This window comes from Psychrobacter sp. PSi21 (assembly GCF_054960615.1).
Genome location: NZ_JBHNYR010000001.1, coordinates 346,029 through 461,371, shown reverse-complemented (window position 1 = coordinate 461,371; position 115,343 = coordinate 346,029). Strand labels below are relative to the sequence as shown.

Here is a 115,343-nt window from a genome sequence, read left to right as displayed (position 1 = left end):
GTATCACGGGTGAGACAGCGCCGCTACTGTTCACCGCGCTGAACAACCAATACTTTAGCTTAGACATGAGCAAGGCGATGGGTAACATGCCCAACACGATTTATCAGTTTGCCATGAGTCCCTACGAAAATTGGCACGCGCTGGCATGGGCGGCAGCGTTACTCATTACCTTTACTGTGCTTTCTTTGAATGTGACGGCACGTTATATCGGCTCAAAAGAGCACGGCTGATATTCAGCTTGGCGCATAAACATACCGCGCCGCCTTTTTTGCCCCTTCATTTATGCTCAATTAAATAATGGATACGATCATGACAGATATCGCGACACGACCAACAAAGAAAGCCTCATCAACTCAGGCCCTCAGAGAAAACACCAGCCAAACGCCAGTAGCCGTGCCCACGCCAGCTACTGCCACAGATAGCCATAACGCCAGCGCATCGGCAAACACAGAAGCGCTGCCTGCTGCAAAAATGCAAATCCGTGATCTTAACTTTTATTATGGTGATTTTCGTGCCTTAAAAGACGTGTCTATCGACATCCCAGACAAGCAAGTGACTGCTTTTATTGGTCCTTCTGGCTGCGGTAAGTCAACGCTACTGCGTACCTTTAATCGCATGTACGATCTGTACCCAAACATGCGTGCACAAGGACAAATCTTGTTGGACGGCCATGACATTTTGGCCAAATCTATGGATGTCAATTTGCTGCGTGCCCGCGTCGGCATGGTGTTTCAAAAACCAACGCCGTTCCCGATGTCAATCTTTGATAACGTGGCCTTTGGCGTGCGTCTGTACGAAAAAATGTCCAAAGCTGACTTGGCAGAGCGCGTAGAATGGGCACTAAAAAAAGCAGCGCTGTGGGATGAAGTCAAAGACAAGCTCAACGCCTCAGGCCTATCCCTCTCTGGTGGTCAGCAGCAGCGTTTGTGTATCGCGCGCGGCGTGGCGACCAAGCCTGAAGTCTTACTGCTTGATGAGCCGACCTCAGCACTTGATCCCATCTCAACAGGCGCGATTGAGGACTTGATCGAAGACTTAAAGCAAGATTATACCATCGCCATCGTGACCCATAACATGCAGCAAGCGGCGCGTATCTCTGACTATACCGCGTATATGTATTTGGGCGATATGGTTGAGATTGGCAAAACCGATCAGGTCTTTACCAATCCACTTCAAAAGGCCACCGAAGACTATATCACAGGTCGCTATGGCTAATTGGGTACGCTTTTTTATCCAATATCGGTTATCAACTGCTGATTCAATGAGCTTGTTTCTTACCCATCAGGTTACTTGAGTATTTCGTATGCCCAGTCAAATGTCACACACGTCAAAAAGTTTTGATCAGGATTTAAAAGAAACCACCAGCCTATTTTTAGAGATGGGCGCGTTGGCAGGCGACCAGGTGGCCCATGCCATGCGCGCTCTGATCGAAGGCGATATGCATATGGCGCAGCAAGTGGTGGAAAAAGACAGTACAGTCAATCAGTTGGAAGTTCAGATCGATGAGCGCATTTTATTGTTGATGGCTAAGCGCCAACCTGCAGCGCGTGATTTGCGCTATGTGATGGCAGTCAGTAAAGGCGTGGTCGATATCGAGCGTATTGGTGATGAAGCGGCAAAAATTGCCCATATGGCGCAGCAGTTTGTGGTTGATGGTAGCAGCTCTTATTGCTATCACGAAGTACAGCATTTGAGCAATCAGGTACGGCTGATGCTACATACTGCGCTGGCCGCTTTTGAGCACCTACAAGTGCAGCAAGCGTTTGATGTGATGCGTAGTGATGGTAGTGTGGACTTTGAATATCAGTCCGCCGTGCGCGCGCTGATGACTTATGTGATGGAGGATGCCCGTCAAGTCACGCAAGTGATGAATCTGATGTGGGTACTACGCGCGCTTGAGCGCATTGGCGATCATGCCCGTAATATTGCTGAGCTGGTGATCTATGTCAGTAGTGGCACAGATGTACGCCATAGTGATTTTGACACGGTGCAACAAGCGATTGATGCCAGCAACAACCCATAGCGTACAGCAGCACTTTTATCTTACCTATTTTTCTGGCGTCCAGCCCTGCGGACGCTCATAGTCTTCGTTATCCAAAAACTTATCACGCTGCTCGGTCAAAAATTTCTTGGCTTCAGGATCCATCATGCTCAGATGGTTTTCATTGATGAGCATGGTTTGATGCTCAAGCCATTCTTTCCATGCCTTATCAGATACCGTTTCTTGTAGCACTTGTCCATTTTTATTGGGAAAAGGGGGATAGGACATTTTTGGCAGCTGCTGTTTGTACTTGCGGCAAAATACCGTGTTCGCTTGCGGGTCAAAGGTCTCAGCCATGAGTATTCTCCTCATTAATTATTGATTTGTAGTTATGTGTATTATCAGAGTGATGCCAAAAGACAGTAGCAGACGTGCATTACCCATTATCGTTTACTTTACCTGATTATAGATATAAAAACACCCGCAATATGGCGGGTGTTTTTAGGTGATACGTTGCAGAATATGAATAGCGCTGGTGAGCGTGGTTTCGCATTAAGCAAAGGCAGTTAAGCGGCTACGACCACGGCTGACCGCTTGTAGTACTTGATTGGGTGCAGTGCCACCTAAGTGATCGCGTGCGGCCAGTGAGCCCTCTAGGGTTAGGTAGTCAAAGACATCCTCACCGATAGCGTCGCTAAATTGCTGCAACTGCGCCAATGACAAGTCACTGAGGTCAACGCCTTCGGCAATACCAAGCGCAACCGCATTGCCCACCACTTCGTGCGCGTCGCGGAATGCCACGCCTTGACGCACCAAATAATCTGCCAAATCAGTAGCCGTAGCGTAGCCTTTCATGGTCGCTTCGCGCATGCTGTCTTTGTTGGGGACAATATTCGGCAACATATCAGCAAAGGCGAGTAGCGAACCTGTGAGCGTATCAACACAGTCAAACAACGGCTCTTTGTCTTCTTGGTTGTCTTTGTTATAAGCCAAAGGCTGGCTTTTCATCAGGCTAAGTAAGGTCATCAGCTGGCCAAAGACGCGAGCCGCTTTACCACGTACCAATTCAGGCACATCTGGGTTTTTCTTTTGCGGCATGATCGATGAACCTGTGCAGAAGCGATCTGGTATCTGCACAAAGTTAAACTGCGCGGACATCCACAGAATAATCTCTTCGCTCATGCGTGATAGGTGCATCATTAAAATCGAGGCAGCTGAGGTGAATTCAATCGCAAAGTCGCGATCTGAGACTGCATCGAGCGAGTTTTGGCAGATGCCCTCAAAGCCAAGCAGGTCAGCAGTGATGGTGCGGTCGATAGGAAATGTGGTTCCGGCAAGGGCAGCGCTACCCAGTGGCATCTGATTGATACGGCGACGGGCATCGACCAAACGCTCAGTATCACGGTACAGCATCTCAAACCATGCCATCACATGATGACCAAAGCTGACGGGTTGCGCGGTTTGCAAATGGGTGAAGCCGGGCATAATGGTGTCGGTATGCTGCTCTGCTAGATCTAACAACCCACTTTGCAAGCGCACCAAAAGCGCGATGATATTGTCGGTTTCGCCGCGCAGCCATAAACGAATATCGGTTGCGACCTGATCGTTACGACTGCGACCTGTATGCAGCTTTTTGCCCACTGCACCGATCATATCAGTCAGACGTGATTCGACGTTCATATGGACGTCTTCTAGGGTAATCGACCAGTTAAATTCGCCAGCTTCAATCTCACGCAAGACATCTTCTAAGCCTTGAATAATGGTGGTCACTTCCTCTGCGTTTAGGATACCGCATTCTTTAAGCATCGTTGCGTGGGCGATTGAGCCTTGGATGTCATGGCGGGCAAAGCGCTGGTCAAAACCGACAGAAGCGGTGAATGCCGCCACAAAACTGTCTGTGGCTTCACTAAAACGTCCCCCCCACATTTGCTGTCCCTGACTGCTGGTAGCACTGTTTGGTGTACCACTATTGGTTGCTGAGACATTCATGCTAGAATCAGAACTTAGTGAAGTTTCATTTTGATTGGGATTACTCGAATTTGAAGAATTGGCGTTCATATTGGTCTAAGACAAGTCAAGAGAATAAGAGCTCAAGTATAGCAAATGATGAGGTTGCCTTACTAGCTGAGCGCTTAGAGTTTTTCATGCCAAGACTGCTGCAAATGATAGGTCTTGGTCAGTGGTTACTGTACTTGTTCTTTTGGTCACTATTTGTGACCGTTATTGACCGCCATGATTTGGTGTCGTGGTCGCATTTTTTGGTGCGGTTTGTTGCCCGTTTTGCGCAAAACATCATGACTGTGATTCCTGCACTGTATTTGGTTGACTATCTGCGTCCAACTTTCAAACACCTCAATCCCATTAATGCCGCTATCCGTGTGGTGCTTTTGCTTACCACCAGTGCCGCCATATCGGTTACTATTGTGATGCTGGTGATGATCAATTCTGGCTGGTTTGAATACGACCGCAAAGCCTTTATCATCAATCTATTATTAATGATGGTGATCACAGGCGGTTTTACCTTTGTGTTCTTACTCTATTTTATGCGTCGTCATCGGGAAATGATGGCACTCAAACGTTCTTTTGAACAAAAATTGGTGGCACAAAATGACATCATTAAAGCCCGTATGGCCCCGCACTTTTTCTTTAATACCATTAATAGCTTGAGCTCATTAATCGAATCAGATCCACCGCGCGCCGCGCAACTGCTTCAGCACGTCTCAGTATTATTTCGTGCCAGTTTTAGCGGCATTCATGAGATCAGCTTTGAAGAGGAAGTGGCGCTGTGTGAACACTATCTGGCGATTGAGTCCAGTCGTTTAGCGGATAAGCTGCATGTCACGTGGCAGTTGCCAGATGATGACATAATGTATGACATGGTCATCACCGCCCTGACCCTACAAGGGGTGCTCGAAAAAATGCTACTCAATGTGGTTGAGATGACCACAGAAACCATCAACATTGATATCAACACGGTATGGCACCATCACCGCGTCACCATTACGGTGACGGTATCGCTACCCAACAAAACGTTTTTAGTGCTGCACGACCTGCGCCAGCATATTGAGTTCCGTATTCAAGCGGAGCGTTTGAGGGCGTACTTTGGTGACAGCTCAGACATTCAAAGCACCGTGACTGACAAACAGGTAGTAACAGTGATTGAGTATCCACTACAGGATGTGGGATTGTAACAGACTCTATGATGCGTGCAGATACAGTCGTCAGAGAGTAGGTGGTTACCTAGGGCATGTCCCTAATTCAATCGTTTATCATCATTTTTAAAATAGGGACACGCCCTAGTAAGTAACGCTAAGAGGTCGTTTGAATAGAGGCAAACACTGGCAATATTTCCATAGTAGTTTATAACTTATGCTATGATTGCTAGCATATTTTCTCTTTTGTTTTCATTCTATTAAGTCTATTGTGCTTGACACTAGGTCAAGCATTGGCATGTTAATTGCATGGCTATTAATATTGACCCTCCTTTCTTTACATAGGTTACCTATGACTGTATTACGGATACAATGTAGAGACAGTAGTCCTTAAAAGCGCGTCTGAAAATCTTGTAAGATAAATGCTGCACTGTTAACAATTAAAGTATACAAACAGCAGTTATCATCGATAAGAGCCATTTAGGCTCATCAAAAGTCACCGAAGTCTATTCGGTAAGCTGTTATAAAGGAGTTTACATGCGGATTGTAGTTTGTGATGATGAGCCACTCGCACGTGAGCGCTTGGTTAGAATAGTACAAGAGTCAGGCCATGAAGTGGTGGCACAAGCAACCACAGGATCAGAAGCGGTGTCTGCGGTTAAAGCGCAACAACCTGATGTGATTTTGCTGGACATTCGTATGCCAGAGATGGATGGCGTGCGCTGTGCCCAAGCGTTAAATGAGCTTGATCATCCGCCAGCGATCATCTTTGTAACGGCCTATGATCACTACGCTATTGCTGCCTTTAAGTCTAATGCGATTGGCTATTTGCTTAAACCTGCCAATAAAGATGAGCTACTTGAAGCGCTTAAAAAGGCCAAAAACCTAAACGCAGCGCAGCTGAACGAAATTCGCAAGCTCGAAGATCCGACGTCGCGTCCTGTACGTGAGCATATCGCTGCTCGTACCCACCGCGGTGTTGAACTGATCAATTTAAAAGACATTTACTATTTCACCGCCGATCAAAAATACGTCAAAGTACGTCATAAAGACGGCGTGGTACTCATTGACGATACACTTAAAGAATTGGAGCATGAGTTTGGTGAGCGCTTATTTCGGGTGCATCGTAACGCCATTATCAATCTGAGCTATTTAGATTATCTGGAGACAATTGACTCTGGACAATACCAAGTGCGCTTTAAAGGCGTGGATGAAACGCTGGCGGTCAGTCGCCGCCACTTGCCTGCACTACGCGACAAAATCCAAAATATGTAACCGCTTGTTTCGTAGATGTGTTATGTCTTAGATGTGGTTATTTTCAGTCATTCGTAATGCCCCAAGATATTCTTAGAAACCACAAGCCACCATACCATCACACCCTTATTTATGCTTAAATAGGGGTGTTTTTTTGCGCCATTGTTTGCATTTATTTTACTGAGGTCACTTATGAGTACCACGTTGTCATCCACTGTTGATACGCTCACTATTGCCACGCGTCAAAGCCCGCTAGCATTATGGCAAGCTGAGCATATCCGTGATCGCCTACTGGCCTTGCATCCAGCACTTAACATTGAGTTACTAAAAATTGTCACTAAGGGTGACAAAATTTTGGATACGCCATTGGCAAAGATTGGCGGTAAAGGTTTGTTTGTCAAAGAGTTAGAGCAAGCGATGTACGAGGGACAAGCTGATATTGCGGTGCATTCATTAAAAGATGTGCCAATGCAATTGCCTGAAGGGTTGATGTTGGGGGCTTATTGTCAGCGCGCTGCTCCGACCGACGCTTTTGTCTCCAATACGTATCAGAGTTTGGATGAGCTGCCAGAAGGCGCGGTAGTGGGCACCTCAAGCTTGCGCCGTCAGTGCCAAATCAAGGCCCATCGCCCTGATTTACAAATCAAGACCCTACGCGGTAATGTCGGTACGCGTTTGGGCAAACTTGACGCAGGTGACTATGACGCGATCATCTTGGCTACTAGCGGGCTACAGCGTATCCATTTGGACGAGCGCATTCGCGGTGAGCTCGATATTGATGTGTGTTTGCCTGCCGTAGGCCAAGGCGCACTGGCAATCGAATGCCGTGCCGGTGACGATGATGTGTTGGCACTGCTCGCGCCGCTCAACGATGAACAGGCACGTATTCGCCTGATCGCTGAGCGCGCGCTCAACCGTCATCTAGAAGGCGGCTGCCAAGTACCGATTGCCGCGTATGCGGTGCTACAAGGCGCTGACATCACAGATGAGCACAATGATGATGCAGGCAATACGTTATGGCTACGCGGCCGCGTGGGTCAAGCCGATGGTAGCGTGCTGCTTAAAGCGCAAGCGCGCACCAAGCTGTCGGGCAGTCAAGCTGAGCGCGAAGCGCAGGCCAATGATTTGGGCATCGCTGTGGCAAAACAACTGCTCGATGATGGTGCAGGCGATATTTTAGCAGCCATTTATCAGCCTTAATGACCACTATTCAAGCAAGTAAAAAGCCGCTGGTCATCAATACGCGCCCCAGTGAACGTGCGGCACCACTGACTGAGCACTTGATGGCGTCAGGGTTTGCGGTGACTGAGATGCCCATGCTGGCGCTTGCGCCGTGCGCGGTATCTGCATCTGACCTACAGATCATGCGGCGCTGGCTTGAGGGCGATTATCAAGCGCTGGTCGTCATCAGTCCAACGGCAGCCGCCTCAGGGTTGTCGCTGGTGATGGCCGCTGACCGATTGGGTGTAGACGCTGCCACTGATGACCCAGCCTCATCTACACCAATGATCGCTGTGGGAACAGCGACTGCTGCCGCACTTGGCACCTATTGCAGTGATATCAAAGCACCGCAGATCAGTAATAATGAAGGGCTGCTGGCAATGCCTGAAATTGCCGCATTACAGGCAGGCGATCGAGTACTGATTTGGCGGGGTTCTGGCGGACGGCGCTTGTTGGTTGATGCGCTGATTGCACGCGGCGTACAGGTGGACAGTATTGCTTGGTATGAGCGCGTGTTGCCGCCACTGGCTCACGCATGTTATCAAAAATGGCAGCAGCAACGACTGGCAATACGTCAACCTGCTGATCCGTGCCAATCTATCGCCAATCCTCCAAAACCAGTTGTCATTATCAGCAGTGGCACCGCTTTTGAGCACTGGGTATCAGTGGTGAGGCACTCAGTAGCCATGCTCACTGATACGCTGAGCAGTCCATCGGGTATCATGATGCTTTCTGATTTTGACTATGTGGTGTTGGGCGCGCGGCTGGAAAAAATGGTCGCCGCGCAGCAATTGTCTTATTGGCGGGTTGAAGACTTGGCACCTGAAACGATTGTGAAAGCGGTGTGCGGCGGCTCTAAGATCACAATTGCCAGCTAGAGACACTACTGATCTTTTTTATCTGCGTATTCACTTACTTAAGCAGGGTACTGCCTTATGCCAACCGACTCAAATACGCCATCCCAAACCCCGTCTGCTGGTCAGCAGCGGCGGCAGGCGAGCAGACTGCTGCTGAATTTGCAGGGGCTGCTGACCTTAGTGTTGATCATCGCACTGGCTTGGCTGTATTTCAATCAGCAGCGCTTTGAGCAGCAGGTCAATGACCGCCTGCAAAGCAATGAACAGGTGATTACCCGCCTCAATGAAATGGATGATCGGCTGTTTGCTATCAGTCAACAAACGGCGCCGCCGCCTACTGCGGTGGTTGGTAGTCAAGCACAAAACCAGCTTGAGCTGCTACGGATTCAGATTCAAGCGGCTGACAGCTTACTCGCCGATGACGATGACCAAGCAGCCATTGATTTGCTGCGTGGTTTGCAGTGGCAGCTGTCGCAAAAAAGTAATGAGATCGCTCCTGCGCTGACCATCGTACTCAAACAGAGCCTGAGTAAAGACATTAAACGTTTGCAAGCGCAAAGCACGCAGCCCAGCCCATGGCAGTTACAAAATCTGGCCATTCAAAACATCCAAGCCTTTTTGCACAGCCATGAAAAAAACAGTAGCCACAACGTGCCAAGTAACGGCAACAATAAAGCGCTAGCGACTAAGATGCAGACCAACAACGCTGTGGCAATGACAAGGCAGCAGTTGATCATTCACGAAGCCATCATGACGCTCAATCTCGCCATGCAAGCGAGTAATATGCGTGAAAAAGACCAGCTGGTCAGCTATCTGGCACAGTCGCGCAATCAGTTGCAAACCCTAACGGCAACCACGACAAAAGCACCAACAGTGGATAACAGTCAGCAGCAGGGCAAAACTGCCATAATTGATCCTGATACAGATATGGAAGACAATGCTCCGAGCGATCAAACACCGGCCAATCTCGCTAATATGGACACGCCAAAGAGCCTATCAGAAATTCTCATATGGCTTGATCAATTGATCGACACCGTACCTACGCCGACACCTTTGCTCACCACTCAAATTTTGGATCAGCCTCAACCATAATGTTTGATGGGGTCATTGATGACCATGCCAACAGCCCGACAACGACCATAAAGGATATGTATGACTGACACGCCCAATAGCAGAGTCATTACCCCGACTTATAACGACACCGCCGCACCGCAAGCGCTGCAGCAGTATCCTGTTATCCATCCACAGCCGATCCATTGGGGAGAGATGGACGCCTTTAATCATTTCAATAACGTCGTTTATTATCGTTACGCCGAGTCGGCACGTATTGCTTATTTACAGGCGCTTGGCATGTTTGATGGCAACATGGTGACAGTACTGGCGCAGTCGAGCTGTCAGTATTTGCGCCCAGTGACCTATCCAGACACGTTGCTACTGGGTGTACGCTGTCAGCGTCTGGGTACGACCAGTATTGTCATGGAGTATACCTATTACAGCTGCGCACAGTCTGCGGTGGTGGCGACTGCTGAAGCGGTGGTGGTACGCTTGGACAGTCATGCGGCGCATAAGCTGGCATGGCGTGACGATGAGCGCACGCGCTTACTTGCTTTAGAGGCATCTGTGGGTCATACGCCTGAAGTTTAGCAATGAATATGAGGTACATGGTTTTGATAAACACAAGCATCACAGAACCACAATGAGCTGTGGCCGATCAGCTTGACGTTGATACCTTGTTGAATATATAAAAAAAGCACGCCAGTAGTCACTGACGTGCTTTTTTTAGGCTGTGTATTTAGCGGCTTAAATGATTAGTCTTGCTCAGGCGCAGGAACGAAGTCCACCACGTTCAGATCAAACCCTGATAATGAATAAAACTTCATTGGCGAAGACAGCAAGCGCATATCACGTACGCCAACATGACGCAAAATTTGCGCGCCAACCCCTACACTGCGATAAGGCTGCTGAGTGATGGTTGAGGTCGACTGGTTGTTGGCTGCTTGCTCAAGTGCTTGTCCCAGATCAACAGGTTGGTTGTCACCAATCCAAACCAACACACCACGCTCTGAGGCACTGATTTCTTTTAAGGCAGACTGTACATTCCAGCCACTGCGACCAGTGCTGTCGTTTTTGGCTGCAAACAAATCACGTAGGGGGTGGAAGCCATGTACGCGTACGGTACTGACGCCTGAGCTGACATCGCCTTTAACCAAAGCCAAATGCGTTTCATCAGCGCCAAACTCGCGGAAACGATGCAAGGTGAAGGTGCCAAAATCGGTTTCAAAAGGATGCGCATCGATCTCTTCTATCGTCTGCTCATTGGCAATACGGTAGTTGATCAAATCGGTAATGGTACCAATCTTGAGATCATGCTGCTTGGCAAAAATCTCTAAGTCATTGCGGCGGGCCATGGTGCCATCAGCGTTGATGATTTCAACCAGCACCGAAGCGGCCTCAAGGCCTGCCAGTCTGGCCAAATCACAGCCCGCTTCGGTGTGGCCTGCGCGGTGCAACACGCCGCCATTTTTGGCAACGATTGGGAAGATATGTCCAGGTTGTACCACATCTTGTGGTTTGGCTGCTGCCGCAACCGCCGCTTGAATGGTGCGTGCACGGTCTGCCGCCGAAATACCCGTGGTCACGCCTTCAGCCGCTTCGATAGAGACCGTAAAGTTGGTGCTGAATTTGGCTTCATTGCGATCTGACATCAGCGGCAAATCAAGCTGCTTGGCACGGGCTTCTGATAGGGTCAAACACACCAAACCACGAGCATGGGTGATCATAAAGTTAATATCATCAGGGCGCACGTGGGTGGCAGCCATGATCAGATCACCTTCGTTTTCGCGGTCTTCGTCATCCATTAAGATGACCATTTTACCTGCGCGAATGTCTTCGATAATCTCAGGAACCGTATTTAAACTCATAACACTCTCAGTAATTTATTATTTATCCATATATAGGGTACAGCGAATCATCGCTCTATTGTAGCAGCATTTCATCGTACAGATGAGACAAAGCGAGTATCCCATGAGCTGTATAATACAGCAGGGGATCGACTTATCTATGACTCATATTATTGTTACACTGCCATTTTAACGACTTTTTAGATCGTTTGCTGCGCCGTCGGTCAACCCCAGCGTCTAGTTGTGGTATTGAAAACGGCTTTGGCATCAGTGATTCTTCGGTAACTGCCGCTTAAGCCAATCCATAAATTGCTTGCTGTGCTGCTCGCGCTGATTGTCTGCAAAATGATAAAACTGAGTGTTGGTTAAATGCTCGGGCAAATAGTGCTGCGGGAAATAATGATTGCGGTAGCTGTGCGGATAGACATAGCCTTTGCCATATCCTTGATCGCGCATCGACTTGGTCACGCCATTACGTAGGTGCAGCGGTACAGGGGAATGGTCTTTTTCTGCTAATGCCATGGCCGCATTGATGGCTTGATAGGTGCTGTTACTCTTGGCACTGGTCGCCAGATAAACCACCACTTGTCCCAAAATAATGCGCGCCTCGGGCATACCAATGGCTTGTACGCTACGTAGTGCGGCATCCGCAAGCAAGAGCGCATTGGGATTGGCATTACCGATATCTTCGCTGGCCAATATCACCAGTCGCCGCGCAATAAAATCAGGTGGCTCACCGCCGACCAACATGCGAGCCATCCAATACAAAGCGGCATCAGGATCGGAGCCGCGCACTGATTTTATCAAGGCAGAGACGATATTATAATGCTGCTCCCCATCGCGATCATATTGGCTGAGTGCTGTTTGCGCCACGCTTGCAATCAGAGCATCATCAACAATAATGGTACCTTGCTTGGCCTCTGAGGTCTGTATGGCCAGCTCCAACAGATTCAGCGCTTTTCTGGCGTCACCATGAGCCAGCTCCGCAATCATCTTTTGCGCCCTCAAATCAATATCTAATGTTTTGAGTACCACGTCATGTAAAGTGGCGCGCTCAAGTAGGGTATAAACCTGCTGATTGCTCAGCGGTTCTAAGCGATAAGCCTGACAGCGAGAGAGCAGCGCATTATTGATGCTAAACGATGGGTTTTCTGTTGTCGCGCCGATCAGGGTGATATCACCAGCTTCGACCGCGCCCAGCAGGGCATCTTGCTGCGCTTTATTAAAGCGGTGAATTTCGTCAATGAAGACCACTGGGGCGGCGAGGCTGAGCATGTCTTTGCTCTCTAATACCTCGCGCAACTGCTTCACCCCCGTATTGATGGCCGAAAGGGAGTGAAATGGCCGATTGACTGCTTTTGCCAATAACATGGCAATGGTGGTTTTGCCAATACCAGCCTCGCCGTGCAATATGATTGATGGCAAATGGCCATGCTCCACCAGCCGCCGTAGCGGTGCGCCTTTGGCCAGCAAATGACGCTGACCAATAACTGCATCAAGCGTCGTTGGACGAATACGCTGCGCGAGTGGGGTGTCGTTATGAAAAGGGGCGGCCATAAAACGCTCAATACTACAGATAAAAGTGGTGTTAAGAAAAGTCGGCGAACTGTACAGGGTCTGTGTGATGGACTTTAATTCTATTCATTGCAACCTTATGTAGTCATCAATAACAATATAATCTTATCCCAGCCCAGCTTTTATAGTGGTGGCAGAAAATAGCAAACACAAGACAACTTTTATGAAAATATCCAAGCATACGCTGCGCACTATCGTAGCGCGCAGGTTAGGGCAGCTATCAATGTACCGTGCCAACCTGCACAAAAAGCTGCGTATGCCCATGCAGGCACGTTGTTTAACGCCTGCAGAAATACAGCTTGCTCGCTCAGTATTTGGTGACAGCATCATACTCAAAGAAGTGCGTCTCAAGACGGCAAGGTGGGTACTAAAAAATTATGCCGTCAGCCCTAATGGTAATATTTATTTTCACCCTGCCGATTGGATCACCGATTTTAGCAAGGCCTCATTGAACAAGCAAAGCTGGCTCATTCATGAGCTTACGCATGTCTGGCAGTTGCAACAGGGTCTTAAAGTTGTGCGCGGCGCCCTCATGAATCGTCGCTACGAGTATCAGTTGCAAGCTGGCAAGCCATTTTTCAGCTACGGTATCGAGCAGCAAGCTCGTATGGTACAAGATTATTTTGTACAAAGGCAGCGCGGTCAGGACTGTCAAGCGTTCGTTGCCTGTATTCCATTTTTATAGCCTTACACGTCGCCGCAAGGCCACCTTTACAGTTTGATATTCAACTGCTACCAAAGAGACGCGATGACGCAACAGCGCTTTTGTATAATAACGCGCTCTGTTCATCACCAAATAATCTACCAACCAGACAGTGAGATAACCAATGATCGCCATAGGCGCTATCAAGATGGGCCGTGTATATCTGTTATGACCGATACCGATATTCGCTTTGACACTTGCTTTAACCGACACTCGCTTTAATTATAGGAACTGTGCCGTGATGCTTTTTTCTTCAACGACTCAATCTGATCTCAATACCGCGCCTGCGGCGCATGTGATGCGATATAAACCGCGCCGTTCTGGTTTGAGGGCAGCGGCGTTATCTGGGGTATTGTCTGGGGCGCTGATACTGACAGGATGCGGGCCGCAGTCTGACTCAAATCCCAGCACCGACCAGACGCAAACCGACACTCAGCCAGCGCCCGATACCAGTAAGCCTATGGTACAAAGTGACTCGGCTGCAGCGCGTATTGAGCAATTTCAGCCGCGTTATGTGGCACAAATGCAGGCACTACAGCGCCGCCTGCAGGCAGAGTACGAATCACTACAAGCGGCAGACATGCCTGAAGCCGCCACGGCCTCGCTACTGACCAGTCCAGAGGCCGATAATGGCGCAAATACAAATCCAGACAGCAATGGCGTCGCCGTAGCGCCTACCATTCCAAGCTTGGCAGAAAATCAAGCCGCCAGCAATACAGAAGACAGCAACCCAGCAAGCGATAATCCAAGCAATAGCGAAGACGCAAGCAACATCAATACCAGCACCGCTATTGGTGAGCGCGACTTAGAAGTGCTGAAACGTATCAGTCTTGAGCCGCGTCCGCCTGAGATACGTACAGAAGCGCAAATCATCGAGCGTTATCAGCAAGCTATGCAGGCGCTCTATGCCCCTGATGACACGACGCTTAGCAGCGATGAAAAGGATATCTTACTCAATATTGCCACCTTATTACCAGCACTGTTTGAGCATGCTGAGATTGCCGACCGTGTGGTGGTCAAAAGCCCAGCACTGGCACGCTTGATTGTACAGCATCAAGTATGGGCGCAAATTGAAGCTCAGCAAGCGCTCGACATGCAAAAGATGAAACAAGCGCAGCAACAAGAATTTGAAGCATTGATGACCAAGTTTAACGACACTATCAAAGACTATGATGAGCAGATTGCCAAATACGAAGCCACACTCAAAGCGTTTGAATAAAAAAATCCCGCATGACGCGGGATTTTTTATAACAGCGGATGGTTGTCTTATGAACTCAGACAACCGCCTACTGAGTGTCTTACTTGCGGTCTTCGAGTGACACAAAGTCACGACGCGTCTCGCCAGTATATAGCTGACGTGGGCGGCCAATTTTGAACGGTGAGCTGTGCATCTCTAACCAATGGCTGATCCAGCCTGAGGTGCGAGCCAAAGCAAAGACAACGGTAAACATTGACGTTGGGATACCGATTGCTTTTAGGATAATACCTGAATAAAAATCAACGTTTGGATACAGGCTACGCTCGACAAAGTACGGGTCTTCTAGTGCGATTTGCTCAAGCTTCATGGCCAATTCAAGTTTTGGATCATTGATGCCCAGTGACTCTAGCACTTCATCACAAGTTTCTTTCATGACCTTAGCGCGGGGGTCAAAGTTTTTATAAACACGGTGACCAAAGCCCATCAGCTTCACTTCACGGCGTTTTACTTTTTCCATGAATTCAGGCACATTTTCAACGGTACCGATTTCATCAAGCATCTTGAGTACGGCCTCATTGGCACCGCCATGTGAAGGGCCCCATAGTGCGGCGATACCCGCAGCGATACAAGCATAAGGGTTAGCGCCTGTAGAGCCTGCCAAACGCACGGTAGACGTTGAGGCATTTTGCTCATGGTCAGCATGCAAGGTGAAGATTTTGTCCATCGCGCGAGTGATCACGTCATTCGGCTGGTAATTGACATCACCAGGCGTGGCAAACATCATATACAGGAAGTTTTCTGCATAGTTGAAGTCGTTACGCGGATACATGAATGGCTCGCCTTGCGAGTATTTATAACTCATTGCCGCAAGCGTTGGCATTTTTGCAATCAAGCGAATGGCTGTGATTTCGCGATGTAGCTCTTCGCTGACATCCAATCCTTCGTGATAAAAGGCAGACAGTGCACCGACCACACCGACCATAATAGCCATTGGATGCGCGTCACGGCGGAAGCCTTCAAAAAACTTACGCAATTGGTCATGAACGGCTGAATGCTCACGAATTTTAGTAAAAAAAGCGTCTTTTTGTTCAGCGTTTGGTAGATCACCATGCAACAAGGCGTAGCAGACTTCTAGATATTCTGCATTGTTGGCTAATTGATCGATAGGATAGCCGCGGTGTAATAGCTCGCCTTTACCACCATCAATAAAGGTAATTTTTGATTCAACAGGCGCGGTGACTTTAAAGCCTGGATCGTATGACCAGTGACCTGCATCTTGTAATGCGCCGATGTCAATTACAGGGCGGCCCAAAGTGCCTTTTGTAATAGGAAGTTGGTAGTCCTTACCCTCTATTGTTAGGGTTGCATTGTTGTCAGCCATGAAATTCCTCTCCATTGGTATGAGCTGGTTTAAATAAAAGTACTCATGGCGCATACCCTCGCGTCATGATATATCAAAAGAACAAACATAAATTTAACGGTTTTTAGAATCAGGCTATCTTACCAGCAATTTCACTGAATTTGAAAAGAGTTTGCCTGTAAGCCCTTGAATTGCCGTGGATTCAGGGGCTCTGCGAGCTGCATTATTTGTATCAAAATATGTCTATGCACATTTAAAGTGATGTTTAATGTATCAGTAATAAAAAAAAGGCACAGCGTACGCCGCTCTTCTTAGGACTCATTCATATAAACATTTATTGACAGGGAGCAGATAGCGCACGAACAAACAGCGGATAGCGTAGAGTCGCGCTATAGTAATTGGTAACATGCATTCAATACATCGGTGATTATATTGCGCTTTCTATAAAATATGTTGAAATTTAAATTATATTCATTATTTAGGGGATAAATTTGTAATTGCCTGCCAGTCATTTTATAATTGAGTCAATTTGACTGGTATTAGCTTCGCTATATTCGCGGTATGCTCATGCACACTAGCCAATTAAGCAAAGCATTGACTTCTATCTTGTTGCGTGTGAAGGGTTCAACTATAGGCTTATCAATCAATTATGGTTCTACCGCTTGGGTCACTTCTCATATCTTAAAAGTGACCATGATAATGATTTATGCAAAAAAGATGACGAAAAAAGGTTGTCTTTTTTGCGTTCATCCATGCATGAGAACCTGATAAATCCAGTATCAAACTGCCGATTTTTCAGTCAAGATTTGATTATGGCTTATACTCTTGCCATATTCAAAAAGAGTATAAGCCATAATCTGTCGCCCAGTATGAGCGTAAGCGTAGCAAAGTCAGCTAGCTCTTCCTTACTTTATTCGTCTCATGTGTTGTTACCGGCTTTGGGTATATTTCGCCCAAAAGTGGCTCTGACAGCTACAGGAGTATAACCGCAAAAAGGATGCCCGCTGTGAAAAGCAACCGACCTATTAATTTATCTATGAGCCAAGTGATTAGCGTCAACGCGCAGTCACCGATTGCGATTGCTTCTATTTTGCATCGTATCTCTGGCATTATTTTATTTTTACTTATCCCTGTCATGCTCTGGTTACTACAGACCTCGTTGGCCTCGCCTGAGAGCTTTGCTACCGTGTTTGACAATATCTTAGTACGCTTTTTGGCGTGGGTATTTGTCGCTGCCATTGCCTATCACTTCGTGATGGGTATGAAGCATTTATTTGCTGATATGGGAATGAACGAAGAGCTTAAATCTGGTCGCACAGCGGCCGTGGTGAGCTTTGTGATTGCAGCGATTTTAATTGTCGCGTCATTTGTATGGGTGATGTTCTAATGATTAAGAATGATTCGGGAATCAAAAGCGCCACTGGTCTCACAGGTTCAGGCTCACGCGACTGGATCGTCCAGCGTATCAGTGCTGTTGTATTGGCTGTTTATAGCGTTGTGATGTTGGGTTTCTTTTTAACCCACGGCAATGTCACGTTTATTGAATGGTCTCAGTTTATGAGCAGCTTGCCAATGCGTCTGTTCAGCTTGGTAGCGATTATTGCCCTAGCAGGTCATGCGTGGGTTGGTATGTGGACAGTGTTCACTGACTACATCACTACCAACAAAATGGGTGCCAAGGCATCTGGTCTGCGTTTGGTGTTGCAAGCGCTGATGATCATTGCCATTTTTGTCTATTTGTTCTGGGGCATCATGATTTTTTGGGGCAATGGCTTTAACGTCGTTGCTGTTTAATACTTTGGGCGTCGTCGCTCCAAGTGTTTTCTCCTTTAACGACCGACTAATGAGTGACGAGACGATAACGACGTCAAACGCTAGTGGGTCATCAGTCATATGAGCATCGGTTGCTCGTGCCAAAGACGTCATATCGGCCGTTTGTCGACGCAGATTAAGCATCTCAGCGCAGACCAGCAGCGTATGACAGTAGTCGGTGGGCACTGAGCCATGATGCATTATGCAAATTTTAGTAAGTGGTTGTAGATTGTTTTTATGATGACAGGCACTGTACATATGGTCATCGGTATTAGGATGCCACCAGCACTGAACTGCCCAGTCAAGCAATTTGCTTATTTACTTCACAGGCATTAGGAAAACCGTAATGGCAACAAGACAAGACAATACGATTAGCAATATCAAGACCCTTAACTATGATGCCGTCATCGTTGGTGGTGGCGGTTCAGGTATGCGTGCTTCATTGCATTTAGCAGAATCAGGCATGAAAGTGGCGGTACTGACCAAGGTATTCCCAACCCGTTCACATACTGTTGCGGCGCAGGGCGGCATCGGTGCCAGCCTTGGTAACATGAGTAATGATAACTGGCATTTTCACTTTTATGACACTGTAAAAGGGTCAGATTGGCTCGGCGACCAAGACGCTATCGAATACATGTGCCGTGAAGCGCCAAAAGTGGTCTATGAGCTTGAGCACATGGGTATGCCGTTTGACCGTAACGAAGATGGCACCATTTATCAACGTCCGTTTGGCGGCCATACCTCAAACTATGGCGAAAAAGCAGTGCAACGCGCTTGTGCTGCTGCTGACCGTACTGGTCACGCGCTATTGCATACGCTATATCAAAAAAACCTACAGCAAGGCACTGAGTTCTTTATTGAGTGGATTGCGCTTGACTTGATCAAAGATGAAGCAGGTAACATCAACGGTGTTATCGCACTTGAGCAAGAGACAGGTACGGTTGCGGTATTCCAGTCACCAGTTACTGTGCTCGCTACAGGCGGCGCAGGTCGTATCTTTGCCGCCTCTACTAACGCCTATATCAACACAGGCGACGGTATTGGCATGGCAGTTCGTGCTGGTATCCCACTTCAAGATATGGAGTTCTGGCAGTTCCACCCAACAGGGGTACACGGTGCTGGCGTACTATTGACTGAAGGGTGCCGCGGTGAAGGTGCTATCTTGCGTAACAAAGATGGCGAAGCCTTCATGGAGCGGTATGCGCCAACGGTAAAAGATTTGGCACCACGTGACCTTGTATCGCGCTCTATGGACCAAGAAATCAAAGAAGGTCGCGGTTGTGGGCCTAACGCTGACCATATCGTGATGGATATGACCCATTTGGGTGTCGAAACCATCATGAAGCGTCTGCCTTCTGTGTTTGAGATTGGCAAAAACTTTGCCAACGTTGACATCACTAAAGAGCCGATTCCAGTTATCCCCACCATTCACTATATGATGGGCGGTATTCCAACGACGATTCATGGTCAAGTTGTGATGCCAGATTTAGAGGCGGGCACTGACGAAGACGGTTTGTATGCCAAAGGCAATGTGGTTAAAGGCCTATATGCTATTGGTGAGTGTGCGTGCGTCAGCGTACATGGTGCCAACCGTTTGGGTACCAACTCACTACTCGATTTGGTCGTGTTTGGTCGTGCCGCTGGTAAGCACATCGTTGATGAATTCCATCAAAATGACCATAACTATAAGCCACTTGATCCGCATGTACTTGATATCACGGTTGGTCGTTTGGACAAGTTACAACAGTCAACGTCAGGCTACAATGCGCAAGACGTGGCTGATGAGATTCGTACCACCATGCAGGTACATGCCAGTGTATTCCGTACACAAGCCATGATGGATGAAGGTGTTGAGAAAATCTTGGCACTGGGTGAGAAAGTTGAAAATATTCACTTGGGTGATAAGTCACAAGTATTTAACACCGCGCGTATCGAAGCATTTGAAGTGGCCAACTTGTACGAAGTTGCGAAAGCGACCATGATATCAGCCGCTAGCCGTCACGAAAGCCGCGGCGCACACAGTGTCTCTGATTATGATCGCCCAGAAGATGATGACTATGCACCAAACGGTCGTAATGATAACGACTGGATGAAGCATACCTTGTGGTATTCTGAAGGCAACCGCATCGTTTATAAACCCGTTCGCAAAGTGCCACTGACTGTTGACTATATTGAACCAAAAGTTCGTGTTTATTAATTTTAGATTACGCGCTTGATATCAACAGACAGCTTAAACGTTTTACCCTTTATTCATTTATTAAAAAGGTGATCGCCAGCGACAACACCATAGCAGCGTCAACAGAAGATTCATATTGATGCTGCCATGTACCCCCTGTTAGCCCGCCATCACCGACGTGTGGAGTTTAGCATTATGAGCCGAGGTACTCGCACCATCGAAATCTATCGCTACGATCCTGATGTGGACGCAGCGCCGCGCATGCAAACGTATACGATTGAATTACTTGATTCAGATCGTATGTTGCTTGACGTATTATTACGCCTAAAGAAAGAAGATGAAACCATCACCTTCCGCCGTTCTTGCCGTGAAGGTATTTGTGGTTCTGACGGCATGAACATCAATGGCAAAAATGGCCTTGCATGTCTTATCAACATGAACACGCTACCAGAGAAAGTAACGGTACGCCCATTACCAGGTTTGCCCGTGGTTCGTGATTTGGTTGTGGATATGAACCAGTTCTATGAGCAATATGAAAAGGTACACCCTTACTTAATCAACGATCAGCCAGCACCGCCAACCGAGCGTTTGCAGTCGCCTGCTGAGCGTGAAAAGTTAAATGGTTTGTATGAGTGTATCTTGTGTGCTTGCTGTTCAACCAGCTGCCCATCATTTTGGTGGAATCCTGATAAATTCCTAGGTCCATCAGCACTGCTGCATGCTTATCGCTTTGTGGCTGACAGCCGCGATGAAGATACTCAAGCGCGTCTGGCACGTTTGGACGATCCGTTCAGCTTATTCCGCTGCCGCGGTATCATGAACTGTGTGTCGGTATGTCCAAAAGGTCTCAACCCAACGCAGGCGATTGGTCACTTGCGTAATATGCTGATCGATCAAGCAGGTTAAGCCATTTAAATAGTAAAAAGTTATTGTGTTATCTAGAACACTACCCATGATGTGGGTGGTGTTTTTTTACACTTACGAGTCAGCTGGTGCTATCAGATGATGAACCTACAAGGCGTGTGTGAATCGCTCACTAACCGTATGTTGGTCATGTGTAAGAAAAGCCCTATTGATGCTGATCTAGCAGTATCATAAGTGTTCAAGTCTTGCTGCACTGAGTACCACGTTGTTATTGGCCGTATATGAACATATTGATATAAACATTATTATGAATGGTTTGCTTGATGTAAAAATTTCATGATACATATATATGCTCAAAGCTTTAGATTATTGATCAAATAAGCTGAGGTTTCGGTGCTCGATGTTGAGATGTAAAAAGCTGATTATTGAACAAACAAACTATGTTAGATATTGTTAGCATGTTATAATAGATAGCAGTGTATGTTCAGTACAAACAGTAGTGTTTGTCGATTAGAGCGCGACCTGTAAAATAAAAGACAGCCAGTGTATCGGCTTGCTAGAAAAGGTAATAGACACAGTAGATTCTGTCATTAATCAGACGCTACGTGTCCTTATAACGCTGATGTCAGTATATATAAGTAAGTATTGTGAAGCGCAGCAGTAAACCAGATCAAATATTCACAAATTATCTTAATGTATGCCGTTTATGACATAAAGTGGCTTGAAATCTGCGCGTCAGATATTTTTCAAACTGCTTTTTGATGCGTACGGCAACTGTCAGTAGGTTTTATATACCTAGCATGTCGTCTCTAATGTCATACGTTAAGGGCATCAGTGCCTAGAATACGACGAATCACGCAGTAATAAGCTCGACTCCATTCATTTATCTATCAAATAGACGATTATTATGAATAGTATAACTAAAGATGCAGCTGATGCAGCTCATACTGAACTTGCAGCTGATAATGCCTACTATATTGAATCCCTCTACGAACAATTCCTAGACGACCCAAACAGCGTTGACGCGGATTGGCAGTCTTACTTCCAGCAGTATCAATCCTCAAATGACGCTCAGCATAACGCGATTAAAGATCAGTTTTTGCTATTAGCGCGCAACCAAACCGCCAATAAAGGCACCGTTGTGGTTGAGGGCGCAGCAGCTGGAACGAACAACTGCGTTGATCCCAAACAGATGGGCGTACAGAAACTGATTTCTGCCTATCGTCGTCGCGGTCATCGCCGTGCTCAGCTGGATCCGCTTCAGCTTACCCCGCGCGCTGAAATTGAAGATTTGACCCTAGATTTTCATGGTCTTTCAGAATCTGATTTAGACACCATTTTCCCAACCAGCGACCTGAATATTGGTAAATCAGAAGCCACGCTACGTGAAATTATTGAAATCATGGAGCGCGTTTACTGCCGCCATATTGGCGTAGAGTACATGCATGTGACCACCAGCACAGAAAAGCGCTGGGTGGAACGTTACATGGAAACCAACCTCGGTCACATCGAATTTGATAACGAAAAGCGACTGTCTATTCTTGAGCGCTTGACTGCTGCTGAAGGCTTAGAGAAATATCTGGCCCGTAAATATACGGGCGTAAAACGCTTTGGTTTAGAGGGCGGTGAGAGCTTCATTCCTGCGGTTAACGAAATTATCCAGCGTGCTGGTAGCTACGGTACCAAAGAGATGGTTATCGGTATGGCTCACCGTGGTCGCCTTAACTTATTGGTCAATATTTTGGGTAAGAACCCAGCTGACCTATTTGATGAGTTCGATGGCAAAGTACAGCCAGAAAAAGGCTCAGGCGATGTAAAATACCATAATGGTTACTCCTCAAATGTGATGACGCCAGGCGGCGAAGCGCATTTGGCATTGGCCTTTAACCCATCGCATCTTGAAATTGTCTCGCCAGTATTGGAAGGCTCAGTACGCGCACGCCAAGTTCGTCGTCATGACACCACAGGTAACCTCGTATTGCCAATCGTGGTTCATGGTGATGCTGCTTTTGCTGGCCAAGGGGTGGTACAAGAAACCTTCCAGATGTCACAAACCCGCGCCTATACCACTGGCGGTACGCTACACATTGTTATCAACAACCAAGTGGGCTTTACCACCAGCCGCCAAGAAGATGCACGCTCAACCGAGTACTGTACTGATGTGGCAAAAATGGTACACGCGCCCATCTTACATGTAAACGGTGATGATCCTGAGTCTGTGGTATTTGCTGCCCAATTGGCACTAGACTATCGTCATGAGTTTGGTAAAGATATCATCATTGACTTGTTCTGCTATCGCCGCAACGGCCACAATGAAGCCGATGAGCCATCAGCGACTCAGCCACTCATGTATGCCATTATCAAAAAGCTACCGACCACTCGCGCAATGTATGCCAAAAAGTTGATCGCCGAGGGTATCATCACTAGTGATGGCGAAACCAAATATGAAGACGAATACCGTGAGTCACTCGATCGCGGTGAATACGTGGTTAACTCTTTGGTACTTGAGCCAAACGAAGCCTTATTCGTGAACTGGAAGCCCTACTTAGGTCATGACTTGGTCGATGATTGGGATACCAGTGTTGATATTGAAAAACTAAAAGCCTATGGTCGCCGTATGGCTGAAATCCCAGCGGATTTCAAGCTACAACGTCAGGTACAAAAAGTCGTTGATCAACGCTTAGCGATGCAAACAGGTGAAGAACCGTTAAACTGGGGCGCTGCTGAGACGTTGGCCTATGCCTCATTGGTCGACCATGATGATGTCTTAGTCCGCATTACAGGTGAAGATGTGGGCCGCGGTACGTTCTCACACCGTCATAGTGAATTGTATAACACCAATGATGGCAGCATGTATGTGCCGCTTGCACACATGAGCGAAGATCAAGCCCGTTTTGCGACCTATAACTCGCTGCTATCAGAAGAAGCGGTATTGGCCTTTGAATATGGCTATGCCACCACTGTGCCAAACGCATTGATCGTTTGGGAAGCGCAGTTTGGTGATTTCGTCAACGGTGCACAGGTTGTGATTGACCAGTTCATCTCTAGCGGTGAGACCAAGTGGCAGCGCGTTTGCGGTTTGACCATGTTGCTACCACACGGCTTTGAAGGCCAAGGCCCTGAGCATTCTTCAGCCCGTCTTGAGCGTTTCTTACAGTTGTGTGCCGAAGACAACATGCAGGTCATCACACCGACCACCCCAGCGCAGATTTACCACGCCTTGCGTCGTCAAGCTGTGCGTCCGATCCGTAAGCCATTGATTGTGATGTCACCAAAGAGCTTGCTGCGTCATAAGCTTGCGACTTCTACGCTTGAAGAGCTTGCTGATGGTAAGTTTGAAACGGTACTACCTGAGATCGATCAGCACAACGCCGAAGCAGTCACGCGTTTGGTCTTGTGCGGTGGTAAGGTTTACTATGATTTGCTTGAGCAGCGCCGCGCCCTTGGTCTTGACCACGTCGCCATTGTCCGTATTGAACAGCTCTATCCACTACCAGAAGCTCGCTTGATCGCTGAAATTGAAAAATACAGCAACCTAGCTGAGATTGTTTGGACGCAAGAAGAGCCACTCAACCAAGGCGCTTGGTATTACCTTGCACCAGACATGTACCGCATCGTGGTACCGCACCCAACCAAAGCAAAAGTACTAGAACCTGTTGCCCGCCCGGCGAGCGCCGCTCCTGCGACTGGCTCTGCAAAATTACATATTCAGCAGCAACAAGCACTGATCGCTGGTGGTCTTGGCGTGAGTGTGGACGAGCTGGCTAAATAAGATAAATTTATCAGGCGATAGGCGCTTGAGGTCTCGCATTATTCATTGGGTGGCTAAATAGCTATACCACCTTGATACCTCAGGCGCGCTGTCACGACTTAATAATAAATAGCAGTATCCAAATCTAAGGAGTATATCGATGGCTGAAATCAATGCCCCCGTTTTTCCAGAATCAGTTGCCGATGGCACGATTGTTGAATGGCATGTCACTGAAGGCCAGCAAGTCAGCCGTGACGATTTGCTAGCTGAAATTGAAACTGACAAAGTAGTATTAGAAGTAGTTGCCCCTGACAACGGCGTGTTGACCAAAATCATCAAGCAAGTCGATGACACGGTTGAATCAGCTGATTTGATCGCAGAGTTCGAAGCAGGCGCTAGCGCCGAAGCGGCTCCTACGGTTGATGCTGATCAACCCGCAGCACCTGTACAGCCAAAACAAGCAGCTGATGGCGGTGAGCCCGTTCAAGTTACTGATAAAAAAGACAGCGTTGAAGCCGATCACAAAGATCAAAGCCCAGCAGTTCGCAAAGCCGCTAAAGAAAGCGGTGTTGATCCAAGCACTGTCGAAGGCAGTGGCCGCGGTGGCCGTGTGACCAAAACAGATATGGCAAACCCAACGCTCAAAGCAGACAGCAGCATCACCTCTGATAGCGGTCGTCCTGTTGCTGAATCCATGGGCGAGCGCACAGAGAAGCGTGTACCAATGACTCGCTTGCGTAAGCGTGTGGCTGAGCGTCTATTGTCAGCGTCACAAGATACTGCCATGTTGACGACGTTTAACGAAGTGAACATGAAGCCATTGATGGATATGCGTGCTAAGTACAAAGATCGTTTTGAGAAACGTCATGGTGTACGTCTTGGCTTTATGTCTCTGTTCGTACGTGCTGCAACCGAAGCACTAAAACGCTTCCCAGCAGTCAACGCCTCACTAGACGGCGATGACATCGTATATCACGGCTTCTACGATATCGGTGTTGCGGTATCTTCAGATCGCGGCTTGGTTGTCCCTGTATTGCGTGATACTGACAAAATGAGCATGGCGGATGTAGAGAGCAAAATTCGTGAACTTGGTGGCCTTGCTCAAAAAGGCAAACTGGGTCTAGACGATATGACTGGTGGTACGTTCACCATCTCAAACGGCGGCGTATTTGGTTCACTTATGTCAACGCCTATCTTGAACCCACCACAAACCGCTATCTTGGGTATGCACGCGATCAATGAACGTCCAATGGCAGTCAATGGTCAGGTTGAAATCCTGCCAATGATGTATCTTGCCCTATCTTACGATCACCGTATGATTGATGGTAAAGAAGCGGTGCAGTTCTTGGTCACGATCAAAGAATTGGTCGAAGACCCATCATTACTGCTACTAGACCTATAAGGTCGTAAGCTTGTATTGGCAATCGCTGATACAAGCTTTTTTGATAACGGATATGTAGCCTTAAGATGCAATCTATCTAGTATGGTGGTTCTATGAACTTTTCTGAAGCGCTCTGTAGCTTACCAAATGTTAACCTAACAAAAGAACAGGTAAATGAGCTACATAAAAAACTAGAAAACTTAGAAGTTTTTTTTAATGAAAATTATGAAGATAATGATGAGTTTGCTTCAGATTTTGTGAATAAGTTTTCGATATTGCTTGAACACTATGGTTTCGGTATCGATTCACACGAAAGTTTTCTCGATAAGCTGTATGAAGTGAAAGAATTCAAAGGTTTGGCAGCTAATATCATCATTATGATTCGTAATGTCAGTGATGAATATGGTTTTTGTGAACTCACTTATGAACAAATGATCGAAGAGTTGCAAAATGACTCAGAATATTAGTCAGTTGATATCTTCTGATTTTTGATTTTATTAATATCATTGAAGATGGTATCTGGTTATATAAAACTACATTCTTTATAAGAAATTCAAGGTTTATATTATGAAAGACAATTATGATTTGGTCGTTATCGGCGGCGGTCCTGGTGGTTATGAAGCCGCCATTCGTGCAGCACAGCTTGGTATGAGCGTCGCTTGTATCGAAAAGCGTGTTTATAAAGGTGAGCCTGCGCTTGGTGGTACCTGCTTGAACGTGGGTTGTATTCCATCAAAAGCCTTGCTTGACAGCTCACACCGCTATGAAGCCACCAAGCATGAGCTTGGCGAGCATGGCATCAGCACTGGCGATGTGGCTATCGATATCGAGCAAATGATTGCTCGTAAAGAAGGCATTGTTAAGCAGTTGACAGGTGGTGTTGCCGCCTTATTAAAAGGCAATGGTGTTGAGTGGCTACAAGGTTGGGGTACGCTAGTAGACGGCAAAGGCGCGGACAAAAAAGTGAAGTTCACCGCACTTGCTGATGATAGTGAAAGTACCATCACTGCCAAAAATGTCATTCTTGCGGCAGGTTCTGTACCTATTGATATTCCTGTTGCCAAAACTGACGGCGATCGTATCGTTGATTCTACTGGCGCATTGGACTTTACCGAAGTACCTAAGCGTTTAGGCGTGATCGGCGCAGGCGTGATTGGTCTTGAGCTTGGTTCAGTATGGCGTCGCCTAGGCAGTGAAGTGGTGGTATACGAAGCACTACCAAGTTTCTTGGCGGCTGCTGATAAAGACGTGTCAAAAGAAGCGGGTAAACTGCTGAAAAAACAAGGCCTTGATATCCGCGTTGATACCAAAGTAACCAATGCTGAAGTGCAAGGTGACGAAGTGGTTGTCACCAGTGAGCACAAAGGCGAATCAACTGAAATGCGTTTTGACAAGCTGATCGTTTGTGTTGGCCGCCGCGCGTATGCCGAAAAATTATTGGGCGAAGACAGTGGTTTGCAATTGACTGAGCGCGGCTTGATTGACGTTGATGATCAGTGCAAGACCAACCTTGACGGCGTTTATGCCATCGGTGATTTGGTACGTGGCCCAATGCTTGCGCACAAAGCCATGGAAGAAGGCATGATGGCGGTTGAGCGCATTCATGGCGAAAAAGCACAAGTCAATTATGATACCATCATCAATGTTATTTATACGCATCCAGAGATCGCATGGGTTGGTTTGACTGAGCAAGAAGCGACTGAAGCGGGCTACGAAGTCAAAACAGGCTCATTCAACTTAGCGGCTAATGGTCGTGCTCTAGCACAAAGCGAGGCACAAGGCTCTATCAAAGTCGTTGCTGATGCTAAGACAGATCGTCTCCTTGGCATGCATGCAGTGTCTGTAGGCGCAGGCGATATCGTTCATCAAGGTATGATTGCGATGGAGTTTGTCTCTAGTATTGAAGACTTGCAGCTGATGACGTTTGCGCATCCAACCGTATCAGAAGCGGTACATGAAGCCGCATTATCAGCTGACGGCCGCGCGATCCACGCCATTCAGCGTAAAAAGCGTAAGTAAAGCACGTATGACCCTGAGGACACCATAGTGCCATTATGATGGGCGCTGTGGTATTGTCATGCGGACGTGGGCGCAAAATGCGCACGCTCGCATTTTCACTTTTTATTAATTGTAAAAAATAAAGGATACAATCAATGAATTTACATGAGTATCAAGCAAAAGAGCTATTAAAAAGCTACGGATTGCCAATTCAAGAAGGCATTATCGCCAACAATGGCGACGAAGCTGCTGCTGCTTTTGATAAAACGCCAACGGATATTGCCGTTATCAAAGCGCAAGTACACGCTGGTGGCCGTGGTAAAGCGGGCGGCGTAAAGCTGGTTAAGACTCGTGAAGAAGCCAAGCAAGTTGCTGAAGAGTTGATCGGTACGAACCTAGTCACGTTCCAGACTGATGCTGATGGTCAGCCAGTAAACTTTGTATTGGTTGCAGAAGATATGTATCCAGTACAAACTGAGCTATATCTTGGTGCAGTTGTAGATCGTGCGACTCGCCGTGTAACCTTCATGGCCTCTACTGAAGGCGGCGTAGACATTGAAGAAGTAGCGCACAGCACACCAGAGAAAATCTTCAAAGTAAACGTTGATCCTTTAGTGGGTTTGATGCCTTTTCAAGCACGTGATGTTGCATTCAAGCTGGGTCTTGAAGGCAAGCAGATCAATCAGTTCGTTAAATTGATGACGGGCGCTTACAAAGCCTTTGTTGAAAATGATTTTGCACTAATGGAAATCAACCCATTAGCCGTACGCGAAAACGGCGAAATCGTTTGTGTTGATGGCAAAATTGGCATCGATTCAAACGCGCTATATCGTCTACCAAAAATCGCCGCGCTACAAGACAAAACCCAAGAAAACGAGCGTGAGCTGAAAGCGGCTGAGTTTGACCTAAACTATGTTGCCCTAGAAGGTAACATCGGTTGTATGGTAAACGGTGCTGGTCTTGCTATGGCGACTATGGACATCATCAAATTGTACGGCGGCAAGCCTGCTAACTTCTTGGACGTTGGCGGCGGCGCAACCAAAGATCGCGTTGTTGAAGCGTTCAAAATTATCCTTGAAGACAGCAGTGTTGAAGGCGTTCTAATCAACATCTTTGGTGGTATCGTACGCTGTGACATGATCGCAGAAGCGATTATCGCGGCGGTAAAAGAAGTTGATGTACAAGTTCCTGTGGTCGTACGTTTAGAAGGTAACAACGCTGAGAAAGGCGCGCAGATCCTAGAAGAGTCTGGTCTAAAATTGATTTCAGCTCAAGGTCTTTCTAACGCTGCACAAAAAATTGTCGACGCTGTTAAAGCGTAATAGCCAAAGCGTAATGATGGCTGCTTATTATGAAGCCAATAACCGCTGATATTTAGTGCCATCATTACAAGACAACCGAATACAAGGAAAACATAATGAGTGTATTAATTGGTAAAGATACCAAAGTATTGGTACAAGGTTTCACTGGTAAAAACGGTACGTTCCATTCAGAACAAGCCATCGAATACGGCACCAAAGTTGTTGGCGGCGTAACCCCAGGTAAAGGCGGTCAAACGCACCTAGGCCTGCCAGTATTCAACACAATGGCGGAAGCTATGGAAGCAACGCAAGCGGATGCTTCTGTGATCTACGTACCAGCTCCATTTGTACTAGACTCTATCGTTGAAGCGATCGATGCTGGCGTTAAATTGATCGTCGTAATCACTGAAGGTGTACCGACTCTTGATATGCTAAAAGCAAAACGCTATCTTGAAGAAGCGGGTGATGTGCGCATGGTTGGTCCTAACTGCCCAGGCGTTATCACACCAGGCGAATGCAAAATCGGCATCATGCCAGGCCATATCCATCAGCCAGGTAAAGTGGGCATCATCTCACGCTCTGGTACCTTGACTTATGAAGCAGTAGCACAGACTACTAAGCTTGGTTTTGGTCAGTCTACCTGTATCGGTATCGGTGGTGATCCTATCCCTGGTATGAACCAGATTGACGCGCTAAAACTGTTCCAAGACGATCCACAAACCGAAGCCATCATCCTCATCGGTGAGATCGGTGGTACTGCTGAAGAAGAAGCGGCTGCTTATATCAAAGACCATGTGACCAAACCTGTTGTTGGTTATATTGCTGGTGTTACGGCTCCTGAAGGCAAGCGTATGGGTCATGCTGGTGCGATTATCTCTGGTGGTCAAGGTACTGCTGAAGAAAAATTCAAAGCCTTTGAAGATGCGGGCATCGCGTACACACGCGATCCATCTAAACTTGGTGACAAGCTAAAAGAAGTTACTGGCTGGTAAGTCGTTAACCGGTTTTAGTCTCTACTGAGTAAATCATCTTGATATCACAGAAAGGCACTCCTACAATGGGGTGTCTTTTTTTGTTTAAAAATAAATCAGCTGATTGGTTTATGGATCATAGTACCGACGTAATGTGTTTTTATTTGCGGTTTATTAGGTTCTTTCTTTAATGCACGCCTTGAGTACGGTCTGATATTTATGAAAAAAATCACTCACGCAGTCATTCCTGTTGCAGGATTTGGCACGCGCATGCTCCCACTGTCTAAATCTGTACCCAAAGAACTATTGCCTTTAGGCAATCGTCCTGCCATCCATTATGTTGTCGAAGAGGCAATCGCAGCAGGTATCAAACATATTGTCTTGGTTGGACATGCGCAAAAAAGTGCCATTGAAAACTATTTTGATATCAATGCGGAGCTGGATCATCAACTGCGGAATAAAGGCAAAGATGAGTTGGCTGATAGCTTGAATTGGCTACCAGAAGAGGTGACTGTATCAGTGATTCGACAAGGCAAGGCTTTAGGCCTTGGTCATGCAGTACTGGCAGCAAAACCCATCATCGGCGAACATGATTTTGCTGTTTTATTGCCTGATGTGGTGCTTGATCCATTTGCAAACGATATGTCTGCTGATAACTTGGCCTTTATGATCGATCAGTTTGCGCAAAACAGCTACTCTCAAATACTAGTAGACGAAGTGGCGGACGAAGATGTACATAAGTATGGCATCGCAAAACTCAGTGACGCTCAAGATATGACTGAACAAAATAATGCCAATGTTAGCTTTAAAGTGGTAGGTTTTGTCGAAAAACCCAGTCTATCAGAAGCGCCCTCTAAGCTTGCGGTCGTAGGACGTTATGTGTTCAGTCATCATATTTTTGATTATTTAGCTAAAACAAAAGCCTCTGTCGGTGGCGAGATTCAACTCACCGATGCTATTGATGCGTTGATCAGCGAATATGGGGTTCACGTAACAACCATGCGCGGTGACAGCTATGATGCTGGAGACATGCAATCATATATGCAGGCCTTTATCTATTTTGCGCAGCAGCAGCTGACTGTCAGTGAGTGATGATATGGATAGTGATGGCGATAAGCTGAAAGCGACGTATTGGGCACAGTTAGAGCAGCTTGCCGCGCAGCAGTGGTCGATTGAAGCATTATTTGCTAGCAGTGAGACACGTACTGAGCACTTTAGCGCGCAGACAGGTGCACTCTATATGGACTATAGCAAGCAGTGCATTGATGAAGCTGTATTTAGCGCATTATTAACATTGGCTGATAGCTGTGATTTGAAGTCGCGTATTGATGCATTGCTGCAAGGTGCAAAGGTTAATACCAGTGAAGCGCGGCCAGCGCTACATACCGCGCTGCGGCTACCAAAAGGGTCAATCTTGCAGGTGGGTGAGCAAGATGTGGCCACTGATGTAGCGCGTAGCCTGATGCATGTTGAGCGTTTATCGCAGCGTATTCGTCAAGGGACATGGCGCGGATTTTCAGGGAAAGCGATTACTGATGTGGTTAATCTGGGTGTGGGTGGTTCTGATTTGGGGCCGCTGATGGCCGCTCAAGCCCTTGATGAGTGGGCAGATACCGATATTGATGTCCACTTTATTTCCAATATGGATGGCAGTCAACTCGATAACCTGCTCAAACGTTTGCGACCTGAAACCACGTTATTTATCATTTCATCCAAGTCTTTTGGCACCGTTGACACCTTATCCAATGCCAAAACAGCATTGTCTTGGTTGCTGGCAACTGAAGTACGAAGCGCAGGCAGCAAAGACAGCGTATTACGGCGTCATTTTATCGGTATCTCTGCCAACACTGAGAAAATGAGCGCTTGGGGCATTCATCCTGAGAATCAGTTATTACTATGGGACTGGGTAGGCGGTCGCTTCTCGTTATGGTCAGCGATTGGACTGACCATTGCCATACGGATCGGTATGGACAATTTTCGCGCGCTGCTTGCGGGTGCGCACAGTATGGATGTGCATTTTGCCACGGCAGACTTTACTGATAATTTGCCAGTTATTTTGGGCTTGCTGGCGGTCTGGAACAGTACTTTTTTACACATTCATGCGCATACGGTACTGCCCTATGATGGACGTTTGGGCTACTTGCCCAGCTATTTGACTCAGCTTGAGATGGAAAGTAATGGCAAGTCAGTCACCCACAGCGGCGTGCATATTGACTATAACACCTGTCCTATCCTGTGGGGTGAGGTGGGCTCAAATGCCCAGCACGCTTTTTATCAGCTGCTGCATCAAGGCACCCAGCAGGTGTCTTGCGATTTTATTGCCTGCGTGCGTCACTATAGCCGTGATATGCAAAACGATTCGCTACAACAGCAGCATGAGCTGTCACTTGCCAATTGTTTGGCTCAAAGCCGCGTGTTGGCCTTTGGTAATGCAGCCATTAATAATGATGGTACCACCTCAGCCGCCGATAAGTATAAGCGCTACCGTGGCAACCAGCCATCGACGACCTTATTGATTGATGAGCTGACGCCGCATAGTTTGGGGGCGTTGATCGCTTTGTATGAACACAAGGTGTACGTGATGGCTAGCATTTGGGACATCAATCCCTTTGATCAATGGGGCGTTGAGATGGGTAAGCAGATGGCTGAGTCAGTTTATCAGGCGCTGCATCAAGACTATCAGCCTGCTTTTGACAGCTCTACCAACCAGCTACTGGCGCATATTCGTCAGCGCGCTTAATATTTTTTATGTGATAAGGCGATTGTATGACCACCGAGGCAATGTTTGCGGCAACTTCACACCCTGATCATGCTGCTGTGTGCGTGGTTATTGGTCATTGCATTGAAGCCATTACCAGTACAGTCGTGCTGGCCAGCTTGCGTCATCCCGTTCACTTGTATGCCAATATAGAAGTGCTGGATCAGCAGTTGCAGCAGTATGGTTTTGAGCATCACCTGCAAGCGCTGTGGCAAATGTATATCCAGCAGCAGGATATTGTCGTCCATGCACTGCCCGATATGGCAGACAGCATCATCACCACGTATGAGTCGGTAAAACGGCCAATAACTGATGAGAGAACTGATAACGACACACCAAAAGCAGCGTTGTATTGGTTGTTTTTGGACAGCATCCAACAGCGGTGGCCAAATGACCGCTGGGTCATGGCATTCAACCGCAGTGCGCAACAAAACTGTCCCGTGATTATCAGTGGTATTGAGCAGCTTGGCTATATGGCAGACTTGGCAGCGCGTTTGCAGCGGGCTTGGGTGTACTATGTGCCGTTCGTGTTTTTGCAAGACGGCGAGGCCTATAGCTCCATGCTCACCCCGTCGTTATGGCTGCTTGGCGAAAAAACCCCTGACAGCAGTCAACATATCAAGCCCTTACAGCCACTAATGCAGCACGCACGTGCTTATCATCATGCCGACATCGCCACCATTGAGTTTGCCCGTAGTAGTATCATGGCGATGCTGGCCACGCGGGTGAGTTTTATGAATGAGCTGTCACGTCTTGCTGACAGTCAGCAGGTAGACATTGGACAAGTCAGCCAAATCATGGGGCTTGATAGGCGTATTGGGGACAGTTATTTGCAAGCAGGATGGGGGTTTGGCGGTAATACGTTGCCCACTGAATTGAACAAACTACAGCAGACAGGCAAACATAAAAGCGTGACCATGCCTTTGCTGAACGCGGTATTACACATCAACCGCGATCAAAAAGAGTTGATATTTCGCAAGTTTTGGCGTTATTTTGATGGGTTTATTGATAACAAAACGGTGATGATTTGGGGCGGCAGCTACAAATCAGGTTCAGGTCGCACCGCGAAGTCAGCCATTCACCCGCTACTGGCACTACTGTGGTCGTATAACATTCAAACCCTAGTCTATGGGGATAAGGCAAAAACAGAACTTGCCGAGCAATATGAGGCAGAGCCGCTATTGACGCTTGTAGACAGCCCTTATCAACATTTGAGCAAGGCACAAGCTATTTTTATCATCAGCTGGTCTGATCAAGACCGTCTTGATACAGCGCAAATCAATCAGCAAGCCATGCCCATATTTGATGCGCAAAATGCCCTCACGCCTGTTCAAATTGCCTCTTTAGTCGGAGACTATATTGGGATTGGACGCAGTAATATATAAGCTGGATCAAACATCACTGCGGAACACACCCTATCAGACAACGTTTACCAACACGTGATAGAACGAATAATAGGGCGGATGCGGTGTCCCACAGGGTGGTTAATGAGGCTAAGGTTAGGCTTTAAGCTGGTACAGCCCCTTTGGTTATGAGCCAGTCTTGGATCTCGCGGGTTTTGGTGGCTAGCAGCGTCTCATCACCACGGGTTTCGATATTCAGGCGAATCAGTGGCTCAGTGTTAGATGCGCGCAAATTAAAGCGCCAGCTGTCAAAATCCAAACTTAAGCCATCAAGCGTTGACTTGCTTGGGTTTTGCGCACCAAATTTGGCCTCAATAGCTGTAATGATGTGCTGCGCATCATGGTCTGTCAGTTTAAAGTTCAGCTCGCCTGAGCTTGGGTAGGCTTTGATATAATCGCTGACCAGTGCAGACAGCTGCTTACCTGTGACTGAGAGCAGCTCTATGGTTAATAACCACGGAATCATGCCACTGTCACAATAACAAAAGTCGCGAAAGTAATGATGGGCGGACATCTCGCCGCCATAGATAGCCCCTGACTCGCGCATCACTTGCTTGATAAAGGAATGCCCTGATTTGCTAATGGCAGCCCGTCCTTGGTGTGCGTCAATCACCGCTTCAGTGTTATAGAGCACCCGTGGGTCATAAACAATCGTCTCATGGGGATGCTTGTTTAAAAATGCTTGCGCGAGCATACCTACCACATAACTGCCGTCGATGAATTGACCCGTTTCATCAAACAAAAAGCAACGGTCAAAATCACCATCAAAGGCGATACCCATATCCGCTTGCTGCGCCAGCACGGCTTGCTGCGTCGCTTGTCTGTTGGCAATAATCATTGGGTTGGGAATGCCATTTGGAAAACTGCCGTCAGGTGTATGATGCAGGGTGATGATCTCGATGGGTGCACCTGCCTCGATCAAGCGCCGCTGCAACAAATCAACCACGGGGCCTGCGCTACCGTTACCTGAATTGATGACCAGCTTGAGCGGTTTTAGCGTTGCTATATCAACAAAGTGCATCAGACGATGAATATAAGCCTGCTTATCCGTTTTTAGCTGGTATGCGCCTGTAGATGACACCGCAGCAAATAGACCAGATTCGGCCAGTGATTGAATCTCTGCTAAGCCACTATCGGCACTGATTGGTTTGGACTGTTCTCGAACCAGTTTTAGGCCGTTATAATTAATGGGATTGTGGCTGGCTGTCACCTCGATACCGCCTAAAGCCAAATAGTGACTGGTGGCGAAATACACCTCCTCGGTGCCAGTCATGCCCAGATCAATCACATCCACACCAGCATCCATAATACCGCGTAGAGTCGCTTGTTTTAACGTCTCACTGGACTGACGAATATCGCTACCAATCACAATCGCTGGAGTCAACTCAATGAATGATTGCTCAGTCGCTGCATGGTAGCGCGCGGCTAAAATTTGTGCAAAAGCGCGGCCGATGCGGTAAGCGATGTCTTCGTTAAGTGAAACCCCAAGCTCACCGCGGATATCATAGGCCTTAAACGAGTCAATGGTAATGGGCAGAAAATGAGTCGGTGGCTGATAATTGACACGCGTAGTAGACGCGTTACTATTGTCAAAAGCAGGATCAGAAATGGGCATGAGGACAAGGTTCCTTGTGCTTGGGCATAAAAGTAAAGTTGATGCGGTGATGATAACGCCATGATCATTCGATGATACACTATTCTCAGTGTTCAACCTATGTCAGCATCAGCAGGAGGATACCGCTGATGTTTGACTTATCTTAATCTATCAATGAGCGTACCCATTATGACCATATCGCAGACGACCAGTGCCGACGCTAATCAGCCAACCCATCTTGTAACGCCGCCAACGCCTGTAGCAGGTACCCCTGATGCCAGTGGCCAGCTGTCTGATTTACTGGCATTAATGGCACGTCTGCGGGTTGATTGCCCGTGGGACAAAAAGCAGACCAATCATAGCCTTATTCCCTATGCTATCGAGGAGGCTTATGAGCTGGGTGAAGCTGTACAAAGTGATGATGACGAAGACATCAAAGGCGAGCTTGGCGATGTGCTGCTGCAGGTGGTGTTTCATTGTCAGATGTATGCTGAGCAAGGCCGCTTTGATATCAGTGATGTCATTACCACCTTACAAGAAAAGCTGATTCGCCGTCATCCACATGTGTTTGAAGCTGAAACGCTCACTGATGATGCTGCCGTCAAAACGCGCTGGGATGAAATCAAAGCCGAGGAAGCGGAAGTACGCCGTACTCGCGGCAAACCACGTCGCCGTTTGGACAGTGTCAAAGCGGGCAGCGCGCTGATGCAAGCGCAGGATTTGCAAAAGCAGGCGGCTAAGCTGGGCTTTGACTGGGAGGATATAGAGGGCGCGGTCGAGAAGCTTGACGAAGAAATTGCAGAGCTAAAGGCCCTTTTGCCTCAAGCACAAACAGAGCCCCAGAGCGCTACTGAAGAGACAGAGACCGACGATACCAGTGTCGTCACTCGCCAAAAGGAGATCGAAAAAGAGCTGGGTGATTGCTTGTTTGCGCTGGTTAATGTTGCGCGTAAGCTCGACATGGATGCAGAAGCGGCGGGGTTGACCTGCGTGCATAAGTTCAAATCGCGCTTTGGTTATATTGAAGCAAAGCTTGCCGCCGCAGGCAAGCAGGTAGAGGACAGTACGCTCGCTGAAATGGATGCCTTATGGGAAGCCGCCAAGCAGCATGAATAAATCAGTTTATGCCAATGGCCTGAGTTTTTTGCGGGTTGGCCTGATTGTCTTGGGGACGCTGTGTTGCTTGACTGCCCAAGCCGTTCAAGCCGCGAGCTGTTTTGCCGATGCGCGCCACGCTTATCAGCACTTACTCACGCAACAGAAACATGATAGCCAGCAGCGTAAAGAGCCAGTCATCAATATCAATCGTGCTGGTGAGGGCGAGCTGACCACGCTGCACGGTATTGGCAGCAAAAAAGCACAGGCCATTGTCCTTTATCGTGACATGTTTGGCCGCTTTACGCGTGTAGAGGATTTGGCAAAGGTGAAAGGCATTGGCACAAAAACGGTTGAAAAAAACCGTGAGCGCCTGCGAGTGCACGATTAAAGCGCGTGCATATATCGTGCCGATACAATCGATAAACTACCGTTACGGTGATCTACTGCTGGTTACTGGCGGTTATTCATATCAGAATGATAAATATACCGAATACTGACAAAATAGCCAGTAAGATACCCTCATAACACCCCCAGCGCATGCAAAATTTGTTAAACTAGCGGGTACATCCGCCTGACAAACGCTGTGTTCGTCAGGGGTGGTCAAGAGTACCGGCAAGGAGTAGATGCATGGCCGAGCGTGCCGCCAAGCAGTTAGAACTGAACAAATCTGAATTACCCAATTCGATCACTGAAGTGATTGCCACCTTATCCCGAGCTGGGTTTGATGCCTATATCGTTGGCGGCGGCGTGCGCGATACCTTATTGGGCTTAAGCCCCAAGGATTTCGATGCTGTCACAGACGCCAAGCCACATGAGGTGAAAGATGTCTTTGGTAAACGCTGCCGTATCATTGGTCGTCGTTTTCAGTTGGCTCATGTGTATTCTGGTCGCGATTTGATCGAAGTGGCCACTTTTAGAGCCCCACCAACCAATGAAGCGCACACCACCCAAGAAGGCCTATTAATCCGTGACAATGTCTGGGGCGATATCAAGCAAGACTTCGCCCGTCGCGACTTTTCGATTAATGCGCTTTATTACCAGCCATTAAAGGGCGTGGTACACGACTACTGCGATGCGCTGAGTGATATCCGTAACAAAACCTTGCGTTTACTGGGTGATGCACCTGTGCGTATCGAAGAAGATCCCGTGCGCTTGCTGCGCGCGCTGCGCTTTAAGGCCAAGTTGGGTTTTGAATTTGATAAAGCGCTGTCGGCGCAATTCCACGACGGTAACTGGGCTCTATTAGAACAAATCTCACCGCACCGCTTGTATGACGAAACGCAAAAGATGTTTACGGGCGGCTATTTGGTACCGTTGCTACCGTTACTGTTTAAGTCTGGTGCTATTGAGCATTTGGTGATTTATCCACCAGCCAGCCCCAGTGCGCTGGTAACCCAAGTGGCCATCAATACGGACAAACGTATTGGTGCAGGGAAAAGCATCAACCCTGCGTTCTTTTATGCAGCACTGCTGTGGGAAAACTATCTCTATCAGCTCGAGAAGTTCAAAAAGCGCAACATGCCATTTGCTGAAGCACAAATGCAGGCTGCCAGCAAAGTCATCGACCGTCAGCGTATCAAAACGGCGATACCAAAATTTGCTGAGCAATTTATCCGTGATATCTGGATATTGCAGCCCAAGTTGGCCGCACCGCGTAACAAGCAGATCGTTCAGCTCTCTGAGCACCCACGCTTTCGTGCCGCTTTCGACTTTTTGTTGCTGCGTGAGCAATGCGGTGATGCCGAGCATCCATTGTCTGAGTCCACCAATGGCATGGGCGACTGGTGGCAAACCTATCAAACCTTATCTGACAAAGCGCAGCAGCAAGCGATTGCAGATTTTGATGACAGCATCAATCGCGGCGCGCACAAACGCAGTCGTGGACGCAATCGTCAAAAAGCGGCCGCGGCGCTGAGTGATGTGGCCGAGCAAAAAATAGCCTCAAGTGCTAAAAATAAGCGTAAGGATAAAACGCCCTCAAGTCAGCCGCCTACCGCGCCTGCACATGATGCGGCTGGTATACCAGCGCGCCGTCGCCGTGCTGCCAGTCAGCAAAATACCAGTGGTCAAACGGCTGCCAATTCAGCAGCTAAGGCGGACAGTAATAAGCCTGTCAGCCAGCAGCAAGTCAAACAGGACAGTCACGAGTTGGCGCAGTTGCAGCAGTTGTCGCTAGCCAGTACACCTGCGCCCAGCCAGTCAGCATCAGAGAAGCCTGCGCCATTGTTTGTGATCGAGCATGGCAGTGTGGTACCAAAGCTAGAAAAACAGTTGCCTACCGAAGCCTCGACGAAAACCAGCAGTGCCGCAGCCAACACTGTCCCACGCAAAAGATCGCGTGCAGGTGCAAAAACAGCGAACGCGAATACAGCTGACAATCAGCAAGCGCAAACGGTACAAGCAGGTGACTATACATCCAGTAACCAAGGCAAGGTTAACGGCAAAAAAACTGCTTCTGAAACATCGACCAGCAATACCAAGGGCGTTGTACCAAAAGTCATGACCACGCGCCGTATCGCCCAAACCCTAAGTTTGGTCAGTTTGGACAATGAGCCTGTACCTGCCAAGCGTCGCCGCCGCGCCACGCCTGTGGCAGATACTGACACGCAAGCAAAACGTATGCCTAAAAAGGCGGTTGATGCACAGCCGTCCAAACCAGCGGATACAGCCAGTCAGCCAGCCACTGAGCAAACGCCAGTCGCCGCTAAAAAACCGAGTCGCCGCCGCACGCAACAACCAAAAGCCGCGGCGTCTACGACAAATGAGCACCGTCAAGCAGCTGGTACCACCGACAATAAAGGCCCAATACCTGCCAAGCGTCGTCGCCGTCAGCCCAGCACCGCCTAACAAGCGGCAGCTATCATTCATAGTGAGAGTCATACCATCATGATGAGCCATACAGAGACCAGTGCTGTGAGCCGCACCGCTGACAATGAGGCATGGATAACCTGCTATGTGGGTCTGGGCAGCAATTTGACCAACGCGCTTGGCTCGCCCACTGATCATTTGCAGCAAGCGCTGACTCGCCTACGCAATCATGAGCAGATACGAGAGCTGCAGGTATCGTCGTTCTATGCGTCAGCACCGATGGGGCCACAAGATCAGCCTGATTTTATCAATGCGGTTGCTGGTTTTAACACCACGTTACCTGCACTTGAGCTATTGGACTATTGTCAAACGCTTGAGCAGGCCGCCAAGCGCGCCCGCTTGCGTCATTGGGGTGAGCGTAGCCTTGACGTGGATATTTTGTTGTATGGGCAAGAGACCATTACATTGCCCGAATTGACCGTACCACACGCTGGGATCAGCCAGCGCAACTTTGTGCTGATACCGCTGAGCGAGCTGGCAAGTGATATCACGATTGCCAATCAGCCGCTTGCGACTTATCCCATGGCCACAGATTGGACAGGACTTAAGCGGCTAACTGATGCTTGACCCGGCCTGACGACTGACCTTATCTAAAGATTGACTTGGCGTAAGCAGCAGTTAACGCGCCCTATTGAGAAGCTCATTATGACCACGTTATCGACGTTAAATGCCTATAAAAAAGACGGCATCAAATTTACTTGTTTGACCTGTTATGACGCGATGTTTGCGCGCCTGATGGAAAACGCAGAGATTGATACCATTTTGGTTGGTGACAGTCTGGGCATGGTGGTGCAGGGTCATCACTCTACTGTGCCAGTAACGGTTGCCGATATGGCCTATCATACGGCCAATATTGCACGCAGTAACCAGCATGCGCTGATTTTGGCTGATTTGCCTTTTATGAGTTACAGCACTATCGACGACGCGATTGCCAACAGCCGAACGCTGATGCAAGCAGGCGCACATGTGATCAAGCTTGAAGGTGGTCGTGAGCTTTGTGACACTGTGAGCACACTGATGCAGGCAGGCACACCCACTTGTGTACATTTGGGACTGACTCCGCAATCGGTGAACGTTTTTGGCGGTTATAAGGTACAAGGACGCGGTGATGGTGCGGCTAAACTATTGGCAGACGCGCAAGCAGTGGTGGATGCGGGAGCAGCGCTGTTGGTATTAGAATGCGTACCTGCGGCGCTAGCCAAACAGGTGACCGAGGCGGTTGCTGTTCCTGTGATTGGTATTGGGGCAGGTGTTGATACCGATGGTCAAGTGCTGGTGATGCATGACATGCTGGGTATGAAGCATGGCCGCGTCCCACGCTTTGTGCATGATTTTTTGACCGATGAGCAAAACTACTCGCACAGTATCGAGGGCGCATTTGCCTTGTACCAGCAGCAGGTACGGGCTCAGGTTTTTCCAAGTGCGCAGCATCAGTTCGATTAACCGTTACCACTACGCTGGATATTATTAGCTATAAAGGACAATACGAGGTCGTGATGCCAATTATTTATTATCAAATTCAGACCATGCAAGCCTGCTTGCAGGCACACCGTCAGCAGCGTATTGCCTTAGTACCGACGATGGGTAATTTGCATGATGGGCATTTGGCCTTGGTAACACAGGCCAAGCAGCATGCGGATATCGTGGTGGTCAGTATCTTTGTCAATCCAACGCAGTTTGGAGAAGGTGAAGATTTTGACAGCTATCCGCGCACCCTTGACGAAGACGTGGCTAAGCTGGCAACGGTTGGTGTTGACTACGTGTTTGCGCCCAGCGTGAGCGAAATGTATCCTGTACTGCCACCGCCGACCTCTGTTTATGCAGGTGCTATCAGCCAGCAGTTGTGTGGCCAAACACGCGCTGGTCACTTTGATGGTGTGGGTATCGTGGTTTCAAAGCTGTTTAATATTATCCAGCCTGATGTGGCGGTCTTTGGTCAAAAAGACTATCAGCAGCTGGCGATTATCAAGCAATTGGTACGTGACCTAAGCTATCCGATTGAGATCATTGCCGCACCCATCGTGCGCGCTTCTGATGGACTGGCGCTGTCATCACGCAACCAGTACTTAAGCCCAGAAGAACGACAGATGGCGCCAAAGCTGCAAGCCAATTTGCAACAGTTGGCGATGCAACTGCAAGGACAAGCACTGACCAAAGCGGCACTTGATAGCCATATTGCTAAGACAATAGCCAGCCTAACCAAAGCAGGTTTTGTGGTGGACTATCTGGCAGTGCAAACTCAGCAGCTCCGTCCGGTTTTTAGCGAGACTGAGCATGAAGTACCTCAAGACTCAGATATAGTTATTGTTGCAGCGGCGTGGCTCGGTCGTGCGCGCTTGCTGGATAATTTAATGCTCAGCGTAACTTAAGTTTACGGTAACAGTACTACTATCCTCATCTCTCATTCATACATGCTGCCACAGCATTAACCAACTAAGGTGATAAGAGTCATGGAAGCAGCAAGTAGCAAGCAAGCACAAACGCCAGCGACGATAGCTGAAGATGACATCAGTATATTGGTGATATCGGGACGCTCAGGCTCCGGCAAAACGTCAGTATTAAATATTTTAGAGGATTTGGGTTATTATTCTATTGATAACTTACCATTGGCGCTCGTACCTGATGTGGCTGATAAGCTCATCAAAGAAAGCGGCATTAACCGTATTGCGCTGGGCGTTGATATTCGTTCACCGCGTGCTGACCTCAGTAATTTTGCGGCCATACATGAGACATTGAGGAATACCTATGGTCAGCGCACTGTTAGAGTCATCTATGTCACTGCGCAAGACAGCATTTTGGTAGCACGCTTCAATGCCACGCGCCGCGTACATCCGCTAATGAGTCAAGACAGCGATAATTTAGCCCATTTGGCCTATAATTTGCCCAGCGCCATTAAAAAAGAAGTCGATTTACTCCAGCCCATATCCAGCCATGCTGATATCAAGATTGATACCAGCAAGTTAAATATCCACCAGCTGAAAGAATGTCTGCGTGATCACTTGGGTATTGATAATAAAATTGTCATCAACCTGCTGTCCTTTGGCTTTAAACATGGTAGCCCTATTGACGCTGATTTTGTCTTTGATGTCAGAATTTTGCCCAACCCGCATTGGGAACCAGCACTGCGCGGTTCTAGCGGACTCGATGATGAGGTTGCCGATTTTTTTGCTGACTATCCTGAAGTGACGGAAATGGCAGAGGATATCGCACAGTTTTTGGCACGCTGGCTACCTGATTTTTTACACAACAATCGCCATACGGTCACGGTTGCGATCGGCTGTACGGGCGGCAAACATCGCTCAGTCTATATCACCGAGCAGCTAGAAGCACAGCTCATAGAGCGTTTGCCAGCAGCCTTAAACGTGGTCGCCAAGCACCGAGAAAAGCATCGTTGGTAGGCGTGTGCTGAGCCGGCTATGATTATGGCGGCAATTGATTTTATTCATTATTTTAGAGAACTTATATGATTGATTGGTCAGAACATGACATGCGCGTCTCGCGCACGGAACTTAAAAAAGCTCATGAGCGTTTGCAGCAGTTGTCGATTCCGTTGGCAGGCTTGTCCAAAAAACAGTTGAAAAAGTTGCCTGCCAGTGATTATTTTATGGCGGAACTGATGGCACTTGCTGATATTACCAGTGCCAATGCACGCAATCGTCAGACCAAGCGTGTGGGTAAACTGATCGGTGAAGAAGACCGCCATGCGCTGGTCAAAGCGTTATTTGATGCTATCTTTGCTCGCGAGCAGGTGGCGAAAATTGAAAGCTGGTATGGCCGCTTAAACATCGATGATGAAGGCACGATGAAGCAATTTACCAAGCAATATAAGGCCTCCGAGCGCAACAGTATTTATCAGCTGCTGCTGTGGATTGAGTATGCCAAGCACACTCAAGATGACGAGTTGCTGCAAGAATCCGAAGAAGACTTAGAGAGTTATATCCGCGAAGTGGCCATTTTATCGCACATCAAATAGTGCGCTCAATCTGGTCAACATTGAGTACTGCGACCATAAAAAAAGCCAATCAAAAGTGATTGGCTTTTTTTGTGCGCGGTGTATTGGTGATTATTTTTGTTCAGCGCGGGTTTTATCGACCAAGTAATCAACGACTTGAGCCACTTTAGCGCCTTCGCCCGTTACTACGTATTTGCCCTGTACCACCACGGCTGGCACGCCAGTCAGCTGGTAACGCTTGGCGCCTGCTTGCGAGCGACCGATTTTGGTACCAACGGCAAACGAGTTATAAAGGCTATTAAATTTCTTTTGATCAACGCCTTGCGCGCCGTACCATTTGGCAAGCGATGCTTGGTCGAACAGTTTTTTGCCGTCTTTATGGATGGCGTTAAAGAGGGCGTCATGCGTTTTGTCTTCATAGCCGAGAAGCTGAGCGGCATAGAACCCGCGGGCGTTGGTTTCCCATACTGGGTTTAACGCAGCTGGGGTCTTAAAAAATGCGACATCTTTGTCTTTGGTCTTAGCCCATTTTTCCATATGCGGATTGAGCTTAAAGCAATGCGGGCAGCCGTACCAAAAAAACTCACGTACAATAATGGCATCGCCGCTGATGTTTTCGGGGTTATCGAGTACGCGGTAATCTTTCCCTGCGACATAGTCTGCCGCTTGTGCGCCCATGTTGGCAAACCCGATAGCACAGGCCAGACCAGTCAATGCGATGACACGTTTCATACGTTTTCCTTGAGGTGTAAATGCTTGAGGTTGAGAAATATAAATGCCAAGAGCAACAATGATGGCAAATCATAAAGTGTTTGGAATCATCTGTATATAGTAACGCAAAATACCGATGATTGTGAACCCGATTCTTAACGAATGGTTGTAAAGCTGTCAGCCATTATTTAGCGTACCTTACTTGAGATGAGCCGTGTGCTGTCACTGTTCCTGCCTGCCAAGTTGCTAAAGCAAAGGGCATGCGCTACGCTGGCTTGGTCATCACTGCGGGCACCTGCATGCGCCTTGTCATTCACAATTGGTGACGATGTGTCCACGACAAAGCAGCCGCGCTCATGCTAACATTGAGCCCATATTAGCCCATATAATGACAATAAAGGAAATTCTCATGCATTCAGCTGCCTCCCATTCTGACGCTGCGCCGCAAACTGACAGCGACTATCAAGCAGACACCAATACCAATGTTGACCCAAGCGAAGTGGATAAGTTTAACAAACTTGCTAGTGAATGGTGGGACAATAATGGGGCCTTTGCCACACTGCATCAGATTAACCCACTGCGTTTGAACTGGATAGAAGAAAACGTCAAGCGCGGCTTTTTGAGTACTGATGATGACAAATCTGCCGAGGCGGGTTTGGCTGGCAAAAAGGTAGTTGATGTGGGCTGCGGCGGTGGTATCTTATCGGAATCCATGGCGCGCCGCGGTGCGGATGTCACGGGTATTGACTTGGGCACCGAAAACCTTAAAGCAGCGGCGGTACACGCTGAGCAAAGTGATCTGACCGACACATTGCGCTATCAGCACATTCCTGTGGAGCAGCTGGCTGCTGAGCAGGCGGGACAGTTTGATGTGGTCACCTGTATGGAGATGCTAGAGCATGTGCCTGATCCCAGCGCCATTGTGCAAGCTTGCTTTGATTTGCTGGCACCGGGCGGCGTCTGCGTGATGTCGACCATCAACCGCAATCCAAAGTCGTATTTGTTTGCGATCGTTGGGGCCGAATATGTGCTGCGTTTACTTGATCGCGGCACGCATGATTATGGCAAGTTTATCACCCCAGCGGAGCTGGATAAGATGGCGCTAACGTCAGGGTTTTCTCGTCAAGACATCATCGGTCTTCATTACAACCCACTCACCAAGCGCTATTGGCTCGCACAGAATGTGGATGTCAATTACATGCTGGCGGTCAAAAAACCGATGACCGAATAGCTGTGATGACCGCTTGGATTCGTTACTGGTAGGCGTCTTGATACACCGCCAGTTCACGCGCATTTTTGATAAGAGTATATGATGACAAAATTTGTAAAAGCCGTTTTATTTGATCTCGATGGCACGTTGATCGATACCGCCGCCGATTTTGTACGCATTATTGGTAAAATGAGTGCTGAAAATCATTGGCAAGCGCCGCCTGAGCATGAGATTCGTGAGCAGGTATCAGCAGGAGCGTCAGCCATGGTGCAGTTGATGCTGCGTTATAATGAGCAGCTTGACGTCAGTGACGAGCAGTTGCAAGCATATCGCCAGCAGTTTTTGGACGATTACGAAGCTGATATTTGCGTTGACAGCCGCCTGTTTGATAGCCTTGATGAGGTGCTCACCACGCTTGAAAAGAACAATATTCCGTGGGGCATCGTCACCAACAAGCCGCGCTATTTGGCTGAGCAACTGCTTAGCGTCATGCAGTTGGATGAGCGCTGTGCGGTCTTGGTCTGTCCTGAAGACGTGCCCCGCACCAAGCCTGACCCTGAGCCCATGTATTTTGCGCTAGAGAGATTGGGTATCCCGCGCGGCGCGTCTGCCAGCGTGCTTTATGCTGGCGATCATATTCGCGATATCGAAGCGGGTAGGGCGGCAGGTATGCCGACCATTTTGGCGGCATACGGCTATATTCCACCTGAAGATCAAAAACGCTTAAAAAAATGGGGTGCTGATTACATCGTCGAGACCCCTGAAGAGTTAAACAAACTGCTGCTGTCTTCTGGCAAATTTGATTATATCTAACGCCGCTGCATCTCATACCATAATGCGATGCCCAGTGCGTTGCCAATAGCCGCAGTCCTTTTTAGTTTGTCGTAGCATGCGACAGTTTACCAAACGATCAGTAGTGAGTAATGCCATGAGTGACAGTATCGAGCAGCCAGCCGTAGCGCAGCCATTAAGCCATGATGAGATCCGCAGTTTTGTTCCAACAGACAACTGCTTGGATGGTAAAACCATTTTGGTAACGGGCGCAGGCGATGGTATTGGGCGAGTCGCGGCGCTAACGTACGCACGCTATGGCGCGACGGTATTGCTGCTGGGGCGCACGCTGAGTAAGCTTGAGGACGTCTATGACGAGATCGAAAGCGCTGGCGGCAAGCAGCCTGCCATGCTGCCGATGAATCTTGAAGGTGCAACTTATGCCGAAATGCAGCAATTAGAAGGTTTGATTCATAAAGAAGTCGGCCAGCTCGATGGCATTTTGCACAATGCAGGGGTGCTGGGTACGCTCACCCCGCTTGAGATGTATGATGTTGATACTTTCTCCAAAGTCATGCAGGTTAATTTTACTGCCACCTTTAAGCTGACCCAAGCCTTATTGCCACTGCTAAAAGATGCGCCCAATGGCTCAGTGGTCTTCACCTCAAGCACCGTCGGTACCCACCCGCGCGCGTTTTGGGGCGCTTATGCGCTCTCTAAGCAAGCGGTTGAGGGGATGAGCGATATCTTTACCCAAGAGACGCAAAATACCACCACCCTACGCTTTAACTGTATCAATCCAGGCGGCACGCGTACCAACATGCGCGCGCATGCGTTTCCTGGTGAAAACCCTATGACGCTCAAAACGCCCGAGGACATCATAGCAGGGTATGTGTGTTTGATGAGTGATGCCAGTATCGCTACCCGCGGGCAAGTGGTGGCACTACAGCCAAAAGATTAATCGCAAAACAGCCATAACAAGGGATACAAGATGACCATCACCAATAAGGCGCAGCTGATTGGCTTTGTGAACCAAGGCAATGAGGTTGACTATCTCTTGTTTTGGGGTCACAAAACAGACCGCCATCAGGTCAATAAAAGCTGCCTGAGTCAGTGGTATGAAGCGCCTTTTACTACAGAAGGGCAGACGTTTTTGACCGCTGAACACTATATGATGTATCAAAAGGCGAAGGTGTTCGGCGATGACAGTGCTTGCCGCGCCGTATTGCAAGCAAATAGTCCGAGCGATGCCAAAGCCATTGGCCGTAGAGTACAGGGTTTTGATGCCAACGTTTGGGATGATCATAAAATGGCGATTGTCATTGATGCCAATATTGCCAAATTTTCGCAGCACCCCAAGCTGCGTGCTTTTTTGCTGGGTACCCAAAGTAGTGTATTGGTTGAGGCCAGCCCAGTCGATACGATTTGGGGCATTGGCTTGGCGCACGATCATCCTGCGGCGCGTGACCCAAACCAGTGGCGCGGTCAAAACCTATTAGGGTTTGCTTTGATGGTCGTTCGTGAGCGCTTGCGCCGCACCGCCAATACCTGATTGAAATTGATCTGATTTGCCCCCATCTATTTGTTTTCAAAACCATTATTATGGTCATAATAAAAGGATAATAAGATGGCAGGTGGATGGTCAAGAGATGGCGCTGAGCACGAGCAAATGGACGCCACAGTTAACGATGCGCTAGATCGTGTGCGTAGCGCGCTGCCAACAGGCAAAAGCGCTGAGTTCTGTGAGGAATGTGGCAATCCCATTCCTGAAGCGCGGCGACTCGCGGTGTCAGGCGTGCAGCACTGCATTGGCTGCCAAAGTGAGCTTGAACAAGAAGCAAAGGCGGCTGAGCTGTTCAATCGTCGTGGCAGTAAAGACAGTCAACTGCGCTAATACGCCAATATCACCGAAATAAAAAAGCTCTCATGAGCCGCTAGCGAGTCATGGGGGCTTTTTTATGCTTGCTGCTTTGGTGATTCAACAGTATTGCTGGAGTGATGCAGGCTATTTTGATGGCACTGTTGATTAATCAGCAGCCAGCAGTGCCATTAGCTCATGATCCCACTCATCCCAGTCGATAGCATCAGACTGTGGCGCGCTGCTGTGGATGGTATCTGGCGACTGATTACTGGATAAAATCATCTCAAGGCGACTGTCAATCTGCGCCTCGGCACTGCTGACAGTGATGCTGTCAGGGGTGAAGTTTAGCTTGATCCAGCCCTCTGAGGTGTTGACCACCCCTTTGATACGTTGCCACTCTGGCAGCGCCAGCAGCCACTGCTGCAGTGTATCTGCTGCAAAAACCCAGTTGGCAGGTAAGCGCCAGCCGCCGAGTACCATACCTTGCTGCGCGTCGTGATAACGATAGGGCAGCGTATCATTGACATGCTCTGCCTCGTGATTAGTGGATGATGGCGTTTGCAAGTGACGCGGCGGTGACAAGCTGATGCGGGTTTGCGGCGGGGTATTGGCACGTTGACGCTTGATGGTGGTACTGGGCTGATCCAATACAGCGCTCAGCTGAGTGGTCAATGCTGTTGCCCCCGCGTGGTCTATATCTGCGCTACTGGTCTCGACGGTAGAACAATCATCACCCTCAGAGCTACCCCAAATCAGATGCGCATCGTTATTGATGCTGGTGACCCATTCGGTTAGCGCCTGCTGTGAGTCTGTATCCATCTCTGCGTAACGGTTGATCACCAATACATCGGCAGCGCGCACATGCGCCTGAAAGCCATCATGATGGCGGTATTTTTCCTGTTGCCATTGGCGCGCGTTTAGTACCGTGATGACGGCTTTCATGGATAGGCTGGTTTGCCAGTGTGGTTCGCTCAACTGGCTGACCAGCTCGTGCGGGTGGGCCAATCCTGTCGGCTCAATCAACAAGCGCTGTGGCCGTTGCCCACTGAGCAGGCGACTGATGCCAATCTGTAACGGCAACTGGCTGGTGCAGCAAATACAGCCGCCACTGACTTCCCGAATGGCGATGCCTTGCTTGTCTGAGTCACTGTTTGTATTTAATAGGGCACTGTCGATGCCAATACGGCCAAACTCATTGATCAGTAGAGCCCAGCGCGCCTCAGTTGGTTTGGTACTCAGCAGTTGGTTGATTAGGGTGGTTTTGCCTGCGCCTAAAAACCCAGTGATCAAGGTGCAGGGTACGTTTTGAATCATAGCGGTGCTCGTTATGGTTAATGAATAAGTGGTCATATCATAAAACATAATAAAACGGCGCTGTAGAGCCTATGCCCTACAGCGCCGTGATACTCAGCAGTGTCTTTTATTCAACACTATCAGCATCTGCTTCGTCAGGTACGAACACATACCCCACGCCCCAGACGGTCTGGATATAGCGTGCTTGTGACGGATTGTCTTCAATCAAGCGGCGCAGGCGTGATACCTGCACATCAATAGAGCGCTCCATTGCCCCCCACTCACGACCACGAGCGAGATTCATTAGCTTGTCGCGAGTCAGCGGCTCACGTGGGTGTTGTACCAGCGCTTTTAATACTGAAAACTCACCTGTGGTCAGGGTCACCACACTACCATCACGCTTGAGCGTACGAGTAGACAGATCCAGCGTCCATGGGCCAAACTCGACCACTTCGAGCTGATGACTGGGCGCGCCAGGCAGTTCGCGGTTTTGGCGGCGCAGTACTGCTTTAATACGTGCAAGCAGCTCTTTTGGGTTAAATGGCTTGGGCAAATAATCATCCGCGCCTGCTTCAAGTCCTGCAATGCGATCAGCATCACCACCTTTGGCGGTCAGCATAATGATGGGAATGTCCCCATTGTCTTCACGCAATCGTTTACAAATGCTGATGCCGTCTTCGCCCGGTAGCATCAAATCGAGCACCACCAAGGAGAACAGCTCGCGCTGCATGAGTTTGTCCATTTGATTGGCATCGTGAGCGGTACGGACGACAAAACCATCGTCTTCTAGAAAGCGCTGCAATAAAGAACGCAGGCGCGCATCATCATCAACCACTAAAATACGCTGCGTCATGGTGTCGGCGTTGGTATTATCAGTCATGCAAAAATCCTCTAATGAGTATTATTATTGTCAGAGCTTATTCATGGCCAGTTTATGAGTGATTCTCATTGTTTATCCATTACCCACAACTTTTGTGCAACGGTCTATGCTGGCGCAAAATTTATCACCTCACCGCTTTAGTGTATAAGATTGCACCAGCAATTGCATCACTTACCCACACAAATGCTGTATGGGTTTGTTTAAAATATACGTTTAAGCAGCGAAATGAGGTGCTTTGCAGCGAAGCGATGCGATTAGGCAAGGAAAATATAAAAAGGATTTTTATTCATGCAGCTTTTGCTATAATGCCAAACTACATTTCTCAACGATTGATACGGATATGAGTAGCACTGATACCCAAACGTCTTCTCAAGCCCAAACAAATGCACAGGGCTTGGATGCAACCACACACGCGAATATTCACGACAAACTTGCTCGCGCGCTTGGCATTAAGACTGCTCAAGTCAACGCGTTTGTCGAACTCTTGGATGAGGGCGCAACCGTCCCCTTTATTGCGCGCTATCGTAAAGAAAAGACGCAAAATCTTGACGATACGCAGCTGCGTGCCCTCGAAAAAGCGCTCAGCTATGAGCGTGATATGGCCACGCGCCGTCTCAAAATTGTCGAGCTGTTAAAAGCACAAGACAACTTAACAGACGAGCTGCAAGCTCGTATTGATAATGCCACCTCGAAGCTTGAGCTGGAAGATATCTACCTGCCATACCGTCCGCGTCGCCGCTCACCAGCGGCCAAAGCACGCGCGGCAGGCTTGGATGCTGCTGCCCAAGCGGTATTGACGCAAGAGATTGCGCCGATTGATGCCTTAGCAGATTATCAGCCACCTGCGCAGGTTACCGATGATAGCGGTAATGAGATTGACATTGATTTTGACGATGTTCAAAGACAGCTGGCGGGTGTGCAGGCCATTATCGTTGATGAATGGACGCAAGCGCTTGATCTGTTAGACATGCTGCGTACTGGTTTTGCCAAAACTGCCAATATCGTATCGACGGTTGCCAGTGACGAAAAACGCGAAGTGGGTGAGAAGTTTAAAGACTACTTTGAGCACAGCGAAAGTCTGGCACGTCTGCCCAACCATCGCCTGCTTGCGATGCTGCGTGGCCGTCAAGAAAACGTCTTGGGTCTAAAAATCGAAGGCGAAGATGCGCCCTTTATTGATAAGATCATCACTCATTTCGATATCGCAGGCAAAACGCCCAGCGAGCGCCATGACTTTTTGGTAGAAGCGGCAAACAGCTTGTGGAAAGACAAATGGCGTCCACATATCGAGCATCGCCTATTGACCGAAAAACGTTTGGCCGCAGAAGCTGATGCGATTGATGTGTTTGCCAGCAACTTGCAGCACTTATTGATGGCTGCACCAGCAGGTCGCAAAGTAATTCTCGGTGTGGATCCTGGTATCCGTCATGGCGTTAAAATGGCCATTATCGATGCCCAAGGTCATGTAGTGCTAGATGATAACGAAAAACCTGTGGTGGCAACGGTATATCCGTTTGCGCCAGACAACAAAATGAGCGAAGCCAAAGCGGTTATCAGCGACTTGCTCAGCAGCTATGGTGTTGATTTGGTCGCCATTGGTAACGGTACTGCCAGCCGCGAAACCGATGCCATGATCAAAGAGATCTTGGTGGCAGACAGTGCGCTGCATGCCAAAGCGGTGGTCGTTAACGAATCAGGTGCGTCTGTCTACTCAGCAAGTGAGCTTGCCAGTGACGAGCTTGCTGGTTTGGATGTCTCAGTGCGCGGCGCGGTATCCATTGCCCGTCGTCTGCAAGATCCCTTGTCAGAGCTGGTCAAAGTCGACCCAAAAGCCATTGGCGTAGGTCAGTATCAGCATGATGTGAACCAAAACCAGTTGGCAGACAGCTTAGATAAAGTGACCCAAGATAGCGTGAATGCCGTTGGGGTCGATGTAAATACGGCAAGCCCTGCCATTTTGGCACATATTGCGGGTCTAAATCGCAATGTGGCGCAGCAAATCGTTACTTACCGCCGCGAACATGGTGCGTTTGATAACCGCGACGCGTTAAAAAATGTACCACGCTTGGGTGTAAAAACTTTTGAACAAGCCGCAGGTTTTCTGCGGGTTCGTGATGGCAGCAACCCATTAGATGCCACAGGTGTGCATCCTGAAAGTTATGCACTGGTTGAGGCGCTGTTGGCAGAAACGGGCAAAACCTTGCCAGAAGTACTGGGGAACGACGGTATATTAAACAGCATCGACACCAGCGCGATCAGCCATGACAGCAACATTAGTGTCAAAGCCATTATCGATGAGCTCGCCAAACCTGCCCATGATCCGCGTCCTGAGTTTAAAACGGCCAATTTCCGTGATGATGTCAATAGCATCAAAGACCTAACCGAAGGCATGATGCTAGAGGGTGTGGTCACCAATGTGACCGCATTTGGCTGCTTTGTTGATGTGGGCGTACACCAAGATGGTTTGGTACACATCTCGCAAATGGCCAATGACTTCGTGGCAGACCCAATGAACCGCGTCAAACCGGGTGATATCGTGTCGGTGCGCGTGATTTCTATTGATGAGGCGCGTGGTCGTATCGGCTTTAGTATGAAGCCTGAAGCGGCCAAAGCACCACGTCCTACCAGCACCAATGATCAAAGTGACGCTGCGACCAGTAAAAATGACAACAGCAGCCGTCCACGCCGCAATCGCGCCAACACGGCCAACACTGATAGTGACAAGCGCCGCGCGGCACCTGCTCGCAGTAAGCGTAAAGACAATCAGAGCAATCAAGGCAAATCGCCTGCGCGTCCTACCAAAGCGGCCAGTGCAAAAACAGAGGCACCAAGCAAAATTGGTACTCTAGGCGCGCTACTACAAGAAGCAGGCGTGACCAAAAACAAAAAATAAGGGGCGATTTATTGGTCCTTTGTGTTGACACAAACCAGAAAAAGGCAGCCAATTGGCTGCCTTTTTCTATGGCGGGTTAAACATTAACGAATGGTAAAGCGGCGACTTTCGTTAAATTCAACTTGGCCTGGCTGGGTCGCTAGCAGCTCACCGCGGCGGTCTTTTTTCTTCTCTTGTAAGGTGATATCAGCGGGCTGTTCACGCATATCAGCAGGCGTCACTTGGCTGCTTTCGATGTCATTGATTGCTTGCGCTTCAGCTGCTTCACGTGCTACACGTGCTTGCGCTTCAGCTGTTACACGTGCTTCACGTGCTTCAGCTAATTTTGCTTGAGCCATTTGATCATAGGCTGCACGCCGTTGTATTTCTGCGGCAAAAGGCTCGTCATCATCCATGTCGTCTACTTCGTATGCCATGTCGACGGCATTCATCGCATCCATATCATTGTCATCGACGGCACCTGGCTGAGTGGCCAGCAGTTCACCATCAGGACCTTCAATTTCCGCTTGTAAGGTGTTGTCTACTGGCAAGGTGCGCACATCGGCTGGCTGGATGTCGCTGTGGTTAACAGGTGCGGCCATTGCAAGGCTGGGCACGGCCACAGCAGCACTGATAAGTAATGATAAAGGTAGCATACGGTTGGTCATAAATAATCCTCCAAACAAGCAGTCTCAATACGTTAGAAAACAGTCGCGATTACAAAATCGGCGTCATACCATTCTTTAAGGTATTGATTGTGACTGATCATCATTGATAATTGATAGTTACCAAACAATGGTTACTAAATAATGGTTATTGAATAGCAATGACTGAATACGTTAAAAAACAGTTAAGCATAAAACAAAGTTCAGAGTATCAGCTCAGGGCAGTCAAGTTCAGTAGTGAAATATTCACCAGTCTAACGTTTTTGTCTATAATTGTGAGCTTACGCAGTGGGTGTGTTGGTGCTTGGTAAAAACAGAGCGACTTATCAGCAAAATCATGAATCAAAAATCACGCACGGTCTTTACTGGAACTGTGATTATCACCGAAACGATCACTGGTCAAACGCACTAAAAAAGCGCCCACTGCACAATGTCAGTGGGCGCGCCGTTATCTATCAACCAATCATTACTTTTTATAGTCCAGCAGCCATGCCAATATCACATGCTGTCATTCCTATGTGGTTATGCAGCGATGTCCTGAGTCATGTCTCGACTTATGCCTCGACGCGCTCAAAGCATAAGCCTGAATATTCTTGCAAGCGCGTTATCAGCTTATCGCCCATTGCTGAGGCTGGCGTCCAAAAGCCGCCCGCGACCGCCTCTTTACTGATATCTTGCGCCAGACACAGCGCCGCTTGTGCCAGCATACGTGAGGTGCTGCCATAACCGGGGTCTTTGTCCCCTGTCACCTTGGTTTCAATACGCGCATCATCAGCGGTTTTGCCAAAAAAGCGAATATCAAAAAAGCCGTCTTCTTGTTCAGACTGCGAAGGCCCTGAGCCTGATTTGGGCAGAACATGGTCGGACAAAAACTCACGGCTGCGCTTAAAGCTCATCGCGGTGGCGAACCCCAGTAACCCTGCACTTAAGCCATAGCTCATCAGCTGACCTTTGACGCCATCTTTCATCCACATGGCTTCGTCGTACTTAAAATCGCGGCCATACTCATAGTCCAGCAGCTGATTGCTGTGATGCACAATGCGGGTATTGATGCTGGCCATCACAAAAGGCGCAAGCCAACGTCCTTGTTCGGTATCGTATTCTGGCTTTTTGATGTTGTCTTGGCGCACGGTGGGCGCATGGTCGTCATCATTGAGCAGATATGGGTTGGCAAGCTGGCGACGACGGTCGGGGTCCTGACCCACTTCGGCAAAGATGGTCGCCATCGATGCAATCGTGCCACCAGACAAGCCGCCTTTTGCTGCTTTGACGCGCATATTGATCACCTCGCAAGTGTCTCCCAAATGCGCTGTTGCTTGTTGCTGGGTAAAATAAACGCCCAAATCTGAGGGAATCGAATCAAAGCCGCACGAGTTGACAATACGCGCGCCGCTTTGTTGGGCCGCGTCTTTGTACTTATCCATCATGTCTTTGATAAAGATGGCTTCTCCTGTCAAATCGACATAATCCGTACCATGCTGCACGCATGACTTGATGAGTGGCTCACCATATTTCAGATATGGGCCGACGGTTGAGATGATGACTTGGGTTTGCGCCGTCATGGCATCAAGGCTGGCCTCATCATTACTGTTGGCAATGATGATATCAACAAGATGCGGAGTTTCGCTCTTGTCATTATTGTGATCTAGCGATGCTTGTAGCTTTTTAAGCTTGTCCTCGTCACGGCCAGCAATCGCCCAGCTGACTGCTGCTTGATCCGATGCCGGTGCTAAAAACTGCGCCAAATAGCGTGCGGTGATTTGTCCCACAAAGCTGGTCGCGCCGTATAAGACCACGGCATATTTTTGGTTGGTATTGGCCTTTTGTGTATCTACCTTGAGTGCCTCTGCAGGGATGTCCATGACGAATTTCCTTATGATATGGAGATGATTGTTATTTGAATGAGTATTTGTTATCAGTCGCTTTTCATTGGTTTTTAAATATTGGTTTTTAGCTATTGATTTTTAAATCATATTGGGTTTTATCAAAATAATATCTGAGCACATAAGGCTTTCTTAATACAAGCGAAAAACCTGAAAGTCACAAAATAGGTTAAAAAACTGCCAATAGCACTACATAGCTTACACAACGTATTGCCACAATTACCAAAAGGTACGTTGCAACAGGCCAAACATTGCTACGCTATGACCATAAGCAGTAACAACAAAAATGACTATATAAAACAATGAGGTAAAAGCGCTGGATGTCTTAATAACAGGGACGCCGCATTGAGCTTTCATTATCTAAGGAGAACCACTATGTTTCGTTGGGCTATTATTTTTGCAGTGGTCGCACTGCTCGCAAGTTTACTTGGGTTTGGCGGTGTGGCAGGTTTGTCAGCCAATCTGGCCTACATCTTCTTAGCAGTCGCGGTTATTTTGTTTATCGTGGCGTTTGTTAGTCGTAAGATGTAATAATAGGCATATCGTCGCCAGCGCTGGCAACCATCAACTGGCCAAGACTTTTGAATAAGACAGACAAAAAACGTCCTGCTATAGGACGTTTTTTTATGGGCAAATACAAATAAGCCGAATACCAATAAGCACTGATAAATATCAATAATGATTGATCAAAGAATACCGCCTAAAATCGTTTGGGCTGTAGGATGTATTCCATACGTTTGGCCAAGCGAATATCATGGCTGGTAATGCCGCCCGTATCATGGGTCGTTAAGCGTACTTCAACCACGTTGTAAATATTGCGCCACTCAGGATGATGCTCAAGCGCTTCGGCATAAAAAGCGGCTTGGTTCATAAAGCTCATGGCCTCGATAAAATCGCCGAAGTGATAAGATTTTACAATGCTATTGCCATCGCGTTGCCAACCTGGCAACTCCTGCAATTGTAGATCCACTTGCCTGTCAGATAAGCTACTCATGATGTCATCCTTTTTATTATTGGAGGGGTGAAAGTCACTGGTATAAGGTTGCGCCATATGGTGGCGCAAGCAAAAATCCGTCAATGACTGGCCATGCACTATCCCATGCAAGTTGCAAAGCGGATAGAGGGCAAAAAACCCACCTATACATGATATCTTGACACATATGTCTGACATATGTGCACAAAGACAGCAGGCAAATAGGCGGGCAATTCTGTGTTAAGACACAAAAGCTGGCGATTTTGGATGCGTGATTGGGCAGGCTGACCGTTATTTGACCAGTGACTGATAGTCAGGGTGCTGCTTGATATAAGATGCCACAAAAGAGCACTGCGGGACAACCTTTTTATCATTGCTGCGCGCATATTCTAACGCATGTTTGACCAGTGCCGAACCAACGCCTTGACCGCCAAGGGAGGGTGGCACGATGGTATGGTCATAGACGAGAGTGTCGCCGCGCTCTTGATAACTGATATAGCCAGTTTGACCCTCAATAGTGGTTTCAAAACGATTGGCGGTTTGGTTGTGCGTGATGTCAGGTTGGATATCGGTACTCATGGTGTTATTCCTTTGATTTATTATATTTTTAGCTCGTTTTATTGTTGTGTGGCAAACGCTTAAAGTAGCTTTATTATGCGTGATACCACTACGCGTTGCCAGTGACTTCGCGTAGCTTAAAGTAAGCAAAGATAGAACAAGTGTTATCGTTTTTTATGCGTATCAGCAGCATCAGCGCGCTACCACCATGCAGCGTAACGCCTTAGCGCGCATAATAAAGCGCTTGGCGCACGACAGAGGGCAAGTAACGATCAAGACGGCGTGTGGCAGCAGCGATTTTTTTGGTTATGCGTGAGCGGCCAGACGCTGCTGATTGTTGTAGTGGCTCGTTGAGACTGGGCTCAGCAGACTTTGCCTGCTGAGTACCTGCGGCCAAATGTGCTTGCCATTCGCTCGCGCTTGGCTGGCTAAAGTGCCAGATACGCTTGAGCACTTGGCGAAACTGGGTGCTAAAGCGGCCAGTGTTGTATGGCAGCTGGTAGCGCTCACAAATCTGCTGTACTTGTGGCGCAATACTGGCGTAGCGGTGCGCAGGCATGTCGGGGAAGATATGATGCTCAATCTGATGCGATAGGTTGCCAGTTAAAAAATGAAAAATACGGCCGCCTTTTAGATTACTAGAGCCGAGGATCTGGCGCACATACCAGTCGCCTTTACGCTCATCATCTGCAAGGTGGGTATAAATGTGCGCCTGCTCAGTCAGGTGACCACAAAAGATGATCGCCCACGTCCAAAGGTTGCGTGCGATATTGGCGGCGATATTGCCTGTCAGCGTGGTTTGGGCACTGCTGCGCCCTAGAAAAACGTACGCCGCGACAGGCAAGGCAAGATAGTCTTTACCCACTTGTCTACCAAGTTTGGCAAACAACGCACGCGCTTTGGGTTGCATGATGCGGTGAATTTCAGGATCATCAGCGTATTCATCAACGCTGATCTGAATGTCATGAAAGGCGACCGCCCATTCAAAACCCAAGGCCAATATCGTGGTTTTGAGTGGGTTATAGCGGTCGCTGGGCGTCCATGGCTGCTCGTCCGTGACCCGAATCAAATGATAGCCAACGTCATGGTCGCGGCCAACGATATTGGTAAAGGTATGGTGTAGGTAGTTGTGAGAGTGTTGCCACAATGGCGCAGGGCAGACAATGTCCCAATCAAAGCGCTGACTGTTCAGATGCGGGTGCTGCATCCAGTCGTATTGTCCGTGCATCACATTGTGCCCAAGTTCCATATTGTTGACGATTTTACTAACGCTGAGCAGTGCTGTACCTGCCAGCCACGTCCCCCAGCGGCTACGGCGACCAGACATACGCCCTGCACCAGCCAGTAGCACGCGTGCCAGTAGCTCACTATAGACCACGCCTGCATAGACGCGCTGAATATAGCGTGCGTCATCACCATCTAGTGAACTCATGACCGTGTGATAGAGGGTATCGAGTTCTGCCGCTAATGCATCGGCTTGGTCGGTGGATAACGGTGTTTTATCGAGGATTGGGTAAGGAGCAGTCGTCTGAGCATCGACCTTTGTGGTCGTCGCAGGCGGCGACTGGGGCGCTGGAACAAACCCAGCTGACATGGCGGTAAATAAAGGTGGTACGGTACGCATAAATTATCCTTAACCCTATCAATAAAAGCGCTTAACGGCTTAATATCACATGCAGGGTCAGTCGTTTTAAAAAATGGGCAGTGCCAAACGGCGTCAGTGTCAAGAGTGTCAAGACAGCAACAGTGAGAAATCGAAACTTAGGTCTCATAAAACTTGGGTCTCATAAAACTTATATCTCATCTAGGTCTCACGTAAACATCATTTAGACGTCATTTAGACATCTAGCACCACATCGGTCATCGCAACACTAATACAGGTCTGGATGGGCTCAAAGCCATCATGGCTAAGCTGACCAGTTTGGGTGTTTTTGACCACGCCGCTGACTTTGTTGCAGCGGCACATATGGCAAATGCCCTGACGACAACCGTAAGGTAGCGCAATGCCTACTTGCGTCGCCGCGCTGAGTAGGGTACTGCGACTGACAAATGAGCGCTGACGACTGCGCAGATAAATGGTTTGTTCAGTACCACTATGATCTTGTGGCTCATCAGTGACAGGATGATTATCAAACTGCTCAACGACTATATGGTCGCGCAGTAGTCTGCCATCCGTTTGCTGACTGGTAATGGTATCAGCGGCGCGCCTCAAACCTGCCAATAGAGACGGTGCGCCACAGGCGAAAATTTTGATCGTGGACAGTGGCAGATCCAGTGCCAGCAGCACCGCTGCCTCAATATGGCGCGTGCCTGCCAAATAAGTGGTCGGGTCATTGGTGTTGATCAGGTGATAAGAAAAGCGAGGATACTGCTGGCGAACATGCGCCCAATGATGCGCAAGCACTGATGTACGCTGATAAGACAGCAGCGTCACTGCATGGCCGATAGCCAATGCCTGCTCGATCAATCCCAGCATCGGGGTGATACCGCTACCACCCGCGATAAAGAGCAGCGGCGCAAGGGGCTGATTCGGCTGTTCCTGAGGCAGTGGAGGCAGTGTAAACGACCCACTTGGCAAGGTGGTATCCACGATCGTACCGATGGCCGCTTGCTTGGTAAGGTAATGGGATACCAACCCCTGCGGCTTGATGGCGATGGTGATGCTATTGGCCTGCGATGTGACCGGTTTATGGCTTGCCCCGTGCCATGCAGACCGCTTGGGTAATCCGAGTAGCGAATAACTGCGCTGATGATAAATACCATTTATCAAGACACTCAGCGTCACATGCTGCCCACCTTGCCAGCTGCCTTGCTGCTTAAAGGCAGCATTGGGCGTAAACTGCAGCGCCACCAAGTCGGCACTCAGCGTGTGGCGCGCAATCAGGCGCAGGCGTGGCTGGGTTTTTGACCAAAACGGCTGCAATCGCGCACCCATAAAATGCAAAAAGGCACTTTGCACCAGTTCAGGGCGATAGCCAGTCGTCATCGTCGTTATACCTCTTACTTATCTGTGTGGTAGTGTTATTATCATGCTACCGTGTATCGTCGCGTATAGCGAAAGGTTTGCTGCAATTTTTTGTGCTGTTCCTGAGACAATCCTTATTGGGTGGTTAAGGGCATGTGTACCTTTACAGGTTTGCTGCTGAGTTTTTTGACATGGTGAGCGGGCTTGTTGTTCTTAGCACCGCTGTTTTTCTGAGGATGACTTTGTCGCAAAAGGCGCGCGAAAACGGCCACTCAGCTTGCAGCGCCCCCGCCACAATGCGATAATGCAAAACAATGTACAACTCTTATAACAAGGCACTGCCCGCGCCGTTTCACTGATTCAGGCAGGCGCTGCCTTCTTTTATATCGTCTATTGGAGTGCTAATGGCACAATATATCTACACGATGAACAACGTGTCAAAACTTGTTCCACCTAAGCGTGAGATCCTAAAAAACATCAACCTATCGTTTTTCCCTGGTGCCAAAATTGGTGTCCTCGGTATTAACGGTGCGGGTAAATCGACCTTGCTACGCATTATGGCAGGCGTCGATACCGAATATAGCGGTGAAGCGCGTGCACAAACGGGCACCAAGGTCGGTTATCTGCCGCAGGAACCGCAGCTTGATAACAGCAAAGACGTGCGCGGTAATGTCGAAGATGGCATGCGCGAAGCGCTGGATGCACTGGCGCGCCTTGATGCCATCTATGCTGAATACGCTGAGCCAGATGCTGACTTTGACAAACTTGCTGAAGAGCAAGGCAAAATGGAAGACATCATCCAGTCATGGGATGCGCACAACCTAAATACCCAGCTGGAAAAAGCTGCTGATGCCTTGCGTTTGCCTGCATGGGATGCGGATGTCAGCAAATTATCAGGTGGTGAAAAACGCCGTGTTGCGCTTTGCCGTTTGCTACTGTCTCGCCCTGACATGCTATTACTTGACGAACCGACCAACCATTTGGACGCTGAGTCTGTTGCATGGCTTGAGCAGTTCTTGCAAAACTATAGCGGTACGATCGTGGCCATTACCCATGATCGCTATTTCCTTGACAATGTGGCGCAGTGGATCTTGGAGCTTGACCGTGGCCAAGGCTTCCCTTATGAAGGCAACTATACTGAGTGGCTGGAGCAAAAGAACAAGCGCTTAGAGCAGCAGCAGAAGCAAGAAGAGTCGTTTGCCAAAGCCTTGAAAAAGGAGCTTGAGTGGATTCGTAAAAATCAAAAAGGCCAACAAGCCAAGTCAAAATCACGTGTTCAGCGCTTTGAAGAGCTGAATTCAAAAGAGTTCCAGCAGCGCAATGAGACCGCCGAAATCTATATTCCACCCGGTCCACGCCTTGGTAACAAAGTGATTGAGGTCAACAACATCTCAAAATCTTTTGATGATCGTTTGCTTTACGAAGACCTCAGCTTTAATGTCCCAGCCGGTGCTATCGTCGGTATCATTGGGCCAAACGGTGCAGGTAAAACCACTCTGTTTAACATGATCACAGGCAAAGATGAGCCAAATACGGGTTCAGTAGACCTTGGCGAAAGTGTTGAGGTCGCCTACGTCGGTCAGGTACGCGACAATCTGGATGACAGCAAAACCGTGTGGGAAGAAGTCTCTGACGGTTTGGACATCATCACCGTTGGTGAATACACCACGCCAAGCCGAGCCTATATCGGTCGCTTTAACTTTAAGGGTCAAGACCAGCAAAAACGTGTCGGTCAGCTATCAGGTGGTGAGCGTAACCGTCTGCAATTGGCAAAAACCCTGAAGCAAGGCGCGAACGTATTACTCCTCGATGAGCCGTCGAACGATTTGGATATCGAAACCTTGCGCGCACTTGAAGACGCGGTACAGGTCTTCCCAGGCACGGTCATGGTGGTCTCGCATGATCGCTGGTTCCTTGACCGTATCGCCACCCATATCTTGGCCTTTGAAGAAGAAGGTCCAACTTGGTTTGACGGTAACTATACTGAGTTTGAAGCGTATCGCAAAAAGCAGTTGGGTGCGGACGCAGGCCCTAAGCGCATGAAGTATAAGAAGATTACAAAGTAATTTTTTAGGTCATCTGCTAGGGATATGCCCTAAACAAACGATCAGGTATATTGATAAAAGGCGTAACGCAGGTTACGCCTTTTTTATGGTCTAAAAAGGATGAGGTGGCAAAGATGCTTGAGACAGTCGCGCGGTTATTTATGGTTGCAACGATGGTATTGCCGATCATTGTGGTTTATCGACATCAGTTTTCAAAAGTCACTCGTCTGCGCACTTGGCAAGTGTTTTTTATTGGCGCGATTTTGATTTGGTTATTGATTCAAGGTGGCGTGTACTTTACCAATGCGCATTTGCGCGCGGCACTTGATGCCTTTGATGTGGATAACAATGGTATTTTTACTGCTGACGAAATCAATGAAGCACAGCGAGCGGCGATGAGGCGCGTGGTATCAGATACAGGGAGAGCGCTTGCGCCAATCACAGGCGCTGTATTTGCGGTTGGTTATATGTTGATGCTATTGGTTTTTTTTAAAATAATTGGGTTTTTTAAGCAAACACTCTTAGCAACATTCGCCAAAAGCGACCAAGCTTAATGACTTAGTCGCTAAGAGGGGCTACGGCTTAGTGACTTTTGGCTTTGATATGGTTAAAAAATTTACAGCCAAACATCGACCACGTCACACGCCATATGCTCTATTTTTGATAGCTTGTGGCGTAGATTTTGTTGCAGCAGTTCAAGCTTATCATCAGGCAATTTGCCTTCGATAATGACTTGAATACAGTCGTCATATTCGCATTGGTAGCGGATCTTAATGCCATCGATATACAGCACCGTCTCGTCATAGCTAGACGTATTGACATCATCCATCGTAGAAGCCACCTCATGATCAATGGGCGGCACCAATAGCTGCTGATAACTGGCGATATTTGGCATTTTGCCAGTATGGGTTTCAATGATATTAGTATATTGCTGTGCTCGCGCATGGTCTTGCATTTCCATCGCCTCCGCCAGCTGCGCATAGTACCAAAGGTGCAAATACTCATTATCTTGTCGTTTGACATAAAAATGCTGCCACTTGCGTGCAAGGGTGGTCATATTTTTCCAAATCAGGGTATTGAGATTGAGCACCCACGTGTCGAGATTACGCAGTAGCGGCGCAGTATCATCCATCACAACCTCACCGCCTGTAACCACAATACGATTGTCTTTTAACCGCGCCTGATGTCCATGAACCCAGCCCATGCTGTTGCGGGTGGCAACTTGGCTGATCTTAAAGCTGCGGGTATCAAGACGGTAAACAGGTGTATGGCTGTACTGGCGGTCTTCAGGGTAGCCCAATGCGCCAATGATGATAATGTCCTCACCGACCAAGGTGGCGGTGTGAAAGTCGGTCGGCGCAAATACCGCTTTGGGATACTTGTAAACAGTGATACCACCGTCGGGACAAATCACGGTCACGTCATTGTAAATACAAAAATTGGGATCGTAGCTGTCTTCAAACTCGCCGCCGATCAAGACGATACGACCATCAGGCAACAGCGTGCGGGTTTGCCCCATTCGCGCTTGGCACCACATGGGTTTGGCGATTTGATGTTCGCTAGGACGATGACCATCAATGATGTATTGCTCAACCTCCCACGCTGACAAATCGTGTGTGACCACCCATTGGTAAAACGGATTGGTGACTGCCGTGGGGTTTTGCATACCAAATACTGGATGTTTAAACGCGTGATAGCTCAATAAAAAGTCGCGTGTCTGCGGTAAGTCCAGCGTTTGCAGATCCGCATAGCAATGGTGGTTTTTGGTATGTCTGGCGAGTATAGGCACCGATGCTGGTGGTATGGGATAAGGGGACTCAGGCCTGATATAGGGCGATAAGACAAAGGTGGAACGGGGTATCTTGGGAAGATATAGGTTGTGAGATTGTGGTAGATAAGGCGTGTTGAATAAAGGCGTAGCACTGACTTGATAAAAATATAGCGTCATATAAGGCTGTCGCAGCGTGACGACAGGCAGGGGGTCTGGTTAATGTGTGGCATAAGGCCGCACAGACAATCATAATTGCTCATCTGTGTTTGGCTATCTTAGCAGAATTTGGGATAAATAAAACCGTCGCGTGATGATTTTGGTGTCAATATTGGCTGGCCCATCATAATAGACACATTAAAAGAAGGGCTTACAGGTAACGACCTTATCTGAAGAAGAAGGTCTAGCATGGCTTGATGGCAACTATGCTGAGCTTGAAGCTTATCGTAAAAAACGATGGGTGATGACGCCACGCCTAAGCGTGCTAAGTATAAGAAGATGACCAACCAATACCACTCTTTGGTATATTGGCACTGAATAGAAAAGACCGCTAATGATGAGCGGTCTTTCTTTACGCACAAATTTTTTGACTATTTAAGCGTTATTTATGAATAATTGGAGACTTCGATTAAATTGCCATCAGGGTCACGAAAGTAAAATGACATAATTGCGCCTTGCGCACCTGTTCGCGCTACAGGACCTTCGAGCACGTCAACACCTTGCTCACGCACATGGGTCATGGCATCGGCTAAGGGCGTGGTGGTGATAAAGCACAAATCGGCGCTACCTGCTTTGACATTTTGTGCTTTGGGCTCAAACTCATTGCCCAGCTCATGCAGGTTGATTTTCTGTTGACCATGCATCAAGGCGACACGTTCTACACCAAAACGCACTTCGGTCATACCCAGCACCTTGGTATAAAAATCAATAGTGTGCTGTAGATTTTTTACGGTTAAAACAAAATGGTCAAGCTTTAGTATGTCCATGGCATCTTCCTTCGGTATTATTGATAGTAAAACATCTTATACGAGCGTAATTTATGACGACTAAAGCATCCCAGCAAGCAACGATAGAACATTTATATCACACCCATCCGCTACTAAAGACGATCACAGCCACCAAGCCGCTGTGCTGGTTGAACCCCAAGTGGCAGCCTTTTGCAGAGGCAGCACCTACTCTGCCGCTTGGCTTGGATGATATCGCGGACGCATCCGAGCGCTTAAAGCGTTTTGCCCCTTATATTGCCAGCGTATTCTCTGAGACGGCGGCAAGTAATGGCATTATCGAATCGCCATTACGCACTATTCCAAACATGCAGCAAGCGCTACAAACCTTTTATGGTCATCCCATGCTTGGGCGTTTACTGCTTAAATGTGACAGCCATCTGCCGATTTCAGGTTCGATTAAAGCGCGCGGCGGGGTCTATGAGGTGCTCAAGTATGCAGAATCAGTCGCGATTGACTCAGGTCTATTAGCCCTAGAGGACAACTATCAAACACTCGATAGCGCTGCTTGCCAAGCGGTCTTTGCCACGCACAGCATCGTGGTCGGCTCAACGGGCAATCTTGGTTTGAGTATCGGCATTATGGGCGCGCAGCTTGGCTTTCAAGTGACCGTGCACATGTCGGCCGATGCCCGTCAATGGAAAAAAGACTTGCTGCGAGGCAAGGGCGTCCGCGTTGTCGAGCATCAAGATGACTATAGCAAAGCCGTTGAACAAGGGCGGATTGAGGCTGAGCAAACCCCGCGTTGCCACTTTATCGATGATGAAAATTCTCAAGATCTGTTCCTTGGCTATAGCGTCGCTGCTGAGCGCCTAAAACAGCAGCTGGACGAGCAAGGTATTCAGGTGGATCACGAGCAGCCGCTGTTTGTTTATCTGCCGTGCGGTGTTGGCGGTGGCCCTGGCGGCGTGGCCTTTGGTTTAAAGCAAATTTTTGGGGACAATGTACATTGCTTTTTTGCTGAGCCTACCCATTCTCCGTGCATGCTTATCGGTATGTATACGGGTTTACATGATGGTATAAGCGTGCAGGATTTGGGTATTGATAACAAAACCTGTGCCGATGGTCTGGCGGTCGGTCGCCCCTCCGCCTTTGTCGGTCAGGTGATGGCGCCGCTGCTCAGCGGTATTTACACGGTGGAGGATGACGATCTATACCGCCTGTTGGCCTTGATGCATGACAGTGAAGGCATAGATTTAGAGCCTTCGGCATTGGCAGGCGCGCCTGGTGTTTTCAACGTCCTCACCAAAGGTACAGCGTATCTGGCGCACCACGGATTAACGGATAAGCTCAACCAAGCGACGCATATTGTGTGGGCAACGGGCGGCAATATGGTACCCAGTGAAGCGCACCTTAACTATTATCAAAAAGGAAAAAGCCTGCTGTAGCGTACGGCAGTGCTTTGTGTCATGAGATGATTAGCCATCGTACAAAAAAAGACCGCTCATCATTAGCGGTCTTTTTTATGGCTTTGCAGGTGGTTAATAACTCAGTCGCAAATTGTCCTAACGCTTACGGCCAAATTTACGCTGTTTCTTATTGCTGATCTCGGTGATGGCATGGGCGATTTCGGCATCTTCAAGACTCGCCACTTGCTGCAAAATTTGCATCATATCGGGGTTGAGCACGTATTTGGCATGATGGGCGATGTCGTTGATGCGCTGATCGAAAGTGAGCACGCCAGTATCCTCCTCTTTTTGTAAATAATCGAGGCGAATCAGCGCATTCACAAAGCTGATAAACAAGGCGCGATCAAAGAAGTCGGGAATGTCATCAGCATACAGCACCGACAAGCGCTGCCCGAGCAGATGACACAGATCGACCACTTCTTCGGCAGTGAGGTTGCCTGAGCCTTGCTGCGCGAGTAGCGCCAAGGTCATAAAGTAGCGCTCTAGGCTTTGTTCCACAGGCGCGGCCAGCACTTCTAATTGTTGATAGTTACTGCTATTGGCCTCAGGTGCGCCGAGCATGCCATTACCCAAATCAACGATCAACCCGTGTGTGATGAGGTTGTCAATTTTTTGATTGAGCGTCTCAATCAAGCCATGCGCGGGATAATGTAAAAACAGCTCACTTTGTAAAAACGGGTACAGCTGGGCGACGATGTCATCTAGGCGGTCACGCTGTATGCGACCATTGCGCGCCACGAGTGCCGCAAGGAACGACAGTAAAATAAACACGTGCAAAATGTTGTTACGGAAATAGCTGAGCAGCGGCGCTTGTTTGCCGACCACCTGAATGATGTCACCCAAAATATGCGGTGTGCGCTCAATCAATTTGAGCTTGATACCATAATCAATGATTTGTTGCGGGCTCATATCGGTAACGATGGTGTCATCAGCATAAGGAATCTGGCGCGCAATACCTTGATATAGGGCGATTTGTTCACGGCAAATCTCTTCATCAAGCGCCGCTTTTGGTGAAGACAATAGCACCAAGGACAGTAAGGAGACAGGGTTGACCACCGCTGCCTTATTGATGTTTTGCATGATTTTGACACCGATGTTGTCAACCATGGCGCTGGCATTGTCATCAAACGGCGTGTCGGTACGATCGTGCGGCAAGCTGTCGGCGCTGACATCAAACTTGTCCATAAAATCGCTTAAATGTAGCGGCGTGCCAAAGCTTAAATGCACATGGCCAAAGATACGCTCGATTTTGCGGCTGACTTTGAGCAGACCGACCAATGATTCGGACTCTTTTGGTTTGCCTTTTAGCTCGCCAACATAGGTGCCGCCTTCCATAATGCGCTCATAGCCAATATAGGTGGGGATAAACACCACAGGCTTGTTCATCTGGCGCAGCTGGCTGTGTACGGTCATGGCCAGCATACCCATCTTCGGCGGCAATAGACGGCCTGAACGTGAGCGCCCACCTTCGATAAAGTATTCAATCGGCGTGTGGCGGGTAATAAGGGTGTGCATATACTCGCGCAATACGGCGGTATAGAGGTGGTTGCCACGGAAGCTGCGGCGAATAAAAAACGCCACCGCGCCGCGCAGTAAGGGGCCTAAGACAGGCACGTCTAGGTTGTCGCCTGCAGCCACATAAGGAATGCTAAGGCCACGTTTATAAATCACGTAAGACAGCAGCAAATAGTCAACATGACTGCGATGACACGGCACATAGATGATTTCGTGATCGGTTGCCAGCTCACGCACACGCTCAAAATGATGCACATCCACGCCGTCATACAGCTGCGTCCACAGCCACGTCAAAAAGCGCTCAAACACGCGAATGATGGGGTAGGAGTAGTCATTGACCATCTCATTGGCATAGCGCTTGGCAAGGGCTCGTGCCTCGCGAACCGTGACGCCCGTCTCGTCAGCTTCTTTTTGCGCCGCATGTTGAATGGCTGGGGAGTAGACCAGCTTATCGACCAAGTTGCGGCGGTCAGATAAGTCAGGCCCCAGCATACTGGCGCGCTGCTTATCCAGATAGACATTCAGCTGTAGCTGCAAGGTGTGTACCAGCTGACGGTTGGCGTCCACGCTGGGCACCAAAGTACCCGCAGATAGGCGACTTGGTTCGGCATTGGCGTCAGCGTCAGGCGTCGCAGCAGGAACAGGGGCATCATCAACATCGACTTCTAGCGTCTCATGAATCAAGTGGCGCAGGTTTTGCGGGGCATGGAACTGGACGAACGTGTCTCGTCCCATTACCCCGATATTAAACAACTGCTTGGCGATGCTGGGATCTTGCCAGTTGTCGGTCATTAGCAGCTTAAACAGCGAGTCTTCTTTTTCGGGAGCGCGTCCCCACAAGATGGATACGGGCACCAGCTGTATCTGTAGCTCAGGATGCTGCAGCGTGGCGTTCACCAGTCGTGACAGGCGCGGGGATACGGCGCTGTCTTTGCCTTTGGGGTGATGCAAAAAGATAATCGCCGCATTTTCATTGAGTTGATAAACCGTGTCCTTTACTCCGACCAAAGCGGGCGGCAATTTGTGCTCTTTGGTCTGCAAGTCAATCAAGATACTGTTGGAGCGTGAATACTCTTGCAGTACATAAAAGGTGAGGGTTTGATCGTCATTATCAAACGTTGGTAGCTCGCCCAAATGCTTGGCCTTTACCGCCACATCAAGCGCCTGCCCAGACAGCTTGCGATACAGCTGATTGATGGGCGGGTTTGAGTACGGCTTGATGGCTGCTGAGCCAGTCTTCTTGTCCGCAGAGGGTTTAGCAAGGCGTTTTTTGAGAAACTTCGGTATCATAATCAAGCGTCAAACTTTATAAAATATAATGCGGTTATGATGCCATAAAAGCGAGAAAAGCGATATATGCACTGTTTATCTGTCTTAAATATTTGCTAATAGATGTTTGCAGTTTTATGAGGGGTATTCATAGACAGTCAGACAACGACACACAGCGGACAACGAACAGATCGTCAGGCGGATCGGTATTTTTGCTAAAAAAGCATTTCGCTGCCTGTGATTGTTCGGTAAGATGAAAGAGAAGCTGATAATGCTTGTTTGATCTTTTTATTCGATAACTTTGTGTGTGCAGCCATGACCCCAGCCATTTTACTTGCCAAAAAACGCGGCCTTGATTACCAAATTTGTGAATACACCCACGACCCAAAAGCGCCTTCATATGGGTTAGAAGCGGCTGAAAAACTGGGCGTGGCGGCGAATCTGGTGTTTAAGACGTTGGTCGTCGCAACCGATCAACATCAGTTGGCTGTGGCGGTTTTGCCTGTAGAAAACACGCTTAATTTTAAAAAAATAGCCAAAGCGCTCGGCTGCAAAAAGGCGCAGATGGCTGACCCCAAACAAGTCGAGCGCAGCACAGGCTATGTGCTCGGCGGCGTCAGCCCACTGGGACAAAAAAAGCGTTTGCCGACTGTTATTGACGACAGTGCGCAGGCGCTTGAAACCATCTATGTCAGTGCTGGCAAGCGCGGCCTTGAGATTGCGCTGGCACCCAACGACTTGGCGCGTACCCTCAAAGCATCCTTTGCTGACATTACTGATATGGCCTAAATGATAGGGTTATTTCTTTATAAAAACAGTAACGCCAAATTGAACGTTATTTTTTAATATCGGCAGAAGCACCTAGCGTGAGCACAGTACCGCATCACCAACTTTATGCGCGCCTTGCCATTTTGTTCTATTCTTTTTGTTTTGTATCGACTATAACCATGTATACACCACCTCCTAAAAGGAAAATCCATGCCACATTTAATTGTGCAAGCCACGCCCAACGTACATATTTCTCATGAAGAATCACTGTTAAAAGACCTCTGCCAAACCCTGTGGGACAGTGGTGAAGTCAAAAATAAAAGTGATATCAAAGCACGCATTCTACCTATTGATACCTTTTTGGTCGGCACAGATGATGACGAGCAGCGCTTTGGCTATGTTTATATCGAGATAAAGATCATGGTCGGACGCAGTGAGGAGGCCAAAAACGCCATTGCTGCTCAGCTGCTCGCTAAGTTAGAAGACTTATTGACACCGGAACAGTCAGGACGCGTACAGATACAACTGTGTGTCGAGGTGAGCGAAATCAGCCCAACCTATCACAAAAAAGTCATGGGCACGCCATAGATAAACAACCATCAAAAACATAAGACACGTTGCAGGTTAGGTATCGCACAACGCTTTGCTGTCGTATTTGGGCAAGATAACCACTTCGGCATCATAGCCTGCGGTTTTGCCATTAGTTGCCATCAGGTTGCGGGCGATACGCAGTTGGTATGTGCCCGTGCTGGGCAGACAGCCTTGATAGATGATGCCGCCTTTGTTGCCGTCATAGCTGCCATCAGGCATATGGAGCACGCCAACATTGGCGGTATCGACGGTGCCTGCTAAGGGCGCGAGGTTAATCACCACGTATTGGTTGGCGCTGGCATTAAATTGATACCAGTTGTCGTTTTCTTTGGGCGACAGTGTGCCTGTCACATGCTGGCTGATATGCCCTTTATCAAAATGAATGGTGTCAGCGGCTTGAGCGTTGGTTGTGACCAAGCCCATGGTCAACAGTAGCGCGCTACTGACGCCTGCTATTGATCGTATATGAGATAATGGAGATGACATAAACGGCGCCTGCCTGTTAGTTGCTTTATTTACTATAGTGTAGGCTGCTATTCTGTTACTGTCAGTACGGTAATAATGGCGCTTTGTACCCAAGCGATGGGTTTTGGTGAATGCAGCCTGCTGCTTACTCACACCTTGCTTATTTACGGTGAGTGGTATCATTTTTGGCACAAAAAAAGCGCTCAATCAATGAGCGCTTTTTGTGATCACAATCCAGTGGTTTTTGGCACTTTAGTCTTTAGTCTAAAAAGGCAAAGTGGTCGATTTCCATCGATGTCATGCTCTCGCTTGGCGCGACCATGCCTTCAGCGTGGCCTGAGGTGCGTGGCAAGATTTTGTCAAAGTAAAACTCAGCGGTTTGCACTTTGGCAGTGTAGAATTCGGGCGCTTCTGTGCCGCCGTTTTCAAGTTTTTCATAGGCGACAGCGGCCATGCGCGCCCAGTGATAGCCCATCATCACGTAGCCTGAATACATTAGGAAGTCATCAGAGGCCGCCGAGATGATTTCACGGTCTTTACGAGCCATGAGCATGAGGCGCACGGTGAGGGTGTTCCACTCGGCGCACAGCTTGGTCAGTGCCCAAACAAACTTGCGCATGTCCTTATCAAGGGCATACTCGCCGCACCATTTCATGATGCTTGAGGTATAATCACGGATGATTTTACCTTTTGATTGCAAGATGACTTTACGTCCGAGTAGATCCAGCGCTTGGACGCCAGTGGTGCCTTCGTACATGGTCGCGATACGTGCATCACGGGCGATCAGCTCCATGCCCCACTCTTTGATATAGCCGTGACCGCCATAGATTTGCTGGCCGTGCTTGGCCGCTTCGATACCAAGTTCGGTTAAGAAGCCTTTGAGAATTGGGGTATAAAAGCCCAATTTGTCATCCCATTTTTCAAATTCATCATCGTCGCCATTGGCCACGCCTTGCGCCATCTTATCCGCGTAGCGTGCGGCATGATAAATCATGGAACGGCCGCCTTCGGCAAAGGATTTTTGGATGAGCAGCATACGGCGCACATCGGCATGATGAATGATGGCATCGGCAGCTTTATCAGGGTCTTTGGTACCTGATAGGGCCCGCATAGAGCGGCGCTCTTTGGCATAAGGCAAAGCGTTTTGGAACGACAGTTCAGTATGGGCTAGGCCTTCAATACCTGTGCCAATACGGGCGGTGTTCATAAAGGTAAACATGGCTTTTAGGCCTTTGTTCGGTTCACCGATCAAGTAACCCTTGGCCGCATCAAAGTTTAAGACACAAGTGGCTGATGAGCTGATACCCATTTTGTGCTCAATTGAGCCGCAGGTCACGCCGTTACGTTCACCCAGTTCACCTTCAGCCGTTGGTAGGAATTTGGGTACGATAAATAGTGAGATCCCGCGTGTGCCGCTTGGGGCATCGGGCAGTCGAGCAAGCACGATATGAATGATGTTTTCAGTCATGTCATGCTCGCCACTTGAGATGAAGATTTTGGTACCGCTCAGCGCATAGCTGCCGTCTTCTTGTGGGATGGCTTTGGATTTGACCTGACCTAAGTCTGTACCACATTGTGGCTCAGTCAAACACATGGTACCTGACCATGAGCCTTCGACCAGTTTGTGCAAGTAGGTTTCTTTTTGTTCTTCGCTGCCGTATTGCATCAAGGTATTGATACAACCTGTAGACAGGCCTGGATACATGGACCACGGCCAGTTGGCGGTACCGATCATTTCGGCTTTGATAAGGTTTAAGGACATGGGCAGGTTCATGCCGCCGTACTGCTCAGGGTATGAAATCCCTTGCCAGCCGCCTTCGACAAATTGCTCATAGGCTTCTTTAAAACCTTTGGGAGTGGTCACCTCGCCGTTTTCAAAATGACAGCCTTCAGCATCGGCATCTTGATAGATGGGCGCAAGGACGTTTTCGGCAAAATCTGCCATGCTTTGCAAAATCATGTCGACGGTTTCAGGATCGGCGTTTTCACCGTTATCCAAATCTTTGTAGTGGGTTTGAAAGTCAAACACATCATTGATGAGGAACTTCATATCACGTAGCGGAGCTTTGTAAGTTAGCATAGTCAGTCTCTTTTATGTGGTTGTTATTGTTGATAGATGGCAGCGCTGGCGGTAATGATACAAACGGCAATTCTAAAGCAGCGCATAATAATGGTTGATTGTTGTTTGGTTAGACGCCTACTCCATAGGGTAACGTAGCCAAATGTTGATTTCAGTATAGATATTATAATCTGACAAATATACTAGGTATTACTAATATTCATGTATTAAATATTAAGCTATTACTATAAGTTTTATTATTGCTTTCATTTAAAACAAAGTGAGTCAAGGTTAAGCGTGATTATTCAGTGCATTTCATGGTGACTGTGTGCCACACCGTACACAAGCGTCATATCAGCCTGTTACTTTTTAGCATGTTACTTTGCGCCTCGCGCCTCACCTGCACTAATGGGATGACCACTCGCCACGCTGACCTTATATCGAACCTATTGGACTATTGGAATTTGTTATGACAAGCCCGCAGGACAAATCGTCGCACCAGCATGAACGCTGGTCGCTAATGACCATGCTCAAGCATTTTTTTCGCGGTGAGGCCGCCCATCTGCTGACGGTCAATAAAAGCCGCCGGCCATGGCACATGCCGCTGATTACGGCCATTACCATCAGTTTTCCCGTATTTGTGGGGGTGTATTTTGGGGCGTTAGCGGCAGGGATTAAGGCCACGCTGGGTGCGATGATTATTCTCAATCTCCCTTTGGTGGGAAATTTAGGGCATCGCTTGGTCACGGTCATGGCATGGGGCTTTGGCATGGTGCTGTGCTTTGCGCTGGGTCTTATCGCCCAGCAGCTGCCGATATTGCGCCTGCCGTTGGTGATTGTGCTGACCTTTGGGCTATGTATGTTCGGGCGCTATTACCGTCAGCCGCCGCCTGCTGGACTGTTTGTGCTGATGGCAGGCACGATTGCGCTGTTTATTCCCATGCCTTTGACACAGGTGATGCCAGCCGTGGGGCTCATGATGCTCGGTAGCGGTTTTGCACTATTGATGGCGCTTTTATATTCGGTATTTTTGTTGCTCAGACAGCCGAGCGCGCCTGCGCCAGAGTGCCGCTATGAGCCTGAGACGATTATTGAAAGTTTGATGATTACCTTTTTTGTTAGTGTGGCCATGGCGATCGCTTTAGTACTGGAGATGCCCAATCCTTATTGGGTGATGGTCAGCTGCTTTATTATCATCCAAGGTATTCATCTGCGGACGATTTGGATCAAGCAGTTACACCGTATGCTGGGTACGCTGGCGGGTACTTTTCTGGCGGCACAGCTGTTGTCGTGGCAGTTGTCCCCGTGGAGTGTGGCGCTGCTCATTTTGCTGATGATGGTGTTTATTGAGTCGTGGATAGATCGACATTATGGTTTGGCAGTGGTGATGATTACCCCGTTGACCATCTTTATTGTGGAATATGGTATCGGGGCATCATTTGGCGCGGCGGACAGCCATAAGGTCATACATCTGCGCTTGGTCGATACGGCGCTTGGCTGCTTGATTGGCTTGGGCGGCGGTATGGTGATGCATACTTTGGCCATTCGCCCACCGCTACGCCGTATTGAAAATTGGCTGCTCGCTAAGTTTCGACCTTTATCGTAATGGCAGCTGGCTGAGTGTAACGGAATTAGCCCTGTGCGCTCAGTGTGGCGCGCGCCGCAGTCACATCAACCGTCTGTCCTGTCCAGCGCTCAAAGCTGAGCGCCGCTTGGCCGATCAGCATGCCGTAGCCTTCGGAGGTCTGCGCGCCTTGGTCAGAAAAATGCTTCAAAAAAGGCAGCTCGCGACCATACATCATGTCATACGCATGATCACCGTGCAGGTCATCCGCCAGCGGCAAGCGCTCACCTGAAAGCCCAATTGAGGTGGCATTGATGATGATATCAAAGCGGCCGCGTAGCTCGCCCGTGGCGCAAGTGGTAATGTGCTGCTTAGCAATGACGGGACTGGCAGCGCTTAATGCATCCACCAGTGCTACTGCTTTACTGGGTGTGCGGTTGGCAATGGTCAGCTCAGAGACGCCTGCCTGTAGTAGCGGCAATACCACCCCACGCGCCGCGCCACCTGCGCCAATCAGAGCCACTCGCGTGCCATCAAGCGTCCAGCCAAGACGGCGAATATGATTGACCAATCCTTGACCATCGGTGTTGTCGCCATAGAGTTTGCCATCTTGCTGTAGCAGGGTATTGACTGCGCCTGCAACCTTGGCATGTTCAGACAATTGACCATTGGCACGGCACTGCTCATAAGCGACTTGCTTAAAAGGCACCGTCACGTTAGCGCCCACGCCGCCGCCATGAAAAAAAGCCGCCACCACGGCACAAAAACTCTCTGCATTATCGGGGCAGTACTGGCGTTGATAGCGCACATCGATACCTGCTTGTCTGCCAAACACATGATGAATCTCAGGAGATTTGCTGTGGGCAATGGGGTTGCCAATAACGATAAAATGCTGAGGCATACGCAAGATAACCTGTATCAAAAATAGTGATAGACGCGAGCAACGCTGCGCCAAAGAGTCCACTTATCTTAAGGCATAATCAAGTCTTTAACAAATTTGTAGCTACCGCGAGCGTTACTGGTAACGTAAAGGGTGGTCAACCGCTGGGCAGTTGGGTACACTGTAGGGACTGACCAATAGCGGCAACTACTGAGCGGTAGTGGCTCGCAGGTCAGCCACCAAACCGCCACTTGCTTTAGCGTCCGCGCCGCTATACCCGCCCGCTGATGATAGTTTAAGATCACCCCAAAGTGTGAGTAAATGACCCATGCCGAACACCCCTTTAAAGACCCTATTGCTTGGTTTAACAATAGCGGTGGGTGCGTCACTGAGTGCCTGTGAAGCACCCATGCAAGATACAACTGACGACACCAATACGCAGACGAAGGACGACGCTGAACAAGCGCCTGATACCAAGATAGAAACCACACCCAGTACCAATCCAGACAGTGAACAACAAGGCGATATGGATGGAGCCACTGCCGCAGGACAAGGCAGCACCGTGCGTTATGACGTGGCAGCATGGAGTAAAGAGAGTGTAGAACCGCTCGCGCTTGATGATTTGGAAAGCATCAAAGCGACTTTTGGCAAGGTTGAGAGCACCGATGAAAACAGCTTAGACTATGCCAGTAATCCTGCGACCAAATTTCGCTTTATGGCCACTGATGCCCCTTATTTGGATGTCATTGACTCAGAGCGCTATTTAGAGATTGGCTGGTACTATGCCAACCCTACCGATTCGGACGCAGAAAAAGCCCTAAGCCAAGACCATGCCAAAAAAGCCTATAAACTGGCGCGCCAGCTGATGGGAAATGAAGGGGAGCAGCTGTTCGTGGATATGCTCAACGGACAAATCACCAAAAATAAAGCCGTGGGTGGACAACAGGTTGAACTGGCAAAATGCGAGTTTTATAGCTGTATGCTGATCCTTAACAAATCAGGTGTCTAAGCGCGCAACCGATGACTACTACTGCCTTAGACTGGGTATGTCTGCTGCCCAATAACTCAGCTGTCACTGAACTGACCTTCGACCTTGACAATAGAGGGCTGGCCTATGGTGACGGTTTTTTTACCACCATGTCGGTCACCGATGGCTGCATTGACTGGGCCGCGTATCATGTCAAGCGCATCACCACCCATGCTGCCGCCTTGCAGCTGGATGTGGCTATAGATGACTTGTGGGCAGAGGTGCAGCAGATCGCGCAGCGCTTCGACTATGGTGTGTTTAAGCTGATCATCACGCGCGCGCCGCAGCCCATACGTGGTTACGGCTTTGCCCCAGCAGTCAGTGGTAGTGCAGTCATGGCATGGCTCAAAACAACGGTCACCACCCCGCCTGATACCACGTTTATTAACCTGCCAAATACAGGTCGCGTACGCGTGCAGCCAGTCGCTCAAGCGGTATGTTTGCGCGCGCAGCTGGCTTGTGTGCCGCCGCCACTTGTTGGCCTAAAAAGCCTCAATTGCCTTGATAATGTCTTAGCCAGTGCTGAACTGCAATCCTTAAAAGCGGCTGATCCTGAGATTGCGGAAGGGTTGGTACGTGATATGACGGGGCAGTGGGTCGAAGGTACGATGAGTAACGTCTTTTATCAACTGCGAGACCATACAGCGCAAGATCAAATCGATGGCTCAAAAAGTAGCACGGATAGGCTACTGCATGGTCAGTGGTACACACCGCCATTGACCCAATCGGGCGTGGCAGGAGTGCAGCGGCAAGTGCTTATCGACGGCTTGGCGGATACGGGCTACCCTGTTATTAAGCGTGCGCTTGATGATGCAGATTTGCCCAGACTGCAGGCGCTGTTTTTTTGCAATGCGGCACGCGGCATTATTCCTATTCATACGCTGCAATTGGCGACAGGCACGGTGAGATTTTAAGTCAGTACGCCAAAAATAGAGCGTCAAATAATGGATGAAAATGAACAAGATAAAGCAAATCTCATTGAAAATCGCACCGTTCAATGCTAAATTCTAGCAAACCTTTGCCCCGCGAGTTGCCATGAGCAAACCGACTTCTGATAATTCTTCTGATCGTCCCAATCACCAGCCGTCAAGCCAAGACCGTACTACGCCGCAGCGTGCGGATAGTGAGCATGCCTCAGAACCAATAACAGCAAGCCATGAAGGGGGTAATGATGACAAAGCACCTGCTACGGACATCTCGTTGATTAGTGCTAAGGGCAAACCGCGCCGCTACAAAAAGGACAACCCGTCTTTTTTTATGCAGCGTGGGTATCAAATATTGTTGGTACTAGGGCTTATTGCCGTATTTTTATTGGTGATGGTTTATCAGACTTTGTTTGGACGCCTCACTCAGCCGCAGCAGATGGTGACCATTGAACAAGGCGATACTTATTATGGTTTGTTGCCAGAGTGGCAGCAGCAGATCACCTTGTTTTCGACTGGCATTGCCAAGCTCTATATCAAGTCGCAGGTCAATGCGCCGCTACATGCTGGTATTTATCAGCTGCCTGAAAACCCTACCATTGCCGAAACACTACAAGTGCTTCAGCAAGGTGCCAAAGTGGCGATGGTGAAAGTACAAATCATCGAAGGCAAAACCTCAAAAGATCTGTATCAAACCTTGCGAGACACCAAGGACATTGAAAAAACAGTACTGAGCGGCGAAGATACTGACAATGCCAGCATTGCCCAGCAATTGGACTTGGCAGGCGTGTTGCCTGAGGCGGTCGTAAACAGTAGCGATCCTATTGTCAATCACAACCTTGAAGGCTGGTTTACTCCTGATACCTATTATTACGGCGAAGGTGCTACTGACAAGCAGATATTGACCGATCTATACAAACGCCAACAAGATGCGCTAACCAAAGCATGGGAAAATCGCGCCCCCGACTTGCCTTATAACAGCCCTTATGAAGCATTGATTATGGCTTCGATCATCGAAAAAGAAACCAGCGTTCCTGATGAGCGTCCGTTAGTATCGGCGGTGTTTAATAACCGCTTGAAAAAAGGCATGCGCCTGCAAACGGACCCAACCATTATTTATGGTATGGGTAGCCGATATGATGGTAATATTCGCCGCCGTGATATTGATGAAAAAACCGCTTATAATACGTATCAAATCGATGGCCTACCGCCAACGCCAATCTCCTTACCTTCGGCCGCTTCGATTGAAGCCACGCTGCATCCTGCCGATAGTGACGCGCTGTATTTCGTGGCCACAGGCAATGGCGGTCACAAATTTACCAACAGCTTGGCGGCGCACAACAGCGCGGTTAGAGACTATCTAAAAGTGATGCGTGAGAAAAAGAACCAAGCAGCGCCATAAACGCGCATCTATTTTTGTACCGGTTATATAAGGTTTTACTATGTCAGCCCCACTGAGCAACACGCCAAGCCAACATTTGATAACTGGCGCGGCTGACAGTGCCCCCCGTTTTATCAGCTTTGAGGGGACTGAGGGCGTGGGTAAAACCACGGCTATTAATGCCTTATGCGCGCGCTTGCAGGCGGTAGGTATCGACTATGTGCGCACGCGTGAGCCGGGTGGTAGCCCATTTGCAGAAAACTTGCGCGCCATGCTGCTTGATCCAAGCACAGACATTGATGATGACACGGAGCTGCTGCTGCTGTTTGCGGCGCGCTGTGACCATGTCAAGCAGGTCATCATGCCTGCACTCAAACGCGGCGCATGGGTCGTGTGCGATCGCTTCATTGATTCGACCATCGCCTATCAAGGCTATGGCCGCACCGATGCAGACCCTACCGTACTGGCGAAGATTGATAGCTTGATGGCGCAGTTTGTGCCCTGTCAGCCAGATCTGACCCTGTGGTTAGATTTGCCTGTGCAAGAGGGCATGGTACGTGCCGGCAAGCGCGGCGTGGCCGATCGCTTTGAACAAGAAGCACTGAGTTTTTTTAACCGTGTGCGCGCAGGTTTTGCCGCGCAGGCTGAGCAGTACCCCGAGCGCATTGCGCACATTGATGCTTCTGGTGATAGTGAGGTGGTCGGTGCGCGCGTGTGGCAAGCTGTACAGGCGCAGCTCCTCGCAGACTAACGGCAGGTACTTAACGCCTTGTGATACAAAACAGGTCATGCAATATAAAAAGCCCCAACGATCAGGCATCGTTGGGGCTTTTTTGTGGCGCATGGTTGTCACGGTAGCGGATTATTTGTCCTCATCCGTCTCCTTTGTGGTGTCCGCATCCTTATCGTCCTTGGTCGCTGCTTGATGGTTATCAGGAAAGCGGTTGGGGTCTAACGCGCCTTTTTTATGCTTTGGGACGTTGGCTTTGGTTTGCGCCGCCGCGCTGGTGTTTTTTTCACCGTGGTTTGTCGTCTCTGAGGCGTTGGCGTTGTCAGGCGTTGTCGATGTCTGCGCCGGTGTTTGTGGATCGGTGGTGGCAGCTACAGCAGACGCTTTACTGATCGGCGTCACAGGCAGTGAGTCTGTCGCTTTATTGTCTGTACCAGCGTCCACTTTTGGCGTGGCGGCTTGTTCATCGTTCAATTCGACGGTCTGACGTTTTTCGGGGGCTTTTGCACCTGCCTCAAATTGGGCATCGGCAATGGCGCGTGCTTGCTCTTGTTTGGCAGTAACGTCAACAGGCTTTGGCTGTACATCGTCATCGACCACCAAGGCGACCAGCTTGCGATCGCGCGGTACATTGCCATCAAATTTGTCGGTGATGACGTTCAGCTTACCTTCTTTATCGAGGGTATATAAAGGCACAAATTGCTTATTATCCGCTTTGTATTGCGCAAAGGTGTAGCTGTCAGTGATGTTGGTGATTTTGATGCGTGCTTTTTTAGACAGCATACTGGCAAGCTTGGTGTAAGTGACATCTTTGCCAAATAACCACTGCGAATGAAAATTGGATTGTTTGTCGTCGCGCTCGTTTTTGACTTTTTCATCACTAAACTTGAGGCGATAGATTTTTTGTTCGCCAAATTCATGACGGTAATGAATCTCGGATAAGGTATTGAGCTCCTTGTCCATACTCATGGCAAACAGATGCCCGATACCAATGAGATCGAGGTTATGATCGGCATGGTCAGATACTGGGTTACCAAAATAAGTACGCAGACCACTCATGCGTGCGCGAGCGATGTTGGTGTAGTTATTATGTGCCACAACCACATCAAAGCCTTGCTCTTTTAAGGAGGTGGCAACCAGTAGCGATACAGGGTTTGAGCCGACCACAAGGATACCGTTGGTAGCAGGTTCGCGTACGCCGAGTAAGTTACCGATCATTTTTGCGCCCAAGCCCTGAATCATCACCGTGCCGATGATCACCATAAAGACCAGCGGTACCAAAAGCTCAACGCCTTGGATGTCATACTCTTGCAAGCGAATGGCGAACAGTGATGAAATGGCCGCCGCCACGATACCGCGTGGGCCAATCCAGCTGATCATCAGTTTTTCACTGGTCTTGAGGTTAGAGCCAATAGAAGACGCCCACACAGCCAAGGGACGCGCAATAAACATCACTACGGCCAGCAGTACTAAGCCTGCAAAACCAACGCTGAGTAGACTTTCTAACTCCACCCGCGCCGCCAGAATGATAAACAGCACTGAGATGAGCAGCACCGTCAGCGACTCGTTGAACTCCAAAATCGTATCGCGCGGGAACTTTGGCCAGTTGGCCAGTGCCACCCCCAGTACGGTCACAGTTAACAAACCTGACTCGTGCTCTAAATGGTTGGAGATCGAAAATAACAACAACACATAGGCAAGGGTAAAGACGTTGTTCAGATACTCTGGCACCATATGACGGCGCATCAAAAAGGCGAGCACATACGCACCGACCATCCCCAGCACCGTGGCCAAGACCACAATTTTGGCAAACAGTAAGATACTGCTGGCTTCACCACCTGAGATGATGTACTCATAGACCAATACCACGGCAATCGCGCCGATCGGGTCGATGATGATACCTTCCCACTTTAGAATGTTAGAGATGGTCTTGTTGGGGCGGACACTACGCAATAGCGGCACGATGACCGTTGGCCCCGTGACGCAAACCAGCGCACCGAACAACAGCGCGATGAGCGGATCGACATCGAACAACAAATACGTCGACAGCGCCACCACTGCAATGGTGATGACTACCCCGACCGAGACCAGCATTTGCACCACAGTACCGTGCTGCTTAATCTCATCGAACTCCAAGGTCAATGACCCTTCAAATAAAATAATCGCGACACCCAATGAGATGATCGGGAACATCAGCTCACCAAGCACCAAGTCGGGATCAAAATAACCCAAGACAGGTCCAACGATAATACCAATCAATAACAAAAACAAAATGGATGGCTGCTTTAAATACCAAGCCAACCATTGGGCGGCAATGCCGATCCCAATCACGCCAGACAGTAATAGGGCGGTATCCATAAATCAATCCTTTTTATAAACTTGACATACTTTATATATTTTTGGACAGTGACCGCATTGCCATAATTCACAGGCACAAAGGTCGTTTAAAGTGTCAATGAAAACAATCCACGACACCCAAAGTAATCAGGGCTAATTGGGTACAATAACAGATAATAACGTGCGGCGGGCGAGACACACCGCAGTGGTATAGGACAGGGCCTATCACGCAATAATGATGACTGACTGCTGCGTGTGTATGACATCAGTTGATGAGTCATCATATCACGATTTTATTTTAGGCGTATGAAAGTGCGATGGCAGGCTTATGATGTGCGTAGCTATGCGTCAGATTATGCGGCATAATAGAATGCGGACAACAAGGCTGCGCGTTACCATGAGGGCATAACAACACCAATAATACCCGCAGGGTTACATGTACTACCGATAGATATTGATAACCATCAATAGTGATGATGCCGCGTAGATATCGCCTTGTTTTATCATTGATCATAGCCGCAATATCGTATAAGGGAATGACATGCACAGACCACCAATCACCCAGCAGCTCACGCGCTGGTGCCAGCGCAGTAGCCAAAGCCGCACTTTAGCCGTCGCCATCAGTACCGCTATGATTGCAGGCATGAGTATGACCACCGCCTTACCTGTCCAAGCGGCCGTTACTACCGCTGATTTTTCGGGATTGGTACAGCAGGTCACGCCTGGGGTTGCTCGTGTGAATGTCACTAAAAACGTCAGCGAAGCTGAGCTGGCTCAAGCACAAACCGCTGAGCTGCTGCGACAGTTTTTTGGTGACCGCTTACAGCTACCAGATCAGCCCGCGCAGCCTGCCGTTGAGCATGCTTATGGCACTGCATTTTTTGTGACCAGTAATGGCTATATGCTCACCAACCATCATGTGGTTGAGGGCGCAGATACCATTACCGTTACCTTAAACGACCGTACTGAGCTGGACGCTACCGTCGTGGGCAGCGATGAGCGCTCTGATGTGGCGGTACTAAAAGTTGAAGGCAATCGTTTTCCTGCCTTACCGATCGGTGACTCGAACAGCATTAACGTTGGTGAGCCCGTCCTTGCAATTGGCTCCCCTTTTGGTTTTGATTACTCAGCTTCAGCAGGTATCGTCAGTGCCAAGTCGCGTAGCTTCTCGCGTGAGACCAGCGTGCCGTTCATTCAAACGGACGTGGCCTTAAACCCCGGTAATTCAGGCGGGCCACTGTTTAATCAGCGCGGCGAGGTGATCGGAATCAACTCGCGTATCTTTAGTGGCACAGGTGGCTATATGGGGTTGTCATTCTCCATTCCCATTGACGCGGCAATGGACATCTATGAGCAGCTGAAAAATAACGGTGAGGTGACGCGTGCTTATCTAGGCATTTATCCGCAAGATATTGACCGCAACTTAGCCGAAGCTTACAACCTTGAGCGTCCACAAGGGGCGCTCTTGACTCGCGTCTCGCCTGACTCACCTGCCCAAAAAGCAGGCCTAAAAGCGGGAGATATTATCCTGCAGTACAATGACAGTAAGATTACACTGGCCTCTGACTTATTAAACCTCATCAACCGTGCCCGTCCCGATGATGCGTTTCGCGCCCAAGTGCAGCGTAATGGTAAGTCACTCATAGTGACTGGCAAGCTGAGTACCGCGCCTAGTGATGTACAAGCAGAGGGCAGTAATGAGCAGAACAATGAAATACGTTTGGGACTGCGCCTGCGCAACCTCACGCCTGAAGAAAAAGCCGAGCTGGCCTCAGATGGCAAAACAGGTGTGCTGATCACCGCTGTAGATCCGACAGGTTTGGCGGCGCGCTCAGGGCTGCAGGCGGGTGATGTGGTCACCAACCTGCATCAAAAGCCGATTGCCAAAGTCAGTGATATGTCAAAGGCCATATCGTCACTGCCCAAAAGCGGTGTGGTGACTATCGAAGTGGTACGTCAAGGTATTCCAGCCATTATTGGCTTGCGAATTGAGTAGACTGGACACCGCCATCATGCACTTATCGTGATTCAGGTATACAATGACACCGTTGCATCGAATGCTTTTGTACCGAGTATATCGAGTGCCTTTGTCATGGCGTATCATTGTTATTGAGCGGTGAGGTTATCAAGCGGTGAGCATCTCGCTGTGTTGAGCATTGGTTAATAATGCTCACAAATCACAACTGATACCAAGCAATTACGCTACACTGATTGTCAATCATCAACGCATGGTAGGCCATCTGCTCAATCAATGTTCATCCACAGTGAATTGATGACTGGTAGGCAAATTAAAATATGCTACACTAACAGGCGTTTTAGTGTGATTATCACCAACGTATAAGCACACGCATAACATCATGAAACAAACCCATCACGCAAGGCGGCGTCCTTGTCCACGACCTATCATGTGACAGCTTTGATAAAAGCTAGGATAATACAGTAAGGCACGGTTATGAGCACAGCATACGACGATATCAAAACCCGACTACAAGGCTCAATGGTGGCCTTAGTAACGCCCATGCACCCTGACGGTAAAGTTGATTATAAACGTCTGGCAGACCTCATAGACTGGCAGATCGAGCAGGGCACACATTGCCTTGGCGCTGTGGGTACAACTGGTGAGTCTGCAACCTTATCGATGCAAGAGCACAGCGAGGTTATCCGTTATTTTGTCAAACATGTCAATGGCCGCGTCCCTGTTATCGCAGGAACAGGCGCGAACAATACCGCCGAAGCCATCAAGTTGACCCAAGAAGCCGCCGATGCAGGCGCGGATTGCACCCTGTTGGTTGCCCCTTATTACAACAAGCCACCGCAAGAAGGCTTATATCAACATTACAAAGCCATCGCTGAAGCGGTCGATATTCCGCAGATGCTTTATAATGTACCAGGCCGCACAGTGGTGGACATTGCCCAAGATACCATCGAGCGCTTAGCAGACTTTGATAACATCGTAGCCATCAAAGACGCTACAGGCTCAGTCGCGCGCGGCGAACAGTTGATCAAAGCCATGGGCGATAGAATCGTTGTCTTATCAGGTGATGATGGCACTGCACTGGATCTGATGCGCGTGGGCGGCAAAGGTAACATCTCTGTCACCACCAATATCGCCCCAAAAGCGATGAGTGAAGTCTTCAGCGCCGCGCTACGCGGCGACTTTGAAACGGCCGATAGCGTGCATGATGGCATCAAGCACTTACATCGTGATTTGTTTGTCCAATCAAGCCCGATTCCTGTCAAATATGCCGCACACAAAATGGGCTTGATTGAAAAAGGCATCCGTTTGCCGCTGGTTTGGCTGGCAGATGAGCATCATGCCATGATTGATGACGCGCTTGTGCGTGCCAACTTGCTCTAAGCAAGTACGTCTGCCTGATATCCGATCCGTAACGCGCCAGCTATGATGACCACAGTCGCAGCTGGCTGTTTGCTTTGAGAAACAACGTAGAGATCATATGATGAAAACATCATTTACCGCCCAAAAATCAGTGCTGACCATGATCAGTATCGTCCTTGGCAGCACCTTGCTACTGAGCGGCTGTCAAACGGCAAAAGGTTGGCTTGGACAGCGTGATAATGGCAGCTTAGAATACCAAGACAGTAAAAAACTGTCGCCGCTAGAGTTGCCTGCTGAGCAAGAAACCGCGCCCTTTGTACCGCTCTATCCAACGCCAAATGCAAGCGGCAACACGCTTAAATTAACCAACGAAGCAGGCAAGCAGTATCAACTGCCCAAGCCTGAGCGTACCCTTAGCCCCGCGCCTAACTGATAACGGTTACCTCTATTTGTACCGCGATGGTAGGCGCTATCTGCCATCAGCGGTCGCTGCGCGTTTTTACCACATAAGCTGAACGAACAGGACTCCCCACGATGCAAAAGCAACAACTGCTGTATAAAGGCAAAGCCAAATCTGTCTATGAGACGGACGACAACGATCTTTTGATTTTACACTTCCGTGACGATACCTCAGCGCTTGATGGCAAGCGTATTGAGCAATTGGCACGTAAAGGCGAGGTAAATAACCGCTTTAACGCCTTTATCATGCAAAAATTGACCGAAGCGGGTATCGAAACCCATTTTGAAAAGCAGTTGTCACATGACGAAGTGCTGGTGAAGCGCTTGGATATGATCCCTGTTGAGTGCGTGGTGCGTAACTTTGCCGCAGGTAGCCTAGTGCGCCGTTTGGGCTTAGAGGAAGGTCAAGCATTGACGCCGCCAACGTTCGAGTTGTTTTATAAAGACGACGCGCTGGGTGATCCAATGGTCAATGATTCAGTATCTATTTCGCTTGGCTGGGCGACTCAAGCGCAGATCGACCGCATGAAAGCGCTGACCTACCAAGTCAACGATGTGCTCAAAGCGTTGTTTGATGCAGGCGACATGATACTGGTTGATTTTAAACTTGAATTTGGTGTATTCCATGACCGCATCGTCTTGGGTGATGAGTTCTCACCAGATGGCTGCCGTATCTGGGACAAAAACACCAAGAAAAAACTGGATAAAGACCGTTTCCGTCAGTCATTGGGTGACGTGATTGAAGCTTACGAAGAAGTGGCAACCCGTATTGGTGTGCCGTTAGACTAAGCATGTCATACTTAGCGTATAATCAAAAACTGAGCTCTGTGCTCAGTTTTTTTATGGCATTATATTAGGGCGTGTTCCTCATTCAAACGTTTATCACTAAATGGGCTAAAAATGGCTAAATCTTTGGCTGTATGCTAATGCGTTTGAAAAGCGATATTATGATAATGTCATCTTGTCAGGCATTACGGCTTGACTCAAGTAAACCAATCTCTGATGTAATAGGGGCAGTTTAGTCCCGTGCGATCATCAGCCTGCCAGATCAATACTCTTAGGGAGTTTGAACATGATTCTAAAACTTAACGTCAAACTTCATTATCGGCTCTCTGCACCAATGGATCTTTTGCTTCAGATCGAAGCTGCCGATCTTGCCGATCAGCAGGTGTGTTCGGCCGAACTTTGGACATCAGATGTCAGGCATTTTTCACGGGTCGCCGCCGATGATGGTATAGGAGAGCGGATTTGGATCCGCGCTGAAGGGGATTTTAGCTGCACTTACATCGCAGACATTACCGTTGACCGTCCTGCCTTAGACATATCAGCACTGTCCCAGGTGCCTCTCCATCTTTTGCCCGGAGAGGCGATCAGACATTTGATGCCGTCTCGATATTGCCCATCAGACCAGTTTCAAACCTTTGTGGATGCTGAATTTGGCGACCTCGCTGGCGGCGCGCGGATTGCTGCGATGCGCGATTGGATCGAGTCAGCGTTTAGCTATGTGCCCGGATCGAGCCACGCACAGACCACCGCGCTTGACAGCTTTGTTCAACGTCAGGGCGTCTGCCGCGACTTTGCGCATGTTCTCGTGACACTAGCGCGCGCGTCGTCAATACCAGCTAGGTTCGCAAGCGTTTATGCGCCTGATGTGACGCCGCAAGACTTTCATGCCGTGGCTGAGGTCTATCTTGAAGGGGGCTGGCACCTGATTGACCCGACTGGCATGGCAGAAGCCGACACGATGGCCCGCATCGGTGTTGGATCTGATGCGTCCAGCGTCGCGTTCTTAACCGCGTTCGGATCCATAGAATTGGTTAACCAGTCCGTATCCGTGATTAGACAGGCTTAGGGTTTTGACCCTAGGCAGGCCTGCATGTAAGGCGATGCCCACTGCCATGAAAGGAGTGCGTCGGCAGTGATTTTGCTCATAGGGTTAGATACAAATTTAATGATTATAAAATCGCCAACTGGGATCATGAGCATGAAGCTGTCTATTGAACATCCCCAAGTTTGTTTCTACGCGATTAACAGCAGGGGTCAATGAGGATCAAGCATAAAAAAGCTGAGCCATGTGCTCAGTTTTTTTATGCAAAATTATATTAAGAATATCAGTTATGAGATGAGCCTTTAAATGTCAACACAGACCTTTATGAGAGAATATGATTGATGGATGAGTATAGTGAAACCATTATGAAAATGGTATAGCAAGAAAAATAGCGTTCAATCGAGCGTGTTTCCTATGCTGCATCAATTTGTTTAGGTTCTAGCATATAAGAGCTCTTGTAGAGTTTAACTTTAATTAATAACTATAAGTTATTAATAGTTACTTAATATATCAATATTAATTCCATTAATTATCCTATATCTTGATATTTTTCTTAGTCGCTATTGTCCATTACAAGGTCAATAGCATGCTATATCTAATGGGTTTGGCTATTATCACAACAACCCTATTTATAGGAGTGAGATACTATGAGCACCATAAACAATGCCCCACCAAAAGCACAAACTGATGTTAAAACACATAACTGCTTAGTAGACAAACAGTTTGGGTCTCAAGCTGAGAGGTATTTAACCAGTAGCGTTCACGCTTTTGGCGCAGAGTTTTCTGACGTCGAACGTCTGGTACAACAGTTTGACTACCCTCAAGTCTTAGATTTGGGCAGTGGCGCTGGGCATATCAGCTTTCATGCTGCCCCGTTTGCTCAGCAAGTGATTGCCTATGATTTGTCTGAAAAGATGCTAGCAGTTGTCATTGACTCAGCCAAACAGAAAAAACTAGATAATATCATCACCGTTAAAGGTATCGCGGAGTCGCTACCGTTTCCTGACAATCATTTTGATGTGGTCATTAGCCGTTTTTCTGCTCACCATTGGCAGGATGTGCCACTTGCTTTACGCGAAATGCGCCGTGTGTGTCAGCCTAAAGGTAAGATTATGTTGATAGATATCATGGCGCCAGCCAGCCCGCTCTGTGATAGCTTTTTGCAGACGATAGAGATGCTACGTGACAATAGCCATGTACGCGATTATTCTAGCAGTGAATGGCAATATATGTTCGGTAAAGTGGGTCTAAATGTTCAGCAGACGCAGACCCATAAACTCGCGTTAGCGTTTGAGAGCTGGGTGACTCGTATGCGCACACCAGAGGCCTATGTCACAGCCATACTCAAGTTGCAGCAGCATATAGGTCAGGAGGTGAAAGACTATTATAATATTCAAGCAGATGGAACATTCACAACGGATGTGATAACGATAACGGCTACTGTGTCGTAAATGCACACCTGTTGTTATATCTGTTCATTGATATAGGATTTTGGGATAGGTAATAATAGAGCATGGACATTTGTAACACGGATAAAATCTGGTTAATGAACAGTATCGACAAACAATAGATACAATAATGATAAAGCATAAAAACTGAGCCATGCGCTCAGTTTTTTCTCTATAAATAGCGTATTTTGTGATAGTTATTAATGTGTCAATGCTGATGGCTCATAACTAAATCCGCGTAATCGCTCAAGTGCGGTGATGATGGCTTTATCATTGAGCATATGGCTTTTCCGCTGCTGCCCTTGGTTATCTTCAAATGCAAAGAACCAATGATGCAAGCTTTCTTTAACAGCATTCAGTGATGGTTTCACTTTTTTCTTGCTTATTAACCAATCAACAGTAGCTAAAAGCTCCATACCAAATGGAGATTCAAACATCTCAATCATCTGAAGCGTTTGAGATAGGGCAGGCATAAATTCAGTGTGATGTTTCTGCAAATATTGCTGTACTTCATCTTGATATTGATAATTGAAACGTATAACAGGTTCAGAGGCGTGACTGTCTGCTATTCTTTTATCTGCACTAATATAATAGCCGTCTAAACTATTCAACAAGTGCGTTAAATTATGAGCATAAAGACCATATTTATTGGCTTTAAAAGTGAGACGAAAGGGATCTTTCATATTTTTAGCCTGAATAATGCGAGTCAAAAAATATACCATCTTTTGCACTTCTACTTCACTACAGTCCATACCAACAGAAAGGTACTGGCGTATAAGTTCTAATACCAGTGCTCTAGCGGGAGTGAGCTTGGTCGCGCCCGAATTCTTTTTCGTATTTTGGTATGTAGGCGTTGGCTCATATATGACGATGCGAACATCAGCCAAGGAACTGAGGTGCTGCTCTATTTTTATTTTAACATTGTTCCATTCTAGGCCACCATTTCCAGCGCCTAAAGGGGGAATAGCAATTGATTGAATATTATTTTCAATAATAAAACGCTGTAAATCTTGTAATCCTGAATCAATCCACTCCATTTTAGAAGGATTACGCCAGTGCTGTTTTGTAGGAAAATTTACTATCCATTTTGCTCCCAATAATTCTTCCGTAGGCGTCACAAACATCTTACCCACTTTGACTTTCTGTTGCTCACAAGCATGGGCATAGGCTTGCATATTTTGTGGATAGCGTTCTTTAAACATTAAAGCAATACCTTTGCCCATAATACCCACAGTATTAACCGTATTTACCAAAACCTCTGTATCAGCTTCTAAGAGGTTGCCCTGAGTATAAGTAATCATGATTGAACTTCTCTCTGTTGCGGAGCAGTAGTAGACTGTTTTCACTGCAAAATGGTTAAAGCATTATAAATGCTAAAAATAGCGGTCAGGTCTTGCGTGTACGGGTAAACGTATATTAGCCTGATTAAACTGGCTTTCGATATCCAATTTGACCAACTCGTTATAACACAAAACTGCTGTAAGATTTTTAAGGGGTACATATCTGTATATTAAAGCTTCGGCTTGATAGCTATCCATCGTCCCTCGTTGAAAATCTCTTTGCTGTAATATTGGCCAATTAATATGAGTTAAGTCTTTTAGATCTGTATAAAAATTGGTATATGCCATGTAGGCATGGGCATCGGTAAATACAAAATCAATACCGCCGCTTTTAAAGTCATGCAAGCAGCCAACTAAAATAACGATATCTTCATTAGCTACTTTTATTGAACCATTATAGCCAGTATGTATGTTATACATCATGGGTGAGAAGGGGGTGAAATAAAAAGGAATGTAGTCATTTAACGTACCACCACTGCCTACGGATACTATGACATTATTACGTTTATTAATAATAGTTTGATTGCCTATCGTATGATAAGCGGTGTTTGGCTCACATTGATTAGCGCAACGCAACCCCTGTTGGATAAGTAGTGGAATGTTTTTGCGATGTACGATACGCCATATTAGCGCATTAACGGCGTTTAAAAAAGTATATTGCTTGTGTGATGGTGTCATAAAACCGACCTTTTATATTATACAAAGCTACTATAGCGTAGTCATATATAAATGCACACAAAACCGTTATGTGTTTACAGCGTCTTACGTTATCTGTCTTTAAGCTGTGCTAGCTTAATAGACATTGTACTAACAATGACAATAAGACAAACGTGGACATCACATGAGCGCTCAAAATAACGATACGCAAAACACTGATAGCATACTCACAATACTCACGCCTGAATGGTTTACCCGCCCGACCTGTGTGGTCGCTGCTGACTTGATTGGCAAGATACTTTGCCGCGAAATAACGGACAGTGATGGCAGTAAAAAGGTGCTGCGTGTACGGATTACGGAAACGGAGGCCTATATTGGCGAGGAGGACAACGCTTGTCACGCGCACGCAGGCACCCGTACAGCGCGCACAAAGATGATGTATGCTGAGGGCGGGGTATTTTATGTGTATTTGACCTATGGCATTCACCACATGCTCAATTTGGTCAGCAGCACTGCTGAATCGCCTGAGTCGGTACTGATACGGGCAGGCTTTTTAACCGATGATAGTGATCGCTTGATCGAAGAGCAACTACTCAGTACGGACAAGCAGCTGACTCACATCAAGCAGTTTGCAGGACCAGGCAAGCTAACCAAACGCTTGCAAGTCACGCGTGACTTGTACGGCAAAACCATTTATCCAGCATCGGGGTTGTGGGTTGAGGAGGATGGTTGTCAGCCGCCCATCTCATTGCGTCCGCGTATTGGCATCGATTACGCAGGCGAGGCCAAAGACTGGCTTCTGCGTTATATCTGGACTGATCATCCTTCTTTATCTAAGAAATAATACCATTAACGTTTTGTGCCGTTTGGGTCGCTGATAGGTGCTCGCAGGCTCTCGACCTTAGACTGGGCGCATCGACAATCCATAGAGGTATGACAATGTATAAACTCACTGTGTTTATTCCTGATAACACCTTAGAAGCAGTAAAGTCGGCCTTGTTTGCCGCTGGTGCTGGCAAGATTGGCGCTTATGAGCGCTGCTGCTGGCAAGTACAAGGGCGCGGACAGTTTATGCCATTAGCGGGTAGTGCACCGCACATAGGAAAACAAGACAACCTAACGACGGTCACCGAATGGCGCGTTGAGATGGTGGTCGATGATGCGTTTATTGCTGCTAGTGTTGCCGCTTTAAAAAAGGTGCATCCTTATGAAACGCCCGCTTATGATGTGATAAAAGTGCTGGATATGTGAGCATTACTGGTCACACGTGAGACCATACAAGCTAAGGACTGATTTAACAGACGCTTAAACTGACACGTCGTCACCTATCGACTTTATAAGCTCAAAGCGATGTTATTTACCATTTATAACCGCTAAGTTTGATGTTGCGTGTCCTTAGTGTTGTTACATGGTCACAAGTGCGCGACCACGCGATATTTAAGTTTTATGATATAGGGCTTAATCAGCCACGGAAGCGAGCAAACATGCCATTACAATTGATACTATTTTCAGGATTTGCGGGGGCAACGGTTTTTATAGGCGGACTGTTGGCCAATCTATTCGACCATCATGTCAAAGACAGTCCCGTCAAGTATGAGATTATCCATACATTGATGTCGTTTGGAGCGGGCATTATTTTGTCAGCTTTGGCGCTGGTATTGGTGCCAAAGGGTATGGAAACCTTAAGCGTTTGGGGCGTGATGGGCTCGTTTTTGCTGGGCGCGGGACTGTTTATGCTCATTGATGTTCGGCTGGCGCGCTCAGGTGGTCAACAGGCAACCTTATTGGCGATGATGATGGATTTTGTCCCTGAGTCGATTGCGCTTGGGGCGGTGTTTGCTATTGAGCCGCAAGTCGCGCTACTGTTGGCGCTGTTTATCGGGTTACAGAACTTGCCTGAGTCGTTTAACTCTTTTCGCGATTTGGTACAAAGCGGATTTAGCGTTCGCAAAACCTTATGGATATTTTTTGCGCTGAGCTTTTTTGGTGTCATCTCCGCGCTGATTGGGCATTTTTTCTTGCGAGAGCATCCCGATCTGACCGCGCACCTGATGATTTTTGCCAGTGGCGGTATTTTGTATTTATTGATTCAAGACATCATTCCTGAGAGCAAGCTTGAAAACCATTATTTGACCTCGCTTGGAGCCTCGCTTGGCTTTTTGTTGGGGGTGGTCGGTGAAATGGTATTGTAAAAACGATAATAGAGGCCAAAAACCATCTGATAATGAGTATCGTGTAAGCATATGCTTACACGCAATGACGCTCACGCGACTTAACAAGAGGGCAACATTTTGACATTATAAACACACGGCACAAGGGAATGTGACTCAAGGATTGAGTGAACCGCATTAAGGATAATGATTCAATTGCTCGCATCAGGATGATAACGGCAACTGAAGAAAGGACACAACACCCGTGCTGCTGGCAATTGATTGCCAATAGACGTTGTAAGAAATAGGGCAGGATGCCCAGCTGTCACAATATACTGCATATGAGGCAAGGATGTCTTTAACACAGTCGTGATGGGTAACAAGGATCGTCAACAATAAAACCGCATAACAGTGATTGCTATGCGGTTTTATCGTGTCTGGAGGTTGCGTATTTGCCACATGATGATGGCTAGCGTGGCGTATGGTGATTTGTCTCAAAAAGTTGTTTTTGCAAAAAAACAGCATCAAGACAGTCATCGTCAGTACACAATAAAAAACCGTATGTCATTGGCATACGGTTTTTTTTATGTTTACGAATAGCTTTTTGTATGATGGCTCGTGATTAGTAGTTGTTATCGCGACGCCAGTCGTCTACTTCACGCTCTGCATGATCTTGAGCATGACCATAGCGTTCTTGTACGCGGCCAACCAGTTTGTCACGGCTGCCTTCGATTTGATCTAAGTCATCATCAGTCAGCTCGCCCCATTTTTGTTTTACTGAGCCTTTGAGCTGGTTCCAATTACCTTTTAATGTATTCTCATTCATTGTTATCTTCCTTATGGTTGCTTTAGTCGTTAATTGCTATGGTAGTTATTATCTATTTTTTAGCGTTCAAGCCATACGTTATGTTGACAGTCATGCTGCCTTGCCGACTTGTGTGTCCAATATAAAAAATCAGCTTGCCTCTGTCTGTATATACTCTGTTTATAGTGTTGCTTAAATATAATCAGTACGGGTGATATGTGAGTAAATCCAGATTTTGGGTGTGTTTTTAACAAGCAGTATCGTATCAGGTAAAGATGAACGGATAAGTTCTACTGGGCGGCAAACAGTAGACTTGCGATAGGAATGGCGATAGCCTTAAGGAGGCAACAGTCGCTTTGGTACGGATACCAAAGTGAATACATCACAATAGGGAGCGCGACCATGGTCAGCACGACGTCAGCCGAAGCACAAATCCACTTTCGAACCTGTACTTTATGCGAGGCCATGTGCGGCGTTGAAATCAAGCACGACGGCGAAAAAGTCTTATCGATTAAAGGAGATAAAAACGACCCTTTTTCTCAAGGCTATATCTGTCCAAAAGCCACGGCTTTACAGGATTTGCACGAAGATCCTGACCGTTTGCGAGGCCCTGTCGAGAGAACAGCGGACGGTTGGAAAACCATCAGTTGGCCTGAGGCTTTGGATAAAGTGGCAGCTGGCATCCAGTCCGTTCAGCAAAAATACGGTCAAAATGCGTTTGGGGTTTATTTGGGTAACCCAAATGTACACAATATGGGTGGTATGTTGACCGTCAAGCAGTTACTGACCAGCCTAAAAACGCGCAGTCGCTTTTCTGCAACCTCAATCGACCAATTACCGCATCATATCGTCAGCATGCACCTGTTTGGTCATATGCTGCGTATCCCTGTGCCTGATGTCAATCGCACGCAGTATATGCTCATCATCGGTGGTAATCCGCTGGCCTCTAATGGCAGTATCATGACTGCGCCTAATATGCGCCAAAAGTTAAAAGACATCAAAGCGCGTGACGGTAAAGTGGTGGTAGTCGATCCACGGCGCACCGAAACCGCTGATATCGCCAGCGAGCATCACTTTATTCGTCCAGCGACAGATGTATTGTTGCTACTCGCCATGCTCAACGAAATCTACGCGCAAGGCTATGCCAAGGTAGATGGCAGAATGGCAGATTTGACGCCAGAGATTGATCGTATTGCATCATTTGCAGAAGGGTTCACACCTGAATCAGTAGCAGACATCACAGGCATTACCGCCACTGAAATCAAACGTATCGTCAAAGAGTTTTGTGAGGCCGAAAGCTCGGTCTGTTATGGTCGTATGGGTATCTCGGTGCAAGAGTTTGGTTTGCTGAGCCAGTACTTATCTATGGTTATCAATATCGTCACTGGACGCTTAGATGAAGTGGGCGGGCTTATGTTCCCAAATCCTGCGCTGGATGTGGTAAATAGTTCGGGTCCTGGTTATTTGGGCAAACGCCATAGCCGCGTGAGTAACTTGCCAGATTTTAATGGTGAGTATCCAGTGGTGGCGATGGCTGATGAGATGTTGGTCGCAGGAGAAGGTCAGTTAAAAGGCTTTATGAGTGTCGCAGGCAATCCTGTGCTCAGCACACCAAATGGCGAAAAACTGGACGAAGCCTTGTCAGGGCTAGAGTTCATGGTGTCGCTTGATTACTTTGTGACCGAGACCAGTCGTCATGCTCATATTATCCTGCCACCCGTATCACCACTTGAGCGTGATCATTACGATGTCACGTTTAATGGCTTTGCCGTACATAACGTTGCCAAATACTCGCCTGCCTTGTTTAGAAAAACAGAGAATGAGAAGCATGACTGGGAGATTTATTTGGGGCTTGCCGATCGTTTGGATAAAGACGCGCCAGAGGCGGTACAAAAAGAGCGTGCCGCAACCAAAGCGTTTGGACCTAAGTTCTTGCTTGAGCAGGGTCTTAAATATGGCCCTTATAAAGACGTCACATTGGATGCACTGATAGATAACCCGCACGGTATCGACTTAGGACCGCTGCACCCCATGTTACCAGAGGCCATCAAGCATGCAGATAAGCAAATCAATCTCAATGTTGATTTTTATCAGGCAGATTTGGCACGCGTCAAAGAAATGATGCAGCAATACGATCATCAAGAGATTTTGCTCATTGGTCGGCGTCATGTACGTAGCAACAACTCATGGCTGCACAACAGTTATCGACTGGTCAAAGGCAAGTCGCGCTGTACGTTAATGCTGAACCCAGAAACGGCAGAAGCGCATGGTATTACAGACGGTCAAGACGTGAGAGTGACCTCTCGAGTCGGTAGCGTGGTCATCGCAGCAGAAGTGACTGATGAGCTGATGCCAGGGGTGGTGAGTATCCCACATGGCTTTGGTCATGGGCGCAAAGGCGTTAAGCAAAAGATTGCGCAAGAGCATGCCGGTGTCAGTGTCAATGACTTAACGGACGATACCTTAATCGATCAGCTGAGTGGTAATGCCGCCGTCAATGGCGTGCCTGTGCAATTAGAGGTGCTGGATGCCAATACAGATGAGGCGCTAGTAGACGGTGTGATGGCATAGGTTGAAGGCTTGTTTCAAAATAAAAAGGAGGCGCTTACATCGTGTAAGCGCCCCCTTTTTTTATAAGTGTCACGTCCTAGTATTTTATGTCCATATTAGGTCAATCACTTGCACCCACAAAATCAAAATCAACGTCGGGTATCTCGCCTTGGATCAATAAGCTAATCGCTTTTGCGGAGCCGCAAGCATGCGTCCAGCCCAATGTACCGTGTCCTGTGTTAAGCCATAGATTGTCAAAGGTGGCTGACGCATTGTGGCTACCGTGTTTGACTTGACCACGGTGCGCGCGACCAATCAAGGGCACATTGGAGGGGGTCATCGGGCGCAGTCCTGTCCAGTATTGCACCGAGTTTGCGATAATACCCTTGGGAAATAATTGCTGCACGCGGCGAGTAATGGCCTCACAGCGCGTGGCATTTAAGTCCAGATTGTAGCCATTGAACTCTGCGGTGCCAGCCACTCGCAATTTGTCACCCAAACGCGAGGTGACCAGCTTAAATTCATCATCTATCAAGCTGACAAAGGGTGCTAAATGCGGCGCTCGTGGGTTGACTTTATAGGTAGCCGAATAGCCCTTTGCAGGAAAGATGGGCACATGAATGCTGAGTGGCTTCAATAGAGGCACGCTATAGCTGCCCAGCGCGACCACGTGACTGTCGGCGCTAAAGGTTTGCGCATTTTCGCCTTCTGGGCGAATAGTAATACTATGCACATGAGGACGGGGAGAGTCGGTATCGGTATTGAGTGCTAATATCTCAGTATCATATAAAAACGTGACGCCTGCATCGATACAGCGCTGTGCGAGTCTTTGGGTAAATAGGTGCGCATTGCCCGATTCGTCACGGCTGGTGTAGGTTGCGCCCGTGAGCTTATGCGCAATGGGATAAAGCGCAGGCTCTAAGCTGGCCGCATTATCAATGTCAATCACATGGCGCTCACAGCCAAGCGCTTGCATGCGTTCAGTGGGCTCGATGGCGGCCTCAAACTCCGCTTGGCTGGTATAAAAATGCATGATACCGCGCGTTTGCTGCTCATACTCGATACCGATATCCGTGCGTAGCTGTTGTAGAGCATCTCTTGAGTAAAGCCCCAAGCGCACCATCTGCACCAGATTGGTATCGGCTCGATCAGCGCGGCACTCCTGCAAAAACTGCATCGCCCAGCGCATCTGATCTTTATCCGCACGCAAGCGAAACAATAGCGGCGCATCCTCTTTAAACAGCCATTTTAGCGCTTTCATTGGCGTGGCAGGATTGGCCCACGGCGTGGCATGGGAGACAGATATTTGACCACCATTAGCAAATGAGGTTTGCATCCCTGCCGCCGATTCACGTTCAATCACGGTCACATCATAGCCTGCTTGCCGTAGATACCACGCAGTGGTCACGCCTACTACGCCTGCTCCGAGTACCGCAATATGTGTCATGGGATTCTCTATGCTTATGTTAAGAATGACGGTAGCCCTGTATTAGCTGAACGTCATCGTTACTACGCTGCCTGCTTGATTCGATTTACTTCGGGCGTGCAACATCCACTTGCAGGGCTGCTGGTAAATCCAATATATTCAAATCGCTTTCTGCCAGCTGTTCAGGACGTGCCACGACAAGCGCTGTAAAGCCTTTGTTATTTTCCATCGCATTGACCACTTGGATCTTGTCGAGTTTATCGCCTGCTGCGGGCACTGTGCCTGTACCTTGTACGTAGTGTAAAAAGGCTTTGGGCGCTGATTTGAAATAAATACGAGCGATGACTTCTTGCCCCAAATAACAGCCTTTATCATAATCCATACCGCCGCGCTGATGTAGACGCAGCTCTTGCGGCTGAAACTCACCTTGTGTCGCCGCGACGATCCAGTAGTTCCCCGTGGCGATACTGCATGCCATCCATGCCTCAGTATCGGTAGCGGTATTGTGGTCTTCTTTATGGCTAAAGGTGGGCTCATCTGCCAGCACGCAAGGGTAAATCGCTGTCGGCGCACTGGTCTCAAACTTTGAAAACGCACCGTACTTGTTCAGGTGTGCTTGCAAAGACGCCGCACAATCGGCGCTTATGACCACATCGTAGTGCTTCTCGGCTTGTTTTTTGATCCAGATGCCAAACTCGATACGACCTTTTAAGTTGCCGATGGCAGCCGCTTGGTAGCTAAGACCAAGCTTGGTAACATCGCAAGTCAACTGCCCTTGCAAGAATTTTTCGGCGTCCTCGCCTTGAAGGGTCAACTGCGAAAACTGCGGCAATACTGAGGTATCTGGAGACTGTGTCATTGTTATTATCCTTCTGCTAAGCGCTTATTTATTAATATAGAGATGAAATTGAAGTGATAAAAATTATAGGCGCCTTTTATATAAATACTTTATTAAACACGTTGTATCGGCACTTTTATCACAGAGCAAAAGCGTGCGTATAAATTTAGATGAGGTTAAGAAGAGTACCACAAAAATGCTATTACCAAAACGTGAGTGCTCAGCGGTGCACCCGCGTGGTGAGTTAGTATATAGATTGGGTAGGGCGCACGATTTTCAACCGTACAAATTGGTTAAAAATGGTGAGTTGCGGTACAATACAGGCTTTACAACACTCCCAATATTTGCTGACTGCCGAGGATATGATGAGCTTACCAAATTGCCCAAAATGTGATGCTGAATATACGTACGAAGATGGTGCGCTACTGGTATGTCCGATGTGCGCTCATGAGTGGACAGCGGCCGAGACGGATGCTGCTGCCGCTGCTGAGCAAGATGCGGTGATTCGTGATGCGGTTGGCAATGAGCTACATGATGGTGATGCGGTCACGGTCATCAAAGATTTAAAGGTAAAAGGCTCATCAATCGTCATCAAAGTCGGCACCAAGGCAAAAAGCATTCGCCTGTTGCCCGATGCGACCGACGGTCACGATATCGACTGTAAACTTGACGGACATGGCCCCATGAAGCTTAAGTCGTCAGTGGTCAAAAAAGCCTAACCGCAACGCTCAGTGCTACGTTTGCATTGTTTGGTCACCCATGACTAAGGGGTGTTGATTACTGCCGTTTATTTTTTCATAAAAAACAGGATAGAGATTATTTATGAGTACCAAAAACGAACAACTCTTTGCCCAAGCCAGTAAACACATCCCAGGCGGCGTTAACTCACCTGTCCGCGCTTTTGCTGGAGTCGGCGGTACGCCCATCTTTATGCACCGTGCCAACGGTAGCAAGATTTATGACACTGAAGACAACGCCTATATTGATTACGTCGGCTCTTGGGGCCCAATGATCTTGGGTCACGCACACCCGAAAGTTATTGATGCAGTCAAAAAAGCTGCCGATGATGGTTTGAGTTTTGGGACGCCAACGCCGTTTGAAACCACAGTCGCGGACAAAATCTGCGAGATCGTCCCAAGTGTTGAGATGATTCGCATGACCAGCTCGGGGACTGAGGCGACCATGAGCGCGATTCGTTTGGCACGTGGCTATACGCAGCGTGACAAAATCGTTAAGTTTGAAGGCTGCTATCACGGTCACTCTGACAGTTTGCTTGTCAAGGCAGGATCAGGGATGCTCGATATCGGTGAGCCAACGTCTAAAGGCGTGCCCGCCGATTTTGCCAAGCACACGATTACTATTCCTTATAATGACCCACAAGCGATCAAAGACTGCTTTGAAAAATGGGGCGATGAGATTGCGTGCGTCATTCTAGAGCCAATCGCTGGTAACATGAACATGATCATTCCAGCGCAAGAATTCCATGATACCTTGCGTGCCCAGTGTACTGCACATGGCGCGGTATTGATTTTTGATGAAGTCATGACGGGCTTTCGCGTCGGTCTTGGCGGCGCGCAGGCACACTTTGGTATTGAGCCTGATCTGACCTGTTTTGGCAAAATCATTGGTGCAGGTCTGCCAGTGGGTGCATTTGGTGGTAAAGAAGAGATCATGTCGTGCATCGCGCCTCTTGGCGGCGTCTATCAAGCAGGCACGTTATCAGGTAACCCATTGGCGATGCGTGCAGGTATCGCGATGTTTGAAGACTTAACAGCAGACGGTTTTTATGACGACCTAACGGCCAAAGTCGATCATCTGGTCGATGGTTTTCAGGCGGCGGCGGATAAGCATGGTATCAACTTGCGCACCAACAAGTTGGGCGGCATGTTTGGTATGTTCTTTGTCAAAGATAGCGAAACCGACACCCCAAGTAACTTTGATGATGTGACAGAGTGCGACATGGACGTCTTTAATACGTTCTTCCACGGCATGCTTGATCGTGGTATTTACTTAGCGCCATCTGCGTATGAAGCAGGCTTTATGTCGATTAAGCACAGCAATGAAGATATTGATGCTTCTATTGCCGCCGCTGATGAAATATTTGCAGAAATGGCCGCTGCATAAACGCCCAATTGTTGTCACACCTTACTGCATAATGAAAAACAGCACCCATCGCGGTGCTGTTTTTTTACGTCTATAAAGTAAAGCTCAAACAGAGTGCGTACAGAGCATCGCGCGTGATGATTTATAATGAGCCAATTTACCAACTTATTCATAGTACCGCTGTTCATAGTACCACTGGTTGAGAGCGCCGCTGTGCCGCGATCATGCAATCCAGCTCGACAGCAGGTTATTGCGCCCATTGGTGGCGTGTTGCTTGCCAGTATTTGGCATTAATGCTTTAATGACAACACCTGCCGATGATGCACAGTAAGGCGCCGCTGTTTGTGGCTTGCTGCGCGCATGGGGCCTTTTTTCTTTCATCGCTCAACATCACCTAACCTCACCTAACGTGGTAACGACTTTGCTTATGCCCAATACTGACGCTACAAATCCGCCGCTCGCCGATGATGAGCTGATGGCCGCCATCGATCTTGGTTCTAACAGTTTTCACCTCGCCATTGCTCGCCTTGACCATGGTGAGGTACGCAAAGTGGTCTCCATGTCCGAGAAAGTGCAATTGGCTGCAGGCTTGGATGACAATAACTTTTTGGGTGAGGACGCCGAGCAGCGAGGGCTTGAGTGCTTAAGCCGTTTTGCCGCGCGCTTGGATGCGGTGCCATCTGAGCGCATTCGTATCGTCGCTACCAATGCCTTGCGCCGCGCTAAAAACTCCAGCGACTTTATCAAACAAGCCAATCAAATTTTGCCAAAGCCGATCGAGATCATCGCTGGACGCGAAGAGGCGCGCTTGATTTATTTGGGCGTCTCACATACCAACGCCAGTAGTGACAAGCGTTTGGTGGTTGATATTGGCGGTGGGTCAACAGAATTTGTTATTGGCCAAGGGTTTGAGCCGCTATTGACTGAAAGCTTACAAATGGGCTGCGTGGCCTTTACCAAGCGCTTTTTTGCTGATGGTAAAATCACCGAGGCGGCCTTTACCAAAGCCATTGCTGCGGCGCGCAAAGAAGTATTGGCCATCAATGGTCAGTATCAAGACACAGGCTGGAGCAGTGTGATTGGCTCAAGCGGTACCATCAAAGCGGTGCGTAACGTACTGGTGTCTAAAGGCTGGTCAGACGATCAAGAATGCGTCACCTATCAAGGCGTCAAAAATCTTGAAAAACTGCTGGTCAAAATCGGTGACGTCAATGATATCGAGCTGACAGGTGTGAAAGAACACCGTAAAGCGGTCTTTCCTGCAGGCGTTGCAGTGCTGCGTGCGGTGATGAAAGTACTGGGCATTGAAACCTTGCGCTACTCTGACGGCGCGCTGCGTGAGGGCGTGATGTATGACATGCTGGGACGCTTTAGCAGCGAAGATGTACGTGACCGCAGCGTGCAGGCTTTAATCGCCCGCTATTCGGTCGATCAAAAGCAAGCCAAACAAGTGGTCTCCACCAGTCAGCGCCTGTTTGCCCAAGTGAAAGCGCCGCTGGGGCTAAACAATGATGATGCCGACCTGCTCAGACGGGCAGCGTTTTTGCATGAGGTGGGTCTAGCGATCAGCCACAGCAACTATCATCGCCACAGTGCCTATTTGCTTGAGCATGCTGACATTCCAGGATTTTCGCAAGTGGATCAAAAGCGCATGGCGCAGCTGCTGCTCAGTCATCGCCGCAAGCTCAAATCAGACATTTTAGATCAGACCTTGGCGGTTGGCGGTGAGCAGCTGGTTGATCTGTGTTTGCTGCTGCGCCTAGCGGTGCTGGCGCATCACAGCCGCAGCGAGTATGAGCCGCCGATGATGGCACTGGAGATTATCGATAGCGATACATGGCAAGTCACCCCAAACAGCAATAACGAGCACTACGCCTTTTTGTTGCAGGATTTGGAAGCCGAGGTTGAGCAGTTTGCCAAATGGGACATCACCTTAAATATCGTCGAAGAATCGGCATAACCCATCGCTAGTTTGTCCGCCTATCGCCGACAAAATGGCCGCCGTTGAGCGCTACAAAAGCGCTATTCTCAGTAATGCTATGGCATATCAGATGTGCTACTATAGCTGGCATTGAGTTTACAACTGTACTTATTTTAGCCGCATTTACTTTTAACAGTTGTCTATGCGCTAGATATAAAAACTGCTCTATATGAAAATCAACCATGACCAACACATCCGTCAACGATGAAAAGGAATCGTCTATGAGTACCGTCTGGGATAGCGTTCAGCTCGCAAGACATGCCAAGCGTCCATTATTTATGGACTATGTCAATCAGCTGTTCACCGAATTTGATATGCTGCACGGCGATCGTGCGTTTGCCGACGACAAAGCCATTTTGGGTGGTCTGGCGCGCTTTAACGATCAGCCTGTGATGGTCATCGGTCAACACCGCGGTCGCAGTACCCGTGAGCGTATCGAGCATAACTTTGGTATGGCCAATCCTGAAGGCTATCGCAAAGTGATTCGTTTGGTCAAAATGGCTGAGCGTTTTAATATCCCTGTAATGACCTTTGTGGATACCCAAGGTGCCTATCCTGGTATCGGTGCTGAAGAGCGCGGACAAGCGCAAGCGATTGCAGAGAGCATCGCGGTATTTTCTAGCCTAAAAGTGCCTGTGATCGTCACCATTATTGGTGAAGGTGGCTCAGGTGGCGCGCTGGCCATTGGTGTGGGTGACAAAGTCAACATGCTCCAAAACAGCATTTACTCGGTCATCTCTCCTGAAGGTTGTGCTTCTATCCTGTGGAAAACGGCTGAAAAAGCCAAAGATGCCAGTGAGGCGCTGAAACTCAATGCCATCAACTTGTATCAAATGGGCTTGATTGATGCCGTGATTGATGAAGGTGAAGGCGCCCATGTTCATCCGCAGCCAGTCATGGACGCACTCAAGACCTTGTTACTTGAGCAAGTAGATGACCTAAAAGATATGGATGCCGATATCCGCTGCGAGCAGCGCTATCAGAAGCTTAAATCTTTTAATTCAGAAGTCATGCTGCCTTGCTAAGCACCGCACTATCATAGACTGACATATGCTGGGCGTGCTGTTTGTAGTGGCTATGATCGCTACAAGTGGCACGCCTAGACGTGCACAACAACCAAAACTGTGCGATGGGTGAGTAATAGTGCCTTGCCACGATTTATTGTCCCTAAGATCAAACATGACCAACCGCCATCCGTATCCCAGCCTTGCTATCCAGCCTTATCCCATCACCACTATCACAGACTCGTTGCCACAAGGCGTAGACGAGCCGCTTGCTGCTGCCTTATTGAGTAGCCTTGCTCATTATCGGACGGCGCTGCGTGGTCGGCGCATTTGGCTGGCCTGTAGCGGCGGGCGTGACTCGATGGTGCTCGCCGCGTGTTGTGCGCAGCTATACCGACAGGGTAAGTGGCCATTTTTGCCGCAGCTGCTGCATGTCGATCATGGCTTGCAAGCAGATAGCCACTACTGGGCGCAGCACGTGCAGGCATGGGCAGACGCCCAGCAGCTACCGTGCCGCATACTGACGGTAAACGTGGCAGGCACTGATGAGCAAGCCGCTCGCCAAGCCCGTTATCAAGCCATGCGCGCGCAGATGAATCGCGGTGACGTACTGCTGCTTGGCCATCATGCCGATGACCAAGCCGAAACGGTATTGATACGCTTGATGCAAGGTGCGGGCATCAAAGGCTTATCTGGAATGCAGCCGTGGCGCGTCCATCAAGCTGATGGTCAGGAGCATATCTTGTGGCGACCATGGCTGTCCGTGCGTCGCGCCAGTATCAACCGCTACGCCCAGCATTTGCAGTTGCCGTATATCGAAGACCCCACCAACAGTAGCGGAGATAACGTGCGTAGCAGTATGCGCCGCGATATCTTACCCGCGCTTGCCAAACACAATCCGCAAGTGATTGACAATATCGCCCGCAGTGCCGAGCTGCTCACTGATGCCGCGCAAACGGTGGCAGCGCAAGCGGACAAAGACGTGCAAAAAACCGCCATACCCCGTTTATGTTATCCGCCTGCCCAGCGCGTGCTGGCAATCGCGAATTTAAAACAACTGCCAAGTTCTCAGCAGCGACAATGCCTGCACACATGGCTTGGGCAAGATGAGCCACTACCACCTGCCAAGCAACTGATTGATGATGTCTGGCAGCTTGCTCAGCGTGATGATAACGATCACCAGACCCAGCTATACTGGCAAGCACGTACTCACAGCTACGTGGTACGCCGTTATCAGCAGCAGCTATACTGCTTGAGTGAGACGTGGCTGACGTGGCTGACGCAGCCGACCACAATGCAAATGGTAACGTTGCCCATCGCTGCACCAAGCCATACCGCTGCGCTGTACTTGCGCGCAGACAAGTTGTATACATGGCAGCTTACCTGTACCAGTGCGGCCATCATGGCGTTACTACAACATCATGCCAACGCGTCTCGTAGAGTCAATACAGAGATGCAGCGTCCAGCATGGCTTGATCAGTTACCGCAATATGAGCATCTGAACTTGCAGGTCATGCCGCTGGGTCAAGCGCGGGTACAGACCGCTTTTGCCATGCGTCCGCAAACAGGTAAGCGGCTGTATCAGACGCTAGCCATTCCGGTTTGGCTGCGCGCCAGTCTGGTGGTGGTGAGCGTGGCACCGACGCCAAACGATACCGCCGTGCCGCTCTTTTTGCTTTCACCCACTGAGTGCTGGTTACTGGGCTTTAACAAATCAGCCCTGCTGCCCAAAACCGCCTTCGATGGGTTTTGTAATCAGCTAAAAATGGCGACAGCTTTGACAAACGGTGCCAAATAATTGGTCAATACCTTGATATCATCTGTGCTACTTGCCTCGTTTAGCGGCTGTTTATCTCGTTCTTATGACCCTATTTAAAGTAGAGTCATGCCCCAATCTCGTTAACGGCTCTTTATGCGCCTGTTAACGGCTTATCACCTTGATATTTTGGCAGTTATGGTGCGCCTACATGGCAGGCTGCTGTCACGAATTTGTCAAACAGCTCAAGCGCCAGTATGCTAAACTAGCTGTCATTTTATAGCGCGTTATGTGCGCGTTATTGTTTTTGCAATTTGCCAATTAGGGGGCAGCAATGTCAGTACTAGATAACCAAAAAATCAGCTTCATCGGCGGCGGTAATATGGCGCAGGCTTTGATCAGTGGACTTTTAGGATGCGGCGTACCGCCTGAGCTGATCACTGTGGCAGATCCAAGCGAGCAGGTGCGTCAGCAGCTGGCGGACAAAGGCATGAATACCGTTGATCCTACAGCTGATGCCAAAGCGGCAGTTGTCGATGCTGATGTGGTGGTTCTGGCGGTGAAGCCGCAGGTCATGAAACCCGTCGTCAGTGCTTTTGCTGACGCGCTCGACCAGCAGTTGGTCATCTCAGTGGCTGCAGGCTTGTCGACCGACCTGCTGTCAGACATGCTTGGCGGCTATCGCAATATTGTCCGTGCCATGCCCAACACCCCTGCGATGATTCAAATGGGTGCGACGGGTCTTTATGGCACAGACAATATCTCAGCCGAACAAAAAGAGTTGGCAACTGCGGTAATGGACGCATCAGGACTGGTCATGTGGGTTGATGACGAGGAACATATGCATGCAGTCACAGCCGTGTCAGGTTCAGCGCCAGCGTATATGTTCTACTTCATCGAATCGATGGTCGATGGTGCAGTGGCTTTGGGACTGGATAAAGAACAAGCCTCAGCGCTTGCCATGCAAACCATGCTTGGCGCTGCAAAAATGGCCATGAATAGCGATGACGCTCCTGCTGAGCTGCGCCGTAAAGTGACGTCGCCAAACGGTACCACCCAAGCCGCCGTCGAATCCATGCAAGCCAATGAGATTGGTCGTCAAATCGCTGAGGCCATGCAGGCATGCTATGACCGCAGTCAAGCGCTTAGCGAAGAGATGAAGTAAGTCTATATACTGCCGCTGTATTGCCCACGCAAGTAGCGGCGCATTTTTATCACCTTGTCTGCGGGTCTCTATTGGTTCAGTCGTTATGTTGCGATGCGGTCAATCGGTGTGGCAAGATAACAACACATTAAGTAGCGAGTCATAAACCACATGTTATTTCAGATTTTTGATATGGTGACCACCTTTGCCATGCTGCTGGTGTTTATCCGCTTTATGCTGCAGTTTGCAGGGATGGACGCCCATAATCCGCTGGTCAGCCCTGCTTACAAGGCGACGCACGTGGTGGATGTATTCGAGCGTATCTTTCCAACGGTTGGGCAAGGGCGCATCAGTCTTGCTGCTATTGTGTTGATGTTCTTAATCCGCCTGATTGACATCTCAGGTAAAGCAGCATTGGCGCATCATGGCATCGCCCCGATTCAGTTGTTTTTTATGGGCTCGCTGAGCTTGGTGTTAGACTTTTTGCGTATGTGCCGTTACTTGGTGATTGGCTCCATCATCGTCAGCTGGATTGTGGTGTTCACCCAATCTCAGCACCCGATCATTGGTATTATCATGCAACTGGCTGAGCCTATTTTGGCACCGTTTCGCCGCATCACGCCAAACATTGGTATGTTAGACTTATCGCCCATGGTTGCCTTTTTTGCCTTTATTTTGTTAGAAATGTTCATTGGTGGTTTGGCGGCGAGCTTTATGCCCATGCTGGGTTAAAAACGCCGATCATGCCAGTTGTCAGCCAGTACAAAAAACGCGCCCGATGAGCGCGTTTTTTTATACTTATCATCAGTATAAATCGTCACAGTGAAGCATTAGTATCTATCAAAAAGCGATTGGGTATCAGCTGTGCTTGCGGATCTTTTGGGTGCGGGACATCGGCGGCGCGCAGTGTCTTTGTGATCCACGCATCGGCGCGGCGTACCGCAGTGACCAGCGCATCACCCATCGCCAAACGCCCAGCGATAAAGCTGGCAAGCGAGCAGCCTGAGCCATGAAATTCGCCCGCTAGGCGCGGCAACGTACTTTGATGTACCATCTCACCTGCCACATATAAATACTGCTCAATATCACCGCTGTCAAAGTCATGTGAGGTTTTTACCAGCACCGCATGCGCGCCCTGTGCGCACAGTTTTTTGGCACCAAGGTGCAAATCTTGCTCACCGCTCAGTGCCCGCAGTTCATGCGTGTTGGGCGTGACCAAATGAGCATAAGGCAGCAAGTTTTGAAAAGCCGCTACCAACGTGCGCTCATCACCAAGGCTACCGCCGCTGTTGGCGACCAGGACAGGATCGAGCACAAACGGTATGTCTGACGCGATCGTGTGCTCTGCAAACAACTGGGTGAGTAGGGCGATATTGTCTGTGGTGCCCAGCATGCCAGATTTGATCGCACGTACGGGCAGATCATCGAGCACTGCCATGGCCTGCGCTTGTAGCAGCGCCGCGCTACTGGCCTCAAAGCCAAATACCTGCTGCGAGCTTTGGATGGTGAGCGCGGTACAAGCAATGGCTGCGTGCGCGCCGGATTGACCAATGGCTTCAATGTCTGCTTGTATCCCCGCGCCGCCTGAGGGGTCTAACCCTGAAAAACACAATACCACTGGTCGCATAACCGCTCCTTTTTGATCGCTATCAGATGCTGTATGCTGATGGATAACCCTGCAGCATGTACAGCACTTACTATAGCCACCTTTGCCCAAAAAATCCATGTGGCAATGCTATCGCTAACACTCGTTTAGATGACGTCTTTGTTATGTCCCAAATCTACGCTATTGAATGTAAAGCCGAGCATTATCAGTGGTAATAACGCGCTTTTGAGACGTGATTCGACATTAATTTAAAAAATTGTGCCATAACCGCTGTATAAGGGTTGCAATTTGTTTTGGCTTTGCTATAATACTCGCCCACGACATGAGACGTATCTGTAGCAACGATACACAAAAAGTCTAATATCGTTCGGTGAAGTGGGTGAGTGGCTGAAACCAGTTCCCTGCTAAGGAACCATACGTTAACGCGTATCGAGGGTTCGAATCCCTCCTTCACCGCCATTTATTATCGGTTGTTATAGACCAAAATAATATGGCTGCTCAATATCGCAACTGACGTCAAAATATTTGATTTTAATTGCTAAAAAACATTGACAACTGATTATTTATCTATATAATAGCCAACCTAATTTACTAAAAATGATTACTCATTACCAGTAAATGATATGCAAAATAAGCGCCTGTAGCTCAGTTGGATAGAGCACTTGGCTACGAACTAAGGGGTCGGGAGTTCGAATCTCTCCAGGCGCACCATTTGCATAACAACCTTATTGATTTATTACGGCATAATCAATCAATAACTAAATCAATCGCCTGTCTTATGACACTATGGCGATTTTTTTATGTCTGTGTGTTTTGCTCCGACTGACAGTGCCCAGTCAGTATAATATACGATGCCACGCCGAATTACGGTACAATAGCGGCACCATTCACCGCTTGCTATGAGCCTGTATCATGTCAAAACGTAGACCAAAAGCTACTACCAAACGTCCAACGACCCAGCCAAGCCACGCGCCGCAATCAGCGGATAACGAAACACCAGTGATCGCCAAGCCTATGACGCGAGTCGTCGCTATTATTTATGATGGTATGCTGATTTTAGCATTGCTGTTTTTGGTGGGCGCTGTACTGGTCGTGATTGGTACGCTCTTAACCATGCAGACGGGCATCAACTCTGATGAGGCGCGCCAGCTGCCCACATGGTATCAAAACGCGGTCATGACCCCTACCTTTGTCTTAACGCTGGTCGGTTTTTACGGTTTGTTTTGGCGGCGTGGTGGGCAGACACTTGGTATGCAAACATGGCGTTTAAAGACTGTCAGTGACACTGGTCATCTACTAACATGGGGGCAGGCGTTTAAGCGTATCTTTGCTGCTTGTTTGATGCCTGCGATATTTGCCATCATCGGTGTGCTGGTCGCTGGTACGCGCGCCGCGATGCTGACCAGTGCCTTTTTGGGACTGATCTTTAACTATGTGTTTTGCTTGTTTAATGGGCGCGGCTTGGCGGTGCAAGACATGCTCTCAAACACCATTACGCTCAAGATGCCCAAAGTGCAGCACGAAGGACTGTGGCGCTCATTTCGCAATCGCAAGCAGCAGGATCAGTAACCAATACGTAAAAAAGCCCAACCATACACGCGCCGTGGTTGGGCAGTGACTCAAAAACAATACCGTGAGCTGGTTTGTCCTCACGATTAGACATTAACGGTTTGAATCAGCCATAGCGTATAACCAACAAAATAAACAATCATCGCCGTGCCTGAAGCGCGTCCTAACTTGCGATTGCTGACATAGGCAAACACACACATCGCAATCAGTAGTAAGGTCAACACGCCCATCACCAATACATCGCGTGAGAGGATCACAGGGCTTGCAGTGATCGGTGCAATCATTGAGGCAAGGCCGACCACGGCGAGCGTATTAAAAATATTGGAGCCAATAATATTGCCCAGCGCCATATCATGCTCACCATGACGCGCCGCCGTGATACTTGCCACCAGCTCAGGCAATGAGGTGCCGACTGCCACAATGGTCAGGCCAATAATCAGCTCACTCAGACCCCATAATGTCGCCAGCTCTACCGCACCCCAGACAATCGCACGCGAGCTGACCACCAGCATCAACATACCCAAAAATAGGCTACCCAACCCGCGCTTAAGGCTGGTTTCTGAAGCCTCTGAGTCTGCATCGATCGGCGTATCGCGGTTACCACGCAAGCTCATGACAATCTGGATACCCAGCACCACTATCAGTAACACTATCAACGCGATACCATCGGCTTGGCTTAACATGCCATCACGCAGCTGCCATGCCGCAAATGCGGTCACAATAGCCAACAGTGGCAAATCACGCTTCACCACGCTTTTGTGAATGACAATCGGGCTGATAAGTACCGTGGCACCCAGCACTAGCGCAATATTAATAATATTGGAGCCATAGGCATTACCAAGTGCCAGCTCAGGACTGCCTTCGGTGGCGGCCAATACCGATACCACCATTTCAGGCGCGGACGTACCCAAACCCAAAATCAATACGCCAATCAAAAAACTGGGCACGTTCAGCTTTTTTGCTAAGGCGGTCGCCCCATCAATAAAAACATCTGCGCTCCAAACTAAAATTGCTAACCCAACCAGTATCGCAACGACTGCCAACCACATTAGTATGACCCTTTATTGGTAATAGTGATAAATCAAAGTGAGAGTGCTTATTGGCCGTCGCTGATTCAGTCTAGGGTGTGTCCCTATTTTAAAAATAGTGATAAACGTTTGGATTAGGGACATGCCCTAATAGCAGGCACAAAAAAAATCTGGATCGCCATGAGCCATCCAGATTTCATATAAGCATATGAGATTTAAGCAGATTATTAGTATAACTTCAATAGCGAGTTATATAGTTTATAAGTGCTTAACCCGTATTTATATCCCGCGATATGATACCAATACCCATGTCGTCCGCGTCATTACGCCACTTGGACAGGAATGATGTTTGCGGTATCTTTTACGGTATTGTCTTCGTTACAGTAGACCAGTTTTGGCAAGTGGTTGGCCGCTTCTGCTTCATCCAAGTGGGCATAGGCGCAAATGATGACGATATCACCTAGGTCTGCCATGTGTGCGGCGGCGCCATTTAACGAGATGATCCCAGAGCCAGCTTCAGCGCGGATCACGTAGGTGCGAAAACGCTTGCCATTGGTTACGTTATAGATATCGATAGATTCGTTTTCATGTAGGCCAGCAAGATCCAATAGATCGCTATCAATACCACATGATCCTTCGTAATGGAGCTCGGCGTGCGTGACGCGCGCGCGGTGCAATTTGCATTTCAGCATGTTAAGTAGCATAGACAGCATCCTTGACGTAACAGGTTTGAAAAAATAATGGGGGCAACGGCTGCAAAATCAACATATTGGCGCACAGCGATGCCTCAAGCCAAACAGGTTTGGGGCCAGACATGCGGTATCGTTGCCTAAAATAATGGGTATCATACCCTGTCATTGGGGCAGTTTAAAGCCATTAATTTGTGAACGCGCGCGTTCAACATCGCCATTCATCAATAATGGCAGCGCTTCAAAAGCTGCCGTTAAGGCGCTATCAATCGCCACTTGTTCATCAGGAGAGGCTTTTGAGAGCACATGGCCACTGACTTTTGATTTATGACCTGGGTGACCAATACCCACGCGCAAGCGATGAAAATCATTACCAATGTGCGGGGTGATATCGCGCAGGCCATTATGACCACCATGGCCGCCGCCTGTTTTTAACTTGATGCTGCCAGCGGGAATATCCAGCTCATCATGAGCAATGAGTAGCGCATCATTATCGATGTTATAAAACTTGATCATCGGCACCACCGACTGTCCAGATTTATTCATAAAGGTCAAGGGCAGCAGTAGGCGCACATCTGCGCCGTGGATTTGTCCACGCCCTGTGACCCCATGAAATTTTTTATCAGGAGAGAGCGGGATATTAAATTGTTGTGATAAATGCTGCACAAACCAAAATCCAGCATTGTGGCGCGTGTGCATATATTGCTGTCCGGGATTACCAAGACCGACGATAAGCTTTAGGGACATGAAAGGACTCTGCTAATGGCTGGTGAATAATTAAAAGGGCGAACCATATGATATCAAGAAAAGAGGGAGGCGACGTTACGGGTAAAAGATAGATGGCGTGGTATCGCACCGTCATACCATAATATTGGGCGTACAAAACGCACTTACAAAAACAGCAGGAGATGGATATCCCCTGCTGCTATGATCTCAGTAACTGAGATGTGTGTACTGCTCATTGCTATCACCAATATAGTGACAGCATGGGCGCAATGCGGTGATTACTCGCCTTGCTCATCAGTACCGTCATTTTGCTCAGTGGCTGGTACTTCGTCAGCATCAACGTCGTCAGCATCTTCGTCAACTTCTGCAACCGTTGGTGGCTGCATGTTAACGATCGTACGGTCAGTACCATCTTCAAGCTCAAGCTCATGGATAACCACGCCTTCTGGCAATACGATATCTGATAGACGGAACAAATCACCGATTTCCATACCAGACACGTCTACATCTAGGTACTCAGGAAGTTTAGATGGTAGGCAGATAACTTCGATATCAGAAACCAAAGTAGACAATACGCCGCCAGCAGCAGTGCCTGGTGCTTCTTCTTTACCAGAGAAATGTACAGGGACATTCATGTGGATTTTTTGGCCTTTTACAATGCGCTGGAAGTCAGCATGCATTGGGAAGCCTTTCGCAGGATGACGCTGCAAGTCTTTGATAACCGCTTGATGCTCTTCGCCATCAACCGTGATGGTCAATACGTGAGAGAAAAAGGCTTCAAATTCTAGCGCTTTTACCAACTCATTGGTTTTGAGTGAAATGGCAGTCGGCTCAGCGTTGCCGCCATAGATGATAGCAGGAACAAGATTCTGCTTACGTAGGCGGCGGCTCGCACCTTTACCTTGCTCGTCTGCAGAACGGTTTACTGCGCTTAGTTCAAAATGATCTGTGCTCATGGATATAATCCTATAAAAAATAAATGAAGTGTCTGGTCATAAAAGTGGATTTGCGACCAATCCACAGAGGTGTGATGATGACTGCGCAGTGATAACAAAGCTATCTATAACGCAAGGTCATCTGCTTGATGCGGCTTATCATCACTAAGGTATCAATGATAGCGTCAGGATAACGGCCAGCGCCAAGCGCGATCAGCACTTTTGCGTGTACAGCGTTTGCTGTGTTGCAAACGATCCATACAGGCGCGCATTATACGTGGTTTTGTAGCAATAATAAAGGCTTGCTGACAGCACAAAGCGCCAAGAGTTGCCCCTTGACGCTCATAAGCACCACTCAAATTAGTGATTTGTGGCGGGTTTATTCAAACATCGCACTGATCGACTCTTCGTTATTAATGCGGCGTAAGCTTTCAGCCAGCATTGGCGCGATAGACACCTGACGCACCTTGCTGCACGCTTTAGCGGCAGTAGATAAGGGGATGGTATCAGTCACGACCACTTCATCCAGCGCTGATTCATTGATATTCTTTAGCGCATTGCCTGATAATACAGGGTGCGTGATATACGCCAATACGCGGCGTGCGCCGTGCTCTTTTAGGGCTTCAGCTGCTTTGCACAGGGTGCCTGCAGTATCAACCATGTCATCGACGATAACACAATCGCGGTCACGAACGTCACCGATGATGTGCATGACTTGTGACTCATTGGCACGCGCGCGGCGCTTATCAATGATCGCCATATCGGTATCGCCCAACTGTTTTGCCATGGCGCGTGCACGTACCACACCGCCAACATCAGGAGAAACGACCATGATGTTGTCATAATCTTGTTTGCGCAGATCGTTTAGGAGTACAGGCGTGCCGTAGATGTTGTCTACTGGGATATCAAAGAAGCCCTGAATCTGATCCGAGTGCAAATCAACGGTCATGACGCGGTCAATGCTGACGATGTTGAGCATATCAGCGACGACTTTGGCAGAAATAGGAACACGGGCTGAGCGCGGGCGACGGTCTTGACGGGCATAGCCAAAATACGGCATAACAGCAGTGATACGACCAGCGCTTGAGCGGCGCAGGGCATCTGCCATCATCATGATTTCCATCAAATTGTCATTGGTCGGTGCGCAAGTGGGCTGCATGATAAACACGTCTTTGCCACGTACATGCTCTTTGATTTCCACAGCGATTTCGCCATCAGAAAAACGCGTGATGTCCGCTTTACCAAGAGGAATATGTAGGTGATCGGCTACGGTTTTTGCTAATTCAGGGTGGGCATTACCAGTAAAAATCGCCAAATAAGGCATGACTGAAGTCCTATTGATTGACTCAAGCAGTGACCGCTAAGCAGTGTCTAACTGCTCAAATAAAGAAAAGTATGGTGAATGTTAATGCAGAAAATGGCAGGGGTAGCTGGACTCGAACCAACGGATGTCAGGATC

At 48.5% G+C, this 115,343-nt stretch carries 101 protein-coding genes and 3 tRNA genes (2 of these 104 cut by a window edge); 70 read left to right on the top strand and 34 right to left on the bottom strand.

Features of this window, described 5'->3' with window-relative positions; all coding sequences use genetic code 11:
• The 3 genes from pstA to phoU all read left to right on the top strand — a co-directional run.
• Positions 1-230, top strand: partial view of a phosphate ABC transporter permease PstA gene (gene pstA, locus ACFI32_RS02005; protein WP_462624811.1) — the 3' end only. It extends 664 nt beyond the left edge of the window; 230 of the gene's 894 nt are visible here — the last part of the coding sequence; the start codon falls outside the window, past its left edge; its stop codon occupies positions 228-230.
• Positions 231-309: 79 nt separating this feature from the next.
• Complete coding sequence (gene pstB / locus ACFI32_RS02000; RefSeq protein WP_462624810.1) at positions 310-1,215, top strand: phosphate ABC transporter ATP-binding protein PstB; 906 nt, start codon at positions 310-312, stop codon at positions 1,213-1,215.
• Between the two features lie 100 nt (positions 1,216-1,315).
• Entirely contained in the window at positions 1,316-2,023 is a 708-nt protein-coding gene (gene phoU / locus ACFI32_RS01995) for a phosphate signaling complex protein PhoU (RefSeq protein WP_462624809.1), read from the top strand.
• A gap of 24 nt (positions 2,024-2,047) precedes the next feature.
• Here the strand turns inward: phoU and ACFI32_RS01990 are convergent, their stop codons facing one another.
• Together ACFI32_RS01990 and argH are read right to left on the bottom strand one after the other, a co-directional pair.
• Positions 2,048-2,338 (bottom strand): oxidative damage protection protein, encoded by a 291-nt coding sequence (locus ACFI32_RS01990; RefSeq protein ID WP_462624808.1) that lies wholly within the window; start codon positions 2,336-2,338, stop codon positions 2,048-2,050.
• Positions 2,339-2,533: 195 nt separating this feature from the next.
• Entirely contained in the window at positions 2,534-3,907 is a 1,374-nt protein-coding gene (argH, locus tag ACFI32_RS01985) for an argininosuccinate lyase (RefSeq protein ID WP_462624835.1), read from the bottom strand.
• A 218-nt stretch (positions 3,908-4,125) separates the two neighbouring features.
• Between argH and ACFI32_RS01980 the strand changes: the two genes are divergently transcribed.
• The 6 genes from ACFI32_RS01980 to ACFI32_RS01955 all read left to right on the top strand — a co-directional run bounded on the left by ACFI32_RS01980 (position 4,126) and on the right by ACFI32_RS01955 (position 10,109).
• The gene (locus tag ACFI32_RS01980) at positions 4,126-5,172 is read left to right on the top strand and encodes a histidine kinase (protein WP_462624807.1); all 1,047 of its coding nucleotides are present in this window, start codon (positions 4,126-4,128) and stop codon (positions 5,170-5,172) included.
• 498 nt (positions 5,173-5,670) lie between these two features.
• Positions 5,671-6,408 carry a LytR/AlgR family response regulator transcription factor gene (locus ACFI32_RS01975; RefSeq protein ID WP_462624806.1) on the top strand — a complete coding sequence of 246 codons (738 nt, stop codon included), beginning with the start codon at positions 5,671-5,673 and terminating at the stop codon, positions 6,406-6,408.
• A 171-nt stretch (positions 6,409-6,579) separates the two neighbouring features.
• On the top strand, positions 6,580-7,587 hold the full coding sequence (gene hemC, locus ACFI32_RS01970; protein ID WP_462624805.1) for a hydroxymethylbilane synthase: 1,008 nt from the start codon (positions 6,580-6,582) through the stop codon (positions 7,585-7,587).
• Positions 7,587-8,486, top strand: a complete 900-nt coding sequence (locus ACFI32_RS01965) for a uroporphyrinogen-III synthase (protein WP_462624804.1) — start codon at positions 7,587-7,589, stop codon at positions 8,484-8,486. The genes hemC and ACFI32_RS01965 overlap by 1 nt, the downstream gene beginning before the upstream one ends.
• A gap of 57 nt (positions 8,487-8,543) precedes the next feature.
• Positions 8,544-9,557 (top strand): hypothetical protein, encoded by a 1,014-nt coding sequence (locus ACFI32_RS01960; protein WP_462624803.1) that lies wholly within the window; start codon positions 8,544-8,546, stop codon positions 9,555-9,557.
• A gap of 60 nt (positions 9,558-9,617) precedes the next feature.
• On the top strand, positions 9,618-10,109 hold the full coding sequence (locus ACFI32_RS01955; RefSeq protein WP_462624802.1) for an acyl-CoA thioesterase: 492 nt from the start codon (positions 9,618-9,620) through the stop codon (positions 10,107-10,109).
• 164 nt (positions 10,110-10,273) lie between these two features.
• Here the strand turns inward: ACFI32_RS01955 and ribB are convergent, their stop codons facing one another.
• Positions 10,274-11,386, bottom strand: a complete 1,113-nt coding sequence (gene ribB / locus ACFI32_RS01950; protein ID WP_462624801.1) for a 3,4-dihydroxy-2-butanone-4-phosphate synthase — start codon at positions 11,384-11,386, stop codon at positions 10,274-10,276.
• A 246-nt stretch (positions 11,387-11,632) separates the two neighbouring features.
• A complete protein-coding gene (locus ACFI32_RS01945) occupies positions 11,633-12,922 on the bottom strand; it encodes a replication-associated recombination protein A (RefSeq protein WP_462624800.1) in 1,290 nt (429 codons plus the stop codon).
• 241 nt (positions 12,923-13,163) lie between these two features.
• Here ACFI32_RS01945 and ACFI32_RS01940 point away from each other — a divergent pair, with 241 nt between their 5' ends.
• Positions 13,164-13,625: a type IV secretion protein Rhs gene (locus ACFI32_RS01940; protein ID WP_462624834.1), complete on the top strand. Its 462-nt coding sequence runs from the start codon at positions 13,164-13,166 to the stop codon at positions 13,623-13,625.
• Positions 13,626-13,884: 259 nt separating this feature from the next.
• On the top strand, positions 13,885-14,862 hold the full coding sequence (locus tag ACFI32_RS01935) for a hypothetical protein (protein ID WP_462624833.1): 978 nt from the start codon (positions 13,885-13,887) through the stop codon (positions 14,860-14,862).
• Positions 14,863-14,941: 79 nt separating this feature from the next.
• Here the strand turns inward: ACFI32_RS01935 and gltA are convergent, their stop codons facing one another.
• Positions 14,942-16,222: a citrate synthase gene (gene gltA / locus ACFI32_RS01930; RefSeq protein ID WP_462624799.1), complete on the bottom strand. Its 1,281-nt coding sequence runs from the start codon at positions 16,220-16,222 to the stop codon at positions 14,942-14,944.
• 976 nt (positions 16,223-17,198) lie between these two features.
• Here gltA and sdhC point away from each other — a divergent pair.
• The 13 genes from sdhC (at position 17,199) to ACFI32_RS01865 (ending at position 34,598) form a co-directional block, all read left to right on the top strand.
• Positions 17,199-17,588 (top strand): succinate dehydrogenase, cytochrome b556 subunit, encoded by a 390-nt coding sequence (gene sdhC / locus ACFI32_RS01925; RefSeq protein ID WP_462624798.1) that lies wholly within the window; start codon positions 17,199-17,201, stop codon positions 17,586-17,588.
• A 20-nt stretch (positions 17,589-17,608) separates the two neighbouring features.
• Entirely contained in the window at positions 17,609-17,995 is a 387-nt protein-coding gene (gene sdhD / locus ACFI32_RS01920; RefSeq protein WP_462624832.1) for a succinate dehydrogenase, hydrophobic membrane anchor protein, read from the top strand.
• A gap of 364 nt (positions 17,996-18,359) precedes the next feature.
• Positions 18,360-20,210, top strand: coding sequence for a succinate dehydrogenase flavoprotein subunit (gene sdhA / locus ACFI32_RS01915; protein WP_462624797.1), 1,851 nt, complete (start codon positions 18,360-18,362; stop codon positions 20,208-20,210).
• A 174-nt stretch (positions 20,211-20,384) separates the two neighbouring features.
• Positions 20,385-21,095 carry a succinate dehydrogenase iron-sulfur subunit gene (locus ACFI32_RS01910; RefSeq protein ID WP_462624796.1) on the top strand — a complete coding sequence of 237 codons (711 nt, stop codon included), beginning with the start codon at positions 20,385-20,387 and terminating at the stop codon, positions 21,093-21,095.
• 865 nt (positions 21,096-21,960) lie between these two features.
• The gene (locus tag ACFI32_RS01905; RefSeq protein ID WP_462624795.1) at positions 21,961-24,825 is read left to right on the top strand and encodes a 2-oxoglutarate dehydrogenase E1 component; all 2,865 of its coding nucleotides are present in this window, start codon (positions 21,961-21,963) and stop codon (positions 24,823-24,825) included.
• Between the two features lie 139 nt (positions 24,826-24,964).
• A complete protein-coding gene (gene odhB, locus ACFI32_RS01900) occupies positions 24,965-26,206 on the top strand; it encodes a 2-oxoglutarate dehydrogenase complex dihydrolipoyllysine-residue succinyltransferase (RefSeq protein ID WP_462624794.1) in 1,242 nt (413 codons plus the stop codon).
• A gap of 92 nt (positions 26,207-26,298) precedes the next feature.
• On the top strand, positions 26,299-26,652 hold the full coding sequence (locus ACFI32_RS01895) for a hypothetical protein (protein WP_462624793.1): 354 nt from the start codon (positions 26,299-26,301) through the stop codon (positions 26,650-26,652).
• 100 nt (positions 26,653-26,752) lie between these two features.
• Positions 26,753-28,204 carry a dihydrolipoyl dehydrogenase gene (gene lpdA, locus ACFI32_RS01890; RefSeq protein WP_462624792.1) on the top strand — a complete coding sequence of 484 codons (1,452 nt, stop codon included), beginning with the start codon at positions 26,753-26,755 and terminating at the stop codon, positions 28,202-28,204.
• Between the two features lie 134 nt (positions 28,205-28,338).
• Positions 28,339-29,505, top strand: a complete 1,167-nt coding sequence (gene sucC / locus ACFI32_RS01885; protein WP_462624791.1) for an ADP-forming succinate--CoA ligase subunit beta — start codon at positions 28,339-28,341, stop codon at positions 29,503-29,505.
• Positions 29,506-29,600: 95 nt separating this feature from the next.
• Complete coding sequence (gene sucD, locus ACFI32_RS01880; RefSeq protein WP_462624790.1) at positions 29,601-30,476, top strand: succinate--CoA ligase subunit alpha; 876 nt, start codon at positions 29,601-29,603, stop codon at positions 30,474-30,476.
• Positions 30,477-30,674: 198 nt separating this feature from the next.
• Positions 30,675-31,547, top strand: a complete 873-nt coding sequence (locus ACFI32_RS01875) for a UTP--glucose-1-phosphate uridylyltransferase (RefSeq protein ID WP_462624789.1) — start codon at positions 30,675-30,677, stop codon at positions 31,545-31,547.
• A 4-nt stretch (positions 31,548-31,551) separates the two neighbouring features.
• Positions 31,552-33,195 carry a glucose-6-phosphate isomerase gene (gene pgi, locus ACFI32_RS01870; RefSeq protein WP_462624788.1) on the top strand — a complete coding sequence of 548 codons (1,644 nt, stop codon included), beginning with the start codon at positions 31,552-31,554 and terminating at the stop codon, positions 33,193-33,195.
• A gap of 26 nt (positions 33,196-33,221) precedes the next feature.
• Positions 33,222-34,598, top strand: coding sequence for a UDP-glucose/GDP-mannose dehydrogenase family protein (locus ACFI32_RS01865; protein WP_462624787.1), 1,377 nt, complete (start codon positions 33,222-33,224; stop codon positions 34,596-34,598).
• Positions 34,599-34,719: 121 nt separating this feature from the next.
• On the opposite strand, the gene ACFI32_RS01860 is transcribed toward ACFI32_RS01865, so the two are convergent.
• Positions 34,720-36,231, bottom strand: coding sequence for a phosphohexomutase domain-containing protein (locus ACFI32_RS01860; protein ID WP_462624786.1), 1,512 nt, complete (start codon positions 36,229-36,231; stop codon positions 34,720-34,722).
• Between the two features lie 168 nt (positions 36,232-36,399).
• Here ACFI32_RS01860 and mazG point away from each other — a divergent pair, with 168 nt between their 5' ends.
• From mazG to yjgA, 8 genes are all read left to right on the top strand, one after another.
• The gene (mazG, locus tag ACFI32_RS01855) at positions 36,400-37,326 is read left to right on the top strand and encodes a nucleoside triphosphate pyrophosphohydrolase (protein ID WP_462624785.1); all 927 of its coding nucleotides are present in this window, start codon (positions 36,400-36,402) and stop codon (positions 37,324-37,326) included.
• Positions 37,319-37,696 carry a ComEA family DNA-binding protein gene (locus ACFI32_RS01850; RefSeq protein ID WP_462624784.1) on the top strand — a complete coding sequence of 126 codons (378 nt, stop codon included), beginning with the start codon at positions 37,319-37,321 and terminating at the stop codon, positions 37,694-37,696. Before mazG ends, ACFI32_RS01850 begins: the two co-directional genes overlap by 8 nt.
• 239 nt (positions 37,697-37,935) lie before the next feature.
• On the top strand, positions 37,936-40,155 hold the full coding sequence (pcnB, locus tag ACFI32_RS01845) for a polynucleotide adenylyltransferase PcnB (RefSeq protein WP_462624783.1): 2,220 nt from the start codon (positions 37,936-37,938) through the stop codon (positions 40,153-40,155).
• A 42-nt stretch (positions 40,156-40,197) separates the two neighbouring features.
• A complete protein-coding gene (folK, locus tag ACFI32_RS01840) occupies positions 40,198-40,743 on the top strand; it encodes a 2-amino-4-hydroxy-6-hydroxymethyldihydropteridine diphosphokinase (RefSeq protein ID WP_462624831.1) in 546 nt (181 codons plus the stop codon).
• Positions 40,744-40,821: 78 nt separating this feature from the next.
• Positions 40,822-41,619, top strand: a complete 798-nt coding sequence (gene panB / locus ACFI32_RS01835; RefSeq protein WP_462624781.1) for a 3-methyl-2-oxobutanoate hydroxymethyltransferase — start codon at positions 40,822-40,824, stop codon at positions 41,617-41,619.
• 53 nt (positions 41,620-41,672) lie between these two features.
• Complete coding sequence (gene panC, locus ACFI32_RS01830; RefSeq protein ID WP_462624780.1) at positions 41,673-42,545, top strand: pantoate--beta-alanine ligase; 873 nt, start codon at positions 41,673-41,675, stop codon at positions 42,543-42,545.
• Positions 42,546-42,626: 81 nt separating this feature from the next.
• A complete protein-coding gene (rapZ, locus tag ACFI32_RS01825) occupies positions 42,627-43,574 on the top strand; it encodes an RNase adapter RapZ (RefSeq protein WP_462624779.1) in 948 nt (315 codons plus the stop codon).
• A gap of 65 nt (positions 43,575-43,639) precedes the next feature.
• Positions 43,640-44,149 carry a ribosome biogenesis factor YjgA gene (gene yjgA / locus ACFI32_RS01820; protein WP_462624778.1) on the top strand — a complete coding sequence of 170 codons (510 nt, stop codon included), beginning with the start codon at positions 43,640-43,642 and terminating at the stop codon, positions 44,147-44,149.
• A 90-nt stretch (positions 44,150-44,239) separates the two neighbouring features.
• On the opposite strand, the gene ACFI32_RS01815 is transcribed toward yjgA, so the two are convergent.
• Positions 44,240-44,860 carry a thiol:disulfide interchange protein DsbA/DsbL gene (locus ACFI32_RS01815; protein ID WP_462624777.1) on the bottom strand — a complete coding sequence of 207 codons (621 nt, stop codon included), beginning with the start codon at positions 44,858-44,860 and terminating at the stop codon, positions 44,240-44,242.
• 388 nt (positions 44,861-45,248) lie between these two features.
• Here ACFI32_RS01815 and ubiG point away from each other — a divergent pair, with 388 nt between their 5' ends.
• From ubiG to ACFI32_RS01790, 5 genes are all read left to right on the top strand, one after another.
• Positions 45,249-46,070 carry a bifunctional 2-polyprenyl-6-hydroxyphenol methylase/3-demethylubiquinol 3-O-methyltransferase UbiG gene (gene ubiG, locus ACFI32_RS01810; protein WP_462624776.1) on the top strand — a complete coding sequence of 274 codons (822 nt, stop codon included), beginning with the start codon at positions 45,249-45,251 and terminating at the stop codon, positions 46,068-46,070.
• A gap of 81 nt (positions 46,071-46,151) precedes the next feature.
• A complete protein-coding gene (locus ACFI32_RS01805) occupies positions 46,152-46,862 on the top strand; it encodes an HAD family hydrolase (protein WP_462624775.1) in 711 nt (236 codons plus the stop codon).
• Between the two features lie 115 nt (positions 46,863-46,977).
• The gene (locus tag ACFI32_RS01800) at positions 46,978-47,781 is read left to right on the top strand and encodes a YciK family oxidoreductase (RefSeq protein ID WP_462624774.1); all 804 of its coding nucleotides are present in this window, start codon (positions 46,978-46,980) and stop codon (positions 47,779-47,781) included.
• Positions 47,782-47,811: 30 nt separating this feature from the next.
• Entirely contained in the window at positions 47,812-48,372 is a 561-nt protein-coding gene (locus ACFI32_RS01795; protein ID WP_462624773.1) for an NADAR family protein, read from the top strand.
• A 75-nt stretch (positions 48,373-48,447) separates the two neighbouring features.
• Positions 48,448-48,714: a DksA/TraR family C4-type zinc finger protein gene (locus tag ACFI32_RS01790; RefSeq protein WP_462624772.1), complete on the top strand. Its 267-nt coding sequence runs from the start codon at positions 48,448-48,450 to the stop codon at positions 48,712-48,714.
• Between the two features lie 132 nt (positions 48,715-48,846).
• Here the strand turns inward: ACFI32_RS01790 and ACFI32_RS01785 are convergent, their stop codons facing one another.
• Together ACFI32_RS01785 and ompR are read right to left on the bottom strand one after the other, a co-directional pair.
• Entirely contained in the window at positions 48,847-49,995 is a 1,149-nt protein-coding gene (locus ACFI32_RS01785) for a CobW family GTP-binding protein (RefSeq protein WP_462624771.1), read from the bottom strand.
• Positions 49,996-50,101: 106 nt separating this feature from the next.
• Positions 50,102-50,854 (bottom strand): osmolarity response regulator transcription factor OmpR, encoded by a 753-nt coding sequence (ompR, locus tag ACFI32_RS01780; protein ID WP_462624770.1) that lies wholly within the window; start codon positions 50,852-50,854, stop codon positions 50,102-50,104.
• 340 nt (positions 50,855-51,194) lie between these two features.
• Between ompR and ACFI32_RS01775 the strand changes: the two genes are divergently transcribed.
• Entirely contained in the window at positions 51,195-53,747 is a 2,553-nt protein-coding gene (locus ACFI32_RS01775; protein WP_462624769.1) for a Tex family protein, read from the top strand.
• An 83-nt stretch (positions 53,748-53,830) separates the two neighbouring features.
• On the opposite strand, the gene ACFI32_RS01770 is transcribed toward ACFI32_RS01775, so the two are convergent.
• Both ACFI32_RS01770 and ACFI32_RS01765 read right to left on the bottom strand, forming a co-directional pair.
• Positions 53,831-54,394, bottom strand: a complete 564-nt coding sequence (locus ACFI32_RS01770; RefSeq protein ID WP_462624768.1) for a hypothetical protein — start codon at positions 54,392-54,394, stop codon at positions 53,831-53,833.
• A 551-nt stretch (positions 54,395-54,945) separates the two neighbouring features.
• A complete protein-coding gene (locus ACFI32_RS01765) occupies positions 54,946-56,253 on the bottom strand; it encodes a saccharopine dehydrogenase family protein (RefSeq protein WP_462624767.1) in 1,308 nt (435 codons plus the stop codon).
• A gap of 396 nt (positions 56,254-56,649) precedes the next feature.
• Between ACFI32_RS01765 and ACFI32_RS01760 the strand changes: the two genes are divergently transcribed.
• Positions 56,650-56,805, top strand: a complete 156-nt coding sequence (locus tag ACFI32_RS01760; protein ID WP_114701374.1) for a DUF1328 domain-containing protein — start codon at positions 56,650-56,652, stop codon at positions 56,803-56,805.
• A gap of 169 nt (positions 56,806-56,974) precedes the next feature.
• On the opposite strand, the gene ACFI32_RS01755 is transcribed toward ACFI32_RS01760, so the two are convergent.
• From ACFI32_RS01755 to ACFI32_RS01740, 4 genes are all read right to left on the bottom strand, one after another.
• Positions 56,975-57,268: a 4a-hydroxytetrahydrobiopterin dehydratase gene (locus ACFI32_RS01755; protein WP_462624766.1), complete on the bottom strand. Its 294-nt coding sequence runs from the start codon at positions 57,266-57,268 to the stop codon at positions 56,975-56,977.
• Between the two features lie 270 nt (positions 57,269-57,538).
• Entirely contained in the window at positions 57,539-57,826 is a 288-nt protein-coding gene (locus ACFI32_RS01750) for a GNAT family N-acetyltransferase (protein ID WP_462624765.1), read from the bottom strand.
• A 202-nt stretch (positions 57,827-58,028) separates the two neighbouring features.
• Positions 58,029-59,429 (bottom strand): fatty acid desaturase family protein, encoded by a 1,401-nt coding sequence (locus tag ACFI32_RS01745; protein ID WP_462624764.1) that lies wholly within the window; start codon positions 59,427-59,429, stop codon positions 58,029-58,031.
• Between the two features lie 213 nt (positions 59,430-59,642).
• On the bottom strand, positions 59,643-60,791 hold the full coding sequence (locus tag ACFI32_RS01740; RefSeq protein ID WP_462624763.1) for a flavin reductase family protein: 1,149 nt from the start codon (positions 60,789-60,791) through the stop codon (positions 59,643-59,645).
• A 383-nt stretch (positions 60,792-61,174) separates the two neighbouring features.
• On the opposite strand from ACFI32_RS01740, the gene ettA reads away from it, so the two are divergent.
• Complete coding sequence (gene ettA / locus ACFI32_RS01735) at positions 61,175-62,836, top strand: energy-dependent translational throttle protein EttA (RefSeq protein WP_462624762.1); 1,662 nt, start codon at positions 61,175-61,177, stop codon at positions 62,834-62,836.
• 113 nt (positions 62,837-62,949) lie between these two features.
• Positions 62,950-63,369, top strand: a complete 420-nt coding sequence (locus tag ACFI32_RS01730) for a hypothetical protein (protein WP_462624761.1) — start codon at positions 62,950-62,952, stop codon at positions 63,367-63,369.
• A 62-nt stretch (positions 63,370-63,431) separates the two neighbouring features.
• Here the strand turns inward: ACFI32_RS01730 and ACFI32_RS01725 are convergent, their stop codons facing one another.
• Together ACFI32_RS01725 and ACFI32_RS01720 are read right to left on the bottom strand one after the other, a co-directional pair.
• A complete protein-coding gene (locus tag ACFI32_RS01725; RefSeq protein ID WP_462624760.1) occupies positions 63,432-64,763 on the bottom strand; it encodes a Kelch repeat-containing protein in 1,332 nt (443 codons plus the stop codon).
• 425 nt (positions 64,764-65,188) lie between these two features.
• Complete coding sequence (locus ACFI32_RS01720; RefSeq protein ID WP_462624759.1) at positions 65,189-65,569, bottom strand: VOC family protein; 381 nt, start codon at positions 65,567-65,569, stop codon at positions 65,189-65,191.
• A 53-nt stretch (positions 65,570-65,622) separates the two neighbouring features.
• Here ACFI32_RS01720 and ACFI32_RS01715 point away from each other — a divergent pair, with 53 nt between their 5' ends.
• On the top strand, positions 65,623-66,975 hold the full coding sequence (locus ACFI32_RS01715) for a D-serine ammonia-lyase (protein WP_462624758.1): 1,353 nt from the start codon (positions 65,623-65,625) through the stop codon (positions 66,973-66,975).
• A 117-nt stretch (positions 66,976-67,092) separates the two neighbouring features.
• On the opposite strand, the gene plsB is transcribed toward ACFI32_RS01715, so the two are convergent.
• Positions 67,093-69,801: a glycerol-3-phosphate 1-O-acyltransferase PlsB gene (gene plsB, locus ACFI32_RS01710; RefSeq protein ID WP_462624757.1), complete on the bottom strand. Its 2,709-nt coding sequence runs from the start codon at positions 69,799-69,801 to the stop codon at positions 67,093-67,095.
• 294 nt (positions 69,802-70,095) lie between these two features.
• On the opposite strand from plsB, the gene ybaK reads away from it, so the two are divergent.
• Positions 70,096-70,569 (top strand): Cys-tRNA(Pro) deacylase, encoded by a 474-nt coding sequence (gene ybaK / locus ACFI32_RS01705; protein WP_462624756.1) that lies wholly within the window; start codon positions 70,096-70,098, stop codon positions 70,567-70,569.
• A gap of 189 nt (positions 70,570-70,758) precedes the next feature.
• On the top strand, positions 70,759-71,136 hold the full coding sequence (locus ACFI32_RS01700) for a 5-carboxymethyl-2-hydroxymuconate Delta-isomerase (RefSeq protein WP_462624755.1): 378 nt from the start codon (positions 70,759-70,761) through the stop codon (positions 71,134-71,136).
• A 36-nt stretch (positions 71,137-71,172) separates the two neighbouring features.
• Here ACFI32_RS01700 and ACFI32_RS01695 read toward each other — a convergent pair whose 3' ends face one another.
• Positions 71,173-71,625, bottom strand: coding sequence for a hypothetical protein (locus tag ACFI32_RS01695; RefSeq protein ID WP_462624754.1), 453 nt, complete (start codon positions 71,623-71,625; stop codon positions 71,173-71,175).
• 238 nt (positions 71,626-71,863) lie between these two features.
• Complete coding sequence (locus ACFI32_RS01690) at positions 71,864-73,684, bottom strand: acyl-CoA dehydrogenase C-terminal domain-containing protein (protein WP_462624753.1); 1,821 nt, start codon at positions 73,682-73,684, stop codon at positions 71,864-71,866.
• A 448-nt stretch (positions 73,685-74,132) separates the two neighbouring features.
• Here ACFI32_RS01690 and ACFI32_RS01685 point away from each other — a divergent pair, with 448 nt between their 5' ends.
• Positions 74,133-75,269 (top strand): FUSC family protein, encoded by a 1,137-nt coding sequence (locus ACFI32_RS01685; RefSeq protein WP_462624752.1) that lies wholly within the window; start codon positions 74,133-74,135, stop codon positions 75,267-75,269.
• Between the two features lie 25 nt (positions 75,270-75,294).
• On the opposite strand, the gene aroE is transcribed toward ACFI32_RS01685, so the two are convergent.
• The gene (aroE, locus tag ACFI32_RS01680; protein ID WP_462624751.1) at positions 75,295-76,128 is read right to left on the bottom strand and encodes a shikimate dehydrogenase; all 834 of its coding nucleotides are present in this window, start codon (positions 76,126-76,128) and stop codon (positions 75,295-75,297) included.
• A gap of 307 nt (positions 76,129-76,435) precedes the next feature.
• Between aroE and ACFI32_RS01675 the strand changes: the two genes are divergently transcribed.
• The 4 genes from ACFI32_RS01675 (at position 76,436) to tmk (ending at position 80,189) form a co-directional block, all read left to right on the top strand.
• Positions 76,436-77,116, top strand: coding sequence for a hypothetical protein (locus tag ACFI32_RS01675; RefSeq protein WP_462624750.1), 681 nt, complete (start codon positions 76,436-76,438; stop codon positions 77,114-77,116).
• Between the two features lie 11 nt (positions 77,117-77,127).
• The gene (locus tag ACFI32_RS01670) at positions 77,128-78,048 is read left to right on the top strand and encodes an aminotransferase class IV (protein ID WP_462624749.1); all 921 of its coding nucleotides are present in this window, start codon (positions 77,128-77,130) and stop codon (positions 78,046-78,048) included.
• 121 nt (positions 78,049-78,169) lie between these two features.
• Positions 78,170-79,459, top strand: a complete 1,290-nt coding sequence (mltG, locus tag ACFI32_RS01665) for an endolytic transglycosylase MltG (RefSeq protein ID WP_462624748.1) — start codon at positions 78,170-78,172, stop codon at positions 79,457-79,459.
• Between the two features lie 40 nt (positions 79,460-79,499).
• The gene (gene tmk, locus ACFI32_RS01660; protein WP_462624747.1) at positions 79,500-80,189 is read left to right on the top strand and encodes a dTMP kinase; all 690 of its coding nucleotides are present in this window, start codon (positions 79,500-79,502) and stop codon (positions 80,187-80,189) included.
• A 111-nt stretch (positions 80,190-80,300) separates the two neighbouring features.
• Here the strand turns inward: tmk and ACFI32_RS01655 are convergent, their stop codons facing one another.
• Entirely contained in the window at positions 80,301-82,526 is a 2,226-nt protein-coding gene (locus tag ACFI32_RS01655) for a cation:proton antiporter (RefSeq protein ID WP_462624746.1), read from the bottom strand.
• 610 nt (positions 82,527-83,136) lie between these two features.
• On the opposite strand from ACFI32_RS01655, the gene ACFI32_RS01650 reads away from it, so the two are divergent.
• From ACFI32_RS01650 to ACFI32_RS01625, 6 genes are all read left to right on the top strand, one after another.
• A complete protein-coding gene (locus tag ACFI32_RS01650) occupies positions 83,137-84,501 on the top strand; it encodes a Do family serine endopeptidase (protein ID WP_462624830.1) in 1,365 nt (454 codons plus the stop codon).
• Positions 84,502-84,957: 456 nt separating this feature from the next.
• Positions 84,958-85,863, top strand: coding sequence for a 4-hydroxy-tetrahydrodipicolinate synthase (gene dapA, locus ACFI32_RS01645; RefSeq protein ID WP_462624745.1), 906 nt, complete (start codon positions 84,958-84,960; stop codon positions 85,861-85,863).
• Positions 85,864-85,963: 100 nt separating this feature from the next.
• Positions 85,964-86,275 carry a hypothetical protein gene (locus tag ACFI32_RS01640; protein ID WP_462624744.1) on the top strand — a complete coding sequence of 104 codons (312 nt, stop codon included), beginning with the start codon at positions 85,964-85,966 and terminating at the stop codon, positions 86,273-86,275.
• A gap of 101 nt (positions 86,276-86,376) precedes the next feature.
• The gene (gene purC, locus ACFI32_RS01635) at positions 86,377-87,090 is read left to right on the top strand and encodes a phosphoribosylaminoimidazolesuccinocarboxamide synthase (RefSeq protein WP_462624743.1); all 714 of its coding nucleotides are present in this window, start codon (positions 86,377-86,379) and stop codon (positions 87,088-87,090) included.
• 283 nt (positions 87,091-87,373) lie between these two features.
• Positions 87,374-88,153, top strand: a complete 780-nt coding sequence (locus ACFI32_RS01630) for a transglutaminase-like domain-containing protein (protein WP_462624742.1) — start codon at positions 87,374-87,376, stop codon at positions 88,151-88,153.
• A gap of 623 nt (positions 88,154-88,776) precedes the next feature.
• Positions 88,777-89,580, top strand: coding sequence for a class I SAM-dependent methyltransferase (locus ACFI32_RS01625; protein ID WP_462624741.1), 804 nt, complete (start codon positions 88,777-88,779; stop codon positions 89,578-89,580).
• A 197-nt stretch (positions 89,581-89,777) separates the two neighbouring features.
• On the opposite strand, the gene darG is transcribed toward ACFI32_RS01625, so the two are convergent.
• Together darG and darT are read right to left on the bottom strand one after the other, a co-directional pair.
• Positions 89,778-90,878 carry a type II toxin-antitoxin system antitoxin DNA ADP-ribosyl glycohydrolase DarG gene (gene darG / locus ACFI32_RS01620; RefSeq protein ID WP_462624740.1) on the bottom strand — a complete coding sequence of 367 codons (1,101 nt, stop codon included), beginning with the start codon at positions 90,876-90,878 and terminating at the stop codon, positions 89,778-89,780.
• Between the two features lie 72 nt (positions 90,879-90,950).
• Positions 90,951-91,595 carry a type II toxin-antitoxin system toxin DNA ADP-ribosyl transferase DarT gene (darT, locus tag ACFI32_RS01615; RefSeq protein WP_462624739.1) on the bottom strand — a complete coding sequence of 215 codons (645 nt, stop codon included), beginning with the start codon at positions 91,593-91,595 and terminating at the stop codon, positions 90,951-90,953.
• A 202-nt stretch (positions 91,596-91,797) separates the two neighbouring features.
• On the opposite strand from darT, the gene ACFI32_RS01610 reads away from it, so the two are divergent.
• The 3 genes from ACFI32_RS01610 to ACFI32_RS01600 all read left to right on the top strand — a co-directional run bounded on the left by ACFI32_RS01610 (position 91,798) and on the right by ACFI32_RS01600 (position 93,766).
• Positions 91,798-92,418 (top strand): DNA-3-methyladenine glycosylase, encoded by a 621-nt coding sequence (locus ACFI32_RS01610; protein ID WP_462624829.1) that lies wholly within the window; start codon positions 91,798-91,800, stop codon positions 92,416-92,418.
• Between the two features lie 95 nt (positions 92,419-92,513).
• On the top strand, positions 92,514-92,825 hold the full coding sequence (locus ACFI32_RS01605; protein WP_462624738.1) for an NGG1p interacting factor NIF3: 312 nt from the start codon (positions 92,514-92,516) through the stop codon (positions 92,823-92,825).
• Positions 92,826-93,058: 233 nt separating this feature from the next.
• Positions 93,059-93,766 (top strand): ZIP family metal transporter, encoded by a 708-nt coding sequence (locus tag ACFI32_RS01600; RefSeq protein WP_462624737.1) that lies wholly within the window; start codon positions 93,059-93,061, stop codon positions 93,764-93,766.
• 580 nt (positions 93,767-94,346) lie between these two features.
• On the opposite strand, the gene ACFI32_RS01595 is transcribed toward ACFI32_RS01600, so the two are convergent.
• Positions 94,347-94,550: a CsbD family protein gene (locus ACFI32_RS01595; RefSeq protein ID WP_462624736.1), complete on the bottom strand. Its 204-nt coding sequence runs from the start codon at positions 94,548-94,550 to the stop codon at positions 94,347-94,349.
• A 381-nt stretch (positions 94,551-94,931) separates the two neighbouring features.
• Between ACFI32_RS01595 and ACFI32_RS01590 the strand changes: the two genes are divergently transcribed.
• Positions 94,932-97,100 (top strand): molybdopterin oxidoreductase family protein, encoded by a 2,169-nt coding sequence (locus tag ACFI32_RS01590; protein ID WP_462624735.1) that lies wholly within the window; start codon positions 94,932-94,934, stop codon positions 97,098-97,100.
• A 100-nt stretch (positions 97,101-97,200) separates the two neighbouring features.
• Here the strand turns inward: ACFI32_RS01590 and ACFI32_RS01585 are convergent, their stop codons facing one another.
• Together ACFI32_RS01585 and ygfZ are read right to left on the bottom strand one after the other, a co-directional pair.
• The gene (locus ACFI32_RS01585; protein WP_462624734.1) at positions 97,201-98,526 is read right to left on the bottom strand and encodes a D-amino acid dehydrogenase; all 1,326 of its coding nucleotides are present in this window, start codon (positions 98,524-98,526) and stop codon (positions 97,201-97,203) included.
• Between the two features lie 85 nt (positions 98,527-98,611).
• Positions 98,612-99,364, bottom strand: coding sequence for a CAF17-like 4Fe-4S cluster assembly/insertion protein YgfZ (ygfZ, locus tag ACFI32_RS01580; RefSeq protein WP_462624733.1), 753 nt, complete (start codon positions 99,362-99,364; stop codon positions 98,612-98,614).
• 344 nt (positions 99,365-99,708) lie between these two features.
• Here ygfZ and ACFI32_RS01575 point away from each other — a divergent pair, with 344 nt between their 5' ends.
• The 8 genes from ACFI32_RS01575 to ACFI32_RS01540 all read left to right on the top strand — a co-directional run bounded on the left by ACFI32_RS01575 (position 99,709) and on the right by ACFI32_RS01540 (position 108,063).
• Positions 99,709-100,062, top strand: coding sequence for a zinc ribbon domain-containing protein YjdM (locus tag ACFI32_RS01575; RefSeq protein WP_462624732.1), 354 nt, complete (start codon positions 99,709-99,711; stop codon positions 100,060-100,062).
• A 103-nt stretch (positions 100,063-100,165) separates the two neighbouring features.
• Positions 100,166-101,467 (top strand): glutamate-1-semialdehyde 2,1-aminomutase, encoded by a 1,302-nt coding sequence (gene hemL / locus ACFI32_RS01570; RefSeq protein ID WP_462624731.1) that lies wholly within the window; start codon positions 100,166-100,168, stop codon positions 101,465-101,467.
• Positions 101,468-101,593: 126 nt separating this feature from the next.
• Positions 101,594-101,740, top strand: a complete 147-nt coding sequence (locus tag ACFI32_RS01565) for a hypothetical protein (RefSeq protein WP_462624730.1) — start codon at positions 101,594-101,596, stop codon at positions 101,738-101,740.
• 133 nt (positions 101,741-101,873) lie between these two features.
• Complete coding sequence (gene ppx, locus ACFI32_RS01560; RefSeq protein ID WP_462624729.1) at positions 101,874-103,406, top strand: exopolyphosphatase; 1,533 nt, start codon at positions 101,874-101,876, stop codon at positions 103,404-103,406.
• A 242-nt stretch (positions 103,407-103,648) separates the two neighbouring features.
• Positions 103,649-104,452, top strand: a complete 804-nt coding sequence (locus ACFI32_RS01555; RefSeq protein WP_462624728.1) for an acetyl-CoA carboxylase carboxyltransferase subunit alpha — start codon at positions 103,649-103,651, stop codon at positions 104,450-104,452.
• Between the two features lie 154 nt (positions 104,453-104,606).
• Positions 104,607-106,229, top strand: a complete 1,623-nt coding sequence (tilS, locus tag ACFI32_RS01550) for a tRNA lysidine(34) synthetase TilS (RefSeq protein ID WP_462624727.1) — start codon at positions 104,607-104,609, stop codon at positions 106,227-106,229.
• 292 nt (positions 106,230-106,521) lie between these two features.
• Positions 106,522-107,352, top strand: coding sequence for a pyrroline-5-carboxylate reductase (gene proC, locus ACFI32_RS01545; RefSeq protein WP_462624726.1), 831 nt, complete (start codon positions 106,522-106,524; stop codon positions 107,350-107,352).
• A gap of 150 nt (positions 107,353-107,502) precedes the next feature.
• Positions 107,503-108,063, top strand: coding sequence for a YggT family protein (locus ACFI32_RS01540; RefSeq protein WP_462624725.1), 561 nt, complete (start codon positions 107,503-107,505; stop codon positions 108,061-108,063).
• Positions 108,064-108,148: 85 nt separating this feature from the next.
• On the opposite strand, the gene ACFI32_RS01535 is transcribed toward ACFI32_RS01540, so the two are convergent.
• Positions 108,149-108,958, bottom strand: coding sequence for a hydroxymethylpyrimidine/phosphomethylpyrimidine kinase (locus tag ACFI32_RS01535; RefSeq protein ID WP_462624724.1), 810 nt, complete (start codon positions 108,956-108,958; stop codon positions 108,149-108,151).
• Positions 108,959-109,306: 348 nt separating this feature from the next.
• Here ACFI32_RS01535 and ACFI32_RS01530 point away from each other — a divergent pair.
• From ACFI32_RS01530 to ACFI32_RS01520, 3 genes are all read left to right on the top strand, one after another.
• Positions 109,307-109,396: transfer RNA gene (locus ACFI32_RS01530), tRNA-Ser, on the top strand.
• A 175-nt stretch (positions 109,397-109,571) separates the two neighbouring features.
• Positions 109,572-109,648: transfer RNA gene (locus tag ACFI32_RS01525), tRNA-Arg, on the top strand.
• Between the two features lie 201 nt (positions 109,649-109,849).
• On the top strand, positions 109,850-110,506 hold the full coding sequence (locus tag ACFI32_RS01520; RefSeq protein ID WP_462624723.1) for an RDD family protein: 657 nt from the start codon (positions 109,850-109,852) through the stop codon (positions 110,504-110,506).
• 86 nt (positions 110,507-110,592) lie between these two features.
• On the opposite strand, the gene ACFI32_RS01515 is transcribed toward ACFI32_RS01520, so the two are convergent.
• From ACFI32_RS01515 to ACFI32_RS01490, 6 genes are all read right to left on the bottom strand, one after another.
• Complete coding sequence (locus ACFI32_RS01515; protein WP_462624722.1) at positions 110,593-111,555, bottom strand: calcium/sodium antiporter; 963 nt, start codon at positions 111,553-111,555, stop codon at positions 110,593-110,595.
• A gap of 302 nt (positions 111,556-111,857) precedes the next feature.
• Positions 111,858-112,238: an aspartate 1-decarboxylase gene (gene panD / locus ACFI32_RS01510; protein WP_462624720.1), complete on the bottom strand. Its 381-nt coding sequence runs from the start codon at positions 112,236-112,238 to the stop codon at positions 111,858-111,860.
• Between the two features lie 150 nt (positions 112,239-112,388).
• Positions 112,389-112,970, bottom strand: coding sequence for an aminoacyl-tRNA hydrolase (gene pth, locus ACFI32_RS01505; RefSeq protein ID WP_462624719.1), 582 nt, complete (start codon positions 112,968-112,970; stop codon positions 112,389-112,391).
• A 257-nt stretch (positions 112,971-113,227) separates the two neighbouring features.
• Positions 113,228-113,905: a 50S ribosomal protein L25/general stress protein Ctc gene (locus tag ACFI32_RS01500; protein WP_462624718.1), complete on the bottom strand. Its 678-nt coding sequence runs from the start codon at positions 113,903-113,905 to the stop codon at positions 113,228-113,230.
• 358 nt (positions 113,906-114,263) lie between these two features.
• Positions 114,264-115,208 (bottom strand): ribose-phosphate pyrophosphokinase, encoded by a 945-nt coding sequence (locus ACFI32_RS01495; RefSeq protein WP_462624717.1) that lies wholly within the window; start codon positions 115,206-115,208, stop codon positions 114,264-114,266.
• A gap of 94 nt (positions 115,209-115,302) precedes the next feature.
• A tRNA-Gln gene (locus ACFI32_RS01490) sits at positions 115,303-115,343 on the bottom strand; it runs 35 nt beyond the window's last position.

Coding starts and splice junctions, on each gene's coding strand:
- mazG (WP_462624785.1), top strand. CDS start 36,400: ATGACCATATCGCAGACGACCAGTGCCGACGCTAATCAGCCAACCCAT.
- purC (WP_462624743.1), top strand. CDS start 86,377: ATGCAAAAGCAACAACTGCTGTATAAAGGCAAAGCCAAATCTGTCTAT.
- ACFI32_RS01730 (WP_462624761.1), top strand. CDS start 62,950: ATGCTTGAGACAGTCGCGCGGTTATTTATGGTTGCAACGATGGTATTG.
- ACFI32_RS01720 (WP_462624759.1), bottom strand. CDS start 65,569: ATGGACATACTAAAGCTTGACCATTTTGTTTTAACCGTAAAAAATCTA.
- ppx (WP_462624729.1), top strand. CDS start 101,874: ATGCCCAATACTGACGCTACAAATCCGCCGCTCGCCGATGATGAGCTG.
- sucD (WP_462624790.1), top strand. CDS start 29,601: ATGAGTGTATTAATTGGTAAAGATACCAAAGTATTGGTACAAGGTTTC.
- ACFI32_RS01860 (WP_462624786.1), bottom strand. CDS start 36,231: ATGCCCATTTCTGATCCTGCTTTTGACAATAGTAACGCGTCTACTACG.
- sucC (WP_462624791.1), top strand. CDS start 28,339: ATGAATTTACATGAGTATCAAGCAAAAGAGCTATTAAAAAGCTACGGA.
- ACFI32_RS01940 (WP_462624834.1), top strand. CDS start 13,164: ATGTACCGTGCCAACCTGCACAAAAAGCTGCGTATGCCCATGCAGGCA.
- ACFI32_RS01590 (WP_462624735.1), top strand. CDS start 94,932: ATGGTCAGCACGACGTCAGCCGAAGCACAAATCCACTTTCGAACCTGT.
- ACFI32_RS01990 (WP_462624808.1), bottom strand. CDS start 2,338: ATGGCTGAGACCTTTGACCCGCAAGCGAACACGGTATTTTGCCGCAAG.
- ACFI32_RS01775 (WP_462624769.1), top strand. CDS start 51,195: ATGAGTAGCACTGATACCCAAACGTCTTCTCAAGCCCAAACAAATGCA.
- pgi (WP_462624788.1), top strand. CDS start 31,552: ATGGATAGTGATGGCGATAAGCTGAAAGCGACGTATTGGGCACAGTTA.
- dapA (WP_462624745.1), top strand. CDS start 84,958: ATGAGCACAGCATACGACGATATCAAAACCCGACTACAAGGCTCAATG.
- ompR (WP_462624770.1), bottom strand. CDS start 50,854: ATGACTGATAATACCAACGCCGACACCATGACGCAGCGTATTTTAGTG.
- ACFI32_RS01905 (WP_462624795.1), top strand. CDS start 21,961: ATGAATAGTATAACTAAAGATGCAGCTGATGCAGCTCATACTGAACTT.
- gltA (WP_462624799.1), bottom strand. CDS start 16,222: ATGGCTGACAACAATGCAACCCTAACAATAGAGGGTAAGGACTACCAA.
- ACFI32_RS01585 (WP_462624734.1), bottom strand. CDS start 98,526: ATGACACATATTGCGGTACTCGGAGCAGGCGTAGTAGGCGTGACCACT.
- ACFI32_RS01625 (WP_462624741.1), top strand. CDS start 88,777: ATGAGCACCATAAACAATGCCCCACCAAAAGCACAAACTGATGTTAAA.
- ACFI32_RS01805 (WP_462624775.1), top strand. CDS start 46,152: ATGACAAAATTTGTAAAAGCCGTTTTATTTGATCTCGATGGCACGTTG.
- ACFI32_RS01655 (WP_462624746.1), bottom strand. CDS start 82,526: ATGGATACCGCCCTATTACTGTCTGGCGTGATTGGGATCGGCATTGCC.
- ACFI32_RS01535 (WP_462624724.1), bottom strand. CDS start 108,958: ATGCGACCAGTGGTATTGTGTTTTTCAGGGTTAGACCCCTCAGGCGGC.
- ACFI32_RS01935 (WP_462624833.1), top strand. CDS start 13,885: ATGCTTTTTTCTTCAACGACTCAATCTGATCTCAATACCGCGCCTGCG.
- ACFI32_RS01980 (WP_462624807.1), top strand. CDS start 4,126: ATGCCAAGACTGCTGCAAATGATAGGTCTTGGTCAGTGGTTACTGTAC.
- ACFI32_RS01555 (WP_462624728.1), top strand. CDS start 103,649: ATGAGTACCGTCTGGGATAGCGTTCAGCTCGCAAGACATGCCAAGCGT.
- panC (WP_462624780.1), top strand. CDS start 41,673: ATGCCAATTATTTATTATCAAATTCAGACCATGCAAGCCTGCTTGCAG.
- sdhC (WP_462624798.1), top strand. CDS start 17,199: ATGCCCGCTGTGAAAAGCAACCGACCTATTAATTTATCTATGAGCCAA.
- ACFI32_RS01955 (WP_462624802.1), top strand. CDS start 9,618: ATGACTGACACGCCCAATAGCAGAGTCATTACCCCGACTTATAACGAC.
- phoU (WP_462624809.1), top strand. CDS start 1,316: ATGTCACACACGTCAAAAAGTTTTGATCAGGATTTAAAAGAAACCACC.
- sdhA (WP_462624797.1), top strand. CDS start 18,360: ATGGCAACAAGACAAGACAATACGATTAGCAATATCAAGACCCTTAAC.
- ACFI32_RS01640 (WP_462624744.1), top strand. CDS start 85,964: ATGAAAACATCATTTACCGCCCAAAAATCAGTGCTGACCATGATCAGT.
- ygfZ (WP_462624733.1), bottom strand. CDS start 99,364: ATGACACAGTCTCCAGATACCTCAGTATTGCCGCAGTTTTCGCAGTTG.
- ACFI32_RS01630 (WP_462624742.1), top strand. CDS start 87,374: ATGATTCTAAAACTTAACGTCAAACTTCATTATCGGCTCTCTGCACCA.
- ACFI32_RS01960 (WP_462624803.1), top strand. CDS start 8,544: ATGCCAACCGACTCAAATACGCCATCCCAAACCCCGTCTGCTGGTCAG.
- ACFI32_RS01875 (WP_462624789.1), top strand. CDS start 30,675: ATGAAAAAAATCACTCACGCAGTCATTCCTGTTGCAGGATTTGGCACG.
- ybaK (WP_462624756.1), top strand. CDS start 70,096: ATGACCCCAGCCATTTTACTTGCCAAAAAACGCGGCCTTGATTACCAA.
- ACFI32_RS01795 (WP_462624773.1), top strand. CDS start 47,812: ATGACCATCACCAATAAGGCGCAGCTGATTGGCTTTGTGAACCAAGGC.
- ACFI32_RS01740 (WP_462624763.1), bottom strand. CDS start 60,791: ATGACGACTGGCTATCGCCCTGAACTGGTGCAAAGTGCCTTTTTGCAT.
- ACFI32_RS01725 (WP_462624760.1), bottom strand. CDS start 64,763: ATGACGCTATATTTTTATCAAGTCAGTGCTACGCCTTTATTCAACACG.
- ubiG (WP_462624776.1), top strand. CDS start 45,249: ATGCATTCAGCTGCCTCCCATTCTGACGCTGCGCCGCAAACTGACAGC.
- ACFI32_RS01865 (WP_462624787.1), top strand. CDS start 33,222: ATGACCACCGAGGCAATGTTTGCGGCAACTTCACACCCTGATCATGCT.
- hemL (WP_462624731.1), top strand. CDS start 100,166: ATGAGTACCAAAAACGAACAACTCTTTGCCCAAGCCAGTAAACACATC.
- pstB (WP_462624810.1), top strand. CDS start 310: ATGACAGATATCGCGACACGACCAACAAAGAAAGCCTCATCAACTCAG.
- ACFI32_RS01605 (WP_462624738.1), top strand. CDS start 92,514: ATGTATAAACTCACTGTGTTTATTCCTGATAACACCTTAGAAGCAGTA.
- mltG (WP_462624748.1), top strand. CDS start 78,170: ATGAGCAAACCGACTTCTGATAATTCTTCTGATCGTCCCAATCACCAG.
- ACFI32_RS01520 (WP_462624723.1), top strand. CDS start 109,850: ATGTCAAAACGTAGACCAAAAGCTACTACCAAACGTCCAACGACCCAG.
- ACFI32_RS01715 (WP_462624758.1), top strand. CDS start 65,623: ATGACGACTAAAGCATCCCAGCAAGCAACGATAGAACATTTATATCAC.
- ACFI32_RS01650 (WP_462624830.1), top strand. CDS start 83,137: ATGATTGCAGGCATGAGTATGACCACCGCCTTACCTGTCCAAGCGGCC.
- ettA (WP_462624762.1), top strand. CDS start 61,175: ATGGCACAATATATCTACACGATGAACAACGTGTCAAAACTTGTTCCA.
- ACFI32_RS01800 (WP_462624774.1), top strand. CDS start 46,978: ATGAGTGACAGTATCGAGCAGCCAGCCGTAGCGCAGCCATTAAGCCAT.
- ACFI32_RS01575 (WP_462624732.1), top strand. CDS start 99,709: ATGAGCTTACCAAATTGCCCAAAATGTGATGCTGAATATACGTACGAA.
- panB (WP_462624781.1), top strand. CDS start 40,822: ATGACCACGTTATCGACGTTAAATGCCTATAAAAAAGACGGCATCAAA.
- ACFI32_RS01695 (WP_462624754.1), bottom strand. CDS start 71,625: ATGTCATCTCCATTATCTCATATACGATCAATAGCAGGCGTCAGTAGC.
- rapZ (WP_462624779.1), top strand. CDS start 42,627: ATGGAAGCAGCAAGTAGCAAGCAAGCACAAACGCCAGCGACGATAGCT.
- darG (WP_462624740.1), bottom strand. CDS start 90,878: ATGATTACTTATACTCAGGGCAACCTCTTAGAAGCTGATACAGAGGTT.
- ACFI32_RS01945 (WP_462624800.1), bottom strand. CDS start 12,922: ATGGCCGCCCCTTTTCATAACGACACCCCACTCGCGCAGCGTATTCGT.
- ACFI32_RS01495 (WP_462624717.1), bottom strand. CDS start 115,208: ATGCCTTATTTGGCGATTTTTACTGGTAATGCCCACCCTGAATTAGCA.
- ACFI32_RS01785 (WP_462624771.1), bottom strand. CDS start 49,995: ATGATTCAAAACGTACCCTGCACCTTGATCACTGGGTTTTTAGGCGCA.
- ACFI32_RS01745 (WP_462624764.1), bottom strand. CDS start 59,429: ATGCGTACCGTACCACCTTTATTTACCGCCATGTCAGCTGGGTTTGTT.
- ACFI32_RS01700 (WP_462624755.1), top strand. CDS start 70,759: ATGCCACATTTAATTGTGCAAGCCACGCCCAACGTACATATTTCTCAT.
- panD (WP_462624720.1), bottom strand. CDS start 112,238: ATGCTACTTAACATGCTGAAATGCAAATTGCACCGCGCGCGCGTCACG.
- ACFI32_RS01790 (WP_462624772.1), top strand. CDS start 48,448: ATGGCAGGTGGATGGTCAAGAGATGGCGCTGAGCACGAGCAAATGGAC.
- pth (WP_462624719.1), bottom strand. CDS start 112,970: ATGTCCCTAAAGCTTATCGTCGGTCTTGGTAATCCCGGACAGCAATAT.
- ACFI32_RS01540 (WP_462624725.1), top strand. CDS start 107,503: ATGTTATTTCAGATTTTTGATATGGTGACCACCTTTGCCATGCTGCTG.
- ACFI32_RS01675 (WP_462624750.1), top strand. CDS start 76,436: ATGCCGAACACCCCTTTAAAGACCCTATTGCTTGGTTTAACAATAGCG.
- folK (WP_462624831.1), top strand. CDS start 40,198: ATGAGCCATACAGAGACCAGTGCTGTGAGCCGCACCGCTGACAATGAG.
- ACFI32_RS01910 (WP_462624796.1), top strand. CDS start 20,385: ATGAGCCGAGGTACTCGCACCATCGAAATCTATCGCTACGATCCTGAT.
- hemC (WP_462624805.1), top strand. CDS start 6,580: ATGAGTACCACGTTGTCATCCACTGTTGATACGCTCACTATTGCCACG.
- argH (WP_462624835.1), bottom strand. CDS start 3,907: ATGTGGGGGGGACGTTTTAGTGAAGCCACAGACAGTTTTGTGGCGGCA.
- ACFI32_RS01690 (WP_462624753.1), bottom strand. CDS start 73,684: ATGCTAACTTACAAAGCTCCGCTACGTGATATGAAGTTCCTCATCAAT.
- ACFI32_RS01975 (WP_462624806.1), top strand. CDS start 5,671: ATGCGGATTGTAGTTTGTGATGATGAGCCACTCGCACGTGAGCGCTTG.
- yjgA (WP_462624778.1), top strand. CDS start 43,640: ATGATTGATTGGTCAGAACATGACATGCGCGTCTCGCGCACGGAACTT.
- ACFI32_RS01895 (WP_462624793.1), top strand. CDS start 26,299: ATGAACTTTTCTGAAGCGCTCTGTAGCTTACCAAATGTTAACCTAACA.
- ribB (WP_462624801.1), bottom strand. CDS start 11,386: ATGAGTTTAAATACGGTTCCTGAGATTATCGAAGACATTCGCGCAGGT.
- darT (WP_462624739.1), bottom strand. CDS start 91,595: ATGACACCATCACACAAGCAATATACTTTTTTAAACGCCGTTAATGCG.
- ACFI32_RS01500 (WP_462624718.1), bottom strand. CDS start 113,905: ATGAGCACAGATCATTTTGAACTAAGCGCAGTAAACCGTTCTGCAGAC.
- tilS (WP_462624727.1), top strand. CDS start 104,607: ATGACCAACCGCCATCCGTATCCCAGCCTTGCTATCCAGCCTTATCCC.
- lpdA (WP_462624792.1), top strand. CDS start 26,753: ATGAAAGACAATTATGATTTGGTCGTTATCGGCGGCGGTCCTGGTGGT.
- aroE (WP_462624751.1), bottom strand. CDS start 76,128: ATGCCTCAGCATTTTATCGTTATTGGCAACCCCATTGCCCACAGCAAA.
- plsB (WP_462624757.1), bottom strand. CDS start 69,801: ATGATACCGAAGTTTCTCAAAAAACGCCTTGCTAAACCCTCTGCGGAC.
- ACFI32_RS01765 (WP_462624767.1), bottom strand. CDS start 56,253: ATGGACATCCCTGCAGAGGCACTCAAGGTAGATACACAAAAGGCCAAT.
- ACFI32_RS01565 (WP_462624730.1), top strand. CDS start 101,594: ATGAGCCAATTTACCAACTTATTCATAGTACCGCTGTTCATAGTACCA.
- odhB (WP_462624794.1), top strand. CDS start 24,965: ATGGCTGAAATCAATGCCCCCGTTTTTCCAGAATCAGTTGCCGATGGC.
- ACFI32_RS01815 (WP_462624777.1), bottom strand. CDS start 44,860: ATGAAACGTGTCATCGCATTGACTGGTCTGGCCTGTGCTATCGGGTTT.
- pcnB (WP_462624783.1), top strand. CDS start 37,936: ATGGCCGAGCGTGCCGCCAAGCAGTTAGAACTGAACAAATCTGAATTA.
- ACFI32_RS01600 (WP_462624737.1), top strand. CDS start 93,059: ATGCCATTACAATTGATACTATTTTCAGGATTTGCGGGGGCAACGGTT.
- ACFI32_RS01755 (WP_462624766.1), bottom strand. CDS start 57,268: ATGAGTAGCTTATCTGACAGGCAAGTGGATCTACAATTGCAGGAGTTG.
- ACFI32_RS01965 (WP_462624804.1), top strand. CDS start 7,587: ATGACCACTATTCAAGCAAGTAAAAAGCCGCTGGTCATCAATACGCGC.
- ACFI32_RS01760 (WP_114701374.1), top strand. CDS start 56,650: ATGTTTCGTTGGGCTATTATTTTTGCAGTGGTCGCACTGCTCGCAAGT.
- tmk (WP_462624747.1), top strand. CDS start 79,500: ATGTCAGCCCCACTGAGCAACACGCCAAGCCAACATTTGATAACTGGC.
- ACFI32_RS01670 (WP_462624749.1), top strand. CDS start 77,128: ATGACTACTACTGCCTTAGACTGGGTATGTCTGCTGCCCAATAACTCA.
- ACFI32_RS01750 (WP_462624765.1), bottom strand. CDS start 57,826: ATGAGTACCGATATCCAACCTGACATCACGCACAACCAAACCGCCAAT.
- ACFI32_RS01685 (WP_462624752.1), top strand. CDS start 74,133: ATGACAAGCCCGCAGGACAAATCGTCGCACCAGCATGAACGCTGGTCG.
- proC (WP_462624726.1), top strand. CDS start 106,522: ATGTCAGTACTAGATAACCAAAAAATCAGCTTCATCGGCGGCGGTAAT.
- ACFI32_RS01515 (WP_462624722.1), bottom strand. CDS start 111,555: ATGTGGTTGGCAGTCGTTGCGATACTGGTTGGGTTAGCAATTTTAGTT.
- ACFI32_RS01850 (WP_462624784.1), top strand. CDS start 37,319: ATGAATAAATCAGTTTATGCCAATGGCCTGAGTTTTTTGCGGGTTGGC.
- ACFI32_RS01595 (WP_462624736.1), bottom strand. CDS start 94,550: ATGAATGAGAATACATTAAAAGGTAATTGGAACCAGCTCAAAGGCTCA.
- ACFI32_RS01770 (WP_462624768.1), bottom strand. CDS start 54,394: ATGACCAACCGTATGCTACCTTTATCATTACTTATCAGTGCTGCTGTG.